The 114,551-nt window shown below is 70.9% G+C and carries 100 protein-coding genes, 1 tRNA gene and 3 pseudogenes (2 of these 104 only partly in view); 36 read left to right on the forward strand and 68 right to left on the reverse strand.

Annotated elements, in window-relative coordinates; genetic code table 11:
- The 15 genes from ABZ463_RS05740 to ABZ463_RS05810 all read right to left on the reverse strand — a co-directional run.
- Positions 1-341, reverse strand: the start of a protein-coding gene (locus ABZ463_RS05740; protein ID WP_362773395.1) for a GGDEF domain-containing protein. The gene continues 844 nt to the left of window position 1, outside the view; only the first 341 of its 1,185 coding nucleotides appear in the window; its start codon is at positions 339-341; the stop codon falls past the left edge of the window.
- Between the two features lie 870 nt (positions 342-1,211).
- Complete coding sequence (gene ssb, locus ABZ463_RS05745; RefSeq protein ID WP_352010673.1) at positions 1,212-1,982, reverse strand: single-stranded DNA-binding protein; 771 nt, start codon at positions 1,980-1,982, stop codon at positions 1,212-1,214.
- Between the two features lie 281 nt (positions 1,983-2,263).
- Entirely contained in the window at positions 2,264-3,904 is a 1,641-nt protein-coding gene (locus ABZ463_RS05750) for a YfjP family GTPase (protein ID WP_352010672.1), read from the reverse strand.
- Entirely contained in the window at positions 3,901-7,014 is a 3,114-nt protein-coding gene (locus ABZ463_RS05755) for a GTPase (protein WP_362773400.1), read from the reverse strand. The genes ABZ463_RS05750 and ABZ463_RS05755 overlap by 4 nt, the downstream gene beginning before the upstream one ends.
- On the reverse strand, positions 7,011-8,243 hold the full coding sequence (gene cobA / locus ABZ463_RS05760) for a uroporphyrinogen-III C-methyltransferase (RefSeq protein ID WP_352010670.1): 1,233 nt from the start codon (positions 8,241-8,243) through the stop codon (positions 7,011-7,013). The genes ABZ463_RS05755 and cobA overlap by 4 nt, the downstream gene beginning before the upstream one ends.
- Positions 8,244-8,400: 157 nt before the next feature.
- Positions 8,401-9,468 (reverse strand): nicotinate-nucleotide--dimethylbenzimidazole phosphoribosyltransferase, encoded by a 1,068-nt coding sequence (gene cobT, locus ABZ463_RS05765; RefSeq protein ID WP_362773404.1) that lies wholly within the window; start codon positions 9,466-9,468, stop codon positions 8,401-8,403.
- Between the two features lie 50 nt (positions 9,469-9,518).
- A complete protein-coding gene (locus tag ABZ463_RS05770; protein WP_352010668.1) occupies positions 9,519-10,346 on the reverse strand; it encodes a sirohydrochlorin chelatase in 828 nt (275 codons plus the stop codon).
- A gap of 125 nt (positions 10,347-10,471) precedes the next feature.
- On the reverse strand, positions 10,472-11,074 hold the full coding sequence (locus ABZ463_RS05775) for a GNAT family protein (RefSeq protein ID WP_362773408.1): 603 nt from the start codon (positions 11,072-11,074) through the stop codon (positions 10,472-10,474).
- 69 nt (positions 11,075-11,143) lie between these two features.
- Positions 11,144-11,773 carry an LUD domain-containing protein gene (locus tag ABZ463_RS05780; protein ID WP_352010666.1) on the reverse strand — a complete coding sequence of 210 codons (630 nt, stop codon included), beginning with the start codon at positions 11,771-11,773 and terminating at the stop codon, positions 11,144-11,146.
- Positions 11,770-13,155 (reverse strand): lactate utilization protein B, encoded by a 1,386-nt coding sequence (locus ABZ463_RS05785; RefSeq protein WP_352010739.1) that lies wholly within the window; start codon positions 13,153-13,155, stop codon positions 11,770-11,772. Before ABZ463_RS05785 ends, ABZ463_RS05780 begins: the two co-directional genes overlap by 4 nt.
- 32 nt (positions 13,156-13,187) lie before the next feature.
- Positions 13,188-13,919 carry a (Fe-S)-binding protein gene (locus ABZ463_RS05790; protein WP_352010665.1) on the reverse strand — a complete coding sequence of 244 codons (732 nt, stop codon included), beginning with the start codon at positions 13,917-13,919 and terminating at the stop codon, positions 13,188-13,190.
- A gap of 63 nt (positions 13,920-13,982) precedes the next feature.
- Positions 13,983-15,452: a sulfatase gene (locus ABZ463_RS05795; protein WP_352010664.1), complete on the reverse strand. Its 1,470-nt coding sequence runs from the start codon at positions 15,450-15,452 to the stop codon at positions 13,983-13,985.
- A 141-nt stretch (positions 15,453-15,593) separates the two neighbouring features.
- Positions 15,594-16,490: an ABC transporter substrate-binding protein gene (locus tag ABZ463_RS05800; RefSeq protein WP_352010663.1), complete on the reverse strand. Its 897-nt coding sequence runs from the start codon at positions 16,488-16,490 to the stop codon at positions 15,594-15,596.
- 241 nt (positions 16,491-16,731) lie between these two features.
- Positions 16,732-18,702 carry an ABC transporter permease gene (locus tag ABZ463_RS05805; RefSeq protein ID WP_352010662.1) on the reverse strand — a complete coding sequence of 657 codons (1,971 nt, stop codon included), beginning with the start codon at positions 18,700-18,702 and terminating at the stop codon, positions 16,732-16,734.
- Entirely contained in the window at positions 18,699-19,391 is a 693-nt protein-coding gene (locus tag ABZ463_RS05810; RefSeq protein ID WP_352010661.1) for an ABC transporter ATP-binding protein, read from the reverse strand. Before ABZ463_RS05810 ends, ABZ463_RS05805 begins: the two co-directional genes overlap by 4 nt.
- A gap of 115 nt (positions 19,392-19,506) precedes the next feature.
- Here ABZ463_RS05810 and ABZ463_RS05815 point away from each other — a divergent pair, with 115 nt between their 5' ends.
- The gene (locus ABZ463_RS05815) at positions 19,507-20,157 is read left to right on the forward strand and encodes a response regulator transcription factor (protein ID WP_352010660.1); all 651 of its coding nucleotides are present in this window, start codon (positions 19,507-19,509) and stop codon (positions 20,155-20,157) included.
- A gap of 66 nt (positions 20,158-20,223) precedes the next feature.
- The gene (locus ABZ463_RS05820) at positions 20,224-20,973 is read left to right on the forward strand and encodes a DUF4328 domain-containing protein (protein WP_362773416.1); all 750 of its coding nucleotides are present in this window, start codon (positions 20,224-20,226) and stop codon (positions 20,971-20,973) included.
- On the opposite strand, the gene ABZ463_RS05825 is transcribed toward ABZ463_RS05820, so the two are convergent.
- Both ABZ463_RS05825 and ABZ463_RS05830 read right to left on the reverse strand, forming a co-directional pair.
- The gene (locus ABZ463_RS05825; RefSeq protein ID WP_352010658.1) at positions 20,913-21,179 is read right to left on the reverse strand and encodes a DUF6504 family protein; all 267 of its coding nucleotides are present in this window, start codon (positions 21,177-21,179) and stop codon (positions 20,913-20,915) included. The two genes, ABZ463_RS05820 and ABZ463_RS05825, sit on opposite strands and share 61 nt — an antisense overlap.
- A 68-nt stretch (positions 21,180-21,247) precedes the next feature.
- Entirely contained in the window at positions 21,248-22,042 is a 795-nt protein-coding gene (locus ABZ463_RS05830) for a GntR family transcriptional regulator (protein WP_352010657.1), read from the reverse strand.
- A gap of 232 nt (positions 22,043-22,274) precedes the next feature.
- Here ABZ463_RS05830 and ABZ463_RS05835 point away from each other — a divergent pair, with 232 nt between their 5' ends.
- The 7 genes from ABZ463_RS05835 to ABZ463_RS05865 are packed head-to-tail and all read left to right on the forward strand — an operon-like array spanning position 22,275 to position 29,705.
- Complete coding sequence (locus tag ABZ463_RS05835; protein WP_352010656.1) at positions 22,275-23,462, forward strand: ABC transporter substrate-binding protein; 1,188 nt, start codon at positions 22,275-22,277, stop codon at positions 23,460-23,462.
- Between the two features lie 3 nt (positions 23,463-23,465).
- A complete protein-coding gene (locus tag ABZ463_RS05840; protein ID WP_362773421.1) occupies positions 23,466-24,350 on the forward strand; it encodes an ABC transporter permease subunit in 885 nt (294 codons plus the stop codon).
- Entirely contained in the window at positions 24,338-25,201 is an 864-nt protein-coding gene (locus tag ABZ463_RS05845; RefSeq protein ID WP_352010654.1) for an ABC transporter permease subunit, read from the forward strand. The genes ABZ463_RS05840 and ABZ463_RS05845 overlap by 13 nt, the downstream gene beginning before the upstream one ends.
- Positions 25,198-26,241, forward strand: a complete 1,044-nt coding sequence (locus tag ABZ463_RS05850) for an ABC transporter ATP-binding protein (protein ID WP_352010653.1) — start codon at positions 25,198-25,200, stop codon at positions 26,239-26,241. The genes ABZ463_RS05845 and ABZ463_RS05850 overlap by 4 nt, the downstream gene beginning before the upstream one ends.
- Positions 26,231-26,902, forward strand: coding sequence for an HAD family phosphatase (locus ABZ463_RS05855; RefSeq protein ID WP_352010652.1), 672 nt, complete (start codon positions 26,231-26,233; stop codon positions 26,900-26,902). The genes ABZ463_RS05850 and ABZ463_RS05855 overlap by 11 nt, the downstream gene beginning before the upstream one ends.
- A gap of 40 nt (positions 26,903-26,942) precedes the next feature.
- A complete protein-coding gene (locus tag ABZ463_RS05860) occupies positions 26,943-28,688 on the forward strand; it encodes a serine/threonine-protein kinase (protein ID WP_362773426.1) in 1,746 nt (581 codons plus the stop codon).
- 57 nt (positions 28,689-28,745) lie between these two features.
- Positions 28,746-29,705 (forward strand): quinone oxidoreductase, encoded by a 960-nt coding sequence (locus ABZ463_RS05865; RefSeq protein WP_362773429.1) that lies wholly within the window; start codon positions 28,746-28,748, stop codon positions 29,703-29,705.
- A 15-nt stretch (positions 29,706-29,720) separates the two neighbouring features.
- Here the strand turns inward: ABZ463_RS05865 and ABZ463_RS05870 are convergent, their stop codons facing one another.
- Positions 29,721-31,049 (reverse strand): FAD-dependent monooxygenase, encoded by a 1,329-nt coding sequence (locus ABZ463_RS05870; RefSeq protein ID WP_362773432.1) that lies wholly within the window; start codon positions 31,047-31,049, stop codon positions 29,721-29,723.
- A gap of 108 nt (positions 31,050-31,157) precedes the next feature.
- Between ABZ463_RS05870 and ABZ463_RS05875 the strand changes: the two genes are divergently transcribed.
- Entirely contained in the window at positions 31,158-31,988 is an 831-nt protein-coding gene (locus tag ABZ463_RS05875; RefSeq protein ID WP_352010648.1) for a patatin-like phospholipase family protein, read from the forward strand.
- 14 nt (positions 31,989-32,002) lie between these two features.
- Positions 32,003-33,040: a 1-acyl-sn-glycerol-3-phosphate acyltransferase gene (locus ABZ463_RS05880; protein ID WP_362773436.1), complete on the forward strand. Its 1,038-nt coding sequence runs from the start codon at positions 32,003-32,005 to the stop codon at positions 33,038-33,040.
- On the opposite strand, the gene ABZ463_RS05885 is transcribed toward ABZ463_RS05880, so the two are convergent.
- The 5 genes from ABZ463_RS05885 to ABZ463_RS05905 form a co-directional block, all read right to left on the reverse strand.
- A complete protein-coding gene (locus ABZ463_RS05885) occupies positions 33,037-36,411 on the reverse strand; it encodes an NACHT domain-containing protein (protein WP_362773439.1) in 3,375 nt (1,124 codons plus the stop codon). The genes ABZ463_RS05880 and ABZ463_RS05885 overlap by 4 nt on opposite strands.
- Before the next feature lie 82 nt (positions 36,412-36,493).
- A complete protein-coding gene (locus ABZ463_RS05890; RefSeq protein WP_362773442.1) occupies positions 36,494-36,703 on the reverse strand; it encodes an SHOCT domain-containing protein in 210 nt (69 codons plus the stop codon).
- 3 nt (positions 36,704-36,706) lie between these two features.
- Complete coding sequence (locus tag ABZ463_RS05895) at positions 36,707-38,272, reverse strand: cobyric acid synthase (protein ID WP_362773445.1); 1,566 nt, start codon at positions 38,270-38,272, stop codon at positions 36,707-36,709.
- Positions 38,273-38,503: 231 nt separating this feature from the next.
- The gene (locus ABZ463_RS05900) at positions 38,504-39,451 is read right to left on the reverse strand and encodes a cobalamin biosynthesis protein (RefSeq protein ID WP_362773448.1); all 948 of its coding nucleotides are present in this window, start codon (positions 39,449-39,451) and stop codon (positions 38,504-38,506) included.
- Complete coding sequence (locus ABZ463_RS05905) at positions 39,435-40,235, reverse strand: aminoglycoside phosphotransferase family protein (protein ID WP_352010642.1); 801 nt, start codon at positions 40,233-40,235, stop codon at positions 39,435-39,437. Before ABZ463_RS05905 ends, ABZ463_RS05900 begins: the two co-directional genes overlap by 17 nt.
- A gap of 210 nt (positions 40,236-40,445) precedes the next feature.
- On the opposite strand from ABZ463_RS05905, the gene ABZ463_RS05910 reads away from it, so the two are divergent.
- Positions 40,446-40,519 (forward strand) — tRNA-Arg (locus ABZ463_RS05910).
- Between the two features lie 55 nt (positions 40,520-40,574).
- On the opposite strand, the pseudogene ABZ463_RS05915 reads toward ABZ463_RS05910, so the two are convergent.
- Positions 40,575-40,847, reverse strand: a pseudogene (locus ABZ463_RS05915) (tyrosine-type recombinase/integrase); the annotation flags it as partial.
- A gap of 78 nt (positions 40,848-40,925) precedes the next feature.
- Here ABZ463_RS05915 and ABZ463_RS05920 point away from each other — a divergent pair.
- Positions 40,926-41,731 (forward strand): IS5 family transposase gene (locus tag ABZ463_RS05920; protein WP_362774284.1). Its coding sequence is split into 2 segments (ribosomal slippage): positions 40,926-41,679 and positions 41,679-41,731, totalling 807 coding nucleotides; the frame shifts between segments, so codons are not numbered across the junction.
- Positions 41,732-42,051: 320 nt separating this feature from the next.
- Here the strand turns inward: ABZ463_RS05920 and ABZ463_RS05925 are convergent.
- A complete protein-coding gene (locus tag ABZ463_RS05925; RefSeq protein WP_362773453.1) occupies positions 42,052-42,372 on the reverse strand; it encodes a DUF6355 family natural product biosynthesis protein in 321 nt (106 codons plus the stop codon).
- A 395-nt stretch (positions 42,373-42,767) separates the two neighbouring features.
- On the opposite strand from ABZ463_RS05925, the gene ABZ463_RS05930 reads away from it, so the two are divergent.
- Entirely contained in the window at positions 42,768-43,079 is a 312-nt protein-coding gene (locus tag ABZ463_RS05930) for a hypothetical protein (protein ID WP_362773456.1), read from the forward strand.
- Positions 43,080-43,350: 271 nt separating this feature from the next.
- On the opposite strand, the pseudogene ABZ463_RS05935 reads toward ABZ463_RS05930, so the two are convergent.
- Both ABZ463_RS05935 and ABZ463_RS05940 read right to left on the reverse strand, forming a co-directional pair.
- Positions 43,351-44,383, reverse strand: a pseudogene (locus ABZ463_RS05935) (IS630 family transposase).
- 160 nt (positions 44,384-44,543) lie between these two features.
- The gene (locus ABZ463_RS05940) at positions 44,544-44,942 is read right to left on the reverse strand and encodes a hypothetical protein (protein WP_362773459.1); all 399 of its coding nucleotides are present in this window, start codon (positions 44,940-44,942) and stop codon (positions 44,544-44,546) included.
- A 145-nt stretch (positions 44,943-45,087) separates the two neighbouring features.
- Here ABZ463_RS05940 and ABZ463_RS05945 point away from each other — a divergent pair, with 145 nt between their 5' ends.
- Positions 45,088-45,423, forward strand: a complete 336-nt coding sequence (locus tag ABZ463_RS05945; RefSeq protein ID WP_362773462.1) for a hypothetical protein — start codon at positions 45,088-45,090, stop codon at positions 45,421-45,423.
- Between the two features lie 74 nt (positions 45,424-45,497).
- On the opposite strand, the gene ABZ463_RS05950 is transcribed toward ABZ463_RS05945, so the two are convergent.
- The 4 genes from ABZ463_RS05950 to ABZ463_RS05965 all read right to left on the reverse strand — a co-directional run bounded on the left by ABZ463_RS05950 (position 45,498) and on the right by ABZ463_RS05965 (position 47,474).
- Complete coding sequence (locus ABZ463_RS05950) at positions 45,498-45,755, reverse strand: hypothetical protein (protein WP_362773465.1); 258 nt, start codon at positions 45,753-45,755, stop codon at positions 45,498-45,500.
- A gap of 210 nt (positions 45,756-45,965) precedes the next feature.
- Positions 45,966-46,259, reverse strand: a complete 294-nt coding sequence (locus tag ABZ463_RS05955) for a hypothetical protein (protein WP_362773468.1) — start codon at positions 46,257-46,259, stop codon at positions 45,966-45,968.
- 129 nt (positions 46,260-46,388) lie between these two features.
- The gene (locus ABZ463_RS05960; protein ID WP_362773471.1) at positions 46,389-46,706 is read right to left on the reverse strand and encodes a hypothetical protein; all 318 of its coding nucleotides are present in this window, start codon (positions 46,704-46,706) and stop codon (positions 46,389-46,391) included.
- Positions 46,707-47,096: 390 nt separating this feature from the next.
- Positions 47,097-47,474: a peptidase inhibitor family I36 protein gene (locus ABZ463_RS05965; RefSeq protein ID WP_352010638.1), complete on the reverse strand. Its 378-nt coding sequence runs from the start codon at positions 47,472-47,474 to the stop codon at positions 47,097-47,099.
- A gap of 320 nt (positions 47,475-47,794) precedes the next feature.
- On the opposite strand from ABZ463_RS05965, the gene ABZ463_RS05970 reads away from it, so the two are divergent.
- Entirely contained in the window at positions 47,795-48,112 is a 318-nt protein-coding gene (locus ABZ463_RS05970; RefSeq protein ID WP_352010637.1) for a hypothetical protein, read from the forward strand.
- Between the two features lie 554 nt (positions 48,113-48,666).
- On the forward strand, positions 48,667-48,969 hold the full coding sequence (locus tag ABZ463_RS05975) for a hypothetical protein (protein ID WP_352010636.1): 303 nt from the start codon (positions 48,667-48,669) through the stop codon (positions 48,967-48,969).
- Between the two features lie 78 nt (positions 48,970-49,047).
- Here ABZ463_RS05975 and ABZ463_RS05980 read toward each other — a convergent pair whose 3' ends face one another.
- Positions 49,048-49,305 carry a hypothetical protein gene (locus tag ABZ463_RS05980; protein ID WP_362773476.1) on the reverse strand — a complete coding sequence of 86 codons (258 nt, stop codon included), beginning with the start codon at positions 49,303-49,305 and terminating at the stop codon, positions 49,048-49,050.
- 53 nt (positions 49,306-49,358) lie between these two features.
- On the reverse strand, positions 49,359-50,258 hold the full coding sequence (locus ABZ463_RS05985; protein WP_362773479.1) for an ADP-ribosylglycohydrolase family protein: 900 nt from the start codon (positions 50,256-50,258) through the stop codon (positions 49,359-49,361).
- Positions 50,259-50,542: 284 nt separating this feature from the next.
- Between ABZ463_RS05985 and ABZ463_RS05990 the strand changes: the two genes are divergently transcribed.
- Positions 50,543-51,235 (forward strand): DUF6348 family protein, encoded by a 693-nt coding sequence (locus ABZ463_RS05990; RefSeq protein WP_362773482.1) that lies wholly within the window; start codon positions 50,543-50,545, stop codon positions 51,233-51,235.
- 325 nt (positions 51,236-51,560) lie between these two features.
- On the opposite strand, the gene ABZ463_RS05995 is transcribed toward ABZ463_RS05990, so the two are convergent.
- Genes ABZ463_RS05995 through rhaI form a run of 3 tightly spaced genes read right to left on the reverse strand, consistent with a single transcriptional unit; the run spans position 51,561 to position 56,256 of the window.
- Positions 51,561-52,988: a rhamnulokinase family protein gene (locus ABZ463_RS05995; RefSeq protein ID WP_362773485.1), complete on the reverse strand. Its 1,428-nt coding sequence runs from the start codon at positions 52,986-52,988 to the stop codon at positions 51,561-51,563.
- The gene (locus tag ABZ463_RS06000; protein WP_362773488.1) at positions 52,985-55,039 is read right to left on the reverse strand and encodes a bifunctional aldolase/short-chain dehydrogenase; all 2,055 of its coding nucleotides are present in this window, start codon (positions 55,037-55,039) and stop codon (positions 52,985-52,987) included. Before ABZ463_RS06000 ends, ABZ463_RS05995 begins: the two co-directional genes overlap by 4 nt.
- Before the next feature lie 50 nt (positions 55,040-55,089).
- The gene (gene rhaI, locus ABZ463_RS06005; RefSeq protein ID WP_362773491.1) at positions 55,090-56,256 is read right to left on the reverse strand and encodes an L-rhamnose isomerase; all 1,167 of its coding nucleotides are present in this window, start codon (positions 56,254-56,256) and stop codon (positions 55,090-55,092) included.
- A 206-nt stretch (positions 56,257-56,462) separates the two neighbouring features.
- Here rhaI and ABZ463_RS06010 point away from each other — a divergent pair, with 206 nt between their 5' ends.
- Positions 56,463-57,470: a LacI family DNA-binding transcriptional regulator gene (locus ABZ463_RS06010; protein ID WP_362773494.1), complete on the forward strand. Its 1,008-nt coding sequence runs from the start codon at positions 56,463-56,465 to the stop codon at positions 57,468-57,470.
- Positions 57,471-57,534: 64 nt separating this feature from the next.
- On the opposite strand, the gene ABZ463_RS06015 is transcribed toward ABZ463_RS06010, so the two are convergent.
- From ABZ463_RS06015 to ABZ463_RS06030, 4 genes are all read right to left on the reverse strand, one after another.
- Positions 57,535-59,127, reverse strand: coding sequence for an AMP-binding protein (locus ABZ463_RS06015; protein ID WP_362773497.1), 1,593 nt, complete (start codon positions 59,125-59,127; stop codon positions 57,535-57,537).
- A 245-nt stretch (positions 59,128-59,372) separates the two neighbouring features.
- Positions 59,373-60,230: an alpha/beta hydrolase gene (locus ABZ463_RS06020; protein WP_352010738.1), complete on the reverse strand. Its 858-nt coding sequence runs from the start codon at positions 60,228-60,230 to the stop codon at positions 59,373-59,375.
- Between the two features lie 277 nt (positions 60,231-60,507).
- Positions 60,508-62,091, reverse strand: coding sequence for a hypothetical protein (locus tag ABZ463_RS06025; RefSeq protein ID WP_352010626.1), 1,584 nt, complete (start codon positions 62,089-62,091; stop codon positions 60,508-60,510).
- Positions 62,092-62,161: 70 nt separating this feature from the next.
- Entirely contained in the window at positions 62,162-63,172 is a 1,011-nt protein-coding gene (locus ABZ463_RS06030; protein WP_352010625.1) for a LacI family DNA-binding transcriptional regulator, read from the reverse strand.
- A 167-nt stretch (positions 63,173-63,339) separates the two neighbouring features.
- Between ABZ463_RS06030 and ABZ463_RS06035 the strand changes: the two genes are divergently transcribed.
- The 5 genes from ABZ463_RS06035 to ABZ463_RS06055 are packed head-to-tail and all read left to right on the forward strand — an operon-like array spanning position 63,340 to position 69,899.
- Positions 63,340-64,629: an ABC transporter substrate-binding protein gene (locus tag ABZ463_RS06035; protein ID WP_352010624.1), complete on the forward strand. Its 1,290-nt coding sequence runs from the start codon at positions 63,340-63,342 to the stop codon at positions 64,627-64,629.
- Positions 64,623-65,477, forward strand: coding sequence for a sugar ABC transporter permease (locus ABZ463_RS06040; protein ID WP_362773502.1), 855 nt, complete (start codon positions 64,623-64,625; stop codon positions 65,475-65,477). Before ABZ463_RS06035 ends, ABZ463_RS06040 begins: the two co-directional genes overlap by 7 nt.
- Positions 65,474-66,292 (forward strand): carbohydrate ABC transporter permease, encoded by an 819-nt coding sequence (locus ABZ463_RS06045; protein ID WP_352010622.1) that lies wholly within the window; start codon positions 65,474-65,476, stop codon positions 66,290-66,292. Before ABZ463_RS06040 ends, ABZ463_RS06045 begins: the two co-directional genes overlap by 4 nt.
- Positions 66,289-67,278 carry a serine hydrolase domain-containing protein gene (locus ABZ463_RS06050; protein ID WP_352010621.1) on the forward strand — a complete coding sequence of 330 codons (990 nt, stop codon included), beginning with the start codon at positions 66,289-66,291 and terminating at the stop codon, positions 67,276-67,278. The genes ABZ463_RS06045 and ABZ463_RS06050 overlap by 4 nt, the downstream gene beginning before the upstream one ends.
- Complete coding sequence (locus ABZ463_RS06055) at positions 67,275-69,899, forward strand: family 78 glycoside hydrolase catalytic domain (RefSeq protein WP_362773505.1); 2,625 nt, start codon at positions 67,275-67,277, stop codon at positions 69,897-69,899. The genes ABZ463_RS06050 and ABZ463_RS06055 overlap by 4 nt, the downstream gene beginning before the upstream one ends.
- A gap of 67 nt (positions 69,900-69,966) precedes the next feature.
- On the opposite strand, the gene ABZ463_RS06060 is transcribed toward ABZ463_RS06055, so the two are convergent.
- Positions 69,967-71,178, reverse strand: coding sequence for an MFS transporter (locus ABZ463_RS06060; RefSeq protein ID WP_362773507.1), 1,212 nt, complete (start codon positions 71,176-71,178; stop codon positions 69,967-69,969).
- A 102-nt stretch (positions 71,179-71,280) separates the two neighbouring features.
- On the opposite strand from ABZ463_RS06060, the gene ABZ463_RS06065 reads away from it, so the two are divergent.
- Positions 71,281-72,117 (forward strand): helix-turn-helix transcriptional regulator, encoded by an 837-nt coding sequence (locus ABZ463_RS06065; RefSeq protein ID WP_362773510.1) that lies wholly within the window; start codon positions 71,281-71,283, stop codon positions 72,115-72,117.
- Between the two features lie 77 nt (positions 72,118-72,194).
- Here the strand turns inward: ABZ463_RS06065 and ABZ463_RS06070 are convergent, their stop codons facing one another.
- Complete coding sequence (locus ABZ463_RS06070) at positions 72,195-72,608, reverse strand: VOC family protein (RefSeq protein ID WP_362773512.1); 414 nt, start codon at positions 72,606-72,608, stop codon at positions 72,195-72,197.
- Positions 72,609-72,687: 79 nt separating this feature from the next.
- Here ABZ463_RS06070 and ABZ463_RS06075 point away from each other — a divergent pair, with 79 nt between their 5' ends.
- Positions 72,688-73,266 (forward strand): TetR/AcrR family transcriptional regulator, encoded by a 579-nt coding sequence (locus ABZ463_RS06075; RefSeq protein WP_362773514.1) that lies wholly within the window; start codon positions 72,688-72,690, stop codon positions 73,264-73,266.
- A 3-nt stretch (positions 73,267-73,269) separates the two neighbouring features.
- Here the strand turns inward: ABZ463_RS06075 and ABZ463_RS06080 are convergent, their stop codons facing one another.
- The 7 genes from ABZ463_RS06080 to pabB all read right to left on the reverse strand — a co-directional run bounded on the left by ABZ463_RS06080 (position 73,270) and on the right by pabB (position 79,177).
- Entirely contained in the window at positions 73,270-74,421 is a 1,152-nt protein-coding gene (locus tag ABZ463_RS06080) for a barstar family protein (protein WP_362773517.1), read from the reverse strand.
- A gap of 9 nt (positions 74,422-74,430) precedes the next feature.
- The gene (locus ABZ463_RS06085) at positions 74,431-75,210 is read right to left on the reverse strand and encodes a nucleotidyltransferase domain-containing protein (RefSeq protein WP_352010737.1); all 780 of its coding nucleotides are present in this window, start codon (positions 75,208-75,210) and stop codon (positions 74,431-74,433) included.
- A gap of 11 nt (positions 75,211-75,221) precedes the next feature.
- Positions 75,222-75,635, reverse strand: a complete 414-nt coding sequence (locus ABZ463_RS06090) for a hypothetical protein (protein ID WP_362773520.1) — start codon at positions 75,633-75,635, stop codon at positions 75,222-75,224.
- A gap of 94 nt (positions 75,636-75,729) precedes the next feature.
- Positions 75,730-76,032 carry a hypothetical protein gene (locus ABZ463_RS06095; RefSeq protein WP_352010613.1) on the reverse strand — a complete coding sequence of 101 codons (303 nt, stop codon included), beginning with the start codon at positions 76,030-76,032 and terminating at the stop codon, positions 75,730-75,732.
- 204 nt (positions 76,033-76,236) lie between these two features.
- Positions 76,237-76,500: a hypothetical protein gene (locus tag ABZ463_RS06100; RefSeq protein WP_352010612.1), complete on the reverse strand. Its 264-nt coding sequence runs from the start codon at positions 76,498-76,500 to the stop codon at positions 76,237-76,239.
- Positions 76,501-76,636: 136 nt separating this feature from the next.
- Positions 76,637-76,888: a carbohydrate-binding protein gene (locus tag ABZ463_RS06105; protein WP_362773525.1), complete on the reverse strand. Its 252-nt coding sequence runs from the start codon at positions 76,886-76,888 to the stop codon at positions 76,637-76,639.
- Positions 76,889-77,029: 141 nt separating this feature from the next.
- On the reverse strand, positions 77,030-79,177 hold the full coding sequence (gene pabB / locus ABZ463_RS06110; RefSeq protein WP_362773528.1) for an aminodeoxychorismate synthase component I: 2,148 nt from the start codon (positions 79,175-79,177) through the stop codon (positions 77,030-77,032).
- 181 nt (positions 79,178-79,358) lie between these two features.
- On the opposite strand from pabB, the gene ABZ463_RS06115 reads away from it, so the two are divergent.
- The 4 genes from ABZ463_RS06115 (at position 79,359) to ABZ463_RS06130 (ending at position 83,090) form a co-directional block, all read left to right on the forward strand.
- Complete coding sequence (locus tag ABZ463_RS06115; RefSeq protein ID WP_352010609.1) at positions 79,359-79,928, forward strand: YceI family protein; 570 nt, start codon at positions 79,359-79,361, stop codon at positions 79,926-79,928.
- A 321-nt stretch (positions 79,929-80,249) separates the two neighbouring features.
- Complete coding sequence (locus ABZ463_RS06120) at positions 80,250-81,659, forward strand: APC family permease (RefSeq protein WP_362773531.1); 1,410 nt, start codon at positions 80,250-80,252, stop codon at positions 81,657-81,659.
- Positions 81,660-81,743: 84 nt separating this feature from the next.
- Complete coding sequence (locus tag ABZ463_RS06125) at positions 81,744-82,382, forward strand: GPP34 family phosphoprotein (protein WP_362773534.1); 639 nt, start codon at positions 81,744-81,746, stop codon at positions 82,380-82,382.
- A 15-nt stretch (positions 82,383-82,397) separates the two neighbouring features.
- Positions 82,398-83,090, forward strand: a complete 693-nt coding sequence (locus ABZ463_RS06130; protein WP_352010606.1) for an HAD family hydrolase — start codon at positions 82,398-82,400, stop codon at positions 83,088-83,090.
- A 7-nt stretch (positions 83,091-83,097) separates the two neighbouring features.
- On the opposite strand, the gene ABZ463_RS06135 is transcribed toward ABZ463_RS06130, so the two are convergent.
- On the reverse strand, positions 83,098-84,045 hold the full coding sequence (locus ABZ463_RS06135; protein WP_362773539.1) for a serine hydrolase domain-containing protein: 948 nt from the start codon (positions 84,043-84,045) through the stop codon (positions 83,098-83,100).
- 174 nt (positions 84,046-84,219) lie between these two features.
- On the opposite strand from ABZ463_RS06135, the gene ABZ463_RS06140 reads away from it, so the two are divergent.
- Positions 84,220-85,617: an MFS transporter gene (locus ABZ463_RS06140; protein WP_352010604.1), complete on the forward strand. Its 1,398-nt coding sequence runs from the start codon at positions 84,220-84,222 to the stop codon at positions 85,615-85,617.
- A gap of 65 nt (positions 85,618-85,682) precedes the next feature.
- Here the strand turns inward: ABZ463_RS06140 and soxR are convergent, their stop codons facing one another.
- The 3 genes from soxR to ABZ463_RS06155 form a co-directional block, all read right to left on the reverse strand.
- Positions 85,683-86,174 carry a redox-sensitive transcriptional activator SoxR gene (gene soxR, locus ABZ463_RS06145; RefSeq protein ID WP_352010603.1) on the reverse strand — a complete coding sequence of 164 codons (492 nt, stop codon included), beginning with the start codon at positions 86,172-86,174 and terminating at the stop codon, positions 85,683-85,685.
- 151 nt (positions 86,175-86,325) lie between these two features.
- Positions 86,326-87,621: an esterase-like activity of phytase family protein gene (locus ABZ463_RS06150; protein WP_352010602.1), complete on the reverse strand. Its 1,296-nt coding sequence runs from the start codon at positions 87,619-87,621 to the stop codon at positions 86,326-86,328.
- Between the two features lie 445 nt (positions 87,622-88,066).
- Positions 88,067-89,566 (reverse strand): aldehyde dehydrogenase family protein, encoded by a 1,500-nt coding sequence (locus ABZ463_RS06155; protein ID WP_352010601.1) that lies wholly within the window; start codon positions 89,564-89,566, stop codon positions 88,067-88,069.
- 247 nt (positions 89,567-89,813) lie between these two features.
- On the opposite strand from ABZ463_RS06155, the gene ABZ463_RS06160 reads away from it, so the two are divergent.
- The gene (locus ABZ463_RS06160) at positions 89,814-90,803 is read left to right on the forward strand and encodes a helix-turn-helix domain-containing protein (RefSeq protein WP_352010600.1); all 990 of its coding nucleotides are present in this window, start codon (positions 89,814-89,816) and stop codon (positions 90,801-90,803) included.
- A gap of 436 nt (positions 90,804-91,239) precedes the next feature.
- Here the strand turns inward: ABZ463_RS06160 and ABZ463_RS06165 are convergent, their stop codons facing one another.
- The 4 genes from ABZ463_RS06165 to ABZ463_RS06180 form a co-directional block, all read right to left on the reverse strand.
- Positions 91,240-91,461: a BldC family transcriptional regulator gene (locus ABZ463_RS06165; RefSeq protein ID WP_352010599.1), complete on the reverse strand. Its 222-nt coding sequence runs from the start codon at positions 91,459-91,461 to the stop codon at positions 91,240-91,242.
- Positions 91,462-91,493: 32 nt separating this feature from the next.
- A complete protein-coding gene (locus tag ABZ463_RS06170) occupies positions 91,494-91,739 on the reverse strand; it encodes a hypothetical protein (RefSeq protein ID WP_362773546.1) in 246 nt (81 codons plus the stop codon).
- Between the two features lie 92 nt (positions 91,740-91,831).
- Positions 91,832-91,978 carry a hypothetical protein gene (locus tag ABZ463_RS06175; RefSeq protein WP_362773549.1) on the reverse strand — a complete coding sequence of 49 codons (147 nt, stop codon included), beginning with the start codon at positions 91,976-91,978 and terminating at the stop codon, positions 91,832-91,834.
- A gap of 819 nt (positions 91,979-92,797) precedes the next feature.
- Positions 92,798-93,013, reverse strand: a complete 216-nt coding sequence (locus ABZ463_RS06180) for a hypothetical protein (protein ID WP_362773552.1) — start codon at positions 93,011-93,013, stop codon at positions 92,798-92,800.
- 162 nt (positions 93,014-93,175) lie between these two features.
- Between ABZ463_RS06180 and ABZ463_RS06185 the strand changes: the two genes are divergently transcribed.
- Positions 93,176-94,429 carry a helix-turn-helix transcriptional regulator gene (locus ABZ463_RS06185; RefSeq protein ID WP_362773555.1) on the forward strand — a complete coding sequence of 418 codons (1,254 nt, stop codon included), beginning with the start codon at positions 93,176-93,178 and terminating at the stop codon, positions 94,427-94,429.
- Between the two features lie 149 nt (positions 94,430-94,578).
- Here the strand turns inward: ABZ463_RS06185 and tgmC are convergent, their stop codons facing one another.
- Both tgmC and ABZ463_RS06195 read right to left on the reverse strand, forming a co-directional pair.
- The gene (tgmC, locus tag ABZ463_RS06190) at positions 94,579-95,709 is read right to left on the reverse strand and encodes an ATP-grasp peptide maturase system methyltransferase (protein WP_362773558.1); all 1,131 of its coding nucleotides are present in this window, start codon (positions 95,707-95,709) and stop codon (positions 94,579-94,581) included.
- Between the two features lie 322 nt (positions 95,710-96,031).
- A complete protein-coding gene (locus ABZ463_RS06195) occupies positions 96,032-96,601 on the reverse strand; it encodes a TetR family transcriptional regulator (protein ID WP_352010595.1) in 570 nt (189 codons plus the stop codon).
- A gap of 83 nt (positions 96,602-96,684) precedes the next feature.
- On the opposite strand from ABZ463_RS06195, the gene ABZ463_RS06200 reads away from it, so the two are divergent.
- A complete protein-coding gene (locus tag ABZ463_RS06200) occupies positions 96,685-97,092 on the forward strand; it encodes a nuclear transport factor 2 family protein (RefSeq protein WP_352010594.1) in 408 nt (135 codons plus the stop codon).
- Positions 97,093-97,551: 459 nt separating this feature from the next.
- Here the strand turns inward: ABZ463_RS06200 and ABZ463_RS06205 are convergent, their stop codons facing one another.
- The 3 genes from ABZ463_RS06205 to ABZ463_RS06215 all read right to left on the reverse strand — a co-directional run bounded on the left by ABZ463_RS06205 (position 97,552) and on the right by ABZ463_RS06215 (position 101,480).
- Positions 97,552-99,054, reverse strand: a complete 1,503-nt coding sequence (locus ABZ463_RS06205; protein WP_362773562.1) for a sugar ABC transporter ATP-binding protein — start codon at positions 99,052-99,054, stop codon at positions 97,552-97,554.
- 105 nt (positions 99,055-99,159) lie between these two features.
- Entirely contained in the window at positions 99,160-100,278 is a 1,119-nt protein-coding gene (locus tag ABZ463_RS06210; RefSeq protein WP_352010592.1) for a sugar ABC transporter substrate-binding protein, read from the reverse strand.
- Between the two features lie 143 nt (positions 100,279-100,421).
- Complete coding sequence (locus ABZ463_RS06215; RefSeq protein WP_352010591.1) at positions 100,422-101,480, reverse strand: ABC transporter permease; 1,059 nt, start codon at positions 101,478-101,480, stop codon at positions 100,422-100,424.
- A 193-nt stretch (positions 101,481-101,673) separates the two neighbouring features.
- On the opposite strand from ABZ463_RS06215, the gene ABZ463_RS06220 reads away from it, so the two are divergent.
- Positions 101,674-102,513 carry an SDR family NAD(P)-dependent oxidoreductase gene (locus ABZ463_RS06220; RefSeq protein ID WP_362773567.1) on the forward strand — a complete coding sequence of 280 codons (840 nt, stop codon included), beginning with the start codon at positions 101,674-101,676 and terminating at the stop codon, positions 102,511-102,513.
- The gene (locus ABZ463_RS06225) at positions 102,510-104,018 is read left to right on the forward strand and encodes a GMC family oxidoreductase N-terminal domain-containing protein (RefSeq protein WP_352010589.1); all 1,509 of its coding nucleotides are present in this window, start codon (positions 102,510-102,512) and stop codon (positions 104,016-104,018) included. Before ABZ463_RS06220 ends, ABZ463_RS06225 begins: the two co-directional genes overlap by 4 nt.
- Before the next feature lie 39 nt (positions 104,019-104,057).
- On the opposite strand, the gene ABZ463_RS06230 is transcribed toward ABZ463_RS06225, so the two are convergent.
- From ABZ463_RS06230 to ABZ463_RS06255, 6 genes and pseudogenes are all read right to left on the reverse strand, one after another.
- Positions 104,058-104,300, reverse strand: a complete 243-nt coding sequence (locus ABZ463_RS06230; RefSeq protein WP_352010588.1) for a hypothetical protein — start codon at positions 104,298-104,300, stop codon at positions 104,058-104,060.
- 62 nt (positions 104,301-104,362) lie between these two features.
- Positions 104,363-105,496, reverse strand: coding sequence for an esterase-like activity of phytase family protein (locus tag ABZ463_RS06235; protein WP_362773572.1), 1,134 nt, complete (start codon positions 105,494-105,496; stop codon positions 104,363-104,365).
- Between the two features lie 313 nt (positions 105,497-105,809).
- Positions 105,810-107,318 carry an MFS transporter gene (locus ABZ463_RS06240; protein WP_362773574.1) on the reverse strand — a complete coding sequence of 503 codons (1,509 nt, stop codon included), beginning with the start codon at positions 107,316-107,318 and terminating at the stop codon, positions 105,810-105,812.
- Between the two features lie 255 nt (positions 107,319-107,573).
- On the reverse strand, positions 107,574-109,244 hold the full coding sequence (locus tag ABZ463_RS06245; RefSeq protein WP_362773577.1) for a condensation domain-containing protein: 1,671 nt from the start codon (positions 109,242-109,244) through the stop codon (positions 107,574-107,576).
- A pseudogene (locus ABZ463_RS06250) lies at positions 109,241-109,420 on the reverse strand (MbtH family protein); the annotation flags it as partial. The gene ABZ463_RS06245 and the pseudogene ABZ463_RS06250, both read right to left, overlap by 4 nt.
- A 72-nt stretch (positions 109,421-109,492) precedes the next feature.
- On the reverse strand, positions 109,493-114,551 hold the 3' portion of the coding sequence (locus ABZ463_RS06255; RefSeq protein WP_362773580.1) for an amino acid adenylation domain-containing protein. 965 nt of this gene lie beyond the right edge of the window; only the last 5,059 of its 6,024 coding nucleotides appear in the window; its start codon lies off the right edge, out of view — the gene reads right to left on this strand; the stop codon is at positions 109,493-109,495.

Genomic DNA, 114,551 nt, shown 5'->3' on the forward strand with positions numbered 1-114,551 from the left:
ACCACGCTGTGGAACAGCACCGAGGCGGCTCCCCCGGCCAGGCTGATGGCGGCGGAGCTGAAGACCCTCCGGTAGACCACCGTCTCGCGCACCCGCTTCTGCAGCAGAATCTGCAGCGGAATGGGCGCCAGAAGAGCGTAGACCGGCGGCAGCAGCAGGGCCGCGGGCAGCCACCAGGCCGACAACAGGTCACGGGAGACACCCGCGGGCATACCGAGCCTTCGGGTCGCCTCGATACAGACGGCACCGCAGGCCATCAACGCGACGAAGGTGAGTAGATCGTGCCAGTGGAAGTCAGCAGATGCGGCGAAAAACCCGATTGCCGTGAAATCCAGCACCACGATGCCGCAAAGATAGACAACCAGTGGACGGCGCTGCCCAAGAATGGGCCACCGATCGGCCAGAGTCGTCACAGTGTCGCGCGATTTGACCGAGGTGTGACTGGGAGCCGCCATGTCGTCCCCTTCTCCGACTAACGATGTGTAACACGATAGTTGCGGAGTGTGCGCCGCGCGATGGGAACCGCTACCTTGGCGGAGTGGCTCCACTTGTCAGGTGGCTCACCGTTGGGGACCGAGCTCAGCCGAAGAACGGTCCATGGAGGAAAGGAGCAGCCCATGCTGCGAGGTGTGACCTGGACATAGGCCCTGCCCGCTAGATCTCTCACCTCCCGCGGCCGCTTCAGGCGGCATCTCGCGACGTTCCACCCCGTCCCGCGAAAACACCGCGCAAGCTTCGTGTTCGACGTGGGAACCCGGGATGTCCCGGTCCCCCAGCCGGTTGGACCCCTCCTTTCGCGGTGCTCCGCTGATCTGAGCATCGCCGACACAGACCACCAACCGGGCGCACCGCCGATCGCACACCGCTGATCAACGCGCTGCCGACCACACCCATCCGACGCGAGCGTCACCCGGCGATGGCGACCGCCATCCGGCCGGACGGGCCACCTCCGTGGCGTGTGGTCCGTCCGGCGCGCCCTCGTGCGGTGCGCCGGTGGACCGTGGCGAACCGACGGGGCGGCCCGCGGGCCACCGGGAGATCTGCCAGGCCGGGCCGTACGGTGCTCCGGGCACCCGGTGGGACCACCTCCGCCGGTCGCTCCGGCACCTCGTCCTTTATGGCGTCCCTTATGACGTCCTTCGAAGGGTCGGCATCCTCTCGCTCCCGGTGAGGATGCCGACCACGAGTGCGGGGAACTCGGGGTCTGCGGTTCAGGCTGCCGGATGCGCCTGTGTGGGCCAGGGCGTCTCGTCCTCCGACTCGGCCTCGTCCGGCTCACGCGCCGTGCCCGTCGCCCGCCCGGAGCCCTGGCTCGTCTGCCCGGAGTCGCGGGCCGCCCTACCGCGTCTTGTGCCGGTCCGGCTCGCCGTTCCGCCTCCTGAGCCCCCGGGTGAGCCTCCGGGGCCACCGGACTCCCCCGAGGCGCCGGGGCCCGTGGAGTCTCCGGGCGCCTCGTCCTCGTCGGCGCCGCCTCTCACCAGGGACAGGGAGCCGGAACCGTCCGCGGGAGCGGGGTGGGGATCGGGGGCGAGGGATGCGGCGCCTCCGCCCATGGCCCAGTCGTGGGTCTCCCTGTCGAGCTCGTGCCGCTCCTGCCTGCCCAGCACCGGGGCCGCCCCGCCCCGCTGGGGTTTGCTGAAGCTGCCCAGGCCCCAGCGCAGGTCGTGCCCCAGTGAGCTGGCCTCGACCTCGGGCAGGAAGCGGCGCTCACCCTCGTGGGTGAACTCGCGGATCCGCAGGCGCCCCTGGACGACGACCGGCTGGCCGGCCCGGATCGACTGGGCGACGTTGTCGGCCAGCCCGCGGAAACAACGGATGCCGAAATACGTCGTCTCGCCGTTGCACCACTGCTGGCTTTCCCGATCGAAGTAACGGCTTGTCGAGGCGACCCTGAGCGAGGTGACCCGCGAGCCGTCCGGGAAGGTGTGCTGGCGGGGCGCAGCCGCGACGTTGCCGGTCAACGTGATGTGGATGTCGTTCATCGTGCCTCCCAGGAGAACGGGCCAGGTGCCCGGCGTGTGAAAGACACAGTGGCCCGCGCGGACCGGAACCCGGCGGGCCGAACGGCGTTCTGTGGAAAACTCGGGCGCTGGGACGGGGCTGTGGAAAACCTTCCGGATAATCCACCGGAAATCGGAAACCCCGAGCTCCTCGTCCGCCACCGATGGCGATGGGCGGCCTCGTGCCGCGGGTCGCCCGGCCCGGCAGACCCGCGCTCCGAAGGGTGTTCCTTACCGAGGAACGGCACCGCCGACCTGATGGGTCAGCCCCGCACGCCCCGCAGCGCGGAGTAGAACTCGTTGTATCTGGCCAGCTCCCGCTCGACCGGCTCGATCACCGTGGTCGAGGCCACCGCCCCGACCCTGCGTCGCATCTCCCGCTCCAGCCTGTCGCGTTCGTTGCCCGCCCCGAGCATGACGAAGTTACGGCTGGCCACGGCGGTGAGCAGGCCGAGCCCGAGGACGGAGACGATCATCAGCCCCACCCAGGGCATGGAGGCCGTCTCGCCGAACACCTCAAGGCCCGGCGGAAGCGTGCCCGCCTCGAACACGCCGTAGGCCAGGGCCGTACCCAGCCAGGCGATCCCGGCGAGGAAGAGCAGGACCAGGAAGTACTGCCAGACCAGCAGCAGCCGCCACCAGACGGGAACCCGGTCGAGGCGGGGCGCGATCTCGGACAGCTCCGCGGACAGCAGCCGCGGCAGCTCGGCCGAGTGCGAGCGCGCGGCCTCCCTGACGCCGCTCTGCCAGGCCTCGTGCATCCCCGCGGTGAGCCCGTCGGACAGGGCTCGCACCGCGTTGTCGACCTCGGCGGCCTGCGCGCTGACCGCCCCGGCCGCCTCTCCCCTGATCTCGTCCTTGAGGTCGTTCAGGCGCAGGCTGTTCAGCGGGTCGGGCCTGAGCCTGGCCGCCCAGCGGGTGTACGGCCAGCCGACCCACTCCGCCGAGCGCACGCCGTACACGTTCTCCATGGCCTCGCCAACGGCCGGTACGCCAACCGCGTCGCAGAGGGAGTCGGTGAGGCCGATCCTGCGGGCGTCGTCCACGGAGGAGGCGGGCACGGGGACACCCTCGGCGGGCATGGCCTTCAGCAGGCGGAGCGTGATCCGGTCGAGGTCGGCCTCCAGTCGCTGGACCGCGGCCCCGCGCCTGGTCACCGTCTCGGCGAGGACGGCCTTGAGCTCGTCGACCCCCTCCCCCCTGGTCGCGGAGGTGGGGACGATGACGGGGGCGTCGACTCCCTCTCGGCGCAGCAGGTCGTTCAGGTCGGCGACGCACTCGGCCAGTTCCTCGGCGGAGAGCCGGTCGATCTGGTTGAGCACGAAGACCGTCACCGCGTCGTGGCCCGCCAGTTCGGTCACGTAGCGCCTGTGGGTCGAGGCGTCGGCGTACTTCTGCGGGTCGAGCACCCAGACGACGAGGTCGGCGACCTGGATCAGCCGGTCGGCCTCGGTGTCGGTGAGCGCGCGGATGGAGTCGTGGTCGGGGAGGTCGAGCAGGATCAGGCCGTGCAGCCTGCCCTCCCCCTTGTCCAGGGCACTGGCCCTGGCGAATCGGTGACGCCACTGGATCTGCAGCCAGTCCAGCAGCGGTCCCGCGCCGTCCAGGCCCCAGACGCAGGCGTGGGCGCGGGCCGTGGTCGGGCGGCGGACACCGGTCGGGGAGAGCTCCAGGCCCGAGACGGCGTTGAACAGCGTGGACTTGCCGCTTCCCGTTCCTCCGGCGAGCGCGACCACCGTGTGCTCCGAGGACAGCTTGAGCCTGTCACCGGCGCGCAGGAGCAACTGCCCCGAGTCGGTGAGGAGCTTGGGATCGACCCTGCCCGGCCCCAGTTCCACGATCCGGGACAGCGCGGCGAGACGGCCGCCGAGCCCCTGACGCGTCTGGGTGGTGCCAACACTCATCGGGCGACCTCAAGGTTGTACGTTGCCTGGTAGAGGCGGGTGGCGATGGACTCGTCGGGAACGCCCGCGCCGTCGAGGACCTGGAAGTAGCGTGAGGTCTCGTCGTCGAACAGCGTGGCGATCCGGGCGCGCAGGTCGCTACGGGCCTTGGCCCCGATGGTCCGCAGTGACTCGGCTCCCAGGAGGGCGTGCACCAGCCGCTGCGGCAGCCCGCCGGTGCCCGCGCCTTCCGTCTCTGCGGAGCCGTACCCGAGCAGGCCGATCACGAAGATCACCGCCAGCGACTCGACGTCGAAGGAGACGAGCTTGGCCACCGCCCGCTTGGTCACCCCCTCGGTGCGGATCAGCTCGATGATGTGGTCCTGCCAGCCGCTCACGGCCTTGCCCGCCCTGCGGGAGAAGTCGTCGGAGACGTCGCCGAGCCCGGCGGTCGCGGCCAGCGACTCCCCGGCCCCCGAACGACTCAGCCAGCGGGTGACCGCCTCCTCCGCGGCCCGCTGCGCCGCCGAGACGACGACGGACTCAAGGCCGGCCCTGAGCGCGGACTTCAGCGCGCTGAGCCGTTCGGGCGCCTGCTGGCTCGCCTTGCCCGCGAACCTGCCGGGCCTGCGCAGGTGCAGGGTCCGCATGAGGTCTCCGGACCCGGCGAAGTCCTGCCAGCGGGCGAGCACCTCACCGCGCAGCAGCGTGCCGTTCCCGGTGGTCTCCTCGATCTCGGCCAGCGCGCCGGAGTAGGCGGCCTCCACGTCGCCGCGCAGTTCGTTCCTGAAGGCGACCTGGGCCTCAAGTTGCCTGGCCAGCGCGGGGATGCGGATGCGGAAGCTGTCGAGCGCCCCCGACAGGGTCGTCCTGATGGCCTGGGCCCGGCGCTGGTCGTCGACGGACAGCTCGGTCAGCCACAGCCGCAGGTCGGTGACCTCGTGGTCGGGCAGCATGCCGTCGGTGACCCTGCTCTCGTCGACGACGAACCGCTCGACCTCGCCGAGGCCGTATTCGGTGAGCATCCTGACGAAGTGCTTGGTGACCACCTCGCGGGACTTGACCGGCACCCGGGACAGCACGATGGCCAGCCTGGCACCACGCTCCTTGGCCAGGCGCAGCAGCCGCCACGCGGGGGCGTCGGCGTAACGGGCGGCGGTGGTCACGAAGATCCACAGGTCGGCCGCGTCGAGCATGCGGTGGGCGATCTCGTGGTGTTCCTCGACGACCGAGTCGATGTCGGGCGTGTCGAGCAGGGCGACGCCCGTGGGGAGGCGTTCGGTCGAGACGAGGACGAGGCCGCCCGGTTCCGCCGTGGCCTCGGGGGCGTCGAGCCGCCGCAGACTGCCGAGCAGGTCGCTGCCCGCGAACCACTCGCGGTCGTCCGGATGGCAGGCGAGGACGGGGGTCCCGGTGGTCGGTCGCCGGACGCCCGTCGCGCTGACCTTGGCGTTGGCCAGGGTGTTGAGCAGTGTGGACTTGCCCGCCCCGGTCGAGCCCGCGATGACGACGAGCGCCGGGGCGGTGCTCATGTGCACCCTGGGGATCACGTAGTCGTCGAGCTGGGCCAGGATCTCGCTCTGGGCCCGCCTGGCCTCCTCCGCGCCGGGGAGTTCCAGGCCGAAGTGCAGGTCGGTGACGGTGTTGCGCAGGGCGGCGAGCGCGTTGGTCAGGGCCTCGGAGACGGCCTCCGGCAACGGAAGTTCCCGGACCCGGTCGTCCCCGTCCTCGTGTTCGCTCTCGGGGAGTTCGTCGGACTCCTCCGGTTCGTCGCCCGGGGCTTCGGTCTCCTCCCCGTCCTCTTCCCCGACCTCCTCCTCGATGACGAGGAGCTTCGCGCGCTCGGCCGCGATCAGCGCGGCCGCCTCGTCGTCCTCGGGATCGTTCTCCTCACCGGTACGGCTCTCGCCCTCGGCGGCCTCCTCGGGGAGGTCCTCGGCGGTGGGGCTCTCCTCGTCCCGGTCATGGCCCTCGGGGGTGTTCTCCGGGGCCTCTTCGGGCGTGTTCTCGGCCGTTTCTCCGGAGGTGGCCTCGGCGCCCTCCTCGGGAGAGTCCTCGGCCGGATCCCCGGAGGTCTCCTCGGAGGTCTCGACGACGGGGGGTTCGATGGTGGAGGTCTCGGTGGCGGGCTCGGCCACGGGGACTTCGGTGGCGGACTCGGCCACGGGAACTTCGGTGGCGGGGGGCTCGCTCGCTGATCGGGAGTCCGCCCCGACGGGCGCCGAGAAGTCCGCCGTCGCGGCCGTGGCCTTGGCGACCACCTCGTTCACCGAGGAGATGGCGGCCTCGGCGGCGCGCCGGAAGGCCTCGAAGGCGTCGTCGACCGGCATCGTCGCGCCGCTCTGGGAAACGCCGCTCTGGGAAACGCCCTCCTGGAAGGCACCGCTCCGAGAAGCACCGTCCTGGAACGTGCCGCCCTGGGAAGCCCTGTTCTGGGAGGCGCCGCCCTGGGCCGTGTCGCTCTGGGGGGCGCCGCTCCTCGCCGCGGGACCCTGGGAGGCCTCACCCGCCGGCCGTGCCGTACCGGGGCCCGGGGCGCCCGTCTGCGGTGCGGCGAGCCCGTCCCGCGCGGGTGAGGTGGTGCCTCTCCTGGCCTGGAAGTTGCCCCGGCCGCGACCGCTTCCCGAGCGGAAGATGGACCCCGCTCCACCGTCTCCACCAGGAGCGGCGGGGGCCTCAGGAGCCGGGGGGACCGGGGGCGCCGGGCGCCTGAGGGGGGCGGCCCGGCCCGAGGAGGGCTGCCCCGGGGAGGGCTGGCTTCTGGGCGCGGGGTTCTTCGGCGGCGCGGGGCTCTTCGGTGGCGCGGGGTTCTTCGGTGCCGGAGTGCCCGTGGCGCCGGAACCCTGAGCGCCCTTGGGTGCCTTGGCGGCGGGCGCGTCGCCCTTCGCCTGGACGGCCTCGACCACCTTGTTCACCGACGAGATGGCGGCCTGCGCCGTACGCCGGAAGTCCTCGAAGGCGTCGCCGGGGGCCTGCGAGGGCTCGTCGGGCCTGATGGCCGGGAACGTCATCGTCCGCTCGCCGGGAGACTCCTCGTATCCGGCGACATCGTCTGAGGAACCCTGGGGAGCCTCGGCGCCGCGGCGGTCACGCTCGCCCTGAGGCGTGGGCCTGTTGGCAGCCGATTTCACGGTATCCGCTCCGCTCGAACCATCTCGACCTCCTGGCCGACCTTCACGACATCGCCAACGATCACGATCGCGGGTGGCCGTATCCCAGCCTCGGCCACACGCTCGGCCACTGTGGCCAGAGTGGCCTGAAGAGCGCGCTGGGTGGGAAGAGTACCGTCCTGTACCACCATTACGGGAGTTTCCGGCGAACGTCCTTCTTGCACGAGCGTCTCGGCGATCGCTCCGATGCGTTCGACCGCCATCATGAGCACCAGGGTCCCCGAGGATCTCGCCAGGTTGGGCCAGTCGACGGTCGAGCGGGCGTCACCCGGCGGGACGTGCACGGAGATCACATGGAACTCCTGGCTGACGCCGCGATGGGTCACCGGCACGTTGGCCGCCGCGGGCACCGCGACCGGGCTGGTGATGCCGGGAACGACGATGACGGGGATGCCCTCGCGGGCGCAGGCGAGCATCTCCTCGCCGCCACGGCCGAAGACGAACGGGTCGCCTCCCTTGAGCCTGACCACGAACCTGCCCTGCTTGGCGTGCTCGACCAGCAGCTCGTTGATCTTCTCCTGGGCCAGGAAACGGCCGTAGGGGATCTTCGCCGCGTCGATCAGCTCGACGTCGGGGGAGAGTTCGTCGAGCAGGGCCCGTGGCGCGAGCCTGTCGGCGACGACCACGTCCGCCTGGGCCAGCAGCTGCCGCCCGCGGACCGTGATCAGGCCGGGGTCCCCCGGTCCGCCGCCGACCAGCGCGACCCCGACCGGCTTCGTCCGGTTGCGCCGGGCGTCGACCGTGCCGTCGCGAAGCGCCTCGACGACGGCGTCCCTGATACCGGCCGCCCTGCGGGGGTCTCCTCCCGCGGTGATCGCCACGTTGACCTCGGCCACCCGCCCGCTCGCCGGGGTCCAGGCGGCTGAGGCGTCCTTGTCGTCGGCGCGGACGCACCAGACACGCTTGGCCTCGGCCTCCGCGGCGACCGCGGTGTTGACCGCGCGGTCGTCGGTGCAGGCCTGGACCAGCCAGGCCCCGTCCACGTCGCCCACCCGGTACGGCCTGGCCTCCCAGGTCACCTGGCCGGAGGCGATGAGGTCGTCGAGAGCGTGCGTGACGCTCGTCGAGACGATGGTGACCTGGGCACCTGCCTCAAGCAGCGCCGGGACACGTCGCTGGGCGACACGCCCCCCGCCGACGACGAGCACCCGCCGCCCGGAGAGGTGCAAACCGAGCAGGTAGGGCGACATGGTGACAGATCTCCCGTTCGCAATGAATTGTGCAGGAAGTGTTAGGAGGTAAACCTACCGGTTAATGCCTCGTTGTTCGCTGCTCCCCGGGTAACGTTCGGCGTTCTCCAGGTAACGGAGCACCCGGTCCGTCACAGGGTTCCCGGAAGCCCCACGATCAGGCCTCCTTGTCGGTGACCCCGGCGGAGTCGAAGGTGGCCACCTCGTGCATCACCCGGACGGCCGCGCAGACCAGCGGGTGGGCGAGCAGCCCTCCGGTCCCCTCACCGAGCCGGAGCTCCAGCTCGACCAGAGGGCGCAGGCCGAGATGGGCGAGCGCCACGGCGTGACCCGGCTCGGCGGAACGGTGCCCGGCCACACAGTGGTCGACCACGTCCGAGGCGAGCCCGGCCGCGGCCAGCGCCGCCGATCCGGCGATCACACCGTCGAGGATCACCGGCACCCGCAGGGCCGCCCCGCCGAGGAGGAACCCCGCGATCGCGGCGTGTTCGAGGCCGCCGACCGCGGCCAGCGTCTCCAGCGCGGACAGGCTCGAACCGTCCAGGCCGTTCACCCGCAGGGCGCGCCGTACGACCTCGACCTTGCGGGCCAGCGTCTCGTCGTCAACGCCGGTTCCCCTGCCGGTCACCTCCGCCGGGTCGCGGCCGGTGAAGGCGCAGATCAGGGCGGCGGAGGCGGTGGTGTTGGCGATGCCCATGTCCCCGGTGACCAGGCAGCGCGCCCCCTGGGCGACGAGGTCACGGGCCACCGTGATCCCGGTCTCCAGCGCCGCGACCGCCTGCTCGACGGTCATCGCCGGGCCGAGGGACATGTCGGCGGTGCCGTGGGCGACCTTGCCGTGCGTCAGGCCGGGGGCCGGGGCGAGTTCGGCCGCGACCCCCACGTCGACCACCGTCACCGAGGCGCCCACCTGGGCCGCGAAGGCGTTGGCCACGGCGCCGCCCGCCAGGAAGTTGCCGACCATCTGGACCGTGACCTCCTGCGGCCACGGGGACACGCCCTGGGCGTGGACGCCGTGGTCTGCGGCGAAGATCGCCAGGGCCGCCGGGGCCGGCAGCGGGGGCGGGTTCACCGCCGCCGCGCCCGCGAGCCGTACGGCCACCTCTTCGAGCACGCCCAGGGCGCCCCTCGGCTTGGTCAGCCTGTCTTGGTGTGCCCTCGCCTCGGCGAGGGCGTCCGGGTCGGCGGGCCGGATCGCGGCCAGGGTCTGCTCAAGGATGGTCATGTCCCCAAGTGTCCCGCCAGAGGTCAAGGAACGGTCATCCGGGGAGCGGTTCACCAGGTGATGCCGCTGAGCGCCTCCTCGTAGCGCTCGACGACCACGTCGGCCAGTCCCTCACAGTCGCCGATGACGTCGGCGCAGCGGACGTCCAGGTCGGGATGGCCCGCGGCGTAGGCCATGGCCTGGGCCCAGATGCGGTCCAGGACGCCCCCGGCGAACAGCAGGTAGGGAACGACGATCACCCGCCGGGCGCCGAGGCGGCGGCAGCGCTCGATGCCGCCGGGCACGCCGGGCGGGGTGAGCGAGGTGAAGGCGGTCTCCACGGTCATGTACTCGTGGGCGTGGGTCTCCCAGAACAGCCGGGAGACGCGGTGCACGTCCGCGTTCGTCGCGGGACTGGTCGAGCCGTCACCGACCAGCACGACGGCGGTCTCGCCGATCTCGATGCGCTCGGGCTCGTCGTCGAGCGGGGCCGCGGCGGCGGGGACGAGACGGAGACTGGCGACCTCGGCGGCGGCGTCCGCCAGGCGCTCGGCGAGCAGCGCCAGGATCCGGGGGTCCGAGCCGAGGGGCCGTCCGTAGTCGCAGGTGAGCGTGGGGTGGCGCTCCTGCTCCCTGGTCATCGCCGCGAGGGTCTCGGCGTCGGCGCGCAGGTCGCCGGTGAGGCTCAGCGGCAGCGCGACCATGCGGTGGTGGCCGCGGGCGACCAGTGAGGCGACCGAGTCACGCAGTCGCGGCCTGGCCCTGGTGAGGTATCCGCCGGAGACCTCGGCGGCGCTGCGGTCGAGCCTGCAGCGGAGGCGATGGACGAACCTGCCGAACTCGACGGATTCGTTGTCCTCGTGCGAGCCCTGCCCGATGAGCAGCAGCGGCGGCTTCATAGAAACAGGACTCCAATGACCTTGACCTGGGAATACGCGGCAGCGACTGGCGAGGATATCCGATAACGGCTCGACATGGACAGGTAACGAAACCATAAAACGCATCGGATATGACCCCATCTTTCTCACCTCCACCGAACGGTCTCCCCCGTCCCGCCCGACCCGTCTCCGGGGCCGTTCTCCCCTCTGGAGAGGTCGCTTCCGAGCAGGCCGAACACCACGACGTCACGTGGGCCGTCCGGCCGCATCGCGGCGGCGCGCAGCGTCCCCTCCCTGACGAACCCGGCCTTCTCCGCCACCCGCAGGGAGGCGTGGTTGTCGGCGTCGGCGCGCAGCTCGATCCGGCGCAGGGAGGTGTTCCCGAACGTCCAGCGGGCCAGGCCCAGTACGGCCTCCGAGGCGTAGCCGCGTCCCCGGTGCAGGGGGTGCACGCCGTAGCCGATCTCCGTCGTCCCCGCCTCCCACCGGGTCCCGAACAGGCTGATCGCCCCCACGATGAGCCCGTCGGCCTCGATCGCCAGGTGCGCGCCCTGGCCGGAGCGGCGCAGCTCGTGCGCGCCCCTGGCCAGCCAGGCGGCCACGCCCGAGGGACGGCCCGGCGCGCCCGGCGGCAGGAAGGGGGCGCGTGTCTCGATCACGACGCGAATCCGGCGCGCGTCCGAGGGGTCGAAGGGGCGCAGCAGAAGCCGTCGCGTCGTGACGGACAGACCGGGTGCGAAGGCGGTCAATCACCCTCCCAGTCGGGCGGTGGACGCCGCCAAGCCCATCTCACGGGACCGCCTCCGCGCAACCCGCGGTCAGCGGACGATCACCACCTCAAGGGTGCGCGGTCCGTGCACGCCCTCGACGCGGTTCAGCTCGATGTCGCTGGTCGCGGAGGGCCCGCTGATCCAGGTCAGCGGGCGGGAGGGGTCGAGTACGGCCAGCGCCTGCGGCACCCCCGCGACGATCTGCCCGGCCCGCACCACGCACAGGTGGTAGTCGGGCAGCAGGGTCAGCGCCCGCCTGCCCTGACCCGGTCCGGCGTCCAGCACGATCGTCCCGGTCTCGGCGATCGCCACGGCGCAGCCGGTGACCACGCCTCCGGCGGCTTCGAGCTCCTCGGCCGACAGCTCCGGATCGTCCTGGACGGCCCCCTCGGGCACCCATTGCGCGGGCAGCCCACCGGGGACGACCGGCCTCGTCAGACCCTGTACGGCCAGCGCGGAGGCGATCGTCGCGGCCACCTCGTCCTCGCCGGTCACGTGCACGACGGCCCGGTAGTCGGCGACGCGTTCGGCCAGCAGCTCGATCAGCCCGGCCTCGTCATGTGGCCCGGCGGAGGTCAGGTAGTCACGGACGATCTCCCCGGGCTCCCCGGGCTCCCCGGGGCCTCCCGGGGTGACGGCCGCGCGGATTCTGGCCAGGATCAGTTCCCTGTCGTTCACCGGTTTCCTCCGTCGGTGCGCAGCCACCAGTCGCGGAAGGACTCGGCGGGGATCTCGGGCAGGTCTCGGGTGTCGGTCCACGCCGACAGCGGACCGGGCATGCGCCGGGGGACGAAACGGCGCAGCCGTCCGGCCATGCGCTCGGCGCGTGCCATCCGTTCCGGGCGGTCGAGGACCCAGCCGGCCGCGCGCATGCCGAACCGTTCCGCGCGCGGGTGCGGGGCCCTGCCACGCAGGCTGACCAGGACCTCGGGGATGTCGATCGCGACCGGGCAGACGTCGAAACAGGCGCCGCAGAGCGTCGAGGCGTAGGGCAGCGAGGCGTCCAGGGGTGAGGACATGCCGCGAAGCTGCGGGGTGAGGATCGCCCCGATGGGACCCGGGTAGACGGAGCCGTAGGCGTGCCCGCCCGCGCGTTCGTAGACGGGGCAGACGTTCAAACAGGCCGAGCAGCGGATGCAGCGCAGCGCCTGCCTGCCGACCTCGTCGGCCAGGACCCGGGTGCGGCCGTTGTCGAGCAGGACCAGGTGGAACTCCTGGCCCTCGGTCGCGCCCGTCCAGGTCGAGGTGTAGGGGTTCATCCGCTCGCCGGTCGAGCTCCTGGGCAGCAGCTGCATGAAGACCTCAAGGTCCCGCCAGGTCGGCAGCAGCTTCTCGATGCCGACCACGCTGATCAGCGTCTCCGGAAGGGTCAGGCACATCCGGCCGTTGCCCTCGGATTCGAGCACGACGAGCGTCCCGGTCTCGGCGATCATGAAATTGGCGCCCGAGATCGCGACCTTGGTGGACAGGAAGCGCTCGCGCAGGTGGCGGCGGGCGGCCTCGGCCAGGGCGCGCGGGTCGTCGGTGAGCTCCTCGGGGGCGGGACGTCCCCAGGCGGCCATCCTCTCCAGGAAGATCTCGCGGATCTCCGCGCGGCTGCGGTGGATCGCGGGCACCAGGATGTGCGAGGGCAGGTCGTCGCCGAGTTGCACGATCAGTTCGGCCAGGTCGGTCTCGTAGGCGGTGATCCCGGCCTCGGCGAGGGCCTCGTTGAGCCCGATCTCCTGGGTGGCCATCGACTTGACCTTCACCACGTCGCTCTCCCCGGTCTCCTTGACGAGCCGGGTGACGATGCGGTTGGCCTCCCGCGCGTCGGCCGCCCAGTGGACGTGGCCGCCGGCCGCGGTGACCGCCTCCTCAAGCTGGAGGAGGTAGCGCTCCAGGTTCCGCAGCGTGTGGTCCTTGATCTGCTTGCCCGCCTGCCTGAGCCGCGCCCAGTCGGGAAGCTCGTCGACCACGGAGGCCCGCTTCTCGCGGATCGTGTGGGTGGCCTTGCGCAGGTTGAACCTGAGCTGGGAGTTCCCTACGGCCGCCGCCGCGTTCGCCGGGAAGGCCGGCATGCCGAGGAAGGTCACCGGCCCCGTCGCCGGCCTCATCGGGCGGCCTCCGTCGAGGCGAGGATCTCGGCCAGGTGCATGGTCCTGACGCCGGTGCGCTGGCGGCCGAGGGTGCCGCCGATGTGCATCAGGCAGGAGTTGTCCGCGGCGCAGAGCACCTCGGCGCCGGTCGCGGTGACGTTGCGGGCCTTGTCGGCGCACATGGCGGCGGAGACGGCGGGGTTCTTCACCGCGAAGGTGCCGCCGAAGCCGCAGCACTCGTCCGCGGCGGGCAGCGGGACCAGTTCGAGACCCCTGACCTGTTCGAGCAGCCGTACCGGACGGTCGCCCAGGCGCAGGCCGCGCAGCGAGTGGCAGGTCGGGTGGTAGGTCACCCGGTGCGGGAAGTAGGCCCCGACGTCGGTGACCCCGAGGACGTCCACCAGGAACTCCGAGAGCTCGTGGACCTTCGGCACCGTCTCGGCGACCCGTTCGGCGAAGGCCGTGGCGGCGGGGGCGAGTCTCGCGTACTGCTCGCGGATCATCGCCGCGCACGACCCGGAGGGCACGACGACCGCGTCGTGTCCGGCGAAGACGTCGGTGAAGTGCCGCGCCAGACGTCCGCCCTCCTCGGGGTATCCGGTGTTGAGGTGCATCTGGCCGCAGCAGGTCTGCCCCATGGGGAAGACGACGTCGCAGCCGAGGCGGCGCAGCAGCGTCACCGTGGCCCGGCCGGTTCCGGGGAACATCGTGTCGTTCACACAGGTGACGAAGAGGGCGACGCGCAAGGCGCGCTCCTTCCGGTAAAGGTCGCGATCAACCGCCATGATGCCCGATCCGCCCACTTTTCGTTACGAATGACCGGGAGTGAGGGAGGGCGGTTCGACGGAGTCGGCCGTACGGCAGGTGGCTCCCGAGCATGAGGCCAGGGCGTCGAGCTGCCGGTTGAAGTCCGTGATCACCGAGGGGGGAACCCGCGCGGCGAGGTTGTAGAGCTGGTAGGGGTCCCTGCCGTCGTCGTAGAGCTGGTACTCGCCGGTCGAGTAGCGCACGAAGGTGTAGCGGGCCGTACGCATGCCCTGGTAGGCGGGGACCGGGGTCTGGCGGGCCGAGCTGCTGTTCGTCGGCCGGTAGAACTCAAGCAGGACGTTCTGCCGCCACGGGGCCGGGGTCTGGCCGCGCAGCAGCGGCAGCAGCGAGCGGCCCTCGGCGAAGGGCGCCGGCGTCGCGCCTCCGAGCTGGGCGAAGGTCGGGGCGAGGTCGACGTTGGCGGCCATCGCGCCGACGGAGCCGCCCGCCCTGACGCCGGGCCCCCTGACCACCAGCGGCACCCTGATCGACTCGTCGAAGGGGGTCGTCTTGCCCTGGGCCAGCCGGTGCTGCCCCAGGTGGAAGCCGTTGTCCGAGGCGAAGAAGAGGTAGGTGTCGTCCAGCTTCCCGGCGACGCGCAGGGTCTCGACCAGGGAGCCGACGAGGTCGTCCACGCCGAGCATGGCCCTGAGCCTGCGGCGGTAGCGCTCGTCGATGCCCGCGATCGTCCTGTCGCCGAACCGCTCGCGCGAACTCAGCCAGTGCGGTTCGGCGCTGACGTCCTCCTGGTCGAAGGACGGGGTCCGGGGGGCGGTCGCCCCGGCGAAGGCGTCGCGGTGCCTGGCGGCGAAGTTGGACGGGTTGTGCGGCGCGATGGGGGCGAGGTACAGGAAGAACGGCCTCTCCCCCGCCTGCGAGACGAAGGCGTTGGCCTTGCGGGAGAGCACGTCGGGCAGGTAGTCGGCGTCCGCGGAGCCGTACGGCCTGAGCGTGCCGTTCTCGTTGAGCGTGTAGCCGTACTCGTTGTAGAGCTTGCGCACCGGCACGTCCCACTCGTCCCAGCCCGGCGGCACGTAGGTGGGTTCGGCGGCGCCGCCGGGATAGTGGTTGAGGTATTTGCCCATCAGGCCGGTGCGGTAGCCGGCCGCCTTCATCCAGGTGCCGATCGTGGAACGTTCCAGATCGGAGTCGTGGAACTTGGTGAAGCCGCCCTCGGGGGCCGTGTTGGTCAGCACCCCGTGACTGTGCACGTACTGCGAGCGCAGGATCGACGACCGGGAGGGACAGCACCAGGAGTTGGAGACGAAGAAGTGCTCGAAGGAGGTGCCGCCCCGGACGAGCTCGTTCCAGATGTTCGGGAACTTCTGCAGGTCCCCCGCCTCCTGGTCGTCGACGAGGATGAACACGATGTTGGGCTGGGCGACCGTCCGCGCCACCGCGGGACCGAGTCCCGAGGCTCCGAGGCCGGACAACAGGACCAGGCACATGAGCTTGCGGACAGCATTGAGCACACACATCACGCTTCCCAGAAGGCCGAATCCCGACACCTCACCGAAGGGGCACCGGTACGGAACGAGCTCTGCTTCCGGGGGGAGAGAGACGGCCCGGCCGCGGCGGGCGCGCCACAGCCGGAGATCGGCGGAGACCGGCGGTCAGGCCGCGACGCCCTGGACCCGCCGGGGCTCCCCAAGCCGCGCGGCCACGACCTGGTCGAGGGCGGGCACGACCGCCGCCCGCGCGTCGACGCGGCCGGTCAGGAACCCGGCGTCGTAGAGCACGTCGGCGGCGTCCTGCTGCTCGGCGACGAACGTCCCGCTCACCGGTTCGAGCCGCCAGGGGAGCCGTCTGAGCGCGGTCGTCCAGGAGTCGACGGAGCCGCCGACGGCCTCGACGACCAGTTTGGCGGCCTCGACGGGATGCTCCGCCGCCCACCTGTCCGCCTCGCGCAGCGCCGAGACGACCGCGGCCAGTTCCTGCGGCGCCGACTCGGCCAGGCTCCTGCGGGTGAACAGGACCGAGCGGTCCGCGACGACCCCGGCGGTGCCGGAGAGCCTGGTGAAGTGCCCCGCGCGTTCGGCCTCGACCAGGTCGGCGCCCTCGGCGACCCAGCCGGCCACCACCCCGTCACGCAGCCAGAGCCTGGCCTCCGAGGCGGCGGGCCTGGGTTCGATGTCCTGGTAGGACAGCCCGGCGTCGGCGAGGACCTTGGCCAGGAAGTGGGTCTGCCAGGAGCCGACACGCAGTGAGACCGGCTGGTCCCGCAGGTCGGTCACGGTCATGACCGGCCCGTTCTTCGCCACCAGCAGGGCGCCGTGGCCGTGGCGCGGCGCGGAGGCGGCCACGTAGGCGACGGGCAGGTGCGCCGCCTGGGCGGCGAGCGGGAGCGTCGAGCCGGTCCCGCCCAGGTCGATGACCCCGTCGGCCAGCAGTTCCCCGGTCCTGCCCGCGTCGGAGTAGCGGTGGATCTCGATGCCTTCGAGCAGGTGGTCGAGGTGGGACAGGAAGAACAGCGAGGGATTGTCGACGTGCACCCCGACACGGATCGCCATCGAATCGCTCCTTGATCTTTTCCCGCAGGGCCCCGAACCGGAGCCGGCGAACGAGGCGAGCCGCCGGCTCCGTCCCGCGGGCGGCGCCCGTGGCCGTGAGGCGCCGTCCCCGTCTTCGGAGAGATCCCGGCGGGAAGGTCAGCGCCCGCCGCGGCACCTTCACCTGCCGGGGTCTCCGTGGGTCCTACCGTAACGACCCGTCGGCATATTTACAACTTTCCCTACCAGTTGAATAGGGATACTAGTCGGGTCTGGGCGCCGGGTTGGCCGTGACCGAGCGCAGCAGCGGCGCGCTCGCCGCCCCCGCCGCGGCGACCCCCGCGAAGCCGAGCCCGACGCAGACGAGCAGCGTGACCAGGCCGGAGACGTTCATCGTGGACAGCGCGAACGGCAGCGCGCAGAACATGCCGACCGCGATCGCCCCGCCTCCCATGACGGCCAGCGGCAGGAGCGTCTCGGTACGGCGGGCCGCGTCGAGCACCTTCATCGGGGTGCCCGCCAGGTGCAGCAGCGCGTAGGTCTGCCTGCGGTCCAGGATCGAGGAGGCCGCGGTGATGCCCGCGCTGGCGACGGCCACCAGGAACGACACGGCGAGCACGGTGACCGTGCCGGTGCGGATGTCGTCCAGGACGCGGAAGCCGGAGCGGTCGTCGTCGGCCGCGGTGGTCGCGCTGCGGCCCGGCACCAGGCCGTCCAGGGCGGTGCGCGCCCGGTCCGCGACGGCGACGTCGGAGGTGCCGAGGGCCGCGACCAGCACCCTGCCCTGCCCTTTACCGCGTCCGCCGCCTGCCTTGACGGTGACCGTGGCCCGCACCCCCGCGGCCGACAGCCGTTCCCTGGCCGTCGCCGAGAGCTCGGCCGCCTTGGCGGGCGGCACGGACAGGCGCAGGTTCTCGGCGTCGGCGTGACCGAGCAGCCCGGCCCCCGGGGTGAGCAGGCCGATGAACCCGGCCACGAACCCGGTCAGCGCGACACCGCTCACGGTCCGCCAGGCGGCTCGGGGGTCGTCGATCATGCGGCGCCCGGCGAGGAGCCCCGCGGGGCGTCTGGCCGAGGCCGCGACGATCCTGCCCAGCAGGCCGACCACCCACGGGCCGACCAGGTTGACCGCCAGGAAGGCCAGGCTCAGGACGACCGTGACCACGCCGACGCTCGCCCCCATCCCGAGGGTGGGCACCACGGCCAGGACGGCCAGCAGCGCCAGGACCCGGACGAAGCGCATCGCGGGTGGCGTCTCCCTCTTGGCGACGCCGAGCGGGCTGACCACGACCCGGCGCAGGCCGACGACGGCGGACAGGCCGACGAGCAGCGGCACCACGGCCAGCACCCCGAGCACGGGGAGCACCCCCGGCCAGGTGTCGGCAACGAACCAGGGGCCTCCGTCGATCGAGATCCTGGTGAGCAGCGGGGTCATCAGGAAGTAGAGCACGGCGCCGAGCACCGCCCCGGCGAACGCCGTGATCATCGCCTCGGCGACGGTCATCGTGACGACCTGCCCGGGAGTGGCCCCGACCAGCCGCAGCGCGGCCAGGCGCTGGTCCCTGCGGGCCACGGTGAGCCTGGCCGCCGCTCCGCCGAAGACCAGCAGCGGCACGACCATCAGCACGCTCGCGATCAGCGCCAGGATCTGGTAGCCGATCGCGTTGTCCGTCCTGGTGCCGGTGAAGCCGGAGATCCTCGTGGGGGCGATGTCGTCGTGCCCGTCGACGGCGGGTCCCGCGGTCATGGCCGGGGAGCCGGGGGCCTGCCCCCGGACGGCGACCAGCTCGTCCGGATGGACCAGGGCCGCGTCGCCGACCCTGCCGCCGCCCTTCCCCGTGAACCGTCCGGCGAGCCGGTCCTCGGGCAGCCGCTTCACCAGCTCGGCCAGCGCCGGGGAGAGCCACACCTCGCCGGGCGCGGGGAAGCGGTCGAGGCCCGGGGGCGCGGGCGCCCCCGGTTCGAGGGCCGCCACGTCGACGACGGTGATCGGCCGGTTCTCCACGTGGTCCAGGTGCACGGCCTGGATCGCGACGGCGTCCCGGGTGGCCTCGACCGGGTTGCGCCACGCCCCCCGGTCCGCCCTGCCCTGGAAGGCGAGGTTGGCGGTCACGGCGAACAGCAGCAGCCCGGTGGACACGGCCACCGCGACCACGGTCAGCGCGGAGCCGAGCAGTCCTCTGCGACCGCCGCCGCGCAGCAACCGCCAGGCGAGTCCGACGACCCCGTTCATCCCCCGACCCCGATCGCCTGGGTGGAGCCGGGGATGACCTGCCCGTCGCGGACCTCGACGACGCGGTCGCACCAGCGGGCCACCTGGAGGTCGTGGGTGACGACGACCAGGGAGGCGCCGTTGTGCTTGGTCGCCTCGACCAGCAGGCTCATCGTGTCGTGTCCGGTGCCCTGGTCGAGGGCGCCGGTCGGCTCGTCGGCGAAGATCACCGCGGGCCCGGTGACCAGCGCGCGGGCGATGGCGACCCGCTGGGCCTGGCCTCCCGACAGCTCACCCGGCCTGCGCCCCTCCATGCCGCCCAGGCCGAGCGGGCCGAACCACTCGCGGGCCCGCCGTACGGCGTCGCCCCTGGACACGCCGCCGAGCATCAGCGGCAGCGCGACGTTCTCCTCCGCGGGCAGTTCGGGCAGGAGCTGCCCGAACTGGAAGACGAACCCGAAGCGGGTACGGCGCAGCTCGCTGCGGCGGCGCTCCCCCAGCGCGTCGATGCGCTCGCCGAGCAGCCTGACCTCGCCCGCGTCCGGCTTCATGATCCCGGCGAGGCAGTGCAGCAGGGTCGACTTCCCCGACCCTGAAGGCCCCATGATGGCCAGCGCCTCCCCTCCGGCCAGGGCGAGGCCGACCCCGCCCAGCGCCACGGTCGGGCCGAACCGCTTGACCAGGCCGATTCCCTCAAGAACAACACTCATGGCCAAGACCCTCTCCCGGCGGGGCCGTACGGCGGATCGGCCGACCGGCCCGACAACCGGACTCCCTTATCAGCCGAAAGACCGACATCGGCGTTGGGCTGGCAGAATCGATCGCGTGACGATTCGGGTACTCATCGCCGACGACCAGGAACTCGTGCGGACCGGCTTCCAGATGATCCTGGACGCCCAGCCGGACATGGAGGTCGTGGCGACCGCCGCGAACGGCGCCGAGGCGGTCGAGCACGCGCGCAGGCTCCGGCCCGACGTGTGCCTGCTGGACATCCGGATGCCGAAGCTGGACGGCCTTGAGGCCACCAGGCTGCTGGCCGGGCCCGGGGCCAGGGACCCGATGCGGGTGGTCATCGTCACCACCTTCGACCTGGACGAGTACGTCTACGGCGCGCTGCGCGCCGGGGCGACCGGGTTCCTGCTCAAGGACAGCGGGCCCACCCTGCTCATCGAGGCGATCAGAGCCGCCGCGGCCGGGGACGCCCTCGTCTCGCCCTCGGTGACCGTACGGCTGCTCGAACACCTGGCGCGTCCCCGCCACGGCGGCGGCAGGCCGCCGAGCGAGCCGCTCACCGAACGCGAGTTCGACGTCGTCCGTCTGGTGGCCAGGGGAAGGACCAACCAGGAGATCGCCGCCGAGCTGTTCGTCTCGCTCTCGACGGTCAAGACGCACCTGGGGAGCATCCAGGCGAAACTCGGCGCGCGCAACCGGGTGGAGGTCGCGGCCTGGGCCTGGGAATCTGGCGTTGTGGGCTGATTAGCCGGGCGGCCGACGGGATACAAGAAGGGCAGGTCCTTCAGCGCGTCCCGGGGGGAGAGACACATGCGCTTCGTCCCGCCGGTGCCCAGGAGATCGGCCCTCGTCGTCCACGTGACCCTCGCCGCCCAGGTGCTCACGGTCGCCGCCCTGGTGGTCTTCGAGCACGTGCGGGGCAGGCGGCTCGCCCGGGAGATATCGGCGCTCGGCGGTGACCCGCACGCCCCCGGCGCGCAGGCCGTCGTCGGCGCGGTGACCGTCTTCGCCGTCCTGGTCATGCTGGTCGCGGTCGCCACGGTCGCGGGCGCGGCGGCCTATCTGACCTGGCTGGTCCAGGCCAGGCAGAACGCCGCCCTCTCCTGGACGCCCGCCCTGCCCGTACTGGCCGCCTGGCTCGTCCCCGGGGTCAACCTGGTCCTGCCTCCGCTGCTGGTCCACCGCCTGTGGCGGGCCTCCCGCCCGCCCGCCGACCGGCGCCCGCGCTGGGTCGCGCTGCTGGCCGCCTGGTGGCTGAGCTGGCTGGCCACGCTCGCCGTCGCCGTGATCCGGCTGCCCTTCGGCGCCCCGCACGGGAACTCCGACCTCACCGGCCTCGGCCTCGCCGACCTGGCGGTCGTCGCGCTCGGCGCGCTGCTGTGCGCGGCGACGGTGCGGCAGGTCACCGCGATCCAGGCGGCGGGCGCGCGGGCCTCGGCGCACGCCCTCACCCTGGCCGCGCAGGCGGGGCCGTTCCACGTGGCGGCCGGCGGACGGCGTCAGTCCCAGGCCCGCATCAGCAGCCAGCCCTCACCCGCGGTGTCGAAGCGCAGTTCGTAGGTGCCCCGCCCGTCTCCGGGGTCGGCCTCGACCCGCCAGAAACGGCGCTCTCCCGGGTCGCCCTCCGAGGTCTTCCACCACTCGCGTGCGACCACCCACCGGTCGAGCACCTGGCGCACGGCGTAGAGCCGGTCGCGCCAGACGAACTGGACCGGCTGGCCGTCACGGGTCCAGACCTCGATCGGATCACCGTAGAGTCTGCTCACGGCACATCTCCCCGCGGTTCGCGTCCGCGCCCGGGGGAAGACGGGCCTGGCCCGTCGAACATACGTTCTCATGACATGAGGCGCAAGTCCCCCATCTGTCTCACCAGTGGGTTGGCGTCAACCGAGTTGCGGATGCTGAAGGTCACGCTGCCCGCGCGGTAGCGGTCGTCGGACCACTCCACGGGACGGCCCTCGTGGGTCGTGGTGACCCGGCGCTGACGCAGCAGCGGGCTGCCACGCCGTACGACCAGGAGGCGGGAGTCCTCGACGCCGGCGGAGACCGCGTCGATGAGGTGCTCCCCGTAGGCGAAGACCAGGCCGACGTCCTCGTAGAGGGCCTGGGTGATCGACTCGCAGTCCGGGGGGATCCGTTCGACGGCCGGGGCGATCCAGCCCGCGTAGACGGTGCGTTCGAGCATCACCGGCTCACCTTCGAGGGAGCGCAACCGCAGCACGGAGAGCACCTGGTCACCCGGCTGGAGCGCCAGCCGTACGGCCTCGGCCGCGTCCGCGCCCCGGCGGCGCTGTTCGAGCACCTGGCCGCTGACCCGGTAGCCCATCGCCTGCGCCCACTGCGCGAAGCTGTTCAGCTCGGCGAAGCTCTGGCTGCGCTCGCGGCCGACCACGATGCGCCTGGCCCCCTGCCGGGAGCCGACCAGGCCCTCGGCCGCGAGCAGGGCGACGGCCTGGCGGACGGTGCCGCGCGAGACGTCGAAGCGGGTGGCGAGCGTCGTCTCCGAGGGGAGCTGGGAGCCCACGGCGTACTCGCCGCACATGATCGCCTCCCTCAGCTCGGCGGCGATCCCCACGTAGCGCGCCGCGGCCCGGCCGCCGGGCTCCGCCCCGTTTCCCGTGTCAACCAAGGCCCCGTCCATTCCTCGTGTCCGCGCTGCGCGCATCGGACGCATCGGGTGCTTCGCCTTCCTCACCCTAGACAAGGGTGAATGACTCATGAAGCCACAGCTCATGCGTTCCCCTGACGTACTTCGAGCGTTCATCGAGGGGCAACCGGGAGCCGACCCGCCAAGGCTAGCTTGTTTGGACAAGTTCGTGAATTTCTGTGCTTAGTGCACGACATCCCCTCTGGGAGAGAACGTGATCTCATCTCGCGTCCGCCTCGCGGGCCTGGCCGCCCTCCTCGCCGCGGGCGTCACGGCGTGCGGCGCGGCCCCGACGACCGCGTCCCCCGCCGCGTCCTCCTCGGACGCGGCCTCCGGCGCCGCGGGACAGGCCCCGGCGGCGGGCGCGGCGGCCACCGCCACCTCGGCGGCCGACCTCGGCGGGCTGGACAAGCTCGTCGAGGCCGCCAAGAAGGAGGGCAGGCTGCACGTCATCGCGCTGCCCCCGGACTGGGCCAACTACGGCAAGATCATCGAGGCGTTCACCGCCAAGTACGGCATCGAGATCGAGAGCGAGACCCCGGACGCCGCGAGCGCCGACGAGATCAACGCGGTGAAGACCCGCAAGGGCCAGGACCGCGCCCCCGACGTGCTCGACCTCGGCCAGTCCTTCGCCATCAGCGGCGCCGCCGAGGGCCTGTTCGCGCCCTACAAGGTGCAGACGTGGGACAAGATCCCGGACAACCAGAAGGAGCCGACCGGCCTGTGGTTCAACGACTACGGCGGCTACGTCTCGATCGGCTGTGACGCCAAGAAGATCGCCAAGTGCCCCGAGTCCTTCGCCGACCTGCTCAAGCCCGAGTACAAGGGCAAGGTCGCGATGAACGGCAACCCCACCAAGTCGGGTTCGGCGTTCGCGGGCGTCTACGCGGCGGCCCTGGCCAACGGCGGTTCCTTCGACGACATCCAGCCGGGCCTGGACTTCTTCAAGAAGCTCAAGGCCGCGGGCAACTTCAACCCCGTCGAGACCACCCCGGCGACCATCGAGAAGGGCGAGACCCAGATCAGCGTCGACTGGGACTACAACAACGCCGCCTACGCCCCCAAGCTCGTCGACAAGGGCCTCGACTGGAAGACCGTCATCCCCTCCGACGGCAAGTACTTCCAGCTCTACGCGCAGGCCATCAACAAGGACGCCCCGCACCCGGCCGCCGCCCGCCTGTGGCAGGAGTTCCTCTACAGCACCGAGGGCCAGAACCTCTACCTCGGCGGCTTCGCCCGCCCGGTGCTGCTGCCCGCGATGCAGGCCGACGGCTCGGTGGACAAGGCGGCCGAGGCCAACCTGCCTCCCGTCGAGGGCGAGCCGACCTTCCCGACCGACGCCCAGGTCGCCAAGGCGAAGGAAGTCCTGGCCACCGGTTGGGGCGCCGCAGTCGGCGGCTGACCCATGGCCGAAACCATGTCCCCTCCCGGTACGGCCGCCGCGGGACGCCGTACCGGGCGCGCCTGGCCCGCCGCCGTGCCCCTGCTGGCCTTCATGGCGTTCGCGTTCGGGATTCCCGCGGTGGCGCTGCTGTCGGGCGCCTTCACCGTCACCGACCCGGCGAGCGGCCGGACCTTCCTCGGCGCCGCCAACCTGGCCGAGAGCCTGCGGGGCAACTACCTCACGACCCTGCTGGGCAGCGTGCGCCTGTCGGCGGTGGTCGCGGCGCTCGGCGCGCTCCTGGGCGCCCTCCTCGCCCAGGCGGTGGTCACCTCCTCCTCGGCGGCGCTGCGCGGGGCGGTGCTGTCCGCCTCGGGCGTGCTGGCCAACTTCGGCGGGGTGCCGCTGGCGTTCCTGTGGGTGGCGACCCTGGGCAACTCCGGGGTGGTCACCACGGTCTTCGGGCTCGGCGAGTCGGGCTGGAGCCTGTACGGCTTCTGGGGCCTGGTCCTGGTCTACATGTACTTCTCCGTGCCGTTGATGGTGCTGGTCATGGCGCCCGCCCTTGAGGGCCTGAGGCCGCAGTGGCGGGAGGCGGCCGACAGCAGCGGGGCCAGTGCCTGGCAGTACTGGCGGCACGTCGGCGTCCCGGTGCTCGCCCCCTCGCTGCTCGGCGGTTTCGTGCTGCTGTTCGGCGGCGCGTTCGCCGCGTACGCGACCGCGGCGGCGATCACCGGCAGCACGGTCCCCCTGGTGACCCTGCAGATCGCCGACGCCCTCACCGGTGACGTGCTCGTCGGGCACGAGAACGTCGCGCTCGCGCTCAGCCTCGACATGGTCGTCGTGGCGGGCCTGGTCATGGCGGTGCACCTGCCGCTGCAGAGAAGGAGCGGCCGATGGCTGCGGTGACCCCCGTCCTTGAGGCCGCCCCCCGGAGCCTCGCCCCCGCCGGGAGGCGGCGGGTCCGCCTGTGGCGCGGCCTGGCACTGGGACTCGCGGCGGTCTACTTCCTGCTCCCGCTGGCCACCTCGTTCTGGTTCACCGCCTACAACGAGCGTCAGGGGTTCTCCCTGGCCCCCTACCCGAGGATCGTGTCCGCCGAGGGCTTCGGGGCCAGCATGCTGCTGTCGCTCGGCCTGGCCGTGGCGACGATCGTGGTCACACTCGGGCTCACCCTGCCCGCGACGCTGGCCGTACGGCTCGGCGCGCCCCGGCTGCGGCCGGTGCTGGAGGTGGTCTGCACGCTCCCGCTGGTGGTGCCGCCGATCACGTTCGTCTCCGGGATCGGCACGGTGCTGCGGTTCGGGCCGGACGCGCTGGCCGCGACGCCGTTCTGGGGGACGCTGATGGCGATCCAGGACGAGCGGTTCCCCGTGGTGCTGGTGCTGGCCTACGTGGTGCTGGCGCTGCCGTTCGCCCACCGGTCGCTGGACGCGGGGCTGCGGGCGATCGACGTGCGCACCCTCGTCGAGGCGGCCCGTGGCCTGGGGGCCTCGTGGCCGTACGTGCTGCTGCGCGTGATCGTCCCCAACCTGCGTTCGGCCATCACCGGCGCCGCGTTCCTCACCCTGGCGCTGGTGTTCGGCGAGTACACCGTCGCCGCACTGCTCGGCTACCGGACCTTCCCCGTCTGGATCGTGACGGTCGCGGGCTCCGAGGGGCAGCTGTCCGTCGCCGTCTCGCTGCTGAGCCTGTTGATCATCTGGTTGCTCTCGCTCGCCCTGTCCGGCGCGGGCGTCGAACGAAGGAGGTCGTCGTGACCGCCGGTGTCGAGTTCCGCGGGCTGCGGCGGGTGTTCGGCCGTACGGTCGCCCTGGACGGCCTCGACCTGACCGTCCGGCCCGGTGAGCTGATGGCGCTGCTCGGGCCGTCCGGCTGCGGCAAGACCACGGCGCTGCGCTGTGTCGCGGGCTTCGAGCACCCCGACGAGGGCGCCGTGATCGTCGACGGCGAGGACGTCACCCGCAGGCCGGCCAACCGCAGGGACACGGGCATGGTCTTCCAGTCCTACAGCCTGTTCCCCAACCTGAACGTCCGCGACAACGTGGCCTTCGGCCTGCGGGTCCGCAAGGTGCCCGCCGCGAAACGGCACGCCAGGGCGGCCGAACTGCTCGAACTGGTCGGGCTTCCCACGCACGGCGAGCGCTACCCGCACGAGCTGTCCGGCGGCCAGCAGCAGCGCGTCGCGCTGGCCAGGGCGCTGGCACCCGAGCCCCGGGTACTCCTGCTGGACGAGCCGCTGTCCGCGCTCGACGCCAAGGTGCGCCTCACCCTGCGGGAGGAGATCCGGCGGCTGCAGCTCGACCTGGGCATCACCACCGTCTTCGTCACCCACGACCAGGAGGAGGCGCTCTCGGTCGCCGACCGGGTCGCGGTGATGCGGGAGGGACGGCTCGAACAGTGCGCCCCGCCCGCCGAGGTCTACGACAGGCCCGCCACGCCGTTCGTGGCCGAGTTCGTCGGCACGATGAACCACCTGCCGGGCCGCCTCTCCGGCAGGGAGGTCACGGTCCTCGGCCTGAGGCTGCCCGTGGAGGGCCCGCTGCCCGCCACACCCGAGGTGGACGTGCTGGCCCGCCCCGAGGCCGTGCTCCTGTCCCCCGACCCGGAGGGGGAGGGACTCGTCGTCGCCTCCTCCTTCCGCGGTTCCTCGGCCAGGCTGCGGGTACGGCTCGGCGACCTGGAGATGCTCAGCGACGTGCCCGGCCACGACACGGCCCGGCTGGCGCCCGGCACCAGGGTCGGCGTCGGTCTCGTACGGCGGCCCGTCCTCGTCGCGGGCCGCGCCGATGCTCCCTGAACCGCCGCCCCCTGAACTGGGCGCCGTCCTGTTCGACATGGACGGCACCGTCGTGGACACCGAGGGGCTGTGGCGGCGGGCGTGCGCGGCGGTGGCCGCCGAACTCGGCCTGCGGCCCGGTGAGGTCGACCCCGAACACGTGCACGGCCGCCCCGCCGAGCACACCGCCGCCCACCTCCAACGGCCCGGCGTTCCCCTCGGGTGGATCAGCGAGCGGCTCACCGGGGAGTTCGCCCGCCTGATCGCCCTCGGGGTGACCCCGCTGCCCGGCGCGCTCGCGCTGCTGGACGGCCTGGCCTCGGCCGGGGTGCCGACCGCCCTGGTCACCGCCTCCTCCCGGCGGATCGTCGAACCGGTGCTCCGTACGGTCGGGGCGGAGCGCTTCCGTCTGGTGGTCGCCGCGGAGGACGCCCCGCGCGGCAAGCCCGCGCCGGACCCCTACCTGCTGGCCGCAGCCGGTCTCGGCCTCGACCCCGCCGTGTGCGTGGCCGTCGAGGACAGCCCCGTCGGCCTGGCCTCCGCCCTGGCCGCGGGGTGCAGGGCGGTCGCCGTCGCGGGGGCGCGCGCCGTGCCGTACGGCGTGCTCTCCGTGAACAGCCTGGAAAAGATCGACGTCACGCTGCTGCGGAGGCTGGTGGCGGGGGAGATCTCGATAGGCTGAGCCGTTCGTGCAATGGCGGATGCGGTGGTTAGGTGTGGCGGTGGACGATCTGGATGCGGGTGATTCCTTCCAAATAGGGCAGTACCGGGTGGTCGGCCGGCTCGGCAGAGGGGGGATGGGCACCGTCTACCTCGGTGAGGCACCCGACGGGCAGCGAGTCGCCATCAAGGTCATCAACCCCGAGTACAGCCGCCACGACCAGTTCAGGATGCGCTTCCGCCGCGAGGCCGACGCCGCCCAGCGGGTACGCAGGTTCTGCACGGCCGCCGTGATCGAGACCGCGCTCGACGGCGACCAGCTCTACGTCGTCACCGAGTACGTCCCCGGCCCCAACCTGGAGGAGGCCGTACAGAACGGCGGGCCGCTGCGCGGCTCCAGCCTCGACTCGCTCGCGGTCGGCGTGGCGACCGCGCTGGCCGCCATCCACTCCGCCGGGGTGGTCCACCGCGACCTCAAGCCCTCCAACGTGCTGCTCTCCCCGGTGGGCCCCCGGGTGATCGACTTCGGCATCGCCCGCGCGCTCGACACGCTCGGCGGAATCACCGGGACCGGAGAGATCCTCGGCACCCCCCGCTACATGGCGCCCGAGGCCCTGCGCGGCGAACCGCTGTCGGCGGCGTGCGACGTCTTCTCCTGGGGCTGCCTGGTCGCCTTCGCCGCCAGCGGCAAGGCCCCCTTCGGCGGGGAGAGCCTGCCGTCGGTGCTCTACCAGGTGCTCAACACCGAACCCTCCCTCGACGGCCTTGAGGGGTCGCTGCGCGAGCTGGTGACCCACGCCATCGCCAAGGACCCCCTGCGCAGACCGACCTCCCAGCAGATCCTCGACCACCTGGTCGGCCGCTCGGCCCCGCACGAGCAGGCCGCGGACTCGGTCCAGGCCGCCTGGCAGCGCGGCCCCGCGGTGCCCGACTTCGTCGAGGCGGGCGGGACGGCCGTGTGGACCGGCCAGGAGCCGCTCGGGACGACGGTCCTGCCGGGCACGCCCCCTCCGCGGCGACGCCGTACCACGAGGACGGTCGTGGTCGGGGCGGTCTCCGCCCTGGCCGTGGTGGTCGCGGGAGCCGGGCTGTTGCTCAGCCTGGCCTCGGGCGGGCCGCCGGAGAACCTCCCCCTGCTCTACCAGGAGGACTTCACCCAGAGCGGCAACGGCTGGAGCGGCGGCGTCTACGACGGCACGTCCGACCGGTACGGCTACTCCCCCGACGGCTTCTACGCCGTGGACGTGGACGGCGGCTACCCGGTGGGACGGCAGAAGGCGCCGATCGGCTTCCTGACCGCCCCGCCCGTGGTCCCCAACCTCCTGGCCAGCCCGACCCCGGTCATTCCCGACCGGTTCCTGCTGGGCGTCGACGCAGGGACCCGCCCAGGAACCGAGGGGCCCGGCGAGTACGGCCTGTTCTGCCGCGGCGAGGAGAGCTACGAGGCGACCCGCTACGAGTTCCTGGTCGACACCCTCGGTACGGCCCGCATCCGCAAGGCCGTCAAGAGCGGCGGCGGCGAGCTGATCAAGGCCGTCCCGGTCGACCTGCCGGACAAGGGCCCGGTGCGCATCCAGGCCGAGTGCGCCGGCGGCCCCGACGGCGTGCGGCTGACCATGTGGGTGGACGGCGAGCAGGTCGGGACCGTCCTCGACGCCAACCCGCTGCCCAGCGGCCAGGTCGGCGTGCTCGCCCGGGTCGGGGAGAAGAGCAGCGCGACACTCAGGGCGTCCTTCGACAACTTCACCATGCGCGGCGTCCCCCGCGAGGACGACTCCCCCACGCCCTCCGGCGGGAACAGCGAGTGACCCCCACGGGGTTGGGGACGATGATCGAACCATCCAACGAGCGAAGGAGCCAGCACGATGCGTGCCATAGTCGTCTCCGCGACCGGCGGTCCCGAGGTCCTCGCCTACACCGACCACCCGGACCCGGAGCCGAATCCCGGTGAGGTGCTCGTCGACGTCGCCGCCAGCGGGGTGAACTTCATCGACGTCTACCACCGGATCGGCCGCTACCCGCTCTCGCTGCCCTTCGTCCCCGGCAACGAGGGCGCGGGCACCGTGGCCGCCGTCGGTGAGGACGTGACCGGTCTGTCCGTCGGTGACACCGTGGCCTGGGCCGGGGTGATGGGCAGCTACGCCGCCCGCGCGGTGGTGCCCGCCTCGCAACTGCTGGCCGTACCCGAGGGGATCGACGCCGAGCAGGCGGCGGCGGTGACCCTGCAGGGACTGACCGCCCACTACCTGACCCACTCCACCTACGAGGTGAAGCCCCGCGACGACGTGCTGGTGCACGCGGCGGCCGGGGGCGTCGGCCTGCTGCTCGTCCAGATCGCGAAGCTGCGCGGCGCCCGGGTGATCGGCACGGTCTCGACCGAGGAGAAGGAGACGCTGGCCCGCCAGGCGGGCGCGGACGAGGTGCTGCGCTACGACGGCTTCGCCGAGGCGGTGCGCGACCTGACCGGTTCCGGCGTGCACGTCGTCTACGACGGCGTCGGCGCGGCCACCTTCGACGACAGCGTCGCCTCGCTGCGCCCGCGCGGCATGATGGCCCTGTACGGCCAGGCCAGCGGCCCGGTCCCGCCCGTCGACCCGCAGGTCCTGGCCAGGGGCGGCTCCCTGTTCCTGACCCGCCCCAGCCTCGGTCCCTACGTCGCCACCCGCGACGAGCTGGCCTGGCGGGCCTCGAACATCTTCGGCTGGGTGGCCTCCGGCGACCTCAGGGTCCACATCTCCGCCCGCTACCCCCTGTCCGAGGCCGCCCAGGCCCACAGGGACCTGGAGGCCCGCCGCACCACCGGCAAGCTCCTCCTGCTCCCGTAGGGGCCCTGCGAGGGTTCAGCCCCGCAGGACCCTCCACATGACGGACGGGCGCATGAGGGCGGACGGGGGGTCGAGCAGGCCGGTCACCCGGGTGAAGGCGACCGCGGCCTCGGCGTCGTGCGAGGCGGCCCGCTGCAGCCTGCGGACGTAGGCGTCCATGAACCTGGCCTGCGGGGTCATGGGCACCCCCGTGTCGCGCGCGGCCAGGTCGGCGCCCGTCGACAGCTGCCAGGCGGGGTCGAGGGCCTTGGCCGCCGCGGTGAAGTAGCGGCGGGCCAGGCCCTCGGTGCCCTCGCGCAGGCACTCGCGCATCGCGGACGCCTCAAGCGCGGCGACCGACATCCCCTGCCCGTAGATCGGGTTGAAGTTGCACAACGCGTCCCCGGCGACCAGCAGCCCCTCCGGGAAGCGCGTCAACCGCTCGTAGTGGCGCCGTACGCTGGCCGGAATCCTGGCCAGCCCGATCTCGCCGAGCGGTTCGGCGGCGCGCACCGCCGCGGCCACCTCGGCGGGGACGACCTCGTCGACCCAGGCGAAGAAGTCGGCGGGGTCCGCGGGCGCGGGCGCGCCCGCGTTGCCGCCGAGCGTCGCCAGCCAGCGGTCCCCCTCGACCTGGCACAGCGCCACCCCCTTCGGCTGGCCCGGGTAGGTGCCGACGAGGACCAGCCTGTCCTTCATCGACCCCTCGGGAAGGCGCAGGTACCACGTCGCGTAGGACACCTCGACCTTGACGACCTCCTCCTCGGGCCGCTCGAACCCCATCGCCTCCAGCCAGGCGAGCGTCCGCCCTCCCCTGCCCATGACGTCCACGACGAGGTCGGCGGGCAGTTCCTCGTCGGCACCGGCCCGTCCGGCGGTGGCGATCCGCACCCCGGCGACCCGTGCCGTCCCGGAGGAGTCGTCCGTCATGAGGCCGGTGACCTGGCTGCGGTCCCGTACCGTCACCGTCGGCAACGCCCGTACCCTGCCCAGCACGTGCCGTTCGAGGAAGGGCCTGGTCGCCGAGATGCCCCGCTCCCCGGTCGGCGTCCGCGCGAACTCGTGGCCCCCCATGATCATCCGTAAGTGCACGATCATCTCGTACGACACCGCCCCGGCCGTGACCATCTCCTCCGTGACGCCGGGGAACAGCTCCTCGATGATCCGTAACCCCCTGGGCAGCAGGGCGTGGGCGTGGAAGCCCTGCGGCACGCCCCTGCGCGGCCCGTCCGGTCCCTCCCCCGACAGGTCGTCCCGCTCGACGAGCGTCACCCGGTCGTAGAAGTCGGCCAGCGCCCGCGCGGTGAGCAGCCCGCCCATCCCCGCCCCCAGCACAACCGCGTGTTTCCCAGCCCTGCGGATCATCATCGCCTCCCGTCGCCGTACCAACGGTTCGAATCTGCCGGAAAGATCACCGAAGATCGAGACTTGACGTCAGGAAACAGCCGGGACGAAGCCGTCTATCGTGAAGCCATGGATGTGGACACCGCTTTCGTGCTCGGTGGCGGAGGCGTGCTCGGGGCCCACGAGGTGGGCATGCTGCGCGCGCTCGACGAGGCGGGCGTCAAACCGGACGTGGTTGTCGGCACCTCCGTCGGAGCGCTGAACGGCGTGGTGCTCGCGGCCCACCCCGGTGACGCGGTCAGGCACCTCACCTCCCTGTGGCGCTCCGAGGTCGTCCGTACGGCCTTCGCCGGATCGTGGGTCACCCGCCTGTCCACGCTGGCCAGGAGCGGCACCCACCTGCACTCCCCGGAGCCGCTGCGCGAACTGCTGACCCGGACGCTGCCCGTGTCCCGCATCGAGGAGCTGGCGGTGCCGTTCCAGTGCGTCGCCGCCTCCGTGGAGCACGCCCGCGCCCACTGGTTCACCGAGGGCCCGCTGGTCGAGGCGGTCCTGGCCTCGTGCGCGGTGCCCGGCCTGCTGCCGCCGATCCGGGTCGGCGACGACCACTTCCTCGACGGCGGCCTGGTGCACAGCATCCCGGTCGGTCGGGCGGTCGCCCTGGGCGCCCGCCGCGTCTACGTCCTGCACGTCGGCCGGATCGAACGGCCGCTGACCGTCCCGCGCCGTCCCTGGGAGGTCGGCCTGATCGCCTTCGAGATCGCCCGCAGGCACCGTTTCGCCGAGGAGATGGCCGCCCTGCCCGGAGGGGTCGAGGTGCACGTCATGCCCTCCGGCTCGGAGAACAGGCCGGGCGTCGACCTCTCCCAGCTGCGTTACCGGGACTCCTCGCAGATCTCCGGACACATCCGGCGGGCCTACGAGGCCTCCTCCCGCTACCTCGCCGAACTGGCCCGATAGAAGAGGGGGTGGCCATGCTTCCTCCGCGCATCATCCGCCGGTTGGTCCTCGCCCCCCTCGTCATCGTGCTCACCGTGGCCGCGGTGGTCACCCTGCCTGTCTGGCTGCTGGTGGTCACCGCGGCCTCACTGCGCCTGCCGCCCCCGCAGCGGCGCGGCACCCGGCTCGTCTGGTTCGCGGTGGCGTGGCTGACGCTGGAGTCCATGGCGCTGATCGCCTGCCTGTGGCTGTGGATCATCGACCTGGGCGGCAGGCTGAGCCACGACGAACGTGAGGAGCGGCACTACGCCCTGGTCAGATGGCTGCTGTCCAGCGTGTACGGCGCCGCCGTACGGATCTTCGGGCTGAGCGTCGAGATCGACGAGCCGAGGGCGACCTCCGAGGAGCTGTCCCGCCGCCTGACCCGTCCGGTGATCGTCCTGTCCCGGCACGCGGGTCCCGGCGACTCCGTCCTGCTCGTCCACCACCTGCTCACCCGGTACGGCAGGCGCCCCAGGATCGTGATGAAGGCGGCGCTGCAGCTCGACCCGTCCCTGGACGTCGTGGTCAACCGGCTGCCGAACGCCTTCGTCCCGCCCGACGTGGAGACGGGCGGTATCGTCACCGAGATCCGCCGTCTGGCCTCGGACATGGAGGCCGACGACGCTCTGGTGATCTTCCCCGAGGGGGGCAACTTCACCCCGAAACGCCGGGGACGGGCGATCCTGCGCCTGGAGGACCGGGGGCTGCGTGAGGAGGCCGCCCGCGCCCGGCGCCTCGAACACCTGCTGCCGCCCCGCCCCAACGGGGCCCTGGCCGCCATCGAGGCCTGCCCGTCCGCCGACGTGGTCTTCGTGGCCCACACCGGCCTGGACGACCTGGTCACCCTCGGCGACGTCTGGCGCAGACTGCCGGTGCGCGCGGAGGTCAAGGCGGGGTGGTGGCGGGTGCGGGCGGAGGAGGTGCCCACAGGCCGGGAGGAACGGATCACCTGGCTGTTCGACCAGTGGGACAGGATAGACGCCTGGATCACCGAACACCGCTCGGCCCCGGTCGCCGGGACGGAGGGTTAGGACCTCTCGATCTTCGCGCTGCGGTGCAGCAGGTGGACGTTGCGGAACTTCTGGGTTGGGTCAGCGATCACGCGAAGCCCCGGCTTCCCGGCCAGCGGGGCCAGGTCGAGGTCGGATGTCATGCCTCGCACACTGACCGACCGCAGCTCGGTCAGAGAAGCGAGCGGCGACAGATCCGTCACCTGGGAGGATCTCTCAAGGGAGAGAAACTCAAGTTTCGACAGCTCGGCCAGCGGACCGAGGTCGGAGGCCGGGGTCTCGTAGAGGGTCAGGCTTTCGAGGCCGCGCCGACGAGCCAAGGGCGACAGGTCCCGCACCGGGCACGTCCCGAGACGCAGCAGGAAGAGGTCGTCGAAGGCGTCGAGCGCGTCCAGGTCGTCGACGGTGGTGTCCCACAGGCTCACCGAACGAAGCCGCGGACAGTGATCGGCCAGGACGCCTAGCCCGCCGGCGACGTCGCCGCCGGAGAGAGCGAAGCTCCCCAGCCGCGGAAGATCCGCGAGGAATCTCAGGTCCTTCAGGTGGGGAGCCTGATGGAGGTGTAGACTCCTCAGCTCGGTCTGCCTGGCGACCGGACCGAAGTCGTCGATCAGCGCCAGACCCGCGAGGGTCAATATGTCGAGACGGGGCATCCGGTCGAGGAAGGCGAGATCTCCGGTGAAGCCCCGGCCCTGCAGGATCAGATCCTCCAGCGCGGACAGCCGGGTGAGGGGCTCCAGGTCGGCGGGAAGTGACGACTCCACGTCGATCGACAGCCACTCCAGGCCCGTCAGAGTCCCCACGGCGCCGAGGTCGGCCTCGTCCATGGAGTCCATGGAGTACACGGTCAGCCCGCGTAACCTCGGCAGGCCGCGCAGGAAGTCCAGCCCACCGGAAACGGGACAGGACACGTGGAGGCTGCGCAGCCGCTCCAGACGGTGGAGGCTGCCCAGCAGACGCGGGTTGTCGACCTCCAGCCTTTCATCGAGCAGTGGCGCGTCCGCGAGGACCTCGGTGGCGTAGTGGTCGGGGTCGAAGTAGTCCCACCCGGCGACGAGTTCCTCCTGGACCTTCCCCCGGGGGTCGTCCCGGTACCCGGCGAGCCTGCGCAGCGCGCGCGGGCCGTTGACCAGCCAGCAGGTCCGCACCGTCGCCACCGCCCGCGCCTGCGACAGGCCGCCCAGGTCGTCGGGAAGACGGCGCAGGACCTCCTCTCCCGCGAGCGCGAGCACCCTCGCCTCGGCCGCGTTCCTGGGCGGGATCACCTCGGCCAGGCACGCCTCGACCCGTTCCTCCAGGTCGCGCGGGAGTTCCTGGATCGTCTCCAGACAGCCGGCGACCAGCAGCCGCAGCCTGCGCGCGTGCCTGTCCCGGCCGTCGATCCGGTCGAGCAGGCCGCCGAGCAGCTCCCGCCGTACCGGGGCGTTGGCGTGCCCGGCGGCCATCACCACCGTCTCGCGCCACTGGTCCAGGTGGGCCCGCTCGACCAGCGGTTCGACGTCGGCGTCGTCGGCCGCCTGCTTGGCCGCGAGATACTCCTGGACCGTCCGGTGCACGAAGTCGATCCGCCCGGGAACCGGCTCCCTGATCACCCCGCTGCGCTGCAGCAGATGGTCGAGTACGGCCCGCGCGGGTGCCTCGACCCTGGGCATGGTCCCGATGCGCTCCTCGACCCGTTTGAGCGCCGTGGCCGAGGAAAGTTCGGAGCGGCCCAGCATCGTGAGCCGCCAGGCCAGGTCCTGGAGGATGCGGACCTTCTGCTCGGGTTCGAGGGTGACCTCGACGGCGATGCCGCGTTCTGCGTCCCGGCGTTCGAGCAGCAGTTCCAGGGCGGCCTCGTACAGGCCCATCCGGTTGCGCGGCAGCTGTTTGCCCCGGTCGAGGTTGAGCGCGCACAGCATCGCCGCGAGCAACGGCGTCGAGGCCAGCGCCCGCAGGTGCGGGCTGCTCTCGAACCTGGCCAGCAGCGCGCCCTCGTACTCGTCGAGCCGCTCCGGCGCGCACGGCAGGCTCCGGGAGCCCCGCATCGCGACGTGCCACTGCCGTACCAGCTCGCGCAGGTCGGCGGGGGTCATGGGCTCCAGCAGGACCGGGGAGAAGCCCTCCTCCGCCAGCCAGCGCGCGTCGGCCGCCGCGGGCCGGGAGGTCACCACGGTCACGGTCCCCGGGTAGGCGGCCAGCAGCCCGCCGAGCCACTGCCTGACCGCGGGCCGGTGCCGTACGGCCAGCTCGTCCACTCCGTCCACGAGCAGCAGGGCGCGTCCCGCGTCGAGAATCCGGTGCGCCCAGCCCTCGGGCATCCGGCCCGCGAGCGGCGCCGCGACGTCGGCGAGGAGGTCCTCGGGGCCCGGCAGCCTGCCCGAGGGGTGGCTGCGGAGCTTGACGAAGAGCGGGACACGGCCCTTCCAGGGGGCCAGGTCCCCGAAGAAGCCGTTCCGCGCGGCGGTCACCGACAGCCAGCGCAGCAGCGTGCTCTTGCCCGAGCCCGCGTCGCCCCGCAGCAGCACCCGGCGGGAACGGCCGAGGGCACTCTCCACCCGCAGGGTCGCCGCCTCGTACCCACCGCCCGCACCGGGCAGGTCGGTCAGGTCGGCGAAGCGCATCCGCTCGGGGACGCGCTCGCGCGAGCGGTCCTCCAGCGAGACGTTGAGGCTGATGTAGGCGACGCTCAGCGTGGCGCGGGGGCGGTAGTTCTCCACCCGGACGCCGAACAGCTCGACCTCGTCGAGGGTGGTGCCGAGGTGTTCGAGATAGCGGCGTTCGAACTCCGCGTCGTCCTGGGTGCCGGTCGGCGCGTCGAGCGAGCGGGCGGGCAGCCTGGCCAGTCCTGAGGCGACCTGCTGGCCGAGGGCGGCGATCCGCTCCTCCACGGCGGACAGGCGGCTCAGGGCCTCGGTGGCGGCCCTGGGGAGATACTGCGGCAGCTGCCTGACGATCCTGAGCAGGCAGTCGAGGCACTCGTCGAGCAGCACGTCGTACAGCCTGGCCCCGGCCTCGCCGAGCTGACGCGCGGGGTCGCCGAGGCCCTTCCTGAGATCTTTGGCGAGCTTGACGGGGTCCATGTCGGCGGCCATGAGGGCCCTGTCCGACAGATCGGCCGATTCGAGGGCGGCGACGACCTCGTACAGCACGGCCGTCCTGTCGTTCTCGGTGAGGCCGCCGTACTCCTGCTCGGCGAGGACCGCGATCCGCCGTTCGACGCCGTCCGCGATGGCGGCGAGCTGGCGTTCCAGGCTGCGCCGTACGAACCGGTCGGGGAAGCCGGCCCGGATCAGCTCGGACAGGTCGGCGTCGCGTTCGGCCTTGGCGGCGCGGGCGGCCAGGCCCTCCCGCAGGGCGCGTTCGGCGACGGCTCTGCCCGCTGCGGCGACGACGGCTTCCAGTCCGGACATGCTGCTCCTCGGCGCGCGGTGATCCCCTCCAATGATCAACCAAAAAGACGCCGGTTACTGAAAAATCCGGATAACCACGGAGCTACCAGTCCTGGGAGAGCCCCGACATGCGACGGAAGTACTCGTCCTCGTCGATCTCTCCCGCCGCGTAACGGCGCTTGAGGATCTCACGAGGGTCTTCTTCGAGCGCGGGCCGCGGCTTCCCCCGCAGCATGCGCACGAGCGGCCCCGGGCGGACGACCACCAGGATGATCACCGCGATGACGAGCAGGGGCAGTACGAGCCGGAGCATCACTCACCTCCCATGCTTCTGTTGTGCGAAATTCTGCGAGAAGTCCGGCGCTTCACGCAAGGACCCGCCCGGCGGCAGCACCGGCAGACCCCGGGGGGCACCGCCGTCGAGCAGCCGGAGCAGGGCGCCGGTGTCCAGGTGCCGCTCGACCATGTCGCCCAGGGCGTCCAGCCTCTCCTGCCGCAACGCGGCGAAGGAGACGTCCGGAGCCGGGACGAAGTCACGCCCGCTGACGGCCGCGACGTCGGCGAGGAAAGCCCTGCGGAAGTCGTCGTTCTCCAGCGCCCCGTGCCAGGTGGTACCCCAGACCGAGCCGGATCGGCAGCCGTCGAGGAAGGGCTCTCCCCCGTGCGCGGTCACCACGCCGTGGTGGATCTCGTAGGCCTCGACCCGGCAGCCGTAGGCGACCCCCGAGGGCCGCCCCAGCGTCTTCTCCGCGGCGAACTCCACCGTCGCCGGCAGCAGCCCCAGCCCCTCGACCGTCCCCTCCCCCGACTCGACGTCGTCGTGGATCGCCCCGGCGAGCATCTGGTAACCGCCGCAGATGCCCAGCACCGCCCGCCCCGGCAGCGCGCCGGCCAGTCCGCTCGCGCGCAGCCACGCCAGGTCGGAGACCGTGGCCCTGGACCCTGGCAGCACCACCAGGTCGACGTCGTCGAGTTCGGCGGGCGAGGTCACGAACCTGACCGTCACCCCGGGCTCCGCGGCCAGCGCGTCGAAGTCGGTGAAGTTGGACACCCTCGGCAGTCTCACCACCGCGACCCTCAGGGTCTGCCGGCCGTACGGCGGGCGGGCGGCCGTGGGCCTGCCGTTCAGGGCCAGGGAGTCCTCCACGTCCAGCCACAGGCCGTCCAGCCAGGGCAGCACGCCGTACACCTCGCGGCCCGTCAGTCCCCTGATCATGTCGAGGCCGGGGGCGAGGATCTCCGGTGCCCCCCTGAACTTGTTGATCACGAACCCGGCCACCAGCGCCTGGTCGTCCGGATCGAGAAGGGCGACCGTGCCGTACAGCGAGGCGAAGACGCCGCCCCTGTCGATGTCCCCGACCACGACCACCGGCAGGTCCGCCGCCCTGGCCAGGCCCATGTTCGCGATGTCGCCCCTGCGCAGGTTGATCTCGGCGGGACTGCCCGCCCCCTCGCAGACCACCACGTCGTAGCGTTCCCGCAGCCGCCCGAGCGCGTCCACGGCCACCTGGCGCAGCCGTTCCTTGACGTCCCAGTACTCCATGGCGTCCACCTCGGCCAGCGGTCTGCCCATGACCACGACCTGGCTGCGCCGGTCGCTGCCCGGCTTGAGGAGGATCGGGTTCATGTCCGCGGAGGGCTCAAGGCCGCACGCGGCGGCCTGCATCGCCTGCGCCCTGCCGATCTCGGCGCCGTCGGCGGTGACGAAGGAGTTCAGCGACATGTTCTGCGCCTTGTACGGCGCCACCCGCACCCCCTGCCTGGCCAGCCAGCGGCAGATCCCGGCGGTGACGACGCTCTTGCCCGCGTCCGAGGTGGTCCCGGCGACCAGCAACGCCCCTTTGACCGGGGCCGGAGCATCATGTGGGGGAAGGCTCGTCATACCTCACAGCATGCCGTACCGCCCATGTCGGCCTGGCGGCGTGGGCGGACCCTGTCGGCGTGGGTCCGAAAAACGCCGCCTTCGTCGATACAGGCCAGGGAGCCGGGGCCTGGGGCTCGCTCGCACCGCCGGGGACCGCTCTCGCCTCTCTTGCCGCCGCAGGCGCAAAGGATCGCTCCCGGCGCCGCCGGCACAAGAGGCCCTTTCCGGCGCCGTGAACTCAGAGGTCCCCTACCGCCGTCGGCGCAGGAGCGTCGCCAGCACCGCCACGCCCGCCGCGGTGAACCCGACCGCCCTGGCCAGCCGTACGGCGCGGCGGATGTCCGGCACCGAGGGCTTGGGGCCGTCGCCCATCTCCGGGCGGTGCTCCACGCGGTCGCCGTACACGTTGACGCCGCCGAGCGTGACGTCGAGCGCCCCGGCGAAGGCCGCCTCGCAGCGACCCGAGTTCGGGCTGGGATGGCGGTGGCCGTCCCTGCGCAGCATCCGTGCAGAACGCCGGGCCGAGCCGCCGACCACGGGCGCGCACACGGCCGTGAGCAGGCCGGTGATCCGTGCCGGGGCGAGGTTGGCGACGTCGTCGAGCCGGGCGGCGGCCCAGCCGAACCGCTCGTAGCGGGCGCTGCGGTGGCCGACCATGGCGTCCAGGGTGTTGACCGCCCGGTAGGCCAGCAGCCCGGGGACCCCGGCCACCGCCCCCCAGAACAGTGGCGCGACCACGGCGTCCGAGGTGTTCTCCGCGACCGACTCGACCGTCGCCCTGGCCAGTTCCGCCGCCTCAAGCCGGGAGGGGTCGCGCCCGCACAGGTGCGAGAGCCTGCCGCGTGCGCCCGCGAGGTCGTCCGCCTCAAGGAACTCCGCCATCGCCACGCCCTCGCGCCCCAGCGTCGTGCCGCCGAGCACCGCCCAGGTGGCCACCGCGCTCAGCGCGCCCCGCAGCACCGGATTGCCCGTCCTGGCCACGGCCACCCCGAGCAACGCCACCGGGCCGACGCACAGCGCGACATGGACGACCCCGGCGGGGCGGGCGTCGCCGTACAGACGGCTCTCCAGCGCCGCCGCGGCCCGGCCGAACAACGCGACCGGATGTCCACGCCTCGGATCACCCAGTACGGCGTCCGCGACGACCCCGGCGAGCATCCCCAGAGCCTCTGCCCGGGTTTCAGATGAGATGGCCATGAAGCCGGTCCTGGTTCCTCTCAAGCCAGGCGCACGCCCGACGGATGCGTGCCCCGGCGCCACCCTCCCACATCCGGGCCCAGCCACCGCCCAGGGACTCCGCCCTGGCGCGCATGGCGACGTAGGAGCGGTTGAAGCGAAGCCTGGACAGGTCGAGCAGGCGGCGACGGTCCCGGGCCGCCAGGCCGTACGCGTCGCAGAACAGTCGCAGCCTCGGCCCGACCGCGAGATCGGCCTGGAGCGGCTCCAGGTCGACGGGGTCGGCGATCGGCGCCCAGTGCCGCAACGTCGTCACCACGTCGAACAACCGGGTCGTCGGCCTGGCCATGTCGAAGTCGATCAACGCGGCGGGCAGCCCGTCCCTGAAGATCACATTGTCGAGGTTGACGTCGCAGTGGCCGACCAGTTCGGCGGGCGCGTCGTCGTTGGACCCCGTCTCCCAGCAGGCGCCCCGGGGCGGGACGAACCCGGCGCAGGCGTCGTGGAAGCGCCGCAGCAACTCCGCCAGGGCGACCAGCGACTCGTCGGTGAGCGCGTAGGCGGGCAGCGGCCTGGGGGCCGACTCCCCCACGACGTAGGTCAGGATCTCCCTGCCCTCCTCGTCGAACCCCATGGTCCTCGGCGCCCCGTCGAATCCGGCGCTCTCCAGGTGCCGCAACAGCGCGTGCACCGACCGCGTCGAGGTGCGGACCGGTCTGCGGACGGTGTCGCCGACCCGCACGACGCCGTCGGTCACGTCACCGCCCAGCAGGGGAATCTCCTTCTGGAACGTGACGGCGAACATGGCATACGAGCGTAGACCGCCTTTCCCTTCGAGGAGAACGATTTCCGGTGAAACGCCCAACGCGCCGCAGATCACCGCCCCTACGACCACTCCGCCGGGCAGATGTCCCCTGGGTACGCTCCCCGGCCTCCGGCCTGCGGAGTGATCCTCGCGACACAGACGGGAAACCGATGCGTACGCACTCCCCGGATCATGCACAATTAAGCGGGAGCGCCCTTAGCTCAGCTGGATAGAGCACCGGACTTCTAATCCGACGGTCGCAGGTTCGAATCCTGCAGGGCGCGCTATGCATGACCTGGCTCAGAAAGGCCCCTGGTAGGCCATTGCCAGACCATCGCGTCAGGCAGACGCCGTTCGGGACCGACGCGGGATGATCGCCAGCGTCGCCTCGGCCACCTCCGGGACGACACTCATATAGACGTCAGCGGTGAACGAGAACCGCGAGTGCCCGAGCGTCTCCGACACCACCTTCATCGGCACCCCCGCAGCGAGCATGAGCGAGGCCGCACTGTGCCGGAGGTCGTGGAACCGGATCGGCGGAAGGCCGGCCCGCCGGATGAGAATCTCGAACCGCTGGCTCGCGAACTCCTCCCGCAGGGCCTCGCCGTTGCGCCGCGTGAAGACTTACAGCGTTGTCCTACATGGTGAGTGAGTCGTTGAACTCAGCTGGACGGCGGGCAATGGGACTGGATTGTCCCGGCGGGGCTGTGGGAGATCGTGCGGCCGTCGCCGTCGCCGTCGCCGTCGGCGCCGCGGGTGCGCCCACAGGGCGGCGGGATCGTCGGTGTCGCTGATGAGGCGGTGTTCGCCGCGGTCGTCTGCGTGCTGGTCAGCGGATGCGCCTGGCGGGCGCTGCCGCCGTGTTTCGCCGCCTCGAAGTCGACTGTGCACCGCCGGTTTTTGATCTGGTCGCGGGCTGGAGTGTGGCATCGGTTGCATCAGGCCGTCCTGGACCGGCTCGCCGACGACGGCCTGCTGGATGTGTCGCGCGTGGTGCTCGGCTCGGCGCACGTGAGGGCCAAAAAAGGGGACGAACACACTGGTCCTTCACCCGTGGACCGGGGTCAACCCGGTTCCAAGCTGCACATCCTGTCGGATGCGGCCGGACTACCCCTGGTCGTCGGCCTGTCGGCGGCCAGTGTCCACGACAGCCGCCGGTTGAAGCCGATGGTGCTCGCCCTCCCGTTGAGACACGACCCGGTTCGGGGCGGGTGTCGCAAGCCCGGCAAGCTTCACGCCGACAAGGCCTTTGATCACCCCGAGCTGCGGCGACGGCTGTGCGGCAGGCGTATCGGGGTGTGTATCACCCGCAAGGGCGTCGAGTCCGGTCAGCGGTTGGGCCGCCATCGGTGGGTGATCAAGCGGACCATCTCCTGGCTGCTCGGCTACCGGCGCCTGTCACCCCGTTACGAGCGTTACCCCCACGTCTACTTGGCCTTCTCACTCTCGTTGCGGCCCTCGTCTGTCATAAGCGACATCTCAAACTCACCATGTAGGACACGGTCTAAGCGGGATGGGGGAGCTGGTGAAGGTGTACCACTCGTCGGCGCCGGTGTATCGCCGAGCAGGCCACTTCGCGTCCTTCGCCGCAATCGCCGCGGCCCTCATCTGCCACCGCCGACCGGCCAAACGAGTCACGGTCCGAGACGGCCGGCGATACCTCTGAATTGCAGAGATTTCCGCATTTTGACATCCGATCCACTTCGCCTGAAAATCGTTAAAAGACGTTACCAGGAAAATCCAATGAGCCTCTGACGCCGACAAACGCAGACGTCCGCCGCCTTGGGGAGCAGCGGACGTCAAGAGCTGATTCGGCTCAGCAGAGAGAGCCCTTGTACCAGGCGTTATGAACCTCGTAAGTAGTGCCGAGGTAGGTCCTTCCTGGCCCGACGCACCGGTCGTAGTCGCTCAGCGGCCACGTCCGTTCTACGCGGATGAGGACATGAGTGCTGGGGTCGCAGTGGTTGTAGTAGGCGGCGGCGAGGGCCGGGGTGGGGTCCCAGCCGCAGGCGAGTGCCTTTGTTTCAGCCGTGCTGGACGCAGATGCCATGCCCGACGTTGCGAGCACGCCGAGCGTGGACAAAGCGGCTATACCAAGCGCGATGCTCTTCTTCCGGCGCTTCAGATTGGAGATCATTTGCGCACCTTCCGGAGTGAGGATTTTCATTTCCGAGGGTCACGCACACCACACATTTACGCCATAAGAAAAAATGCCATTAAGCACCGGTTTACTGCCAACCCTGACACGCGGTCGCACAGCAGGACGCCACCGTCCGGAAGGGCGGAGGCACCGCCTCGGGCGGAGGTGGGCGAGATATCGTCGATCGACTTCCCGGGCACCGTGCAGGACCGAGGCATCGCCTTGTACGACTGACGCGACGCCGAGCGGTACGGCGACGCCCTCGCGGTGCGGCTCCAGGAAGGCGGGGGCGTCGTTGTCCGCTTCCGGCCAGGAAGTGAGACCGCTCTCCCGGGTTACCTTCGAGGCGCTCCCCCGAACGGTCTCGCCAACCTTCATGAAAGGGCACCCCCATGTCCCTGATCAAACGCCTCGCCGTCACCGCCGCCGCCGTCGTTCTCGCGGCTCCGCTGGCGGCGGCCCCGGCCACCGCTTCCACCGACCGCACCTTCGTCTGCGCTCAGGGAAGGATGGAGAGCGGCGAGCCGATGTTCCACTTCCTGTGGCTGACCGGAGAAGGATGCACCGGGCCCATGACCCCGCTGTCCTCCGGTCCCGGCGTGATCACCATCACCCCCTGGGGCCAGAGCTATAGCTGCGCGGGAGTGCTCGTATTGGACAACTCCAACGTGTTCGCCAACGCGAAGGAATGCGTCTGGCTGTAGCGGCTCGACGGCGCCCCCGCCCAGAAGGATGGGGGCGCCGTTGCTTGCGGCCGTCGGCGTCGCGGGCCAGACTGGTGGCTCGTCACCCTGTGAGGGATCGTGACTTGTAAGTCACTCAGATCTCGGGCCGCTCTCGCCTGTATGTACTCATCAGTCCTACGAGGGTTCGCAACACATCCAAGATGCCATCGGCCGTCGCCTGCCAGTGAGACTTCCTCATCGCCCTTCGAGGGTTCAGACATGACGGCGCCCCGCCTCTACAGCTTCCGTTCTAAGCGGCATTCCAGAAGTTCCGCTTGTAACCGGCCGGGAGCCAGGGGCTGGTCCACGGGGCGGCGGTGGCCAGCAACTGGTCCGGCGAACGCGCGGAAGAAGACATGAATCTGTCGCAGGCGGCCGGGCCAGGTGACGGCGGTGTTGGCGATGAACGCCTTGAGCGCGGCCCAGATCCGCTCGACCGGGTTGTCGTGCGGGCTGTAGCGCGCCCCGTACAACATCTCCACCCGCGGATGCGCCCGCAGATAGGACGCCACGGCCCGTGCGTGGTGAATGCTGTCGTTGTCGCAGATCACCACGATCTTCGGGGCCTCCGGGAACGCGGCGGCCGCCTCACCCGGCAGCTGCAGGAAGTCGGCCGCGCACCGGCGGCCCAGCCGATACACCCACCGCCCCGTGGTCAGCTCCACCGCGCCGAACACGGTGACCTGCCGGTTCTTACCCGGGGTGACAACGTCCGGGCGAGCGCCGCGCAACGTCCAGCCCGCTCGGATGTGCGGCAGCAGGTTCACGTGGGTTTCATCGGCGGCCCAGACCACCGCTCCACGCGGCAGCGCGCGCAGCCGCGCGGCGATGGCGGCCACCGTCCGCCACCGGTCCGGATCGCCCCGGGCCACCAGCTTGGGACGCCGCCAGAGGGCCACTTGACGCACCCGCCGATACAGCGTGCGCCTGCTCAACCGGGGCCGGTTGAGGCAGCGCCACAGCCGCGCAAGAGTCCACCGCCCCGGCCGGGCCGGCAGCGCGGCGATCCGGCCCGTCAAGCGCTCCCCGCCCAGACGGGGGCGGCCCGGGCGGGGCCGGTCGGCCAGTCCTGCCAGGCCGTGACGGTTGAAGCGGCCGATCCATCGGCGCACCGTGGCGGCGTCATAGCCCAGCAGCTCGGCGATCTGCGCCGCCGGCAGGCCGTGCAGCGACAACAGAACCATCACCGCGCGCAGCGCCGGACGCCAGTGGCCGCGCAGCTGGGCGTGTAGCTGATCGATCGAGGTGGCCGGGGCTTGGGCAAACACGATGGGCGGGCGCATACTGACCACGACCTCGCCGGTGGGTGGACGTTGTGGCAACCTCGATCCAACCCCCGGCGAGGCCCGTGTCAACACCCTCACGCCCCGGTGATCTTACGCCTGGTTACGCGCAGAACTTCTGGATAGGCGCTTAGCCGCCACGACGACAGGGCTCGGCGGATCAACGGCAGCGGAAGTCCAGGCCAGGGCCGGTGCCGTCATAGAGCTCCACGATCGCCACCCCTCTGGTGGCCTCCGCCTCCGAGAAGTACGCGGAACGCTTCGACGGTTCCGACAGCCACACGGTGATGTCCGGCGAGGAGCCATTGACGCCCGCGATGTTCGCGCGATCGTAGTACTCGGTCAGTTCGCGACCGGTGAGCGCCGTACGCAGTGTGAACCGGGCGCGGTAGTCGCAGTGGTCGCCATTGCCGCGGAGTGCGATGGACGCATCGGGGTCATCATCCATCAGTTCGCTTTTCGGCGGCAGCGGGTAGCTCTCAAAGCTGTCGACCATGGCTGCCAGCTTCGCGTCATTGACCCACATAGGGATCTTGATGAGGAGGAACAGGCCGATCACCGGCAGGAGGGTGACTACGAGACGGCCTCCTTTTGAGCCACGCCAGAACGACTCTTTGAGCGGCTCGTCGCTGACAGCAGGTGGAACGCCTTGCATGGCGCCATCCGACGTCGGTCTATGTCACGGGGTAGACATCCTGCAGCTCATGAAGATCACCTGGCAAGGCCGCTTCCAGAACCATCAGCACGGCTCCCGCCGCATCGTGCACGGTGGCCAGCACGCCGAGGACGGGCTTGGAGCCGCCGAGCAGCTCGCTCTCCTCTTTTCTGGGACTGCGAGCCGTGAGGCGTTCGGCGATGTGGTCGAACCGCATGTGCTTGACCGCCTGGAGGTGCTGGCGCACTCCCTGCCGCAGCGGTTCGGGCTTGCATCCTTGACTTCTACTCCGACGGTCGCAGGTTCGAATCCTGCAGGGCGCGCTTCGCATGACCAGCCAAAAGAGCCTCTGACCAGCGGCGACGCCGGGCGGAGGCTCTCTTGACGTGTGCGGTTGGGGGCGGGCGGCTGCGGCTGGTTGTGCCTAATGCGTGCACAAGTTTCCAGGCCTGCCGCGGATCACGCGCCGTCTCCTCCCGGGCGCTTGGCGGCCTCGTCCTGGCCGGCGATGCACTTGGCATAGATCCTGAGCAGGACTTCGGTTTCGGTTTCGGCGTCGAGCTCCTGCCCCGCTTTGTTCAGCTGCGGCCCAGCCCTGTGAAGAACAGCGACAACGGCCACGGCCGTGAGAGCCGTCAAGATGGAGCGGCACGCGCTCCTCACGGTCGATGCGAAGACCCGCGTCGGCGGTGCCTCCGTCTTCGGCGTCATGGTCATGGCGGCTTCGAGAGCGTCGCGGGTAGTGGTGTTCCTCGATCGGGTGGTGGCTCTTCGTACCTGGGTGAGGCGCAGAAGCCGCCTGACGGGTTGCATGGGCAGGGTGATCGTGCGCAGGCGAACAGCAGGATGCCCCCGCCTCCGGCCGGAGACTGCGGGGGCGCCAACCGCGCCGGCCATGGGACAGGCGGACGGGATATGTCCCGTTCGTCACAGGTATATGTCGTAGTAGTACCCCCGCATCCCTGGGCGCGGATCGCCGTTGTAGTAGTAGCAGTCGGTTATCGGCAGGTCGGTGAACACCTCCAGCAGCGCCGCATTGCAGGCGGCCAGGGTCGGGTAGGGGCCTCTTCGATACCACTGCTCCATCAGGGAGGGGTGCTCACCGGCAGAGGCGGTGGTGGCGCTCGCCCGGCTGGAGGCGACGGCGGGTGTCGCGCCGGCCAGGACGCCGGCGCTCATCGCCACCAGTACGGCTGCGGTGGACAGTCGACGGATTTTCACGAGGTCTCCTTGCGGCCGGCGGGGGGACGCCTTCAGATGAGCACCGATCGGCCGGGGCGGGGAGTTCCCGGTTTCCCGTATTTCGGCGGCATGGTCCGATGAACGGGCCGGTTTGTGCCGTGCTGAGGGTCATGGGAGGTACACGTCGAAGTACCAGCCCGTCGGCCAGCCCTGGCCGCCGTCGTAGTGGTAGCAGCCGCTCGCCGAGGTGTAGTCGCCCCGGTCGGCGCCCTCCTGCCGGGCCGTCCGGCATGCCTCCTGGGAGGAGAAAGGTCCCTGCCGGTACCAGTCCGGCGGTAGGGACACAGAGGAACGGGCCTCAGCAGCGGACGTTGTGGCGGTGTCGGCGGCGGTCGCGGTCATCGCACCGGACAGGGCGCCGGACAGGGCGCTGACTCCCGAGACGAGCACGAGCACCGCTACGGCGCGCAGGATGCGGATCTTCACCACATGGCTCCTCTGCAAGGCAGGAATGATCGCCTCAAGATGACCATCGAATGCCCGGGTCGAGGAGCTAACGCTTTCTCATATTTCGGTCGCATGGTGCCGTTCCGCGACCTGCCGGACCGGGCCCGAATCAGTCGCTTACCCGGTCGGCTGTCACGCCGCCCTCGTGCCCGGCCTCGGCGGCGTTCGTGAAACAGCGAGGTTCACGCAGCCGGTGCCTCTGGACCCGTCACCGAGGCGGCCCGGTGGACGGCGGGACGCCTTCGCGCGACATCACAATGTCCTGCCAGCCTTCGACCGACAGGACATTTGATATTTCAGACACGGCGAAGAGGGTCGGTTTCCTGTTTTATCCGGGGCATTCGCTGCGGGTGATGAATGCCGGAGGGGTCAGCAGGGTTCGATCACGGAAATGCGGTCGTTCCAGGAGCCGCCGCCCGGATAGGTGTCCTTCGTGAGGTTCTTGTAGTAGTGGCCGTGGTCAACGGCCAACTCGAAGCTTGCGCCCGCGGTGTCTCGTGCGCACAGCAGGTATCCGGTGTCGTTGTACACCGAACTGACCTGGTTGTCGTTGTATGTGAGAGCCCCGCCGGGCGCCGAGAAGCACTCGCGCGCGCCGCCGAAGTCCTTGTGCTGGTAGGTGCAGAACAATCCGGCCTGAGGGGCCGTTTGGGCTGCCGAGGCTGGAAGCGCGCCCATCCCTGCGATCACCGCCACGGCCAAGGCGGTCAACGTACGCGCGGCGAGACGCGCGGATTCCTTGCGCATGAGAGCGCCCTTTCTTCATGGGGATTTCATTTACTTAGACCCTGCTGGATGCCGCGGCCGCGACAGACATAGGGTGGCATTTCTTTGGGAGCCGCGCAATGGTGTTTACGGTAGCCCGAAAACACTTTCCGAAGCTTCCTTATTAATTTCGCTCAGGCGCGGGCGATCGGTGGCGCTCTCGACTTGGCGAAGGCACAGAAAGCGCTTACCGAACTCTTTAATGTCCACTTCTGGCCAAGGGGCGAGACCGCTCTCCCGGGTTACCTTCGAGGCGCTCCCCCGAACGGTCTCGCCGGCCCCCTCCGTGAAAGGGCGCCCCCATGTCCTTCAAGCGCTTCGCCGTCACCGCCGCGGCTGCGGTGCTCGCCGCCCCGCCGATGGCCGTTGCGGCCGCTTTCTCCGATCCTCTGCCGGAGTTCGTCTGCGCGACGGCGAGGTGGTGGGACGGCGGCAGCCTGACCTGGTCCGGGAGGCCGACGCCGTTCCTGGACGCCAATGGCTGTGACGGGCCCGGACCGGTCAACGGGCCCGCTCGGATCGCGGTCACGTCTTGGGGCTATGTCTTCGTCTGCCGTGTGACGATGGCCGGAGTAGGGCAGCCCAATGTGACGGGCTATGACTGCGAATTCGCCGGCTAGCCGGGAGTCTCGCCCGGCGCGGCCCCCTGCCCGGCCTTCCTCATCATCCTCATCGCCCCTGTGAGGGGCCGGCGCCCCGCCTCCAGCATGGAGGCGGGGGCGCTGTCGCTTGCGGTCGTCGACGTCGCGGAGCAGACTGAGGGGGCTCATCATCCTCAGAGGGGTCGCAGCAAGAACACCGGAACCGGCGACTCCCCGACCTTGCCTCATCACCCTTGTGAGGGTTCGCGACATGTAAGGCCAGACGCCGCCGTTCTGGTACTCGCCTCATCACCCCGTGAGGGGTCACAGCGCGCAGACGCCGTTCACGTCCCGTGCGGGACGCCGTGTCCTCATCGCCCCCACGAGGGGTCGCAACACGTCCGAGCAGGAGCCGTCTGTGGCCTGCAGCGAGACTTCCTCACATGAGGACACCCGGTCCTTCTGGACGGAGGCGTTCCCGGCTTGGCGAAGGCGCGGAAAGCGCTTGCCTCGTTCTTCCTGGTGCGTATCGTCCGCTTAGGAAAGTTTCTTACTGGAAGTGCCATTTACCTTCGGAACCGGAGGAAGCGCACATGAGAAGAAACCGGGTTACGGCCGCGTCCGCCACCGCCCTGCTCACCGCCTCCCTGCTGGTGGGCTCCGCATCCCCCGCCCACGCCACCCTGACAGGCTGCACCGCGTGGCACTCGGGTAACACCGCCTACAGCCAGTGCACGGGCGGCACGGGCCGGCAGGCGATCCACGCCGAGGGCCTGCACGTAAACCCCCAGGTGGGGTACATCTACCGCGATGGCGACCCAGTAGGGGTGGGCGAGATCTCGTCCGCGTACATCTCGGGCACCCTCCTCGGCTACAGGATCATCCTGCTCGACTGACGCGGCACTGAACGGCATGACGGCGCCCCCGCCTCCACGGAGGACGGGGGCGCACCGTTCGTCAGGCCACGGGCGCGGTCACCACATGCCGACATCCTTGGCACAGCCGCAGGAGCCTGGAACGTCGTTCGAGAGTTCCGGAGCCTCCAGGGCGGGCAACGGGACGGGACCGGTCAGCGCGAAGGCGTCCAGCCGCGACAGAGTCTCGGTGCCGGGGTCGGCTTTCTTGTAAGCGGCAGGGAGGGCGGCGGCGTGCGCACGCGACGCGGCGTCGGCCCGCTCGCCGTCGAACTCTCCGTTCGCGTCCAGTTCCCAGGCGTGGGTGCGCATCGGCATCGTGATCCGCTCATACGGCTGTCCGCGGTTGGTCCTTGGCGAAGACGTCCGGCTCATGGGGTGAGTGGTGGGGCTCCCGCCCAGTTCGGCAGTGGTTCGCATCTGCTTGCCCACTCCGGAGGGAGGAAGCCGGTGGCGCCCGAAGCCGCGACGATGCCGCCGACGATGGCGCAGGTGGTGTCGACGTCGCCGCCGGCTGTCGCGGTGGCCCACATGGCCGCTTCGAAGTCACGACGTTCGCGGGCCGCCACCCAGAGCGTGAAGGGAACCGTGTCGTGGGCGCTGACCTGTCGCCCGTTCCCCAGGGTCTGAGCGGCGAGCACGGGATCACCGATGGTGAGGAGCCTGCGGGCTTCGTCGATGCCTTCCCGGACCAGGCTCGCGGGCACATGTTCCCTGACCCTGTCGAGAAACCGCCCTGGGGAGAGGTCGGGTTCCCTGACCACCGTCGCCGAAGCCACGGCTACGGCGACGGCTCCGGCCACCGCTTCCGGGTGTGTGTGGGTGACCTGCGCCGACAGGGCCGCCTGTCGGACGACCTCCGCGAGGTCATCGGCGAGCCAGGCACCGAGCGGTGCCACTCGCATCGCGGCGCCGTTGCCCCATGAGCCCTTGCCGTCGAACAACTCAGCCGAAAGCGCCCGCCAGTCGCCGCCTTCACGGACAAGGCGAAGCATCCGGTTGGTGGCCGGGCCGTACCCGCGGTCAAAATCGTGACGGGCCGCGAAGCTCGCGGCGAGCCTGTCCTGGTCGGCGACACCGTGATCAGCCAGGACGCGGTAGATGGAGCACGCCATCTCGGTGTCGTCGGTCCACTGCCACGGGTCGGGCGGAAGCAGACGGCCGGAGAGAGCGTGACGGCTGGCCGGAACGAAGAACTGGGAGCCGAAGGCGTCGCCGAGGGCCAGGCCGTGCAGAGAGGCCGTGGCGCGCGCGAAAGGAGTGGATGGCATCCCCTTCATTGTGAGGGGTGACAGGCCGGATGTGTCCGACCGTGGGAGCGCCTGCGAACCGCCTTCGGCACTCCCAGGAGGGTTCGGCCACCTCGTCCCGGCTGACGATGCGGTTGGCGTACCGACCGGAACCTCCGGCCCATGCGGCTGCCTGCGGCCGGAGGATCCTCGGTGACCTCACGCCGTACGGCGGTGATCAACCGCAACGGTGGCGGTTGCCTGCGGTGCGGTACGGTCTGCTCTGGTCCGTAACGATCATGGTGAAACGTGAGGAAGGAGTCGTCATGGACGATGACCGGCTGCCGGACGAGGTCGTGTTGGATATGGTCGCCCGGCGGTTGACCGAGGCCACGGACAAGCCCTGGCACGTCACGGACGGCATGGTCAGAGGGTCCGGCTCGGTCGCCGTCGTGCTCGGCGAGGATCACACCGGCAGTCCCGGCCACCTTGACCTTGATTTCGTTCTCAACGTCGACCGGCCGGACGACACCACGATCAGCGACTGCGTCGCGGGGTACGGCGGCACCACCGAGGAGGCCGTGGATCGTGCGATCCAGCTCTGGCTGGGCACCACCGGCAGCGCCCTCTTCGAACTTCTCAGCCAGGACGGCTCCTTCGCCGGGCACTTCGCCGCCGACGCGCCCGACGGGTTCCCCGGCTGGCATGCCATCCACGGCGGTATCACCGGGTGGGGCACGGGCGACGACTTCCTGGCCGTCCAGCACTGGGCGGTGGACAACCCGCTTCTGCCCCGGCTGGCCCCGGTGCTGGGGAGCACGTTCGAGCGTGACCACCTGATCGGCATCAAGGCGTTCTTCGGCGGCGGCAAGGACACCGAGACCACCGAAATCCGGGTCAACGGCGTCCGTCACGAGGCGGCCTCGGAAATGCTGGCCGATCTGGACTGGCCTCGACCGGCCGAAGGTCTGTCCTACGCTCGGACGTTCGTGCTGCTCGTGCACAACGAGACCGGGTGAGAGCGGGACACCGCGGTTCTCGAACGAGAAGGCCGGCGAAACAGGTGGGACGCCCCGGCTTTCCACGCTCGGCCTGCTTCGCCGTACCGTAGATCCTTCGCGCCCGCCGCCACGCCGTACGGCACGGCATCCGCGTCCGGTTCGCCCGTGTCCTCACCGAAACCACATCCCTGGCCGGATGACCCAGGCGGAACCGCTGCGAACACGGCCAGGCCGCGGTTCACGAGGCCTGGCATCCCGAGGCCCTCGCCCGCGTCTCCGGCGGACGGACCCACGTCCTGCCGTGCCCCTCCAGCGTGTCCACGCCCCCGCCGGTGCCCGGTGTTCAGCAGGCCGGGTCGTGGCGGGTCGGGGTGAAGGCGTGGGCGACGAGGGAGCGGAGGGTTTCCAGGTCGCCGTTGGCGAAGCCCGCGGAGCGGGCCTGGATCAGGACGTTGCCGATGGCCGTGGCCTCCACGGGGCCCGCCAGTACCGGCAGGCCCGAGCGGTCGGCCGTACGTTGGCAGAGCAGCGTGTTGAGCGCGCCGCCGCCCACGACGTGGATCGTCTCGACGCCGACGCCCGAGAGGGCCGACGCCGTGCGCACGGCGTTCGCGAACGCCTCGGCCAGGCTTTCGACGATCGAGCGGGCGAACTCCGCACGGCTTCGCGGCGCGGCGACCCCGTGTTCCTCGCACCACCGCGCGATGCGCCCCGGCAGGTCGCCCGGGGCGAGGAAGCGCGGGTCGTTCGCGTCGAACACGGGCACCGCGGTCGTGACCGCGGCCGCCTGCGCGAGAAGCCCGGGCAGGTCGATCGGCGACCCGTCGCGTTCCCACCAGCGCACCGACTCCGACAGCAGCCAGAGCCCCATGACGTTGTGCAGGAAGCGCACCCGGCCGTCGACGCCGCCCTCGTTCGTGAAGTTCGCCTCGCGCGCGGCGTCCGTGGTCACCGGCCGTTCGAGTTCGACGCCGACGAGGCCCCAGGTGCCGCAGGAGATGTAGGCCGCGGCCTCGGGACGCATCGGCACGGCGACGACCGCCGAGGCCGTGTCGTGCGAGCCGACGGCCACGACCCGCGTCCCGGCGGGAGCGCCGAGTTCCGCGGCGACCTCGGGCCGCAGGCCGCCGAGCGAGGCGCCCGGCGAGACGAGGCGGGGCAGTACGGACGCGTCGAGCCCGAGCCGGTCGGCGAGTTCGCGGTCCCACTCGCCCGTCCTGACCTCCAGCAGTCCGGTCGTCGAGGCGTTGGTGCGCTCGGCGGCCTTCTCGCCCGTGAGCTGGAAGCCGACGAGGTCGGGGATGAGCAGGAGCGAGTCGGCGAGGCCGAGGCATCCGCCGGCCCGTTCGGCCGCGAGCTGGTACACGGTGTTGAAGGGCAGGAACTGCAGGCCGTTGCGGCGGTAGAGCTCCTCGAACGGCACCCGCGCGTGCACCGCCTCGACCGCGGCCTCGTTGCGTTCGTCGCGGTAGTGGAACGGCTCGCCGAGGACGCGGTCGCCGCGCAGCAGCGCGTAGTCGACGGCCCAGGAGTCCACGCCGATCGACGTGACGCCGGGCTCGCGGCGGAAGGCGTCCGCGAGCCCGTGTGTGAGGTCGCGGTACAGGCCGGTGAGGTTCCAGTGCAGGCCCGACGCCAGGCGCACGGGCCCGTTCGGGAACCTCGCGACGTGGTCGAGTCCGAGTGCGCCCGCCGCCTGGTCGACGTGCCCGACGACGACCCGGCCGCTGGTGGCCCCGAGGTCGACCGCGGCGACCGACCCGGCGGTCATCGCAGGAACGCGGTGGCGACCCCCGCGTCGACCGGGATGTGCAGGCCGGTGGTGTGGCCGAGTTCGGGGCCGGTGAGCACGAACACCGCGTTCGCGACGTGTTCCGGCAGCACCTCGCGCTTCAGGATCGTGCGCTGGGCGTAGAACCTGCCCAGGTCCTCCTCGGGGATGCCGTAGGTCTTCGCCCGGTTGGCGCCCCAGCCTGAGGCGAAGATGCCCGAGCCGCGCACGACGCCGTCGGGGTTGACGCCGTTGACCCTGACGCCGTGCTCCCCCAGTTCGACCGCGAGCAGACGCACCTGGTGGGCCTGGTCGGCCTTCGCCGCCGAGTAGGCGATGTTGTTCGGGCCGGCGAACACCGAGTTCTTCGAGGAGATGTAGACGATGTCACCGCCGAGTCCCTGCTCGATGAGCACCCGCGCGGCGGCCTTCGACACGAGGAACGAGCCCTTGGCCATGACGTCGTGCTGCAGGTCCCAGTCGGCCTCGGTCGTCTCAAGGAGCGGCTTCGAGAGCGAGAGACCTGCGTTGTTCACCACGAGGTCGAGGCCGCCGAAGGCGAGCACCGCCTCGTCGATCGCGGCCTTCACCTGGGCGGCGTCCGTCACGTTCGCCGACACTCCGATCGCGACGTCCGTGCCGCCGAGTTCGGCCGCGACCGCCCGCGCCTTCTCCAGGTCGAGGTCGGCGACGACGACGCAGGCGCCCTCGGCCGCGAGCCGGGTGGCGACGGCCTTGCCGATGCCGGAGGCCGCGCCGGTGACGAGCGCGACGCGCGTGGCGTGTGTCCTGGGCTTCGGCATCCGCCGCAGCTTGGCCTCCTCAAGCGCCCAGTACTCGATGCGGAACTTCTCCTCGTCGGAGATGGGGGCGTAGGTCGACAGCGCCTCGGCGCCGCGCATCACGTTGATCGCGTTGACGTAGAACTCCCCGGCCACGCGCGCGGTCTGCTTGTCCTTGCCGAAGGAGAACATGCCGACGCCGGGCACGAGCACGATCGCCGGGTCGGCGCCGCGGATCGCGGGAGAGTCCTCGGTCGCGTAGGCGTCGTAGTACGCCTGGTAGTCGGCGCGGTAGCGCTCGTGCAGTTCCCTGAGGCGCGTGATGCTCTCCTCGACGCTCGCCGACGCCGGAAGGTCGAGCACGAGTGGCTTCACCTTCGTGCGCAGGAAGTGGTCGGGGCAGCTCGTACCGAGCTCCGCGAGCGGCCGCAGCTTCTCTCGGGAGAGGAAGTCGAGCACCGCCTCACCGTCGGTGAAGTGGCCGAGCTGCGGCCTGTCGTGCGACGCGAGGCCGCGGATCGTCGGCGCGAGCGCGGCGGCCTTCGCGCGCCGTTCGGCCTCGGGCAGCGGCTCGTAGCCCGGTACGACCGCGCCGAACGGTTCCGGCCTGCCGTGCTCGGCGATGTACGCCGCGGCGGTGTCGATGATCCAGAGCGAGTTCCGCTCGCTCTCCTCGGAGGTCTCGCCCCACGCGGTGATGCCGTGGCCGCCGAGGACACAGCCGACCGCCTGCGGGTTCTTCGCCTTGATCTCCGCGATGTCGAGGCCGAGCTGGAAGCCCGGGCGGCGCCACGGCACCCACACGACCCGGTCCCCGAAGATCCTCTTCGTGAGCTCCTCGCCCGCGGCGGAGGTCGCGACGGCGATGCCCGAGTCCGGGTGCAGGTGGTCGACGTGCGCGGCGTCGACGAGGCCGTGCATGGCCGTGTCGATCGACGGCGCGGCGCCGACTCCGCCGTACGGCCCGCCAAGGCCGAACAGGCAGTGGTCGAACGCGGCGACCATCTCGTCCTCGCGCTCGACGCCGGGGTACACCTTCACGAGGTCGCGGAGCCGGTCGAGGCGCAGCACCGCGAGTCCGGCCTCGGTGAGGGTGCCGAGGTCACCTCCTGATCCCTTCACCCAGAGCAGTTCGACGGGCTCGCCCGTGACCGGGTCGGTCTCGGTGCCCTTCGCCGAGGTGTTGCCTCCTGCGTAGTTCGTGTTCTTCGGGTCGGCGCCGAGGCGGTTCGACCGCGCGATGAGGTCGGCGGCTGCCTGGTTCGTCATGAGTGGAGTCCTTCGGTGTGGCGGATGGTTGGTCACAGGGCCGTACGGGTTCACGCGCCCCAGCCCGCCTGTGTGCCGCCGACACGTTCCTCGGCGGTCCTGGCGAGGTAGCCCGACGCGGCGAAGGCCCTCATCGGGTCGGCGGGCAGGCCTCGCGACTCGCGCCACTCCGCGAGGGCCGGGCGCACGTCGGTGTGGAAGGCGTCCATGAGGACACGGTTGGCCTCCAGCACGTCGCCGCCGCGCTGGGCGGCGACCAGGGCCGCACGGTCGACCAGCAGGGCGCGCGCGGTCATCTCCTGCACGTTGAGCACCGAGCGGATCTGGCCGGGGATCTTGTCCTCGACGTTGTGGCACTGGTCGAGCATGAACGCGACGTCGGGGTGGTTGAGGCCGCCGCCGCGGATGACCTCGAAGAGGATGCGGAACAGCTGGAACGGGTCGGCCGCGCCGACGATGAGGTCGTCGTCGGCGTAGAAGCGCGAGTTGAAGTCGAAGGAGCCGAGTTTGCCGAGGCGCAGCAGCTGCATGACGATGAACTCGATGTTGGTGCCGGGCGCGTGGTGGCCGGTGTCGAGGCAGACCACGGCCCTGTCGCCGAGCGCGGCGACCTGGACGTAGCTCGTTCCCCAGTCGGGCACGTCGGTGTGGTAGAACGCCGGCTCGAAGAACTTGTATTCGAGCACGAGGCGCTGCCCGTCGCCGAGCCGGTCGTAGATCGTCCTCAGTGACTCGTGCAGGCGGTCCTGGCGGCCGCGCAGGTCGGCCTGGCCCGGGTAGTTCGAGCCCTCGGCGAGCCAGATCTTCAGGTCGCGGCTGCCGGTGGCGTGCATGACGTCGATGCACTCGAAGTGGTGGTCGATCGCCTTGCGCCGGATCCTCGGGTCCTCGTGGGTGAGGGCGCCGAACCTGTAGTCGTCGTCCTGGAAGGTGTTCGAGTTGATCGTGCCGAGGGCGACGCCGAGCCCTTCGGCGTGCCGGCGCAGGTCGTCGTAGGAGTCGACCCTGTCCCACGGGATGTGCAGGGCCACGGTCGGCGCGAGGGCCGTGTACGCGTGCACCTGTGCGGCGTCGGCGATCTTCTCGTACGGGTCGCGCGGCGTGCCCGGCGTCGAGAAGACCTTGAAGCGGGTGCCCGAGTTGCCGAACGCCCAGCTCGGCAACTCGATGGCCTGCCGTTCGAGCTCGGCCAGGATGTCGGGGGAGAGCGTGGTCACGGTCGTCTCTTTCTGCCGGTCGGATGCCGCCGTCGAACGGGTTTCGCGGTGGCGGGGCTTGGCCGAGAGCGTGAAGGGTAGAATTGAAACGTTTCAAACTGTAGTTACAACGACCCGGCGCGGGCAAGTCACGCCGGCCGCGGCGCGCTATCTTCTCGAAGAGTCCCGGCGATCCGGGGCCGGACCGACGCAGCGAGGGAGAACCCATGACGGTGAGCGTCCGCGACGTCGCAGCCGCGGCGTCGGTCTCGGTGGGCACCGTCTCCAATGTCCTGAACCATCCGGACAAGGTCGCCCCGGCGACCGTCGAACGCGTGCTCTCCGCGATCGAGGAACTGGGCTTCGTCCGCAACGACGCGGCCCGGCAGTTACGGGCCGGAAGGAGTCGTTCGATCGGCCTGGTCGTGCTCGACGTGCGCAACCCCTTCTTCACCGAGGTCGCGCGCGGCGCCGAGGATCGGGCCGCCGCGGAGAGCCTGACCGTGCTGCTCGGCAACAGCGGCGCGAACGGCACCCGCGAGGCGGCGTATCTCGATCTCTTCGAGGAGCAGCGGGTTCACGGCCTGCTGATCACGCCGCTCAACGAGGATCTCGCCAGGCTCGAACGGTTGCGCCGCGGCGGCACCCCGGTCGTGCTCGTCGACAGGCAGGCTCCCCCTCGCAGCTTCTCCTCGGTGGCGGTCGACGACGTCGCAGGCGGGTTCCTCGCCGCACGGCACCTGCTTGGGCGGGGCCGCCGCAGGATCGCCTTCGTGGGCGGGCCGCTGGGCATCCGGCAGGTCTCCGACCGTCTTGAGGGCGCCCGCCGCGCCGTCGCCGAGGTCGCGGGCGCCGCGATCGAGGTGGTCCCGACCGGGAGCCTGACCGTGCCGGAGGGCTGTGCCGTCGGCGAGGCCCTGCAGGAGCGCTCCCCCGCCGAGCGCCCCGACGCGGTGTTCGCCGCCAACGACCTGCTCGCGATGGGACTGCTGCAGGCGCTCATGCTGCGGGGAAGGCTCCGGGTTCCCGAGGACATGGCGCTGATCGGGTACGACGACATCGACTTCGCCGCCACGGCGATCGTGCCGTTCTCCTCGATCAGGCAGCCGGCGGCCCTGCTCGGCCGGACGGCGGTCGACCTGCTGCTCCAGGAGGCGTCGGGCCAGGGAACGGAGGAGCCCAGGCAGGTCGTCTTCCGGCCCGAACTCGTGGAGCGGGCCTCGACGCGGGCCTGATTCCGGCGACGCCACGCCGGTAAGGCGCCCGAGGCCACCAGTGACCTCGGGCCTCATGACCGGCTCACCGGTCGAGCCCGAGCAGGCGCACGCCCTCCTCGCGCATCTCGACCTTTCGGATCTTGCCGGTGACCGTCATCGGGAACGCGTCGACGACGTGGACGTAGCGCGGGATCTTGTAGTGGGCGAGTTTGCCCGCGCAGAACTCCCTGACGGCCTCGGCGGTCAGGGGGGTACCGCCCTCGCGGATGACGATCCAGGCCATGAGCTCCTCGCCGTACTTCTCGTCGGGCACGCCGACCACCTGCACGTCGGCGATGTCGGGGTGGCGGTAGAGGAACTCCTCGATCTCACGCGGGTAGACGTTCTCGCCGCCCCTGATGACCATGTCCTTGATCCGGCCGACCACGTTGACGTAGCCGTCGGCGTCCATGGTGGCCAGGTCACCGGTGTGCATCCATCGGGCGTCGTCGATGACCTCGGCCGTACGCTCCGGCTCGTTCCAGTAGCCGAGCATCACCGAGTAGCCGCGCGTGCACAGCTCACCCGGCTCGCCGCGCGGCACGGTCAGCCCGCTCTCCGGGCTTGTGATCTTGACTTCGACGTGCGGCATCACCTGTCCGACGGTCTCGGTGCGGCGCTCCAGGCTGTCGTCGAACCTGGTCATGGTCGAGACGGGCGAGGTCTCGGTCATGCCGTAGCAGATGGCGACCTCGGCCATGTTCATCTCGGTGACGACGCGCTTCATCACCTCGACGGGGCAGGGCGAGCCCGCCATGATGCCGGTGCGCAGGCTGGACAGGTCGTACCGCCCCGCGAGGGCGAGTTCGGCGATGAACATGGTCGGCACGCCGTACAGGGAGGTGCATCGTTCCTGCTGTACGGCCCGCAGCGTCGCCTCGGGGTCGAAGCCGGGCGCGGGGATGACCACGCACGCGCCGTGGGAGGTGGCGCCGAGGTTGCCCATCACCATGCCGAAGCAGTGGTAGAAGGGCACCGGCAGGCACACCCTGTCGTGCTCGTCGTAGTGGAGGAGCTCGCCGACGAAGAACCCGTTGTTGAGGATGTTGTGGTGCGAGAGCGTCGCGCCCTTGGGGAAGCCGGTCGTGCCGGAGGTGTACTGGATGTTGATCGCGTCGTCGGCGCCCAGCGAGGCCATGCGCTCGCGCAGCCGCTCCTCGGGGGCGGTCAGCGCCAGCAGCCGGTCCCAGCCGGGGTCGCCGAGGTAGACGACGTCGGCGAACCCGATCTCCTCGACCATCGCGCGGTAGTCGCTGCCCTTGTGCGTGAGCGCGCTGATGAGCAGGCGCAGTCCCGACTGCCTGACGACGTAGTCGAGCTCGTGACTGCGGTAGGCGGGGTTGACGTTGACCAGGATCGCGCCGATCTTCGCGGTGGCGTACTGGACGATCACCCATTCGGCGCAGTTGGGTGCCCAGATGCCGATCCGGTCCCCCTTGGCGATCCCGGAGGCCAGAAGCGCGAGGGCCAGCCGGTTCACGTCGGCGTCGAGCTCGGTGTAGGTCCAGCGGCGACCGGAGGGCACATCGACGAGCGCCTCGCGGTCGCCGAAGCGCCGTACGGTCCGCTCGAAGTTGTCGCCGATGGTCTCGCCCAGCAGCGGAGTCGGCGCCGCCGCGTTCGAGTAGGACTGCATGTCACAACCTCCGGTCGTCGGTGGATGCGTTGAAGATCATGGTGTGCCCGGACGGCCGGGGGCGCCGGTGCGCGTCGCGTGGGCCACGGCCCGCGGCGTGTCCGGCGCCCGGCGCCTCGGAGACGAAGGGCGGCGTACCGGGGAGGACCGGCCCGGCGGTGGTCCGCGTGATCACGCGCGGCGCCGTCCGGTCGCCGCCCCGGCGAGCGGGTCCGCGCCGCGCGTGATCCGCCACGATGGTTCTCCTAGGTGAGGTTCTTGAGGGCCTGGTTCTGCCAGGCGGTGTTGGTGGGGAGTTCGGCGGTGGCGCCGACGAACGCCCCGCGGGCCTGGGTGTCGGCCTGGAGGCGGTAGCGCAGCCAGGCGGTCACGTAGCCGAGGAAGGCCCCGCCGGTGTTCTGGATGTCGTTGTGTCCCGCGCCCTTGAGCAGTGCCTTACCCGCTCCGGCGCCCGCCTGGTCGTAGTAGCCCTGCAGGGTCCCGGCCGAGGAGATCAGCCAGTCGTCCGCGCCGCTGAGGAAGAGCACCGGGCAGGTCAGGGCGGCGACGGAGAACTCGTCTCCGGGGCCGGCCATCCACTGCGCGGGCACGGCGATCGGCACGACGGTCTTGATCAGCCCGGCCGACTTGTTGGCCGCGTTGATGGACCCGCCCGCGCCCTGGGAGTGGCCGACGGCGGCGACCTGGGCGGTGTCCAGTTTGCCGTGGAAGACGCTGGCGGGGTCGGTGTTGAGGCCGACGAGGTGCTGGGCGGCGTCGATGATCTCGGCGCCGGTGCCCGTGGTCGTGTCGGTCGAGGCGACCACGGCGAAGCCCCACGAGGCGAGGTGGTTGAGCAGTCCCGGATAGTTGTCGGGGGTGGCCCACGAGCCGTTGCCCCAGGTGACGATCGGATGGACGACGCCGCCCGCGCCCAGTGTCGAGGGGTAGTAGAGCCGGTGGCCGCCCGAGGTGCCGGTGGCGACCGGCCACGGACCCGCCGCCTTGTAGATCGTCTCGATGGTCGAGGCGGCGTTGGCCTCGGCGGTCCACGACAGGAATCCGGCCGACATGAGGCCGAGCGCCCCTGCCCGCAGGGCCTGCCGACGGGTGAAGTTCTCCATGGTCACCTCGTGGATTGTCCGGAGGCGCGAACGCCTCCAAGGAGAGGGAAATGCGATCGGTGAGTGGTGTCAAGGAACGAACACGCCCGGTGCCGGTCACGTCCAGGACACGGGCGAGGACATGTGCGCGGACTCAGGTGGGGTCGCGGCGTGAGCCGTACGGCGTGCGCGTGCGTGGTGTCTGCCGGATCTGTCCGGGTACCGCCGTCAACGGCGGTGGGCGGACGCCCGGCGCCGGCGGCGGTGCGCCGACGCACGGGCGTCCTGTCGTCCACGCTCACGCGCATCCCGGCGTGCCGGAGGCGCGCTGCTGCCGCATGGCGGTCACGTCGCCCGCGACGGCCGTCTGGGCCATCGGGCCGAGGTCGAGCACGACGTCGGTGAAGGCGAGCGACGCCTTGCGCATCACCTGCAGGTCGATCGCCTCGGGACCGAACTGCGGCGAGAACAGCGTCTTGGGCGCGGCGATGGGCGAGATGACGGGCAGCAGGTGCTGGTTGTACGGCGTGCCCTCGCCACCGAAGCTGCAGTGGCGCGGCACCGTGCCGAGGTCTGCCGCCGACAGGCCCTTGAGGATCGCGGTGCGCCTGACGTCCCAGTACTCGATGTGGCCCTTGACCAGCTCGCGCAGCGGCGTGCTCTCGCTGACGGGGACCAGCAGCAGTTCGGTGAGGTTGGGGCTGGCGACGAGCTGCTTGCCCGGCAGGCCGTTCGGCCTGGCGACCGCGTCGTAGCGCTTGGCGCCGAGGTGTTCGAGCACGACGACGGAGGAGACCTTGCCCTGGTCGTACTCGGCGTCGAGCTGGGCGGCGAGCTGGCCCGCGCCGCCCTCACGGACGTTGGGGCCGGTCAGGTGCTGGTAGAGGTGGCCGGTCACGAACGCGAACTGCACGGTGCGCGGGCGGCACTCCACCGGCAGCGACGACAGGTAACGGGCCATCTCGATCATGGTGAGCGGGCCGTTGTCCCACACCGGGCTCATGCCGTCGGTGTGGCTCTCCACGACGATCTTCTGGGCGTTCCCGCCGGGAAGCGTCGCGAGCAGGGTGCGGGTCGGCGTCGGCGTCCAGGCGGCGTTCACGGTCAGCGAGGCCTGGACCGGCTGCCCGGCGGCCAGCGCGTCCTTGATCTGCTTGCCCTGGTCGGCGCCGACGTACGCGCCCGGCACGCCGTACGGCAGGCCCTCGTAGGGGGCGTACATGTCCTTGATCTGCGCGTGCGGGAGCTGGCTGATCTCGATCACGCCCAGCGCGCCCGCCGCCGCGGCGGCCTTGAGGTCGGCGTCGGCCGCGGCCGGGGCCTCCATCGACTCCGAGCCGAGCAGGTTGATCGTGAGGCCCGGGTCGTACATGGAGTAGCCGAGGGTGGGCGGATAGAACAGCAGGTTGGGCACGTTGGTCCACGGCAGGTCCCGGACCACGATCTTCCCGGCGGCGTTGGCCGCGGTGATGTTCGTCCCCGCCGCCAGGTGGACGAGCGGGGCCGAGACGCCGCCCGAGCCGGTCGAGGAGGAGAACGGCACGGGGGCCGCGACCTGCACGGCCGTACCGCCGACGGTCAGGCCGGTGCCGAGGTTGTCCCAGCGGTCGATGGTGTAGGGCAGGGCGGAGAGCTGGATGCCGGGGATGGCCGACATCTCCTCCTCCAGCCAGTCGACGTAGTCGGCGTGCGCGGGCGAACCGGTCGGCCTGGCGCCGAACGTCGCCTGCTTGTCGGCCAGGGCGCTCAGGCGGGCCTCTGAGGCGAACGCCGCGGGGTCGACCCTGACCGGGCAGGTCACGGCGGACGGCTGGGCGATGGCCGGTTGCGCGGGCACGGCCACCAGTGGGAGGAGAAGGGCGAGGAGGGAGAGTCGTCTCACGTGGGGGGTCCTTCCATTGAATCGTTTCAACACTTGATCCGCGACAGTCCCCCCGACGTGCGGTCGGTTCTCAGGGGCGAGGCGGTCCTGTGGTTCCGCGGACGATCAGCGTGGGTGACACCGACGACGTCACCGATCGTGAGCGTCCCTCGATGCGTTCGACGAGCAGTTGCGCGGCGGTGGCCCCGATCACGTGCCCGTCCTGGTCGACACTGGTGAGTGAGATGCGCTTGAGCGAGGCGATGCCGATGTTGTCGTATCCGGCGACGGAGAGGTCCTCCGGCACCGACAGGCCCGCCTCGTCGGCGGCGCGTAACACGCCGAGCGCCGCGATGTCGGCCCCGGCGAAGATCGCGGTGGGCCGGTCGTCTCGCGCGAGTAACTCCCGCGCGCCCTCGAAGCCGCCCTCCTCGGTGAAGGAGGTGGCCAGCACGTCGTCGGCGAGTCCGTGGGCGCGCATCGCCTGGCGGTAGCCTTCGGCGCGCACCGTGTGCGGCAGTCCCTGGGCGTGGGCCCGCTCCAGGTGGGTGATGTGCGCGATCCGGGTGTGCCCGAGCCCGACCAGGTGGTCGACCACGAGCCCCGCCCCCATCACGTCGTCGTTGACGACCGCGTCGTAGGTCGTGGCCCCGCCGTGCCTGCCGACCACGACGACCGGGATGGCCGTCGCAATGGCGGCGAGTTCCGCGTCCGTCATGACCGGTGAGATCAGGATGAGCCCGCCCATGCTCCGGTCGATCATGGCGTCGGTCATCCTGGCCTGCGTCTTGGGCTCGATCCCGCCGGGCCCGAGCAGCACCTGGTACTCGGTGTCGCCCAGCCGGCCGGTGACGCCCTCGATGATGTCGGGGAAGAACGGGTTACGGGTGTCCGAGAGCATGACACCGAGGGTGTAGGTGCGTCCACGCAGGGCACGGGCCGCGGCGTGCGGGCGGTAACCCAGCTCGTCGATGGCCTGTGTCACCTTGGCCTGCATCTCCGCGCTCACGCCGTAGGCCCCGCGTACCACCTTGGACACGGCGGCCGTGGAAACCCCGGCCCGCCTGGCCACGTCGGCGATCGTCACCCGTCGGCTCGTCACGCGTCATCCTTCGCAGAGTTTTCGTAGAACGAACTACACACTTTTCTTGTGGAGGGAGGCTAGCCCGTCATTGATCCTCAGGTCTACCTCTTGACGGACGATTCTCTCGTGCCCTACCAATGGAGAACGTTCTACACGATACCTCCCAAACGAACAGGAGCACGGGCGTGAACGCACCATCCCGTATGCTCAGCGCGGCGATCGGCGCCGTCCTCGCCCTGTCCCTCTCCGGCTGCGGATCCTCCGCCCCGGAGGGGACCGGTCAGGTGAAGCTGACCCTCTGGCACAACAGCGCGGACCCGGCGCCCCTGCTGGAGATGTACAAGAAGTTCGAGAAGCAGTCCGGCCACAAGATCGAGCTCGTGTCGATCCCGTCCGACGGCTTCGAGGACACCACCCAGACCAAGTGGGCCACCGGCGAGCGCCCGGACATCCTGGAGTACCACGCGACGGCGAGCGGCCTGCTCGCCCTCAACCCGGCCGAGAACCTGCGCGACCTGACAGGCGAGGCGTACATCGCCAGGTCCGGTGACCTCTACCAGAGCGCCGGAGCCGTCAACGGCAAGGTCTACGCCGCCATCACCGGCTTCCCCCAGGTCTTCGGCCTCTACTACAACAAGAAGGTCTTCACCTCGGCCGGGCTGACCCCGCCCACGAACTTCACCGAGCTCTCCGCCGCCTGCCCCAAGCTCAAGGCCGCCGGGGTCACCCCGGTCTTCGAGTCGGGCGGGTCCATCTGGCCGGTGCAGATCCTGCCCATCCTCTACCTGGCCAGCGCCAACCAGTCCAACGCGTACGGCAAGGCCATCTCGGGCCACACCAGCACCCTGGCCGACCCGGGCTCGCCCTTCGTCGCCGGCCTGACCGCCTACGCCAAGCTGCAGGCCGACGGCTGCTTCAACAAGGACATCGTCACCGCCAAGTTCGAGGACTCCATGAAGGCCCTCGTGACCGGCAAGGCCGCCATGGTCGCCCAGCACTCCGACATGCTCCCGGCCCTCCTCGCGGCCGCGGGCGGCGACCAGAAGACCGTCGACGAGTCCGTCGGCTTCGTCGGCCTGTCGAGCGAGAAGCCGCTCGCGACCTACGCGCCCGGCCCGATTGGCACGTTCTATCTGCCCAAGACCGGTGACGCGGCGCGGGAGAAGGCCTCGCTCGACTTCGTGCGCTTCATGACCGGCCCGGCCTACAACGAGTACATCACCGCGTCCAAGACCTTCCCCGTCTTCAAGGACGTGCCCAACCCGCAGGGCGTCTCGTCGGTGCTGCAGGACGTCAAGAAGGCCTACGACACCGGCGCGGTCATCGCCTTCAACTCCGACATCCCCGGCATGGGCGGCCTGGCGCAGCTCATGTCCGAGCTGATCGCCGGACAGAAGGACCCGCAGAAGGCGGCGACCCAGCTGCAGGGCCAGGTCGAGCAGGCGGCCAAGGCGGCAGGGCTGCCCGGATGGTGATGCGGAACAGGGCGGCCTGGCTGCCGTGGGCACTGCCCGCGATCGTGCTGGTCACGGTCTTCTTCGTCGCCCCGTTCCTGCTCAACGTCCGGTTCGCGTTCTCCTCCTGGACGAGTTTCCGAGCCGAGATCACCTGGAACGGGCTGGAGAACGTCCGCACCCTGATCGAGCAGGACCTGCTGGCCAACGCGGTCACCGTGACCGTGCTGTACGCGATCATGTGCATGGCGATCCAGAACACGGTCAGCCTCTCGCTGGCCATGGCCCTCCAGCGGACCAGCGGGGTCAACACCGTCTTCCGTTCGGCCTTCTTCCTGCCGACGCTCATCTCGCCGCTGGCCGCCGGATACATCTGGCGCGGGCTGCTGGCCCCCGACGGGGCGATCAACTCCTTCCTCGGCATCGAGTGGGCGTGGCTTGGCGAACCGTCGACCGCGCTGGTGACGGTCGCGTTCATCGACGCGTGGAAGTGGAGCGGGCTGATCACCCTCGTCTACATCGCGGGCCTCAACTCCATCCCGAAGTCGCTGCTGGAGTCGGCGACCGTCGACGGGGCCGGGCCGTGGACCCGGTTCCGGCGGGTGGTGTTCCCGATGCTCGCCCCGGCGCTGACCTTCAACGTGGCGGTCACGCTGGTGGGCGCGCTCAGCGCCTACGACGTGATCGCCGCCACCACCGGCGGCGGGCCCGGCGACCACACCCGGGCCCTGAACGTGGTGATGCGCCAGCAGTGGGGGCAGGGCTTCTTCGGCTCCGCCAGCGCGCTGGGCTTCACCGTGACACTGCTGGTGATCGCCACCGCCGTGCCCCTCGTGTGGTGGCTGCGGCGTAGGGAGGTGACGGGATGAGGGCGGTCCTCAAGTACACGGCGCTGACGCTCTTCGCGATCCCGTGGGTGCTCGTACCCGTCTGGCTCGTGGTCGTCAACTCGTTCAAACCCGCGGGTGAGGCCGCGGAACTGGGCCTCGGACTGCCCAGGACGTGGGCGGTCGCCGAGAACTACGGCATCGTGCTCGACCGGGGCGGCTACCTGACGGGGTTGTTCAACAGCCTCAAGGTGACCGTGCCGATCGTGGTGGCCGTGGTGCTCCTCGGCGCGGCGGCGGCGTGGGCGTTCGGACGCAGCCGGTCGCGGTGGCTGCAGGCGGCCTACTTCGTGATGGGGCTGTCGATCCTGCTGCCGCCGTCGATCATCCCGACCGTCTACCTGCTGCGCGCCCTGTCGCTGGACGGCGGCACGCTCGGCTACGTGCTGACCATGACCGGCTGCCGCCTGGGCGTCGTGATCTTCCTGGCGACCGGGTTCGTCCGCGCGTTCCCCCCCGACCTGGAGCACGCCGCCTCCATCGACGGCGCCTCCCGCCCGCAGGTCTTCTTCCGCATCCTGCTGCCCCTGCTGCGGCCGGTGCTGTTCGTCGGCGGCGTGATCCTGATCATCAACGTCTGGAACGACTTCTTCTTCGCCCTCTTCCTGCTCCAGGGCAGCGCGAACGCCACGCTGCCGCTGAGCCTGTTCCAGTTCGCCTCGGGCACCCTGCAGAGCCTGAACTGGAACCTCGTCTTCGCCCACGTCCTGCTCACCACGCTGCCCCTCGTGGCGGTGTACGTCGCCGCGCAGAAGCGCGTCCTGGCCGGCCTCACGGAAGGTTCCCTGAAAGGATGACCACTCACGACATCGCGCTCGACTGGGTCAGGCGCGAGATCAAGGAGGGGCGGCTGCCCTGTGCGGTGTTCGGCGCCGCCACCTCCGACGGGATCCAGGTGCTGGAGGCCTTCGGCGAGCACGACGGCCGGGCGACCCGGATCGAGGACCACTTCGCATTGTTCTCGGTGACCAAGCCGCTGACGGGGCTGGTCGCCATGCGTCAGGTCGAACGCGGGCTGCTGTCACTGCGCCGCCCGCTGCGGGACGCGCTGCCGAACTTCGCGCGGCCCGACGTGACGCTCTGGCACCTGCTCACCCACACCGGCGGCATCGCCGAGCAGACGCTCACACCCGACGACCTGCTGGAACACCTCGCCACCGCGCCGTCGATGTTCGAGGCGGGCACGCTCAGCCACTACTCCAACCTGGCCTTCGCCGGCATCGCGGAGATGGTCCGCGACGTCACCGGGCGCGACCTGGCCGACCTGATCGACTCCGATCTGAACACGCTGGTGCCGGGCGGCGGGCGCATCACGTTCGACCCGGCGTGCGACGCGGCCGAGGTCCACGGTGTCGAACTGCTCGGGCCCGGCTTCGACTTCGACAAGTTCGTACGGCTCCGCCATCCGGCGGGGGCGCTGTTCTCCCGCGCCGAGGACCTCCTGGCGCTGGGCGGGGCGCTGCTGCGCGGCGACCGCGGGCTGGTCCACCCGACCACTCTGGCCGCCATGACGACCCCGCAGACGACGGGCCTGGTCAAGCTGCAGCCCGACCCGGTCAACGCCGGGCAGGACTGGGGCCTCACCTGGAACCTGCGCCACTCGGCTCCCGGGCTGCTCGAACGGCGGCTGTACGGGCACGGTGGCGCCTCGGGGTGCCAGTGGTGGATGTACCCGGAGCAGGACGCGTGTTTCGTGCTGCTGATCAACGTGCTGGCGCCGCACCTGTCCGGTGTGGACATCGACGGCCTGCACAACGCCTTCACCACCGGGCTAGATGCGTGAACCGGGATTCGGGGGTGCTGGAGGTGCAGGTCTCAGGCGCGCAGACGCCGTTCATCCGTTCGGCCCCGCCCCGGTCACCGGCAGGCCTGACGTGCGGCCTGGCGGATCCGGTCGGCGTGGACGAGCCGTCGCCCCGGCTGTCGTGGAACGCCCGGCTGTCCGGGGAGGCCACCGTGGTGGTGTCCTCGGACGGGCGCGAGGTGTGGCGGTCGTCCGTACCCGCCGGGTCGCACGACGTGGACGTGCCGGATGGGCGGCTGGAGCCGCTGACGCCGTACACATGGAGTGTGGAGGGGCACGCGGCCGGCGCGTTCACCACGGGCCTGCGGGCGCGCGGCGCGTGGAACGCCCCCTGGCTGGCGGGTGACCCCCAGGCGGCGGTGAGCCTGCGCGGGTCGTTCACCTGGCGTCCCGCTCCCGGGCGCGCCTGGCTGGCCGTCACCGCGCTGGGCGTCTACCGGGCGCTGCTCAACGGGGTACGGCTGAGCGAGGAGGAACTGGCCCCCGGCTGGACCGACTACGCCCACCGGACGCGTTACCGGCTGCTGGAGCTCACTGAGCTGCTCGTGCCCGGGGAGAACGAGCTGGAGCTGTGGCTCGCCCCCGGCTGGTACGCGGGCCACGTCGCCGGCGGAGGCCCGCGCCGCTACGGCGACCGGCCCGCCGCCAGCGCCCAGGTGCTCGTGCGCGACGACGACGGGGTCCGCCGCGTGCTCGCCACCGACGTGGCCTGGACCCGGCGGGACCTCGGCCGCCCACGCGCCGACCTGGTGATGGGCGAGACCGTCCAGGCCCCCTCCCAGCGGACCGCCGAACCCGCCGAGACGACGGCCGTCCCGGAGATCCTGGTCGAGGCCGACCCCGCTCCCCCGGTGCGGGTGATCGGCACGGTGCCCGCCGTCTCCGTGACCGAACCCGCGCCGGGCGTCCAGGTGGCCGACTTCGGGCGCAACGTCGTCGGACGGGTACGGCTGCGCGTCGACGCGCCGGGCCCGGTACGGATCGTGGTGCGACACGGGGAGGAGCTGACCGCGACCGGGCGGCTCTACACCGACAACCTGCGCACCGCGGACCAGCGTGACGAGTTCGTCCTCGGCCCCGGCTCGCACGTCGTTGAGCCCGCGTTCACCCTGCACGGGTTCCGCTACGCGGAGGTCACCGGCTGGCCGGGCGCGCTGACGCCGGACGACCTGGAGGCGGTGCTGCTGTCCTCCGCGCTCGCCGTCACCGGCTCGCTGACCGTGAGCGACCCCGCCGTACGGCAGCTCGTCGCCAACATCGGCGCGTCGGCGGACGGCAACCTGGTGAGCGTGCCGACCGACTGCCCGCAGCGTGACGAGCGGACCGGCTGGACGGCCGACATCTCGGTGTTCGGCTCGACGCTCAGCTTCCTGCGGCACACGCAGGCGTTCCTGTCCGGCTGGGTGACGACGCTGATCGACGGGCAGCGGGCCGACGGCGCGATCCCGCACGTCGCGCCGGTCCTGCCCGAGTACGGATACGACTCCCCCGTGTGGTCCGACGCGCTGGTCGAGGTGCCGTGGCTGCTGTGGCGGCGCTACGGCGACGACCGCACGCTGCGCCGCGCGTACGACCCGATGCGGCGGTGGGCCGACTACTGCCTGGCCCAGGCCGAGGACGGCATCAGGCCGGGCAGGGCCCTGGGCGACTGGCTGGCCCCCGGCACGGTCGAGACGCCCAAGAGCCTCATCTCCACCGCCGCCCTCGCCCGCAGCCTCCGCCTGGTCGCGAACGTGGCCGACGTGCTCGGCGAGCCGCACGCGCCGGAGTACGGCGAGGCGTTCACCCGCGTGTCGGGTGCCTTCCAGCGGGCCTTCCTCAGCGGGCCGAGGCTGCACACCGAGACGCAGACCGGCTACGCCGTCGCCCTCGCCTGGGACCTGGTCCCGCCCGAGGACCGGACCGCGGCGGCGCAGGCGCTGGCCGACCTGGTCCGCGCCGACGGGCACCGGCTCATGACGGGCTTCGTCGGCACCGCCCTGCTGCTGCCCGTGCTGTCGGAGACCGGCCACCACGACCTGGCGGGCCGGATCTTCAACCAGGAGGGCTACCCGTCCTGGCGCTACCAGCTCCGCGCCGGGGCGACGACCATGTGGGAGCGCTGGGACGCCTGGCACCACCGGCACGGCCTGCAGACCCCGGCCATGAACTCCTTCAACCACTACGCCTACGGCTGCGTGGGCGACTGGCTGTTCCGGCACGTGGCGGGCCTGGGCGACGACCCGCGCGGGACGGGTGGCGGCTTCGGCGAGCTGCTGCTGCGCCCCGGCCCCGTCCCGCTGCTGCGCCAGGCGCATGCCCGCTACGAGAGCGCGTCGGGGACCGTCGAGTCGGGCTGGCGGGCCGGGCCCGACGGGGTCCAGTTCACCTTCTCCGTCCCGGAGGGCGTGACCGCCCGCGCGGTGCTGCCCGTGCGGGGCGCGTGGGACGGGATGACCGTCAACGGCACCTTCCTCATGGGCCTCAACGAACAGCTGCCGACCACCAGGCTGGCCGACGGGGGCTGCGCCCTGAACCTGCCGCCGGGCCGCTGGTCGTTCACGGCCCCCGCCGCGGCCACGGCCCACCTCCTCCAGGAGTGGGACGACCTGGCCCGGTGAACCTCCGCGCGGACGTCTCTCCGGCTCACCGGCTGGAGGGACGTCCTTCGGCGGTACGGTTCCGGCGCTACCGGGGCGCCGGAACGCGGTCGGGAACCTCGCCCGTGGCCGGGTGCACCGTACCCCCGCCCGCCGCCAGCGCGACGATCGTCTGGCCTGCCGCGGCGGCGCACATCACCACGATCGGCACCCGCCACTCGGCGCTCACCGTGTGCAGCAGCCCGAAGACCACCGGCCCCGCCGCGGCCAGCAGGTAACCGATCGACTGCGCCATCGCCGACAACGCCCCCGCCACGTTCGCGTCCTGGGCGCGCAGGCCGATGAAGGCCAGCGCGAGCACGAGGCAGGCTCCGCCGCCCAGCCCCAGGACGACGCTCCACAGCGGCGCCGCCCCCGGCGCCACGAGAAGCCCGAGGTAGCCGAGGAACATGACCGCCGAGCAGATCGCCGCCAGCACGCGTTGGTCACCCGCCCGGCGCATCACACCGGGTACCGCCAGGCTGGTCAGCACCGCGACCGCCTGGAACAGGAACAGCAGCCATCCCGCGGTGGCCGCGCTCGTGCCGTTGTCCTGAAGGAACCGGGGCAGCCACGTCACGACGACGTAGAAACCCAGCGACTGCAGCCCCATGAACGCCGTGACCGCCCACGCCAGCCCGGAGCCCCACGGCAACCGGTGCCCTCGAACGGCCTGTACGGCACGCCGTGGAGCCCGCATCTGCGGAAGCCACAGCAGGACGGCCACCAGCGCGAACAGGACCCAGCAGCCCAGCGCGGTGTACCAGCCGCCGGGAGCGACCTCGCTGATCGGCACCGCCACCCCGGACGCGACCGCGGCGACGCCGCCCATCACCGTGGCGTAGGCGCTGGTCAGCATCCCCACCCTGGTCGGGAAGTCGCGCTTTATGAGACTCGGCAGCAGCACGTTGCCCACGGCGATGCCCGCCCCGATCAGTACGGTTCCCGTGAACAGGCCGGCCGCCACCGGCACCCACCGCAGTGCGATCCCCAGCGTCAGCACCATGAGCGCGCCCCCGAGGAGCCGCTCGGCCCCCCACCGCGCGGCCAGCCGGGGCACCAGCGGGGACAGCGCCGCGAACGTCAGCAGCGGCAGTGTGTTCAGCAGGCCCGCCACGGCCGGGACCAACCCCAGATCGGCCTGCACCTGATCCAGCAACGGCCCGACACCGGTCAGACTCGCCCGCAGGTTCGCCGCCACCACGAGCAGCCCCCACACCAGCAACGCCTGACCGGAACGTCGTGTCGACACATTCTCCATGCGCACCACGATCACGCCACACGGTGTCCGGCGGCCAGACCGAACCCAGGCTGGCCCCAGGAGGGCCACCCTCCTGGGCGCACGACCGGATACCTTTTCGGAGTGGGAACGCCACTGGGGGATTTCATCCGGGCCAGACGTGACAGCATCCAGCCGGAGTCCTGCGGGCTGCCGGACCGTGACCGCCGCCGGTCACCCGGTCTGCGGCGGCAGGATCTCGCCGCGCAGGCCGGTGTCAGCGTCGAGTATCTGACCCGTATCGAGCAGGGCCGCGACCGCAACCCGTCTCCGGCGGTCGTCAACGCCCTCGCCGACGCGCTCCGTCTCAGCCCCTCCGAACGCAACCACCTGCGCTACCTCGCGAAGATCACCGGCGAGGGGTGCTCGGTCCACATCCGGCCCGTGCCGCCGTCCCGGCACGTGCGGCCGTCCGTCCTGCGGACACTGAGTCTCCTCGAACCCGGTGTCGCCATCGTGACCAACCGGCTGGGTGACGTCCTCGCCCACACCAGCGGCTACCGGTCGATCACCGAGGGAACCGGCCTGCTCGACGCCGCCCGTCCGAACCTCAACCGCTACCTGTTCACCGACCCCCGCGCCCGGACGTTCTTCGTCGACTGGGACGACGTCGCGGACGAGCAGGCCTTCGACCTGTGGCAGGCGCCGTCCCTTGAGAACCTGGAGTGGCTCACCGCCGAGCTCACCCCCGTCGCCGGGCCTGACCTCACCCGCCGCCTGAGACGTCACGCGGTGCCGCGACGTGGTGTTCTCCGGCTCGACCACCCGGAGGGACACCGGCTTCGCCTGCTTCGCGAGACGTTCGAACTGCCCGCCGAGGCGCAGCAGCTCGTCGTCTTCCTCCCCGCCGACGACCGGACGGCCGAGGCCGTCGACCATCTCCGGCGCCGCTCCCACGGCCGTCTCCGGTCCATCTCCTGAGGGATCTCAGGAGACGGGCTTCGACCGGGCCGGGCAGGCCTCTCAAGCCGGGCCGTGGCGCCGGCCGCGGACACAGATCACTCCCTGAACTGCTCGGCGTACTCGGCGGAGGGCTCGATCGGTGTGATCACGTCGATCAGCACCCCGTTGGGGTCGGCGACGATGAAGTGCCGCTGCCCGAAGTCCTCGCTGCGCAGCTCCAGTTCGGGCCGCAGGCCGTGCCGTACGACCAGCCGCTCCCACTCCGCGTCGACGTCCTCCACCTCGAAGTTGAGCAGCAGTCCCCGCACCGGCGCCCGGTAGGCCTCGGGCAGCGACGGGTGCCGGTGGTCGAGCAGAGCCAGCTCGTACGGCTGCGCGCCGGGACGCCGCAGGCTCACGTACCAGTCCGCCTCGAAGGTCGGTTCGAAACCGAACAACTCGACGTAGAAGTCCCGGCTCTCGGCCAGGTGCTCGGTGCAGACGACCGGATAGAAGCTGGTCAGGACCATGGCGAACCCCTTTCACATACCGTTGGTATGTGAAAGCTAGTTGGCGTACCATCGGTATGTCAAAAGCGCGAGGAGGGACATGGGCAGAGCAGAGCAACGCGAGCAGACCAGGCGCGCACTGCTGCGGGAGAGCAGGCGGCTGTTCGCGGCCGAGGGGTACGGAGCCGTGGGCCTGTCCCAGATCGTCGACGCCGCCGGCGTCACCAAGGGTGCCCTCTACCACCACTTCGACGGCAAGGCGGCGCTGTTTCGCGCCGTCCTCGCCCAGGTGCAGGAGGAGGTCGGCCGGCACGTTGCCGCGACCGCCGACGCCGAGCCGGACCCCTGGGACCGGCTCGTCGCCGGATGCCACGCCTTCCTCACCGCGAGCACCGGCCCGGACGTCCGGCGGATCATGCTGATCGACGGCCCCGCCGTACTCGGCTGGAGAGAGTGGCGCGCCCTCGACGAGGCCGCCTCGGCGCGTCATCTCGCCGACGCGCTGACCCTGCTGATGGAGACCGGTGTCATCCCCGAGCGACCGGTCGCCCCCCTGACCCACCTGCTCTCCGGCGCCATGAACGAGGCCGCCCTGTGGCTCGCCGACTCGGCCGACCCCGGCGACCTCGCCGAGACCGGAGCCGCCCTCACCCGCATGCTGGAGTCCCTGCGCTCCTGACCGTCACCTGAAGACGACCGTGACCCCATGCTCCTCAAGGTGGCCCACGACCTCCCCGAAGTAGGAGGGCAGCCCCTCCGCCGGCGCCCGGCGGGCGACGTCGGCGTCGTGCCAGATCAGGGTGAAGGGCGCCACCACCCCGAATCCACCGCACAGACAGTCCGTGAAGGCGCTCCATCCCCAGCCGTAGTATCCGCCGGGACCGAGGAGGGCCTCACCCATCGCACAGTGCAGACCGGGCACGTCCGTGGCGAACCGGCCGTCGAGATGGTACACACCACCCGAGCGGTCGGGCCGCCTGGCACCCATGTCGCGGTGGATCGCGAGATGGCTCCACTGGCGCCTGCCCTCCGCGGAGTACGGCGCCCACTGGTTCGGCGTCGCCGGGATTCCCCGGTACCAGACATCCCAGATCGGACGGGCGATCAGTGGGGGACGGTCCTTCCCGCCGTCGGTGAGGGTGATGTCGATCAGGGTGCCGCCGAGCGTCGACGGGCGTGCTCCGCCGATGCCCAGGCCGACGGTGTGGTGTGCCATCACTCTGCCGTCGCGGTCCAGCGCCCACAACCCGGCCCAGCCCCCTTCCCACTTCCGCGGCCTGCGCAGTACGGCGCGCAGCCGTTCGGCGGGCTCGCAGCCGACAAGTTCCAGGGGAATCGCCTCCGGCGCCGCACGCGGGGCGAACAGGCCGTCCACCCGGAGGCAGTGGCCCACGGTCTCAAGGTCTCCGGCGGTCGCGACGGACAGTTCGAACCGCGGTGACGTGGGCAGTCTTTCCCTGCTGAACCCGTCCTGCCTGACCCCGGCCCCCACGACGACGTCGACCAGCGCCGGATCGGCCTGGCAGGGATGGTGGGTGATGACGACGACGTCCGCCAGCTCCCACCGCCGCGTCGGTCGCGGGTCGTCCCTGATCTCGACGCACAGGTCACCCAGCAGACCCGTCGCCTCACCGGGCCAGTCGATCGCCGCACGCAGCGGGCCCTCGGGGGCGCACCCGCGCAGCGTCAGGACCTCCCTCGGCGGCGGCACCGGGTCCGCGAACAGCCCCTCGACACCCGCGCAACGCCCCCAGAGCTCCGGTTCGCCGTCGTCGTCCTCATCGACCAGGAGGTACTTCACCGGGAAACCCCGGTCCCATGCCGTGTCGTTCATCAGAGGAGGTCAGCCTTCCGCGGACCAGGTGCGGGTGTAGGCGTCGATCAGCCACCGGTCGGCGCGGTCCCCGTCGGGGGTCTCGGGCAGCGGCGAGGTGGACAGCAGCTTTTCGAGGCGCGCTTCGAGGTCGGCGGCGACGGCGAGGGTCTCCTCCCTGGTGTACTCACCTTTCCTGATGCCGATGATCAGGGACCGCCACGGTTCGGGCATGGGGAGGGTGATCGTGCCGTTTTCCATGAGCTCGACCCCCTGCGCGCCGAGGCGGACCATGTGCCCCGCGAACTTCGTGTCATATCCGTGCAGGGCGATCAACTCGGGCCGGTTGGTGCGTTTCCCGTTGGGGTGCCCCACCATGCGGTCCCGCTGGGACCGGAGATAGCCGAGGAAGCGGTGGCCCGCCTGGCGGGACAGGATGAAACCGGGCCCCTCCGCGAGAAGGTCACGGCCGAGGTCGGTGATGGAGACGATCTCGGACTCGGGCACGAAGAGCCCCAGCAGGACCGTGGGGTTGCCGTCCAGGGCCAGCCGCATCCACTTGCGGAGACTGTAGACGGTCAGATCGAGATCACCGTGGCCGGAGCGGACGCCTTCGGGCTGGGTGCGATAGACGTACTGGTCGAACCTGCGCAGCCCCACGACGTAGGCGGCGGGCTCGACGCAGATGCCCATCTCGTCGCGGTCGTCGGTGCCCGCGATGGCCGTGCCGTGCAGCCCGGACCCGACCTGGAAGCGGAAGATCGTGTGCTTGTCGGCGATCTCCTGAAACTCGGGGCCGCCGTGCTTCATCCACCCGACCATCAGTAGTTCCCCTCGGCGACCTGGAGCACGGTCAGGCCCAGCGAGCGCCACATGGCGGTGACGGAGGCCCGGTCGTCGATGACCCCGGCGACGGGACGGTGGGCGAAGCGCCTGGTGTAGATCTCGCGCTTCACGACCGTGTCGGGCCGGTCGTCGTGGTCACCACGCATCCACACCTCGGTGTCGCCGAGGCTGGTGACGTGGGTGGCGAGCCACATCTCGGTCTGGCGACGGCACTGCTCCTTGCGTCCTGAGACGAACGCGACGGGGTGTCCGGCGAGGAGAAGGGCCTGGACGACGGCGACGACGGGAGGGTTGGGAGTGTCCTCCCCCACCCGGTGCCAGTCGTACGGGCGCCGGTCTCCGCGCAGAGCGAGAGTGCCGTCGATGTCCACGATCCACACGGGATTCACCGGACATCGCACCTTTCAACCCCGAAGACTGGCATTTCGCTCACTCTTCTTCCTCTGTGGAGGGAACGGAGGAAAGAGGCTAACAGTGAGATCGTTATTTCCTCTTCGGATTTCCCCTTGAGAGCGACACCCCGAGGCTGACGACCGCAGCCAGGAGGGGGAAGACGGCCGTGGCGCCCCAGCGCCACTCCCCCGCCCAGATCCAGGCGAGCAGCATCGCCACCGCCATGGCGAACAGGGCGAGCGCCAGCCACATGGCGGGGCCGGAAGGGGTCACCTCGGCCTGGGTCCTGACACTCCACTGGCTCGGTGGCAGACCGGCGTCGCGAAGCGCCTGGACGACGGCGCCGTACTGGTCATCGGTCACGTCGGTGACCGTGATCCGCAGAGTGGTCACTGCTGCTTCCTCGCTTCCGGTCCGGAGAGGTCCATTTGACCCTCTCCCGGACCGGGACCACCACCGGCGTGCCCGCTCGTTCCACCCCCACGGGGAGGCGGCGCACAGGGCCGCGTGCGGGACGCCGACCGGTTGGGTTCACGGGCGCGGGAAAGGAAGCCGTCCTCGTTCAGGGGAAAGGCGTCTGAAACTCCGTGCCGACGGTCAGGCCCGTGGGAGGGATTCCTGGGCGAAGGCGATGACGATGTATCTGCCGTTGGCGTAACTGGTCACGGGGCGCTGGAGCAGCTCTCCCGCCCTGCGGGCCACCGACTGGAACAGTTCGACCATCTCCGGGGTGTCGGCGGACACCCGGAAGCTCCCGTCGGTGGTGAGGTGGTGGACGACGAGGGGGACGAAGCCCGCCTCCGCCCGGACTCTCTCCTCCTGGTCGAGGGGGGTGCGCCGTGTGCTGGGGGGAAGGGTCATCGCTGTGCTCCTCGTGGTCGCCGGCCCTCCAGCATGCCACCGCGCACGACCGGCACGAATTCCGTGCCTCGGGACGAGAAGACCACCGAACCGCGTCCGGCCGGCGGGGGAACCGGGGGCGGCCGGACGCGGGCCGTCACTGCACGAGCTGCCACAGGCCCGGGGTGTTGGGCGGCGCCCAGCTCAGGTTGCACGTGTGACTCGCCAGGCAGCGGTAGACGTGGCCTTCGTAGTAGTACAGGTCGCCCACGTTGCAGGAACGTCCGACCTGCCAGGCCTGGATCCCCACCGCGTGGTGGGCGACCTCGGCCGTCGCGGGCTGCGCGCCGTACGGGATGGCGCCCAGCGCGGCGGCGGTGAGAAGGGCGGCGATGACACTGCGCTTCATGGTGCCTCCTTCAGGGGGTTCCTCCCACAATGTCCGTACTCGGCGGGAACCGATAGCCAACGTTTTTCCATGCCCCGCCGCTATACCTCCGGCCGGACCGTGTCCCGGGCCGCCCTCCCCGTTCTCCGGGAGGCCCGGTCGTCAGTGTGGCCGTACGGCCTGGAGCGGGCGCAGGGGGGCACGGGCCTTCAACAGCATCTCCTCGTACTCGGCGACCGGGTCCGAGTCCAGCACGACGGCCCCTCCCGCGCCCACGGTGAGGTGGCCGTCGCCGATCACCGCGGTGCGGATCACGATGTTGAGGTCGCTCGCGCCGCTGAGCGCGAAGTAGCCGAGCGTCCCGGAGTAGATCCCCCTCGGGGCGCCTTCGAGCCTGTCGATGATCTCCATGGTCCTGATCTTCGGCGCGCCCGTCATCGAGCCGCCGGGGAAGCAGTGCCGGGTGGCGGTCAGCGCGTCCACGTCCGCGCGCAGCCTGCCCCGTACGGTGGAGACCAGCTGGTGCACGGTCGTGTACGACTCGACCGCCATGAAGTTCGGCACCTCGACCGTGCCGACCTCGCAGATCCGCCCCAGGTCGTTGCGGAGCAGGTCCACGATCATCAGGTTCTCCGCGCGGGTCTTGGGGTCCCCGGCCAGGCCGTCGCGGACGAGACGGTCGAGGACGGGGTCGGGGTTGCGCGGGGCCGTACCCTTGATCGGTTTCGACTCCACGGTGCGGTCACGGGTGACCCGCAGGAAGCGTTCCGGTGAGGAGCACGCGACCCGGTGCCGGTCCCACCGCAGGAAGGCCGCGTACGGCGCGGCGTTGAGCAGGCGCTGACGCGTGTAGAAGTCCAGCGGGTCCCCGGTGTACGGCAGCCGCGCCGTGGTGGTCAGGCAGATCTCGTAGCTCTCCCCCGCCCGCAGCAGGCGGTGGCATTCGGCGATGTCGGCCAGGTAGCCGTCGCGGGAGCGGGCCAGCCATGGTTCGACGTCGAACTCCTCCTGGGCGGCGGGTCGGGCGGCGGGTTCCCCGGGGGTTCCCCCGGCGGGCAGGTCCGCGGCGACCAGGTCGGCCCAGTGGTCGGCCTCCCGCGCGTCCTCGGGGCCGGGCCCGGCCAGGGCGACCACGTAGGTGCGGCCCGCCAGGTGGTCGATCGCGACGAAACGGGTGGCCGAGATCCACACGGCGTCCGGCAGGCCGGAGCGGTGGGCGGCGGCTCCGGACGACCCGAACGACTCGGCCTTCATCTCGTAGCCCAGGTAGCCGACGTATCCGCCGTCGAGGTCGAAGGGCAGGCCGGGGTCGTCGCCGAGCGCGCGTTCGGCCAGCCGCCTGGCGAGAACGTCGTAGACGGAGCCGGGCAGGGAGGTCGTCGTGCCGTCGGCGGCCGTCGAGGTGACCTTCCCGTCGCCGACCCGGTAGCGCAGTGTCTCGCCGTGGCGGCCGCCTCCGTCGCCGACGAAGGAGAACCTGGACAGACCGGGTTCGACCCGGCTGCTGTCGAGCCAGAAGGCCGAGGGGCTCTCGGCGAACCAGCGGCGGAAGGTCCGCTCGGCGTCGGCCTCGAAGGCGGCGGTGCGCACCCTGAGGCGCCATCCACCGCTTAGCCCGCGCTCCCCCGGTGCCACCGGGCCGTGCTCCACCAGGGGATCGCGGTCCCGTGAGGGCACGGCCTCAGGCTCGTGCTCCCGTGAGGGTACGGCGCCGCCCCGGGTGAGGGTGATCCGCTCGCGGGCGAGGGTGGCGAAGTTCTCCACCAGGCGGGCGCCGTACCGGGTGCCGACGGACTCGGGGTGGAACTGCACCCCCCACCAGGGGCGCGTACGGTGCCGCAGCGCCATCGTCACCCCGTCCCCGGTCCAGGCGGTCGTGACGAGGTCGGGCGCCCCGCCGGGTTCGACGCACAGCGAGTGGTAGCGCACCGCGGCGAAGTCCTGCGGGATCCCGGTGAACAGGTCCGTCCCCAGATGCCTGACCCGGTCGACGTAGCCGTGACGCGGCTCGGGGGCGGGCACGACCTCGCCACCGGCCAGCCAGCCGAGGGCCTGGTGGCCGAGGCAGACGCCGAGCACGGGCAGCCGGGTCGTGCGCAGCAGGTCGGCGGCCAGTCCGAGATCGCGTGGCTCCTGCGGTCTTCCCGGGCCGGGTGAGACCACGATCGCGTCGTAGCCCGCCTGGTCGGCCTCCCGCAGCGCGGCCGAGTCGTTGCGGGCCACGACCGGCATCCGCCCGTAGACCTGGGCCATGAGCTGCGCCAGATTGAAGGTGTACGAGTCGTAGTTGTCGATGAGCAGCACCCGCACGACGCCTCCAGGGTCAACGGCCTGCCGCCGGGAACGGAACGCCGCCTGGAGCTCGTCGGCCCGTGAGACGATTCGGCGCGGCCGTTTGTCCCTTTCGTCCCCACACGGCGCCGCCAAGTCTACGGTCACCCCGGAGGTTCCCCCGGACGGCGGAGACCGCGACCGGAGTTAGCCTGAGGGGGTGGACATCGTCACCGGCACCTACCCGCTGGGCCCGGGCAACGGTCCGCTGCTGGTGCGCACGACCCGCACCGGGCTGGGCGCCAAGGCCGGGCACGACCTGACGCTTGAGGCGGCCCGCTGGCACGGCGAGGCGGTCGTGGACGCCGAGGACCCGGCCCGTTCCTCGGTGTCCGTCGAGGTGGACGCGACCTCGTTCCAGGTGCGCGAGGGGGTCGGCGGGGTCAGGCCCCTGAGCGACGCCGACCGGCGGGACATCCTGCGCAACATCGGGGAGAAGGTCCTGGGCACGGCCCGGCATCCGGTGATCGCGTTCCGGTCCTCCCTGGTAGCGGGCGCCCCGGAGGCGTTCCGCGTCGAGGGCGACCTCACCCTCGCCGGGGTCACCCGGCCCGTCACGATCGACGCCCTGCTGGCGGACGGGCGTGTGCGCGGCTCCGTCACGCTCACACAGAGCCGGTGGGGCATCAAGCCCTACTCCGCCCTGTTCGGCGCGCTGCGCCTGAGCGACGAGGTCGGCGTCTGGTTCGACCTGGTTCTCGCGCCGGACGTCCCTTCGCGGGACGCCTGACGGATCCCGCCCCTCACAGGGCTCTTGACACCCCGCCCGATCGCCCCGAACCTCTCACGGGGCGCCTCACACCGCGCCCGTCCGGCTCCTCACCCCGTGAGCCGCCTCTCCCGCGGGGCGCTTGACCCGGCGCGCCATCAGACTTCCCAGGCCGCCAGATAACCCCTGTTTTAGGGGAAAATATGACGATATATGGTACGCGCTTGCGGCATTCCGTGCACTGCGGAAGGATCACCGGACACGCTCCGCCACCGTCCGTCATCACCCCCCGGGCGGGCGGACGCGCCCGCACATTGACAGATGACGCCACAGGAGGCTGTCGTGCAGCCGCAGGAGAGCATCGAGCGGTTCGGATACCGGCAGGAGTTGCGCCGTGGGATCGGCCTGGTCGACCTGGTGTTCTACGGCCTGATCTTCATGGTCCCCATAGCCCCGTTCGCGATCTTCGGTTCGGTCTACTTCACCTCGGGCGGCATGCCGGTCCTGACCTACCTGGTGGGAATGGTCGCGCTGCTGTTCACCGCGGCCTCCTACGCGCAGATGGTCAAGGCGTTCCCGCTGTCCGGTTCGGTCTACAACTACGCGGGCCGTGGCATCTCCGCGCCGGTCGGCTTCATGACCGGATGGGCGATCCTGCTCGACTACGTGCTCGCCCCGTGCCTGCTGTACCTCGTCGCCTCGATCGCGATGCACTCGACCGTGCCGCAGATACCGGTGTGGCTGTGGCTGCTCTTCTTCGTGGCCGTCAACACCGTGATCAACCTGCGGGGCATCCGGATGACGATGAACCTCACCAAGGTGATGATCATCGCCGAGCTGGCCGTACTGGCGCTGTTCCTGGTGATCGGCTTCTGGGCCCTGCTTGAGGGCAGGGGCAGGGACTTCAGCCTCTCCCCGCTGTTCAACCCGGAGACCTTCTCCTGGCCGGTCGTGTTCGGCGCGGTGTCCATCGCCGTCCTGTCCTTCCTCGGCTTCGACGGGATCAGCATGCTGGTCGAGGAGTCGACCGGCGGATCCGCCCAGGTCGGCAGGGCCATGCGGCTGGCCCTGATCCTGGCGGGCGTGCTGTTCGTCGCCCAGGTCTGGGTCGCCGCCCTGCTGGTGCCCGACCCCGAGGGGCTGCTGAAGCAGGCCTCGGACACCGCCTTCTACGACGCCGCGGCCGTCGCGGGCGGCGAGACGCTCTCCCACATCGCCGCGACCGCGACCGCGATCTCCTGGGGGCTGGCCAACACCCTGGTCGCCCAGGTCGCCGTCTCCCGCCTGCTCTACGCGATGGCGCGGGACAGGCAGCTGCCGTCCTTCCTGGCCAAGGTCTCGGTGCGGCACTCGGTGCCGACCAACGCCATCCTGCTCGTCGCCGGGCTCTCCGTCACGCTCGGGCTGTTCATGTCCGCCAGGGAGGACGGCGTCAGCCTGCTCGGCAGCCTGATCAACATGGGCGCGCTGGTCGCCTTCGTCGTGCTGCACGTCTCGGTCATCGTGCACTACGTGGTCCGCATGCGCTCGGCCGCCTTCTGGTCGCATCTCGTCGTGCCGCTGGTCGGGATGGCGATCCTGATCTTCGTCGTGATCAACGCCAACGTCATGGCCCAGACGGTCGGCCTGCTCTGGCTCGCCCTGGGCGCCCTGGTCCTGGCCGCCCTGTACGCCATGGGCCGCAGGCCGTCCCTGCCCGACCTGCCGGGTTCCCACGAGGCAGGGGAGAGCAAGGCCGTACACGGCCGGTAGGGGCCCCGCCCTGTCCCGGACCGGCCGCTGCTAAGGACGACCTCGGCGAAGGCGAAAGACGACCGTAGCGAAGGACGACCACGCATGAACGGGCTGCCGCTCCCCCAGGAGCTGTACCTCATCGCCCACGACCAGTCGGGCAGACCCCTGGTCCATCCCTCGTCGATGGCCATCGGGCTGGCCGGGGCCGCGCTGCTCGAACTGGTCGTCGGCGAACGTGTCACCGTCTCCGGCGGCAGGGGCGCCCTGGCCGACGACACCCCTCTCGGTGACGCGGTCGTGGACGGCCTGCTGTCCCTGGTACGGCGGGACCGCTCGGGCGGGGACGTCAGGTCCTGGATCAGGCAGGCCGCCGGGGAGGTCTGCCGGCACACCCAGGCGAGCCTGGTCGCCGTGGGCGCCCTCGCCCAGGTGACCAGGCGCCGCATGGGCCTGCTCTCGCAGACCCGCCACGAGATCACCGACATGGCGTGGGTGGTGCGGGCCTGCTCCGGGGTGCGCGCCGCGGCGGAGGGCAGGGAGCCGCCCGACGCGCGTTGCGCCGCGCTGTGCGGCCTGGTCGGCGTGCTGGAGGTGGACGCGGCGCTCTATCTCGGCCAGCCGTCGAACCAGCTCGTCGTCCGCCTGCGCGCCATCGCCGCCGAGCACTCCCCCATGATCAGGGAGGTCATCGGCACCGTCGAGACCCTCATCCGCGATGCCGCCGTCGCCATCTACCGCTGACCCCCAGGAGACCCGGTGCCGTTCACCGCAGTGATCTTCGACTTCTTCGGGACGCTCACGCCGTCCACCCCGGCGCATGTCTGGGACGACCACGCGGCCCGCAGCGCCGCCCCACTGGGCATCCCCGTCCCGGTCTGGCGGGCCGCCCTCGACTCCTCCTTCGAGGAACGGGCCACCGGCTCCCTCGGTGACCTCAGGAGCACCATCCTGACCCTCGCCCGCCGCTGCGGCGTCGATCCGGGCGAGACCGCCCTCACCGCCGCGTGCTCCGCCCGCGCCGAGGCCCAGCGGGAGCTGTTCACCCTGCGCGACGACGCGCTCGGCACGCTGGGCGCGATCCGGGAGCGTGGGCTGGCCGTCGGCGTCCTGAGCGACTGCACGGCCGAGCTGGTGCGGGCGTGGCCGGAGCTGCCGCTCGCCTCCCTGGTGGACGCGGCGGTCCTGTCGTGTGAGATCGGCAGGCGCAAGCCCGATCCCGAGCTGTTCCTGCTGGCCGCGCGGCGGCTCGGGGTGACGCCCGGGGAGTGCCTGTACGTGGGCGACGGCGGCGGCCGTGAGCTCACCGGGGCCACGGCCTGCGGCATGACGGCGTTCATGCTCTACGCCGACGACTGGGAGAGCGCGGACGCCCAGCCGAGGGAGCACGACTGGGCCGGTCCCCGCCTGTCCCGCCTGTCGGCGGTGCTCGACGTCCTCGGCGCGGCCTGAGCACGGTTCATCCGCCGGGAAGCAGGGCGGGCAGCACCACCTCCTCGATGACGAAGACCGGGGTCTCCTGGGCGTCGGGCAGGTTGTACCGGCCCGAGGTCACCACGACGACGAGCCCGAGGTCGGGCCGTACGTACAGCCGCTGCCCCCCGTTGCCGACCCCCGCGACCCAGCCTGGCCCGAGAAACCACTGGTAGCCGTAGTCGAGCCCCTCCCCGATCGCCACGTACGGCGTGAGCATGCGGGAGATCCACGGGGAGTCCGACTCCAGGACGTGCCGGCCGATCTCGGCCAGGTCCCTGGGGGTCAGCCTGAGCCCGGAGGCCGCCGCCGCGACGCCGTCGCCGCCCCTGGCCCACTCGAAGGCCGTGATGCCGAGCGGTTCGAACAGCGCCGTACGCGCGAACTCCTCAAGCGGCACGCCGGTTCCCCTGGCGATGAGGCCGCCGAGAAGGGTGGAGGCGCCGCCGCAGTACCGCCAGGTCGTGCCCGGCTCCTCGACGGACGGACGTTCCAGGACGTACCGGTAACGGTCGGGCGCCGTCTCCATCGCGATCTCGCTGTTGGCCGGGCTGGTGTAGGGGACGCTCTCGTCCCACTCCAGGCCCAGCGTCATCGTCAGCGCGTGTCCCACCGTCAGTCCGGTACGGCCCGCTAGATCAGGATATTCTGGGAAACACGCGTACAGCGGTTCGGCGGGGTCGGGGACATGGCCTCCCTCCAGGGCCATGCCGTACAGCAGGCCGACGACGCTCTTGGTGACCGACCTGAGGTCGTGGAGCGTGTCCGGCCCGAACGTGACGGTGCCGAGGGGGGCGTTCCAGGCGACGTCCGGCCCCTCCCCGTAGTATTCGAAGATCAGGTCCCGCCCGCGTGTCACGACGACGCCGTGCAGATCCGGCGCCCTGCCCTCACGCACGATCTCGGCCAGCGCGGCTTCCATGTCCATCGGCATGCCTCCCCTTGTACGGCCTGACACGGTGTCAGGGTCCAGCGGCCGGTGGCCGTCAGGGAAGGGCCCGTCGTGAGGGCGGCCTGAGCGCGGACCCCGGAAAACCCCCTTGACCTCAACGTTTGTTGACGTCCCACGCTTAAGAAATCCCGAAATTTCCCGTTGAACAGGAGAGATATGCGAAAAAAACAGATCCTCGTCCTTGTGGCCGTCCTGCTGTCCACCGTCTCCCTGCCGATCACCCTGACCGGCGCCTCCGTCGCCCTGCCGGACATCGCCGCGGACCTGGGCGCGCGGCTCGCCCCCGTCCAGTGGGTGGTGAACGGCTACAACGCCACCTTCGCCAGTTTCATGCTGGTCTCCGGTTCGCTGGCCGACCTGGTCGGCAGACGCCGTGTCTACGCGGCCGGGGTCGCGGTGTTCGCCGTCACCGGCCTGCTGAGCACCCTCGCCACCGACATCGTGCTGCTCGACGTGGTCCGCGCCGTCGCGGGAGCGGGCGCGGCCGCCGCGGGGGCGAGCGGGGGCGCGCTGCTCGCCACCTCCTTCGAGGGGCGGGCCAGGACCCGTGTCTTCGGCCTGTTCGGCACCGCGCTCGGGGTCGGCCTCGCCTTCGGTCCCACCGTCGCCGGAGCGCTGATCGGCGCGTTCGGCTGGCGCATGGTGTTCGGCCTGCCCGCCGCGGTGGCACTCGCCGTACTCTGCGTGGTGCCCCTGCTGCCCGAGTCCCGGGACCCGGCGCCCCGCCGCGTCGACACCGGCGGGGCCGTCACGTTCACCCTGTTCCTGCTCCTGCTGATCACCGGCTTCGTCGAGGGGCCCGACCTCGGGTGGACCTCGCCGCTGCCGTTGGCGGCCTTCGCCGCCTCCCTGGTGTGCCTCGCGGTGTTCGCCGGGATCGAACGGCGCAGGCCGGACCCGATGTTCGACTTCGGGCTGTTCACCGGCCCGCGTTTCCTGGCCTTCTCCACGGCGGCGGCGACGATCGTCTGCGTGCTCGTGCCGCTGCTGGTCTACCTGCCGTCCTACTTCACCGAGGTGCTGGAGATGAGTCCGCAGCGGGCGGGCGCCACGCTGATCATGCTCACCGCCCCGACGCTCGTCCTGCCCTCGCTGATCGGGCCGGTCACCAGATGGGTGTCACCGGCGGCCGTCGTCGTGCTGTCGCTGGTCCTGGTCGGCGCCGGGGCCGCCTGGCTGGCGCTGGCCGGGCCGGAGGCCGGGACACCCGGTCTCGCGGGACCGCTGCTGACGATCGGGCTCGGCGTCGGCGCCTCGATCGGGCTGATCGACGGGGTGGCGATCGGCAGCGCCCCCGCCGACCGGGCGGGCACCGCCGCGGGCATGCTCAACACCGCGCGGCTGGGCAGCGAGACCATCGCCATCGCGGTGTGCGGTGCCGTACTGGCCGCGACCACCGGAGGACGGCTGGCCGGACCCGGCTTCACCGAGGGGCTGCGGCTGACGCTCTGGGCGATGACGGGTCTCACGCTGCTTTCCGTGCTGCTGTGCGCGTTCCTGCTGCGCGGTGGCTCCGCCGTACGGCAGGCGGCGGGGAAAGGCGTTTCCGTGTGATTCCGGAGGGCCCGCAAATTACCCCCAAAACCTCCATGGAATTAAGGCCGGGAAAGGGCGGCCGTTCACCGGCAGCATGCCGTATTCGCCTCCGCCCGTTTGGCCTCTCCCACCCCCTCCAGCAGGCGCCGCGGGCCGGAGCCCAGCCTGCCGAGCGTGTCGTCCGGGTTGGCCATCGGACAGCGGTCGATCGACAGGCATCCACAGCCGACGCAGTCGGTGAAGTCGTCACGCAGCTTCTGGAGCTCGCGGATCCGGGCGTCGAGCTGGTCACGCCACCGCGTGGACATGCGCTCCCAGTCCTGCCGTGTGGGAGGACGCGCGCTCGGCAGGTCCTCCAGGGCGGTGCCGATCTCGGCCAGCGGTATCCCCACCCGCTGCGCGACGCGGATCAACGCCACCCGCCGCAGTGTGTCACGCCGGTAGCGCCGCTGGTTGCCCTCCGTGCGGCGGCTCGTTATGAGCCCCTGCCGTTCGTAGAAATGCAGAGCGGATATCGCGACACCGCTGCGCGTGGAGAGTTCCCCGACACTGAGTTCAGCCGGAAGGTCACCCATCCTCCCCCCTCCCAGGCATCAATAAATATTGAGGTTCTCGCGCGAATATTACTCCAGCCGACGGCCGGGTTTTCCGGGGAGAAAGAACGACCCCCGTGGGCGCCGAGGAGGCGGCGGCCCACGGGGGTCGTCGGGAGAGGGGATTGCGGGGTTACCTCAGCGGGCGGGGCAGGCTGATGGTCAGGATGCGGCTGGTGACGCCGGAGTCGACCAGACGGCCGTCCGAACCGAAGGAGCCGAGGCCGAAGTCGTTGTCGTTGGCGATCGCGATGGTCTTGGGGCCGAGGACGGTGACGCCCTCGATCTTGCCGGGCAGGCCGGGGATCGCGGCCAGGTCGACGGCCAGGGACTTGGTGGCGACGGTGACGTTCTTGGGCAGCGAGGCCTCAAGGGAGGGCTTGGTCGCCGGGTCGTCCTGCGCGCCGCCGAGGAGGTTCGTCGCCCGGCGCACGTCGACGGTGTACAGGCGGGCGACCGCGTCGGTGCGCTCCTGGAGCAGCAGACGGCCGGGGCTCAGCACGTTGAGGGCGGAGATCTTCATGTCGCCCTGCTCGGCCTTGGGGTCGAAGGTCGCGACGTTCTCCATGCTGTAGGCCCACTCGGCGGTCGGCCGCCCGGTGCGCAGGTCGACGCGCAGGATGCGGGTGACGCTCGACGCCTTGCCCGTCTTCTTGTCGGGGTTGCCCAGCGGGCTCTGCACGGCGACGTAGAGGGCGCGCTCGGAGGGCGAGATGCCCAGCGCCTCGAAGCCGCGGTTCTGCTGGCGGTTGGCGAAGATCGCGGGCAGCGTCTCGCGGACCGGATAACCCGTCCCGGTCAGGTTGAGGCCCTTGGGCACGTACCTGGCCAGGATCCGCCCGTCGGCCGCCACGTGCACCAGGGAGGGCGAGTACTCCTCGACCAGCCAGAAGCCGCCGCGCCCGTCGGCGACGATGTCCTCGGTGTCCAGGCCGTTCGGGTCGTAGGGCAGCTCGGCCGTGCCGTCCCAGGTGTAGGGAACCTCGTCGTGGCCCTCCTGGTTCGACACACCGGTGATGGGCGTGCCGTCGGACGTCTTCAGCGTGATCGTCTCGGCGATCTTCGCCTTGCCGTTCCGTACGGCGACGCGCACGATGGCGGGCGCGAACTCCGGCACCGGGAAGGTGCGCCGCTTCTCACCGTTGATCTTCGGCTCGCCGTTCGGGCCCCGGTCGGTGACCATCCAGTACTCGCCGGGACGGCCCGCCGGGTAGAGGCCGCTGCCGACACCGCCCAGCTTCACACCGCGGTCGTCCTTGACGAGACCGCTCTCGAACTCCGCCAGGGCGGGGGCGGGCAGCGTCACGTCGGAGGTGACCCGCGGAGCCTTCTCCTTGGGAGCGGCGGCGGCGGGAGCCACGGCCGCGCCGGTGAGGGCGACGGTGAACGCCGCCGCGGTGGCGAGGGCGGCGAGGAGGGGACGTGACATGGAGCTTTCCTTTACGACCTGGTCTGTGACGAGATCCGGAAGCTATCGACGCCGGGCGACCTGAACCCTAAGCCCGGGTGAACACGAAGAGAAGGCGTACGGTGACACCGGACACACCGAGCCGCCTCCCACCTGCGATCTTGCTCATCCACGGGCGGGATTTTCCGTACGGCCACGGCCTCCCGGGTGGCCCCTCGCGGGACAGGGACCTCCTCGCAGGGCAGGGCGCCCATCCGAACGCGGCCCCTCCCCTACGCGCCCCGTCCGGGCGCCGGGCGCCGGGCGCCGGGCGCCGGGCGCCGGGCGCCGGGCGCCGGGCGCCGGGCGCCGGAAAAAGGAGAGCCGGTGTGTCCACGCGGAGCCCACCGCGCGGACACACCGGCGTACCCGGCCCCCTACCCCTCGGTCACCGGGCCTGTCACCGGCCGGGAACCCCCGGGGTTCCTCACCGGTCCAGGTTGACGAAGACTCCCTTGACCTCGGTGTAGGCCTCCAGCGCGTACGGCCCCATCTCCCGGCCGGTCCCGCTGGCCTTGAAGCCGCCCCAGGGCGCGGCGGGGTCGGGGACATGCAGCATGTTGACGAACACCGTGCCCGCCCGTACGGCGGCGGCCAGCGTGTGCGCGGTCGACAGGTCCTTGGTCCACACCGAGGCGGCCAGGCCGAACTCGCTGTCGTTGGCCCGCTCCGCGATCTCGTCCAGGTCGTCGTAGGCCATGACGGGGATGACCGGGCCGAAGATCTCCTCCCTGGCGATCCGCATGTCGTCGGTCACCCCGGCGAAGACGGTCGGCCGGTAGAAGAAGCCCTTCTCCAGGTCCCCGTCGGCACGCTGCCCACCGGTCACCAGCTGGGCGCCCTGCTCGACACCGGAACGCACGAAGCCGTCCACGTTGCGCAGGTGCTCCTCGGTGACGAGCGGGCCCAGGTCGGTCGTGTCGGACAGGCCGGGGCCCAGCCGCAGCGCGGCGGCAGCGGCGGCGGCCTTCTCCGTGAACTCGTCGACCCGGCTGCGGTCCACGTAGAACCTGGAGTAGGCGGCGCACACCTGGCCGCTGTTGAACAGGGCGCCCTGGACACAACCGGCGACGGCCCTGTCGAGGTCGGCGTCGTGCGCCACGATCGTGGGGGTCTTGCCGCCGAGCTCCAGGGTGACCCGCTTGAGGTTGCCCGCAGAGGCGCGCATGATCTCCCGGCCGACCTCGGTCGAGCCGGTGAAGGACACCTTGTCCACCCCGGAGTGCGCCACCAGGGCGCGGCCGACGTCGGGGCCGCCGGTGAGGAGGTTGACGACGCCCTCGGGCACCCCGGCCTCGACGCACAGCTCGGCCAGGCGCAGGGCGGTCAGCGAGGTCTGCTCGGCCGGCTTGATGATCACCGTGTTGGCGCAGGCCAGCGCGGGGGCGAGCTTCCAGGTGAGGATCATCAGCGGGAAGTTCCACGGCGTGATCAGCGCGCAGACCCCGACCGGCTCCCTGCGGGTGTAGTGCAGGGTGTTCGGCAGGGAGATCGGAGAGGTCGCGCCCTCGATCTTGGTGGTCCAGCCCGCGTAGTAGCGGAAGTGCTCGGCCGCGCCCGTGACCGAGACGCCCCTGGCGACCCCGAGCGGCTGTCCCTGGTCCCTCGTCTCCAGGTACGCCAGCTCCTCGCCGTTGGCCTCGATCAGGTCCGCGATCCGCCAGAGCACCCGCGCCCGTGCCGCGGGCGACATCTGCGCCCAGTCGGGGTTACGCAGCGCCTTCCTGGCCGCGTCGACGGCGGCGTCCACATCGGAGGCGTCGGCCTCGGCCAGTTCACCCAGCGGGGCGGCCGTCGCCGGGTCGTAGGTCGTGAAGGTCCGCCCTGAGTTGCCGGAGCCCCACTCACCACCGATGAGCAGCCTGCCGGGCTTCTCCAGGACGGGAGAGTCGGGACCGCTCTCCTGCGGTCGCAGAAACGTCGACACTGCCATGTTCTCCACGGCCTCCCCGTGCTCGCTGTCGCCCTTCGACCGCCTGTAGGGACGGTCAGGATCAGTTGTACGGCGTCGCGCACCGAGCGGCCTTGTCTGTGACGGCACAGCACTTGCCTGTCACGCTCCAGCGGTTTCCGGTTACTGTCATGTGACAGGGACACTGCGGGACCATTGCCAAATAACGGCACGCGATGCACCATTCCTGCAGTTGGACGCACCGCCCCATGCAGGAGGAAGCATGTCGTCTCTACTGCGCACAGCCGACCTGCCGGCCCGCGAACGCGCCGACTTCTGGTGCTCGGCGATCTCCGAGGCGTTCGTGCCCCTCGACATGACCCTCGCCAACGGCGAGACGTTCCGGGGCCAGATGCGCAGCAGAAGCCTCGGCGTGATGCTGGTCAGCGACGTCGCGGCCGACGCCCACAAGGCCGAACGGACCCGCCGTCTGATCGCCAGGTCGGAGACCGACTACTACAAGCTGAGCATGCCGCTGCAGGGCTACTGCCTGGTCATGCAGGACGGCCGTGAGGCCCCCCTCACCCCCGGCGACCTGGCCGTCTACGACACCAGCAGGCCGTACACCGTGGCCTTCGACAACACCTGCCGGATGCTGGTGCTGATGTTCCCCCAGCGCTTCCTGAGGCTGCGGCCGCACGAGATGCACCAGGTGACGGCCAACCGCGTCTCCGGACGCCAGGGAGTCGGGGCGCTGGTCTCCCCGCTGCTGATGAACCTCGTCACCAAGATGGACGAGATCGGGGAGAACCAGTCGCTCCAGCTGGCCGACAACATCCTCGACCTGCTCGCCACCCTGTTCTCCGAACGGCTCGGCAAACAGGGCACACCGCCGCCCAGCTCCCCCCAGTCGCTCCTGCTGCGCATCAGGGCCTTCATCGAGGCCCATCTCGACGACGGCAACCTCACCCCGGACACGGTCGCCGCCGCGGTGCACATCTCGACCGGCTACCTGCACAAGCTCTTCAGGATGGAGGGAACCACGGTCTCCCGGTTCATCAGGGAACGCAGGCTGGAGCACTGCCGCCGCGACCTCGTCGACCCGGACCAGTGGACGCTCTCGGTCAGCACCGTCGCCGCCCACTGGGGCTTCGTCGACGCCGCCCACTTCAGCCGCCTCTTCAAGGCGACCTACGGCGTCTCCCCCCGCGAATACCGCCTCACCAGGGACGCCCAGGGCGGGATGGCGGTTTCTGCTTGGGAAACGGCGTAGGCCTGCCTCCTTGCTCCGCCTGGCGGCGGCGCGGGTTGTGTCTCCTTGCTCCGCCTGGCGGCGGCGCGGGCTTGGGCGCTTTCGAGTCGGTGTCTTCCCTCGTCGCTCATCCGCTGCGCTCCTTCGCTCCTCAGTCCAGACACCGACGCGCCCAAGCCGACACTCCTCACGCACGGCACCGGTAAAGCACACGATCAAAACCCTCACGTTCGGGGCCGGTATCCAAAGCCCTCCCCCTTGGGGTTGATGCGTTCGGGCGGTTGCTCTGGAGCGTGAGCTTGGCGTCTGCCTCTCCAGGGTGGGCCGCGCAGGTTTCCTGCCGGGTCGTGCGCACTCTCGGTGGGTTCCCCGCGTCGGGGACGGGAGCCGGGAGGCCGATGTGGCGCAGGAGATCTAGGTCAAGTACCGGGTACGCGACCTCACGGCGCCGTAGGGACTATCCGCCGTTGAGGAGGGTTCTGATGTCGCTTTCTCGGTAGCGGCGTTGGCGGCTGGGGGTTCTCACCGAGGGGATACGGCCGGTCAGGGCCCAGCGGTTGACGGTTTTGGGGTCCACGCCGAAGATCCTGGCCACCTCACCGGGGGTCAGGAGGCGTTCGGTGGTGTCCGGGCCGGTGGTGAAGGTGCCGTCGGGCGTGACGACCTTGAGGGGGGACATGTGGTTCTCCTTGGGTCCCGTATGGGGCGGGTTCAGGTGCGGATGATGTGGGTGATCTCGTCCTGGCGGCCGAGGGCTTGGGCCAGGCGGTGGACGGTGGTGCGGGCGAGGACGTCACGTGCCCCGGCGGCGCGCTGGGCCGGGGTGACCGGCTGGTAGCGACAGGCCCACCACCGGGGCAGACCGGGCACGTTCCGGGCCTGGTATCTCCAGCCGCGATGGATGGTGCCGAGCAGTTCGATGAGCCGCTGCTCACGCTCGGGATCATGGTCGGTCATGGACGGTCCCTTCGTAGCCGGACAGCGATCACCGGCCATGCGAGAGAGTCCCGCGCCGTGATCCACAGAGCCGGCTCGACCCCGGCGCCATGTCAGGAGTTCTCCCGGTTCTCCGGAGGCGCCGTGGGCGTGGGCGGTTTCAGAGGCTCTCCGGGGAGTTGAGGCTTGGTCTCGGCGCCCGGGAGCCCGGGGAGGGCTATGGAGAGCAGGTCGAGCAGAGCGCTCAGCGGGTTCTTCACGGGACTCCTGTCCGCGACGGATGGCGACGGATGGCAGGGAGGGCGCCCGGCCGGCGGGGTTGCCTGGCCGGGCGCCTGAGGAGGCCGGTCACTCCGTGGTGACCGGCGCCGACGGGCTCCCCTTCCCCGATGCGCTCGGGAGCCGCCGTTGGGTGTGCGGCCCAGGCCCCTCCTCCTGGACCGCACGTTCACGGGGTACGGCGGGCAGAGGGTGGGATGGGTTCCCCGCCCGCCGTACCGGCTCGGAAGATCACGCCTCGGAAAGCGGTCGGGGACGGTCCGGCGCTCGGGACCGAGGATCGCCACGCTCGCCCAGGGACGGTACGGCTCCGCGCCGAACGGCCGGGAGTCGGGTTCCGCCGCGTTCGGCCAAGGGCGGTACGGCGTCGCGCCGGACATCCGAGGCCGGGCGTCGCCGTACCCGCTCAGGGGGCCGCGCCCGCTCGGGAGCTCGCCCCTGCCCGGAAGGCCCTGCCTGCCCGGGAGGCCGTACCTGCCCGGGAGGTCCTGCCTGTTCAGGAGGTCGTGTCTGCTCGGGGATGGGTGGGAGGGTCCGCCGGATGAGGGTGGTCTCCACCTGGTGGATCTGTTGCCGGAGCCCTTCTGCGTCGGGGTCGGAGACGATGAGTGGTTCGGGGGTCGGCCAGGCCGCGATGGCGTAGAAGCGGCGCCGGCCCAGGCTGTAGAACACGCTCCATCCCTGGATGGAACGGTCCATGTTTTCCGCCTCGGAACGGGCGGGGCCGTCCCACAGCCGCCGGTACACCTGCGTGAGCGGTTGCCCGTCCCGGTGCCGCCCGCTGTGCCGGGGTCGTCCGATCACGACGCGACTCCCCGGGCGATCTCCTCCTGGTGTTCGACGACGGCCCGAATCTCGTCGAAGGTGTCGGCGTCCACATCCGGTTCGGCCCCGGCCCTTCGTGCCGCATTGGAGAAAGGTTTCCGGCGAAAAGCCCAGAAACGGCTCTGATCACTGAGAATCAGCCGCCAGCCCGGGATGGTCGGTGAAGGCGCAGTGGCCTTACCATCGTTCACGATCGCACCTCCGTTGCGATCAGGAACCCCACACGGCCTGCCAGTCTGTGGGGTTCCGCTTTCAGACGACTTCATGAGATCGCAGCGAAAGCATGTGCGCCTAGTCGGGGACGGAGGAAACTAGAGGAAAGAGCCTTTCCCCTTCCCGGAAGAGGTGCACCCGTGGCTGACGAAATTCCCCCCTGGGCTGCGCGACTACGCGATGAGCGGCGCAGTCGTCAGTGGTCACAGCGGGACATGGCCAAACGGCTGATGGAGGTCGCCAACGAGGAAACTCGACGCTCCCTTCCCTTGCGGGAGAGCATTGTCCGAAATATCGGAAATTGGGAAGCGGGAAAACATGAACCCAAAGATCCCTATCGTGTCCTGTATGCACACGCTTTCGGGATTGCCGAAGACCGCTTGTTCAGCGATCCATACAAAAGGCCCCGTAGGACGCCCGAAGAGATCCTGGCGCGGGTTCTACCAGAGGGAGATCCCAAGGCGTTGCTCACCACCGGGACGGGGCGCCGGATCGGCATGGGCGCCGTCACCGACCTTTCAGCGCGCGTACACGGCCTGAGACTGGCTGACGACGTCCTCGCCGGAGGCGACCTCATCGAACCAGCGTTCCGTGAACTGGACACCGCCGTACGGCTCTACCGGGAGACGGTTCACACCGAAGAAGTGGGCCGGTCACTACTCGTCAGCGTCGGAGAGTTCGCCCAGATCGCCGGATGGGTCGCCAGCGACGCCGGGCGCCACGAACAGGCAGCTCAGGCCTACCGGCTCGGTATCAACGCGACGCGGGAAGCCGGAGACGCCGCCCTGGAGTCCTACCTCCTGGGGTCGCTGGCCTACCAGATAACCAACACCGGTGATCCCGGCGAGGGCGTCCAACTCGCCCACGCGACGTTGAAGACCGCCGAACGACACCCTTCACCTGGGGTACGCGCGCTCGCCTGGGATCGGTTGGCCTGGGCCCACACTCGTGTGGGAGAGGCTCAAGCCGCGATGAAGGCACTCGGGCAAGCCGCCACGGCGTTCGCCGTCGGCTCTCGGGATGCTGACCCTCCTTACGTCTACTGGGTGAACACCGGAGAACTCCAGATCATGGAGGCCCGGGTATACACCGAATTGGGCCGACCGCTCAGGGCGGTGCCCCTGCTGGTTGACGTGCTCGGCCGCTACGACGCCTCACACACCCGGGAACTTGCCCTCTATCTGTCGTGGCTCGCGGTCGCCCTGGCAGACGGTGGCGAACCAGAGGAAGCCGTTCGTGTGGCATGGCGCATGCTGAATCTGTCGGGAGAGGTGGTCAGCGACCGGCTCGCCCGGCGTTCCCGCGTCATCCTGGAGCATCTTCAGCCGTATCGCGACCTTCCCGAGGTGCGGGAGTTGTTCGCCCATCATCCGATGCCGCCGAACAACAGATGATCGCTCAGTCCGATCCCCTCCCAGCATGGCGACGCCCCGCCGGTCAGTGATCGGCGGGGCGTGCTCTTGCGGATTACCGGTGAGCCCTCCGAGCCGTAGACCTGCAAGAATCCCCAGTTCGGGAAGGACCCCCAAAGCCCGCATGTCAATCATGCGGGTAGGTCCCAGGTTGGGCCGGTGGGGTCGCCGAGCCATACGTACTGGCGTTCGCGGGTGGCGGTGAGGCCGAAGGCGGACTGGTGCGGTGATCCGGCCTCCTGCCACAGCAGTACGGCCTCCTCCACCGCGTCCCACAGCCGAACCGGACCGTGCTGGTGGACGATCCACCCGCCACCCGGGGCGGGTCTGGTGTCGGCGCGGGAACCGGTGGAGACGTCCAACAGGATCGTTGTCTCCCCCGCTGACGAGCGTTGGGCGGCCGGTACAGCCAGCTGGGCGACGAACAGGGCGGCCTCGTCGTCCAGGATCGCCGGGTCGATCCTGCTCTCCCGGACCTGCCCGATGCCGGTCGCCACGGGCGGGCGGGGCGGCGGCAGGTGGGTGCGGGCACGCATGAAGTACCAGCCCTGCTTCAGGAAACGTCCGCTGGCCGTACCCTCGCCGTCGAGGGTGAGGTGGGCGGAGGCGACGCCGTCCAGCCAGCCCCACATGGGGGTGGTGATGGTTCCTCCGGGACTCGTCTGCTCCAACCAGGCGGTGGGGATGGTCCGGACCGAGCAGGTGCAGATCAGCCGGTCGTACCCGGTGCCGTTGGCGTGGCCGTGCAGGCCGTCCCCCACGACGAGAGTAGGTGCGTGTCCCGCCCGGACGATGGCCTTCCTTGCACGTCCGGCCACAGCGGGGTCGTACTCGATCGAGGTCACCGCGTCGTCGCCGAGACGCCGGCACATCAGCGCGGTCGAGTAGCCGGTCCCGGTGCCGATCTCCAGCACCGTGTCGCCTTCGCCGATCTCGGCGGCCTCCAGCATCCGCACGACCAGGCTCGGGAGCGTGGACGACGAACCGGGTGCCCCGGTCACCGGCCCGGCCGCCTCCTCGGCCAGAATCCCGTCCACCTGGGTCACCCACGTCCCGTCGGTGTAGACCAGGCTCAGCCAATCGCCCTCGTCGATCTCGGCACGGCGGATCGGTGTCCACAGATCGCCCCGGACCTGGTCGGCCTGGTAGACGGCCTCCCCCATGAACAGCTCGCGCGGCGTCGTCTCCAGCGCCGCACGCCAGCCGGAGGACCCGATGGCCTCGGCCAACGCATGCCGGAGCTTCACGGCCGTGTCGCTCACGACCACCATCCTTTCAGGATCACATCCGCGAGGGCGTGGGCCATCGCGTCGGCATCAGGCAACCAGGCCCACTGCCCGTTGGGGTTGCACTCGATGAAAATCCAGGCTTCGGAGGCCCGCCCGCCGACGGTTTCAAGCGCGAAGTCGAAAGGATGAGGTACGTCCCATACAGCGACGAAACCCCCGGGGACACGGCACCTTTTCTTGGTACCGGACAGTCCGAACCGGGAGAAGATTGCGGCGATCCCGTTTCCGCGTGGCCCTTGATCAGGGGTGCCGTGCAGCTCTCAGCCCTGAGAGGTCTGGGGCCGTCCAAACAGGATCAGTCATCCGCGCGGGTGAGAGAGCGCAGGCAGGGACGCAGCAGATCGATGATCTGTTCCGGAGGGGTGTCACGGAGGACGTCGAATTTGAGGAAATGCCGGCTGACGGCCACGCCTATGAGAGTGGCGCTGATCAGTGCGGCCCGCACGTCGGCGTCGTCGGCGGGGATGGCGTCGCTGAGTTGCGCCCGGTAGCGGGCGGCTCCTTCGATCGCGGCTTCGGAGGCTCCGGCGTGGGTGAGCATCGAGCGCAGGACGGCCAGTGACGCGATCGGTTCGTTGACCAGCGAGTCGGCGATCTGGGCGAGTATCTGTTCGGCGACCTCTTCCGGGGTTCCGCCGACGGGTCGGACGGGTCCGGCCTGAGTGGCGCGATGGAAGAGTTCTTCCTTGGAGCCGAAATAGTGCATGACCAGGCCGCCGTCCACTTCCGCGGCGCCGGCGATCGCCCGGATGGTGGTCTGGTCGTATCCCGATTCGGCGAACAGGCGGCCTGCCGCAGCGAGGATCCGCGCCTCGGTGGCGCGGCGTTGCTCCGCCCGTGACAGGCGTGGTCTGGGCTCGCTCACGGGTTGATTCTACGGGCGTTGACCGCTCCTTGATTTCGTTCTACATTCGTTCAATCAACACGCGTTCAATGAACGGAGGCCCCATGGGTCTGCCAACCCCACAGGACGTCATCGCGCGCAGACGAAGCCTGGTCCTGGAGCACGACATGGACGGCTTCGCTGAGCTGTTCGCCCCCGATGGGGTGATCGAGATGCCCTTCGCACCGCCGGGCATGCCCAGGCGGATCGAGGGCCGCGAGGCGATCCGCGACTTCTCGGCGGCGGCCACGATCTCGCTGCTACGAGTCGAGGACATGTGGACCACGCAGGTTTACCAGACCACCGATCCCGAAGTGCTCATCGTCGAACTTGAGGCCAAGGCGGTGGTGACCACGACAGGTGCCCCGTTCCAGGCCACGTCCGTGCAGGTGTTCCGGATCCGCGACGGCAGGATCCTGCTGTTCCGCGACTACTGGAACCCGCAAGGCCTGGCCGAGGCCCTGAACTCCTGACCCGACCCGCCCAACGCCGAGCCAGCCCATCAAGCTCTACGAGCGCGTTCCGCCGTCAGCGGGGTTTCCCGGCGTCGGCGCCGAGCAGGTCGAGCAGCCGAAGTTGGCGGATACCGACCGAAGAATGATCTTCGTGGAGGCAGGCGCGCCGAGAACAAGTCCGCCGGTGGGAATGACCGACCGTCCGGCGCACAGAAAGTCAATCGCGGTCGTGCCACAGCCGACGGGGGCCGCACGTAGGTCTTGAAGGCGGGTGGTGTCCACACCGAACACCTCGGTCCCGGCGACCTTCGAACGACCCACGTGCGAAAACAAGGTCGGCCGACCTTCACCCTCGCAGAGGCTCAAGCGCCTTCCCGCCGCTGTGCGAGAACTTCACCCGCCACAACGAGCACGACGCCCCGCCGGTTGACCGGCGGGGCGTTCGCGGTCTCCACTCACCCAGAAAATCCAGAAAAATCAGGATTCGCCGGTGTTCATGGTTTCCAGGATGTTGTGCTGGGTCAGGGATTCGCCTTCGAGGATGGCCGCCACCCTGCCCCGGTAGAAGACCGCCACCCGGTCGCACAGGGAGGCCAGTTCCTCCACGTCCGTCGAGCAGAGCATCGTGACGGTCCCCGTCTGGGTGGCCGAACGGATCAGCGTGTGCATCTCGGCCTTGGCGCCCACGTCGACGCCCCGGGTCGGGTCGTCGAGCAGCAGCACGGAGGGGTCGGCGTCGAGCCACTTGGCGAGCACGACCTTCTGCTGGTTGCCGCCGGAGAGCAGGCCGGTGCGCTGGTCGACGCTGGAACAGCGCAGGCTCATCCGTTCGCCGTGGTCACGGGCCCGGGTGCGCAGGGCCGTACGGCGCAGGAAGAGTCCGTCGCGGTTGAGGGCCACGGCCCGCACCTGGGCGATGTTCTCCCAGATGGGCTTGTCCAGCATGAGGCCGAACCTGCGGCGGTCGCCGGAGACGACGGCGACGCCCGCCGCGATGCTGCGGCGCAGCCCGTTGGGGGCGCGGCGTCCTGAGGGGAGCCGCACCTCGCCGCTGTCGGCTCTGCGCAGGCCCGCGACCAGTTCGAGCGTCGCCTGGTGCCCGGAGCCGGCCAGGCCCGCCAGGCCGAGGATCTCCCCGGGCCGTACGGTCAGCGACACCTCGGACAGCGCGCCCTGCGATCCGGCGTTCACGATCCTCAGCTCGCCACCGGCCGTCTCCTGGGGGGCCGTGAGCGTCACCTTCTCCTGGACCTGGACGGTCTTGTCCCCCAGCATGGCCGTGACCACCTCGGCCATGGACAGCGACTTCCTGTCCTGGGCCTCCATGACGACCTGGCCGTTGCGCAGGACGGTGATGACGTCGCTGAGCGCCATGACCTCTTCGAGGATGTGCGAGACGAAGACGACGCCGACCTGGTGTTCGCGCAGGACCCGTACGACGTTCAGCAGCCGGTCGGCGCTGGCCTGTTCGAGCGCGGAGGTCGGCTCGTCCAGGATCAGGACGCGCGGCTTGGTCAGCAGCGCCCTGGCGATCTCGACGAGCTGGCGCTGCGCCAGGGAGAGGTCGCCGAGCCTGGTCCTGACCGGGACGTTCAGGCCGAGCTGGTCGAGCACCGGGGCGGCGGCCTCCGCCATGGCCCTGCGGTCGAGGAAGGGTCCTCTGCGCGGGCCGGTCACCGGGTAGAGGTTGGCCAGGATGTCCAGGTCGGGGAAGAGGCTGAGCTCCTGGGACACGACGGCGACGCCGTGCCGCGCGGCGTCGCCGGTGTTGCGGAAGCGCACCTGCTTGCCGTTGAGGGTGATACCGCCCCGGTCGGGGGTCACCGCACCGGACATGATCTTGATCAGCGTCGACTTGCCCGCGCCGTTCTCACCGAGGAGGGCGTGGACGGAGCCCGCCTCGATGTGAATGCCCGCGTCCTTGAGGGCGACGACGCCCCCGTACGTCTTGCCGATGTTCCTGGCCTCCAGGATCGCCATGGTGTGCGCTCCTCCTACTGCGGATGCTGCGGGCTGACTGTCGGGGAGAGGGGTACGGCGGGGCGGCCGGGCCGAAAGAGCGGGGTGGCCGACCGCCCCGCGGAATCAGTTGGCCTGTCCGATGGGCTTGAGGTAGGTGTTCGGGTCGGCGAGCTGCTTGTCCACGACCGCCTTGAAGTAGGCGGCCCGGCTGGTCTCGTCGGTCTGCCGCTTGATGATCTCGTCCACGTTGTCCTTGTTCACGACCAGCGTGCCGGGGTTCCACCAGCCGGTCGGCACCGGCTTGCCGGTCCGCTTGCTGTCGATGAGCAGGCGCATCGCGATGTAGCCCTTGAGCCAGTGCTCGGGCGAGGAGAGCGCGAACAGCTGGCCCTTCTTGACGGCCTGCAGCGCCTCCGGCGGGATGTCCGCCGAGCCCGCGAGGAAGTCGCGGCCGGTCTGCTGCTTGATCAGCGGCAGCGAGACGCCGTCCTGGCCGCCGACGCCGAGGAAGGCGATGGCCTTCGGGTTGGCCTTGACGATGCCCTGCCAGGCGTTGAAGTTGTCGGTCGGCTCGGACTTGGCGTCGAACGGGCCCTTGATCGTCAGCTTGGGACGCTTGGCCTTGATGACCGAGACGAGCCCCTCGATGCGCTGGTTGAGCAGCTGGAGGCCGGGGATGTCGTTGCCGATCACGACGTCGCCGGTGGCGTCCTCGGGCACGTGCTTGATGAACTCCTCACCGAGCGCGACGCCCAGTTCGGTGTTGCTGTTGCCGACGAAGAGGCCGACCTTGGTCCCGGGCGGGGGCGCGGTGTCCACGGCGGCCATCGGGATGTTCTGGTCGGTCGCCTGGTTGATCGGCCGGACGAACAGGTCGGGGGTGAGGGTCTCCAGGCCGATGCCGTCGGGGGAGTTCCTGATCGCGGACTGGAAGAGCTGGACCTGGGCGGGGCCGTTGACCCCGACGGGGGCGGCCTGGTTGAGGGTGACGTTGCCGTCCTGGTCGGCGGCGGCCTTTGCGCCGAACGCCATCTCCTGGAACGGGTTCTGGGTGGACGTGGCGTAGATGAAGCCCATCTTCAGGGGCTTCTTGGCGTCCCCTCCCCCGCTCGCGCCCGCCGTCTCCTGCGAACCGGACGAGCCGGACGGGCCAGAGGAACAGGCCGTGAGCGCGATGGCCGAGGCGGTGAGAATCGACAGGGCGGTGAACGTACGGCGGCGGCGCCTCGGTCCAGCGGTCATGGGTTGGCTCCTCTTAATTTCTATTTTTATGGGATAAATCAGGTTTCTCCGGATAGCCGAGTTCGGCTCACCGGGTTTTGTTAGAGGTGGATGGAACAGTCCCCACAGGCCGTTCCCCGCGGGTCCCCGCAGGTCGAAGGGCCCTACAGGCCGAGCGCCTCGTCCTTGCGCCTGCGGCGCCTGCGCAGCAGGCTGTCCAGCGAGACGGCCAGCAGGATCACCGCGCCGGTGGCGAAGGAGCTCCAGTTGACCGGGATGTTGAAGTACTGCAGGCCGCTGCCGACCACGGCCAGCAGGATCGCGCCGAAGATCGCGCCGACCACCGTCGCCGTACCGCCGCGCAGCGGGGTTCCGCCGATGACGGCCGCCGCGATCGCCTGCAGCTCGAACCCGGTGCCGATGTTGGGGTCACCGGAGGTGAAGAAGGCCAGGCCGAGGGCGGCGGCCACACCCGCGAGCAGGCCGACCAGCACCAGGACCTGCATCCTGACCCGGTTGGCCGAGATGCCGGAGAAGGTGGCGGCGTCGGGGTTGGAGCCGATGGAGCGCACCCGGTAGCCGAAGGAGGTGAAGCGCAGCACGACCGTGAGCACGATCGCGAAGATGATCAGCACCCACACGCTCGTGTAGACGCCGAAGATCTTGCCGCCCAGGATCGTGAAGAAGGAGTCCTCGACCGGCATGCCGGTCACCTGCTGGCCCTCGCTCAGGGCCAGGGACAGTCCTCGGTAGACCGACAGGGTCGCCAGCGTCGCCACGATGGTCGGGATGCCGATGTACTGCACGACGAGCGCGTTCACCAGGCCGAGGACGCCGCCGAGCACGACGCCGAGCAGCCCCGCCAGCCACGGGGAGAGCCCCTGGTTGATCAGCAGGCCCATGCTGATGAGTGACAGGCCGAACATCGAGCCGACCGAGAGGTCGATCTCCCGCATGGAGATCAGGAAGGCCATGCCTCCGGCGAGCAGGCCGACGTAGACCGACGCCTGCAGGGTGTCGAGCAGCTGCGCGGCCGACAGGAAGTCCGGGTGCAGGATGCCGATGACGACGACCAGCGCGATCGTCGCGACCAGCACGCTCATGGACTCCATCGCGGGAACGCGGCGCGCCAGGGCGGCAAGTCCACCGCCAGGACGCTCCCCCGGAACATCCGGGGCGTCCAGCGCGGGCGTCCCCTTAGTTCCGACATCGTCGACACTCACGGCGTCCCTCCGTCTCTTGTCGTGGTACCGGACTTCCGCTAAGGCTCCCGGACAGGGAGGTGAACGTACTTGACCCTGAGTGACCACTCCTTGTCTTTCGCTCACCCTGTCCCTCTCCGGCGAGGTGCGCGGAGCTTACCCGTGGTTAGCGTGACTGTCATCGCGCCTGGCGTGACTCAAGAAGGACATAGAGGTGAGCACACTCGTGAACCCCTTGGAAGGCCCCTTGAAAGACAGGGTCGCCCTGGTCACCGGAGGTGGCTCGGGCATCGGTGAGGCGATCTGCAGGCGCCTCGACGCGGACGGGGCGACCGTGGTCGTGCTCGACCGGGTGAGGTCGGCGGCGGAGCTGACCGCGGGGACGCTTCGTAAGTCCCACGCGCTGGTCGCCGACGTGTCCGACTCGGCCTCGGTCGACGCGGCGGTCGCCGAGGTGGCCGCCACCCACGGCCGTCTGGACATTCTGGTCAACAACGCCGGGGTACGCGGCGGGCAGGAGGCCGAGGACGCCTTCGCCAGGCTCGACACCCGTCTCGACGAGCTGCGGACCGACGGCACCGCGGCCACCACGGTCGACGCCACCGTGAGCATCTCCGACGAGGCCTGGCGGGACATGATCGCCGTACACCTCGACGGCACGTTCTACTGCACCAGGGCCGCGCTGCGGGTCATGACCGGGCAGCGCTCCGGGGTGGTCGTCAACGTCTCCTCGATCTGCGGCCTCACCGGCTGCGAGCACCTGCCGCACTACTCGGCGGCCAAGGGCGGCATCCAGGCCCTGACCAGGGCCGTGGCCCGCGACGTCGCGCCGTACGGCATCCGCGTCAACTGCGTGGCGCCCGGCTACATCGAGACCCCGCTCGGGTCGGTCATCGGCGGGCGGATGCGCGCCGACCTTGAGGAGCGCATCGCCCTCGGCCGGTTCGGACTGCCCAGGGAGATCGCCGACACGGTGGCCTTCCTCGCCGGGGAGGGCGGGAGCTACTTCACCGGCCAGACGCTCAGCCCCAACGGCGGCCTGGTGATCGCATGACCCGACTCCAGGCCGACGTGATCGTGGTCGGCGCCGGTTCCGCCGGGTCCGTGCTCGCGCGCAGGCTCGCCGACGCGGGGGCGAGCGTGCTGCTCGTCGAGGCCGGGCCGCAGGGACGCTTCCCCGCGGTCGACGACCCGACGCGGATGCACGAGCTGTGGGACTCCCCCCTCGACTGGGGTTACCGTACGGTCCCGCAGCGGCACGCCCACGGCCGCCGGCTGCACCTGCCGCGCGGCAGGGCCGTCGGCGGGTCGCACAACCTGAACGCCATGATCTGGGTGCGGGGCAACCCGGCCGACTACGACGACTGGGCCGCCAGGGGCAACCCGGGGTGGGCGTGGGAGGACGTGCGGCCGGTCTTCGCCAGGATCGAGGCCGTCGACTCGGCGCAGAGCCGGCCGCGTGGCCCGCTGCACATCCTGACCGGCTACGAGCCCTCGGCCGCCCACCTGGCGATCGTCGAGGCCGCCCAGCAGGCCGGGCTGCCGTTCAACCCCGACTACAACGGGGCGTCGCAGGACGGCGTCTCCTTCATGCAGTTCACCATCCAGGACCACCGCAGGCTGACGACCGCGGACGCCTATCTCGGGCCGCTGGCCGGGCGTGACGGGTTCACCCTGGTCTCCGGCGCGCACGTCCACCGGCTGCTGTTCGAGGGCGAGCGCTGTGTCGGCGTCGAGTGGGAGCGCGACGGCGTGCTCGAACGGGGTCTGGCCGGGCACGAGGTCGTGCTGAGCGCCGGGGCCATCGGCTCGCCGGAGATCCTGCTGCGTTCGGGCATCGGCGACGCCGGGGAGCTGGGCGCGCACGGCATCGCCGTACTGGCCGACCTGCCCGGGGTCGGGCGCAACCTCCAGGACCACTGGCTGGTCCCGGTGATCGCCGGGATGGAGCGGCAGCTTCCCGTCTCGCACGGGCTGCCGCGCACCCAGAGCCATCTGTTCTGGCGTAGCAGGCCCGATCTGGCGGTGCCCGACCTGCAGCCGCTGCACTTCGACGCGCCGTTGTACGAGCGGTGGATGGAGGGGCCGCCGGACGGCGTCTCGCTCATGGCCGGTCTGGTCCGCCCGGCCAGTCACGGCGACATCCGGCTCTCCGGCCCCTCGCCGGCGGACCCGCTGCTCATCGACCCCAACGTGCTCTCCGCGCACGCCGACGTCGAGGCGCTGGCGGCGGCCGTACGGCTGTGCCAGGAGATCGCGGCGGCTCCCGCGCTGCGGGAGGACCTGGGGGCCTACGAGCTCTACCCGGGGGCGCTGGCCGACACCACCGAGGGGCTGTACGCCTACATCAGGGAGAGCGTGGTCACCTACCACCACCAGTCGGGCACCTGCAAGATGGGGGTGGACGAGGCGGCGGTGGTCGATCCGAGGCTGCGGGTCCACGGCGTCACCGGGCTGCGGGTCGCGGACGCCTCGATCATGCCCGCGGTGACGACGGGCAACACGAACGCCCCGGCCATCATGATCGCGGAGCGGGCCGCGGAGTTCATGACCTCCTGAGGGAGTGTCCCGGCGGCGGTCGCCCGCCGCCGGGACGCGTCACTTGTCCTCGCCGGTCTCCCTGACCTCGGCGTGGTCGAGGTCGATGTCGTAGGTCACCGGGAACAGGCGCCGCAGGGCCGTGTCGACCCCTCCGCCGGGGTTGATCTCGAACACCACCTTCTTGCCGCCCCTGGTGATGTCCCTGACCTCCTTGACGACGTGTTCGTGGCTCTGGTCCGTGTGGTCACCCGACCTGCGGACCGCCTCGGGAACCCATGTGTTCTCGTCCTCCCGCGCCACCGCGACCTCCTCGACCCGGTATGGGATATGTCACCCGCAACCAGGCTAACTCCGGCGACCGCTCAGTGGCCCCGGACGGCGAAGGCCAGGAACTGGGTGATCTCACTTTCGTCGAAGTTGTCGTCGGAGCCGACGACCAGGACGCGTTCGCCGGAGGCCAGGCGCGGCCCCCAGCCCAGGCTCTCCAGGTTCTGCACCGTCGCCCCGCCGGCGTTGAAGTCGTGGACCAGGCGCTTGGTGACGGCCCGGTACGGCGCGCCGCCGGTCAGGCTGTCCCTGCCCAGCACGTTCGTCGCGCCGCGCAGGTCGATCTCGTACAGCTTGACCCGGTAGCCGACGCCCTCGATCCAGAACCGTTCGAGGGACAGCAGCCGGTCGTCGTCGACGGCCAGGATCTCCGAGACGCCGCCGTCGTACCTGCCGGTCTCCGGGACGGGGGCGGCGGGCAGCCGGTCGATCGGGTAGGCGTACTGCGCGCGGGTCCTGCCGTTCCTGTCCCACACGGTGATGCGGGAGAGCGCGCCGCGCTCGGTCGTCATGATGTCGCCGTCCTCGAAGCGGGGTCCCTCGACGATGGCCGCGATGCCGTGGGGGGTGAAGGTCAGGCCCTCGAACCCGGCGTTGTGGCGGGGGCCCGAGGTGGTGTTCGTCATCGTGAGGTTGCCGGGGATCGGCAGGCCGCCGCGGTCGTGGCCGCCCCGGTCGACCCAGCGCAGCGACATCTGGACGACCGGGTTGCCCGTGGTGCCCTCCCTCGGCCTGTCCCCCTCGCTGCTCCACAGGATCCTGCGGCTCCACGGGTCGAAGCGGATGGCCTCCGGGTCGGCGGCCTCGGGCTGGCCGTAGCCGGGGTAGGGCGTCCCGTCGGGGCGCAGGAGGGTGGTGACCCCGGTGATGCTCACGCCCTCGAAGCGCCGGGTGAGCGGGTTGATGTCGATCTTTCCGGTGTAGTAGCGGGCGGGGTTGTAGCGCGCCCGGTCGTCGGAGATGAAGTACCACGTTCCGGTGAGCGGGTCGCGGTCGATGCCGGACAGGCCACCGACGACGGTCCCCTGGAACTGGGCCCTGTGCGGCAGGTCCCGCTCACCGAGGAAGTGGGTGATGCGGATCCCGTCGGCGGGCGCCGCCGCCGCGGGCTGCGCCTGGACGGTTCCCAGCCCGGCCATCATCGCGACCGCGAGGAGGGCTCGCGTCATTGTTCGCCGATTCTTCATGCGTTTCTCCGAATCCCGAAAATGCCTCATACAGAACTGGCGGAGACATGAGACCGCGAAACGCGACGACTGTCCACGGAAATCGGAATCCGGGGGTACGGCTGGCCGGAGGAGGCCACGGAGAACCCGGCAGAACACGCGTCGAATCACTTTCCCGGCGACGGCGGAGGCCGTGATTCACCTGGTCAGCGACCCAACAAGGGCCACAACCCCCTCAAATACGAAGAAAATTCAAGAACAGAAAAAAGGGCCGATAAATGTATATTTATCAGCCCTTTTCTAAGGTGAGCGAGACTCAGACCTGCTCCACCTGTTCCCGGGAATCCGCCGGAGACCCGGCCCCCTCCATGACGGGTGTCGCGATCGGGCGCAACAGGGCCCAGGCGATGAACGCGGCGGCCACCGAGCCGACGGCGCCGACGATCATGCCCGAGGACATCGCGTTGACGAAGGCCGCCTTGGCCGCGCTCGCCAGCGACGGGTCGCCGAGGGAGAGCGCGACGGCGATCGACTCCTTGGCCGGAGCGGGCGCGCCCTCCGGCATGCCCGAGGAGTAGGCCGCGGCCAGGACGCTGCCGAGCAGGGCGACGCTGAGCGCGCCACCGGTCTGCTGGACGGTGTCGTTGAGCGCCGAGCCGATGCCCGCCCGGTCCGGCGGCACCGCGCTCATCAGTGAGGCGTAGGCCGCGGGCCCGACCAGTCCGCCGCCGACGCCCATCACCATCAGGCCGCAGATGAACAGGCCGTAGCCGCTGTCCGGCGTCAGCCGGGTGAGCACCACGAAGCCCGCCGCGAACACCAGCATGCCCGCCGTCACCAGGGTGCGGTTGGACAGCTTCTTGCCCAGCGTCGCGCCCAGGCCGTTGAAGACGATGGCCGCGATCATGTAGGGGATGAGCGCCAGGCTCGCTTGGAGGACCCCGTACCCCAGGACGAACTGCAGGTACTGGGTGAGCATCAGCAGTAGGCCGCCCGCGGAGAAGGCCAGCAGCACGATCGAGAAGCTGGCGCCGCTGAAGTTGCGCTCACGCCAGAGCCCGAGCGGCAGCATGGCGTGCGGGTTGCGCCGCTCCCAGAGGAAGAAGACGGTCAGCAGCACGATGGCGGCCAGCCCGGAGGCCAGCACGGCGGGCGAGGTCCAGCCCCGTTCGGGCACCGAGATGATCATCCAGACCAGGGCGACCATGCCCGCGGTCGACAGCACCGCCCCGAGGAGGTCGATGGGCCTGGCCTGCCCGCGGGACTCCGGCATGAGCAGCAGCGCCGCGGCGATCGCGATCACGCTGATCGGGACGTTGACCAGGAAGACCGAGCCCCACCAGTAGTGGTCGAGCAGGAAGCCGCCGAGCGAGGGCCCGGCGATCCCGCCGGCCATGAGCACCGAGCTCCAGGCCGCGATGGCCTTGCGCTGCTCGGACTGGTCGAAGACGTTCATGATGATGGACAGGGTGCTCGGCATGAGGAACGATCCGCCGAACCCCATCAGCGCCCGGCAGGCGATGAGCTGGGCGGGGTTCTGGGCGAACGTCGCGATCAGCGAGGCCCCGCCGAACAGCGCCAGGCCGATGACCAGGAAGCGCCGCCTGCCGTAGCGGTCGGACAGGGCGCCGACCGTGAGCAGCACACCGGCGAAGGCCAGCATGTAGGCGTTGATGATCCACTGGATGTCCGCCGGGGTCGCGCCGAGCTCCCGCATGAGGGAGGGGATGGCGAGGTTGAGGATGCCGTTGTCGACGACCAGCACGAGCAGGCTCAGGCAGAGGACACCGAGGATCAACCACCGTCTTGGGTGGGGGGACGACATGACTACTCCATGACTCGTACGGTGTTCGAGACCTTTCTCGCACACCGTACTATAGAACTCGCACATCGTGCGAGTTCTTAATCGACGCCCTTTCCCGCTCCCTTCCGAGGGGGTTTCCGGCCGGTGCGGCGCGCGGCCACCGCACCGGCCGGAAGTTCACATCACGACATGTCACCGCACGTCAGGACGACTTTCGGCGTGTGTCGCGGTCCGGCCAGCACCAGGAGGACCAGGGGCCTCCACAGGAGCGGCGCCTCACCGGCCCGTCCCCTCTTCGAGTACCGGCAGGGCGGCCCAGCCGTCCGGGGAGGCGGGCGCGCCGTCGTGGACCACGTAGTGGTGGGGGGCCATCGCCGCCATCCGTCCCGACAGCCTCCCCACGCAGGCGGTGTGGACCTCGACCGGCGAGACGGGCCCGGCGAGATGACACACCAGCCGCCCGCCGTCCTCGGTCACGTGGAAGGGACGGTCCCCGACCGCGTCGCGGACGAGCCGCTCGACCTCCGGCAGGTGGACCCAGCACGCGTCGATCGTCGTCCACCCCTCCCCCCGTTCCAGGGGAACGACCCCGGTCAGCCCGGACACCTCGGACAGCGGCACGTCCCGGTCCGCCGCCTCGATGAGCAGCCGTACGATCCCCTCGCCGAACGCCTCGGCGTCCGCGCGCGGCAGGCAGCGCGGGTCGGCCCAGAGGGTGAAGTCCACCTCCCCCTCGACGGTGCGCACCCACAGTGAGACGCGGGTCGGCATCGTCGCCTCGGGTAGCCAGTGGGAGCGCACGTCCTGCTCGTACTCCTCGGTACGGCCCGCCCGGCGCCCCTGGCCGTGGACGCTCATGTCGTTGAAGACGATGTCCCTGGCGAAGAAGACCCCCCTCGACCGCTGCACCTCCTCCATGACCTGGATGAGCGCGTCGGAGTCGAACCGGCTGTTCTGGTAGGCGGCCAGCGCCGCCGCCCTGGTACGCCGCAGCACACCGTCGAACGTGGGCTCGTCGAGGTCGATCGGGACCAGGGCGTCCTGGGCGAGCGGGCCGACGTAGTCCCGCAGTTCGGGACGGAACCGGTTGCCCGAGATCGCCAGGGCGACGGCCGTACGCTGTCCCGACCGCAGCCCGGCGAGCAGGGTGTAGGCGGCGAGCACGGCGGCCGAGCGGCTGACGCCGGTACGGGCCCCGATCCGTCCCAGCGCCCGGGCCGCCACCGTCGAACGCACCTGCAACCTGGGCATCAGCCAGTCGTTGTCGCCGTCGTCCACGGAGGCGGTGAAGGTCGAGCGGGGAATCCGCTCCAGGTTGGTCCGCCAGTACTCGATGGCGGCCTGCGCCCGCTTGAGGCTCGCCGGGCTCCGCTCCGTCCACGCCACGTCGAGCGGCTGGGGGGCGGTGACGGGCTCCGGGGTCTCCCCGAACAGCAGGCGGTTCAGCTCCACCCGCAGCAGGCTCAGCCCCACGGCGTCCACCGTGGTGTGCGTGAGCACCAGGATGACGCGCTCGGGCACCCCGTCGGAGAGGGTCACCGCCGCCCGCACGGGAAGCTCCCCCTCCGGGTCGAACCGTACGGCCTGCAGCCTGGCGGCCACCTCGTCGGCGAGGTCGGCGGAGCCCTGTGAATCGTGCACCCCGATGACCAGTTCGCCCTCGCCCGCGACGTGCTGGAGGCCGTCGCGGAACGTGGTGCGCAGCGACTCGTGCCGGGAGATGAGCAGGACCACGGCCGCGACCACGTCGTCGAGCGTCTTCCCCGGCGGGACGGTGAGCACGAAACCGTAGTTCATGTGTTCCGGCGGGTCGGTGAGCACGCAGCGGATCATGTTGGCCTGACCGGAGGTCGGCGGCCCGCTGGCCGTGCGCCCGCCCTGGAAACGGACCACGAGCCCGGCGGGGCTGCCGGGCAGGGCCTCGGCGACCTGCCCGCCCGCGCTCATCGGGCGCTCTTCGGCCGCAGGTCGGTCCACACCTGTTCGATGTGCTCCAGGCACTCCTGTCTACTGCCCGAGGTCCCGTCCGGCCGCCAGCCTCCGGGGAGGGGGCGTTCGGCGGGCCAGATCGAGTACTGCTCCTCGTGGTTGACCACGACTTGGTAGGTCACGGGGGGATGCTCCTTGCTGTGGTTGTGCGGAAAAGCCGCCGCCGGACCGGGCGGCGGCCTTTCCGTGGATGGGGTCCCGGCCGGTCAGGAGGCCCCTTGGGCGAGGCGGGCGACCTCCTCGTCGGAGAGCCCGGCGATCTCCGCCAGGAGCAGTTCCTCGACGAGACCGGCCAGACCGGCGACCGTGCTGTTCTCGAACATCGCCCGGATCGGGATGTCGATGTCGGTGATGGCCCTGATCCGCGCGATGACGCGGGTGGCCAGGAGCGAGTGACCGCCGATGGCGAAGAAGTCGTCGAGCGCGCCGACCTCCGCGGCGCCGAGCACCTCGCAGAAGACCTCGGCGACCAGTTGCTCGGCGTCGGTCCTCGGCGGCACCGAGGGGGCGCGCCGGTCGATGGACGGCGCGGGCAGCGCCTTCCTGTCCACCTTCCCGTTGCGGGTCAGGGGCAGCTCGCCGAGCGTCACCCACACCGAGGGGACCAGGTAGGACGGCAGGCTCCCGGCGAGGAAGCCGGGCAGCTCGGCCACCGGGTCCGCGCCTCCGTCCTCAGCCACCACGACGTAGCCGACGAGGGTGTCCTCCACCGCGGTGACCACGGCCTGCCGTACGGCGGGGTGGGCCAGCAGGCGCGCCTCGACCTCGCCCGGCTCGACCCGGAAACCGCGCACCTTGATCTGGTCGTCGATCCGGCCGAGGAACTCCAGGTTCCCGTCGGGACGCCAGCGGGCGCGGTCGCCGGTGCGGTAGAGGCGCTCACCCGGCGTGCCGTACGGGTCGGGCACGAAGCGCTCGGCGGTCAGGCCGGGGCGCCGCAGGTAGCCCCTGGCCAGGCCCGCGCCGCCAAGGCACAGCTCACCGGGGGCGCCGGGCGGCACGAGCGAGCCGTCCTCGGCGAGGATCGCGGCGTGGACGCCGCCGATGGGCCGCCCGATGGGGGGCCGCTCCCCCGCCTCCCCCACGCGCGTGCCCGGCCCGGCGATCTCGGCGGCGGTCGCGATGATCGTCGCCTCGGTCGGGCCGTAGGTGTTGACCAGGCGCACCCGGTCGCCGAAGCGTTCGCGCCACCTGGCGACCGCGTCGGCCTTCAGCTCCTCCCCGCCCAGGATGACCAGCCGCAGCGCGGGCGGCCAGGCGATCTCGTCGATCTGGCCGACCAGGTGGTGCCAGTACGCCGTGGGCAGGTCGAGCACGGTCACCCTGCTCCCCTCCGGCGTGGCGAGCAGGTCGGGCAGGGTCACCGCGCCCTCGGGCAGCAGTTCGAGGCGCGCCCCCGCCGCCAGCGCCGGGTAGATCTCCTCGGCGTGGGTGTCGAAGCTCAGGGTCGCGAACTGCACGACCCGGTCGTCGGGGCCGAGGCCGTACTCCCCCGTCATCCAGGCGACCCGGGCGGCCAGGCCGTCGTGTTCGACGAGCACGCCCTTCGGCGTCCCCGAGGAGCCCGAGGTGTAGATCACGTAGGCGACCCCCTCGGCCGCGACGCCCTCGATCTCCTTCTCGACGAAGGCGCGCCGCTCCTCGGGCAGCGCCGGGTCGAGCGGCAGGTAGGCGGCGCCCGCACGCCAGGCCCCGAGCAACGCCGCGACGCCCTCCGGGGTGCGGTCGACCGGGACGACGGCGATCCGTCCCCTCTCGAAGCCCGCGGCGGCCTTCTCCGCGAGTTCGTCCAGCTCGTGGTAGGTGACGACCCGTCCGGCGCAGCCGAAGGCCGGGGCGTCCCCGCGCTCCCGCACGGCCCGCGCGAGCAGTTCGGGCACCGGCACCGGGGCGGTCAGCGCCGGTCCGCGCGAGGCGGTGGCGAGGAAGGCCTCGTCGGCCTCGGTGAGCATGGGCAGCTCGGACAGGCGCCGGTCGGGGTCGGCGATGATCCCGCGCAGCAGGGTCTCCAGGCGGGTGGCGTACGCCTCGGCGGTCGCCCGTTCGAACAGCGTCGTGTCGTACTCAAGCTCGACGTACAGGTCCCCGGCGTCGTGCCAGGCCTCAAGCATCAGGTCGAACTTGGCCTGCGCGCGGCCCCCGGAGAACTGGCCCGCCGACAGCCCGGGGAAGGGCTTGGGCACCCGCCCGGAGTTCTCCGTGTGCAGGACCGCCATCGTCTGGAAGACGGGGGTGCGGGTCAGGTCGCGTTCGATCTGGAGTGAGCCGACCAGTTCCTCGAACGGCAGCCCCTGGTTGGCGAAGGCGTCGAGCACGGTCGCGCGGGTCGCGGCGAGGAACTCGGTGAACGTCGGGTCGCCCGACAGGTCGCCGCGCAGCACCGGGACGTCGGTGATGTAGCCGATGACCGACTCCAGCTCGACGGTGTCCCTGCCCGCGTTCGAGGTGCCGACCAGGATGTCGTCCTGGCCGCTGTGCCGGGACAGCAGGACCTGGTAGGCGGCCAGCAGGGTCATGAACAGCGTCGCGCCCCTGCGGCGGCCCATCGCGACGAGCGCGTCCGCCTCCGCCGGGTCGAGCCTGAAGCCCACGACGGCGCCGTGCCGGGTGCCGCCGACCGCGTGCGGCCGGTCGGTCGGCAGGGCCAGCGGGGTCGGGTCGGCCAGCTGGGCGCTCCAGTAGTCGAACAGCTTCGAGGAGTCCCGTCCGCGCTGCCACACGACCAGGTCGCCGAACTGCAGCGGCACCGGGGGCAGCGAGCCTCCCGAGTACAGCACGGCCAGTTCGTCGCGCAGGATGTTCAGTGACCAGCCGTCACCGAGGATGTGGTGGGCGACCACGCACAGGACGTGGTCGTCGGGGCCCTGCTCGATGAGCGTGACCCGCACGGCCGGTTCCCCGGTGAGGTCGAAGGGGGTGTTCACCCGCTCGGGGACGAGTGTCGTCGCGTCCCCCTTGAGGTGTTCGATCTCCACCGGCCTCGGCGGGTCGATCACCACGACCGGCTGGCCGTCCACCTCGGGGAACCGGGTGCGCAGGGTCTCGTGGCGGGCGACGACCCCGTCGAAGGCCCTGCCGAGCGCCTCGACGTCGAGGGAACCGGTCAGCCGCAGGACGAGGTTGATGTTGAAGGCGGCGTTGCCCGCGGGGTCGAACCGGTTGAGGAACCACAGCCGCTCCTGCCCGGGCGACAGCGGCGGCGTCATCCCCGCGGGGCGCGGGACGGGCACGTCGCCGAGGCCGGTGTCCTCGGTGTCCAGCAGTTCGGCGAGCGCCGCGACCGTCGGCCTGGTGAACACCTCCCGCACCGGGACGCGCACCGGCAGCCGGGCGGTGACCATGGTGGCCAGCAGGGAGTGGCCGCCGAGGGCGAAGAAGTCGTCGTGCGCGCCGACCGTCTCGCGCCCCAGCACCTCGGCGAACACCTCGGCGACCAGGCGCTCGTTCGGGGTGCGCGGCGGCGTCGTGTCCGCGGTGGTCAGCTCCCGCATGGCCCCGGTCAGGATCGCCGGCAGCGCCTTGCGGTCGACCTTGCCGTTGGGGGTCAGCGGCAGTTCTTCCAGGACGACGAACGACTGCGGCACCAGGTAGCCGGGAAGCTGGGCGGCCATGTGCTCGCGCAGGGCGCCGGTGCCCGGCAGATCGGGTGCGACGACGACGGCGACCAGGGTCTCCTCGTGCACCGTGGCCACGGCCTGCCGTACGGCGGGGTGGGTCTCCAGGACGGCCTCGACCTCGCCGAGCTCGATCCGGTGACCGCGTAGTTTGACCTGGTTGTCGGTCCTGCCGAGGAACTCGATCGTCCCGTCCGGCAGCCAGCGGCCCACGTCCCCGGTGCGGTAGAGGCGCTCCCCCGGCCCGCCGTACGGGTCGGGCACGAAGCGTTCGGCGGTGAGGGCGGGCCTGCCGAGGTAACCGTCGGCGACGCCGAGGCCGCCGATGAACAGCTCGCCCGGCACGCCGAGCGGCGCCAGGCCGCCCGCGGGGTCGAGGATGTGCACGGTGTTCCCGGCGATCGGCCGCCCGATCACGATCTCGTACGGTTCCACGGGGATGTCCCACGTGGTGGAGTAGATCGCCGTCTCGGTCGGGCCGTAGCCGTTGATCAGGCGGTTCGTCCTGGACCGCAGTTCCCTGGCCAGTTGCGGCGGGATCGGCTCCCCGGCGGTCACGCCCGTGACCTTCGGCAGGTCGCCCGTCAGCAGGACGCGCCAGCCGGACGGCGTCGCCTGGACGTGGGTGACCCCGGCCCTGCGGGCCAGTTCGGCGACCGCGGTGCCGTCCCTGGCGTCCTCGGCGACGACGACCCTGCCCCCGGTGACCAGCGGGAGGTACAGCTCGATGGCGGAGATGTCGAAGGCGATCGAGGTGAGGGCGAGCCAGGCGTGCTCGGGACGGGCTCCGACCAGGGAGCCGATGGCCAGCAGCGTGTTGGCCAGCGCGGAGTGCGGTACGGCCACGCCCTTCGGACGGCCGGTCGAGCCGGAGGTGTAGAGCACGTAGGCGGTGTCGTCCAGGTGGGGACGGGGCAGGGTGACGGCCGGGTCCGCCGGGGGCAGGTCGAGAAGGTCGTCGTCGGTGAGGACGAGCGCGGCGCCGGAGTCCTCGGTCACGTAGTCCACCCGCGCCTGCGGGTAGGCGGGGTCGACGGGCAGGTAGGCCGCGCCGGACAGGGTGACACCGAGCAGCGCGACCAGTGTGCCGGGGCCCCTGCGCACCCTGACCGCGACCAGCGACCCCCTGCCGACGCCTGCCTCGCGCAGCCGTACGGCCAGCGCGGTCGCCCTCGCGCAGAGTTCGGCGTAGGTGAGGCCGGGGCCGTTCTCCGCGGTGACGGCGACGGCGTCGGGCCGGGCGGCCACCTGGGTGAGGAACATGTCGGCCAGCGTCTCGCTCGGCCGTTCCGCGGGGTTCGCCCTGTCCAGCAGCCACCGGCGTTCCCCGTCGGGCAGGATGTCCAGGGTGCCGACGGGCGTGTGCGGCGCGTCGAGCGCGGCGGCGAGCAGGACGGGCAGCCGGGCGGCGAGCCGTTCCGCGCTCTCCCGGTCGAACAGGTCGGTGCTGTAGACGAGGGAGCCGGACAGGCCTCCGTCGGGCAGGGGCCACAGGTCGAGCGACAGGTCGGTCCTGGCGGCGGCCCAGCCGGGCGGGAAGGACTCCTCGCGCAGGCCGGGCAGCGGGCCCTCGCTCACCTCGCCGCTCTGGGTGTGCAGGGCGAAGATCGTCTGGAACAGCGGGGTCCTGCTGGCGTCGCGTTCGAGGCCG

This window comes from Streptosporangium sp. NPDC020145, assembly GCF_040631275.1.
Lineage (GTDB): Bacteria > Actinomycetota > Actinomycetes > Streptosporangiales > Streptosporangiaceae > Streptosporangium.

Coding starts and splice junctions, on each gene's coding strand:
- ssb (WP_352010673.1), bottom strand. CDS start 1,982: ATGAACGACATCCACATCACGTTGACCGGCAACGTCGCGGCTGCGCCC.
- ABZ463_RS05750 (WP_352010672.1), bottom strand. CDS start 3,904: ATGAGTGTTGGCACCACCCAGACGCGTCAGGGGCTCGGCGGCCGTCTC.
- cobA (WP_352010670.1), bottom strand. CDS start 8,243: ATGTCGCCCTACCTGCTCGGTTTGCACCTCTCCGGGCGGCGGGTGCTC.
- cobT (WP_362773404.1), bottom strand. CDS start 9,468: ATGACCATCCTTGAGCAGACCCTGGCCGCGATCCGGCCCGCCGACCCG.
- ABZ463_RS05770 (WP_352010668.1), bottom strand. CDS start 10,346: ATGAAGCCGCCGCTGCTGCTCATCGGGCAGGGCTCGCACGAGGACAAC.
- ABZ463_RS05785 (WP_352010739.1), bottom strand. CDS start 13,155: ATGCCGGCCTTCCCGGCGAACGCGGCGGCGGCCGTAGGGAACTCCCAG.
- ABZ463_RS05800 (WP_352010663.1), bottom strand. CDS start 16,490: ATGGCGATCCGTGTCGGGGTGCACGTCGACAATCCCTCGCTGTTCTTC.
- ABZ463_RS05805 (WP_352010662.1), bottom strand. CDS start 18,702: ATGAACGGGGTCGTCGGACTCGCCTGGCGGTTGCTGCGCGGCGGCGGT.
- ABZ463_RS05810 (WP_352010661.1), bottom strand. CDS start 19,391: ATGAGTGTTGTTCTTGAGGGAATCGGCCTGGTCAAGCGGTTCGGCCCG.
- ABZ463_RS05820 (WP_362773416.1), top strand. CDS start 20,224: ATGCGCTTCGTCCCGCCGGTGCCCAGGAGATCGGCCCTCGTCGTCCAC.
- ABZ463_RS05840 (WP_362773421.1), top strand. CDS start 23,466: ATGGCCGAAACCATGTCCCCTCCCGGTACGGCCGCCGCGGGACGCCGT.
- ABZ463_RS05845 (WP_352010654.1), top strand. CDS start 24,338: ATGGCTGCGGTGACCCCCGTCCTTGAGGCCGCCCCCCGGAGCCTCGCC.
- ABZ463_RS05855 (WP_352010652.1), top strand. CDS start 26,231: ATGCTCCCTGAACCGCCGCCCCCTGAACTGGGCGCCGTCCTGTTCGAC.
- ABZ463_RS05865 (WP_362773429.1), top strand. CDS start 28,746: ATGCGTGCCATAGTCGTCTCCGCGACCGGCGGTCCCGAGGTCCTCGCC.
- ABZ463_RS05870 (WP_362773432.1), bottom strand. CDS start 31,049: ATGATCCGCAGGGCTGGGAAACACGCGGTTGTGCTGGGGGCGGGGATG.
- ABZ463_RS05875 (WP_352010648.1), top strand. CDS start 31,158: ATGGATGTGGACACCGCTTTCGTGCTCGGTGGCGGAGGCGTGCTCGGG.
- ABZ463_RS05880 (WP_362773436.1), top strand. CDS start 32,003: ATGCTTCCTCCGCGCATCATCCGCCGGTTGGTCCTCGCCCCCCTCGTC.
- ABZ463_RS05885 (WP_362773439.1), bottom strand. CDS start 36,411: ATGTCCGGACTGGAAGCCGTCGTCGCCGCAGCGGGCAGAGCCGTCGCC.
- ABZ463_RS05890 (WP_362773442.1), bottom strand. CDS start 36,703: ATGCTCCGGCTCGTACTGCCCCTGCTCGTCATCGCGGTGATCATCCTG.
- ABZ463_RS05895 (WP_362773445.1), bottom strand. CDS start 38,272: ATGACGAGCCTTCCCCCACATGATGCTCCGGCCCCGGTCAAAGGGGCG.
- ABZ463_RS05900 (WP_362773448.1), bottom strand. CDS start 39,451: ATGGCCATCTCATCTGAAACCCGGGCAGAGGCTCTGGGGATGCTCGCC.
- ABZ463_RS05905 (WP_352010642.1), bottom strand. CDS start 40,235: ATGTTCGCCGTCACGTTCCAGAAGGAGATTCCCCTGCTGGGCGGTGAC.
- ABZ463_RS05925 (WP_362773453.1), bottom strand. CDS start 42,372: ATGATCTCCAATCTGAAGCGCCGGAAGAAGAGCATCGCGCTTGGTATA.
- ABZ463_RS05930 (WP_362773456.1), top strand. CDS start 42,768: ATGTCCCTGATCAAACGCCTCGCCGTCACCGCCGCCGCCGTCGTTCTC.
- ABZ463_RS05945 (WP_362773462.1), top strand. CDS start 45,088: ATGAAGATCACCTGGCAAGGCCGCTTCCAGAACCATCAGCACGGCTCC.
- ABZ463_RS05950 (WP_362773465.1), bottom strand. CDS start 45,755: ATGACCATGACGCCGAAGACGGAGGCACCGCCGACGCGGGTCTTCGCA.
- ABZ463_RS05965 (WP_352010638.1), bottom strand. CDS start 47,474: ATGCGCAAGGAATCCGCGCGTCTCGCCGCGCGTACGTTGACCGCCTTG.
- ABZ463_RS05970 (WP_352010637.1), top strand. CDS start 47,795: ATGTCCTTCAAGCGCTTCGCCGTCACCGCCGCGGCTGCGGTGCTCGCC.
- ABZ463_RS05975 (WP_352010636.1), top strand. CDS start 48,667: ATGAGAAGAAACCGGGTTACGGCCGCGTCCGCCACCGCCCTGCTCACC.
- ABZ463_RS05980 (WP_362773476.1), bottom strand. CDS start 49,305: ATGCCGATGCGCACCCACGCCTGGGAACTGGACGCGAACGGAGAGTTC.
- ABZ463_RS05985 (WP_362773479.1), bottom strand. CDS start 50,258: ATGCCATCCACTCCTTTCGCGCGCGCCACGGCCTCTCTGCACGGCCTG.
- ABZ463_RS05990 (WP_362773482.1), top strand. CDS start 50,543: ATGGACGATGACCGGCTGCCGGACGAGGTCGTGTTGGATATGGTCGCC.
- ABZ463_RS05995 (WP_362773485.1), bottom strand. CDS start 52,988: ATGACCGCCGGGTCGGTCGCCGCGGTCGACCTCGGGGCCACCAGCGGC.
- ABZ463_RS06000 (WP_362773488.1), bottom strand. CDS start 55,039: ATGACGAACCAGGCAGCCGCCGACCTCATCGCGCGGTCGAACCGCCTC.
- ABZ463_RS06010 (WP_362773494.1), top strand. CDS start 56,463: ATGACGGTGAGCGTCCGCGACGTCGCAGCCGCGGCGTCGGTCTCGGTG.
- ABZ463_RS06015 (WP_362773497.1), bottom strand. CDS start 59,127: ATGCAGTCCTACTCGAACGCGGCGGCGCCGACTCCGCTGCTGGGCGAG.
- ABZ463_RS06020 (WP_352010738.1), bottom strand. CDS start 60,230: ATGGAGAACTTCACCCGTCGGCAGGCCCTGCGGGCAGGGGCGCTCGGC.
- ABZ463_RS06040 (WP_362773502.1), top strand. CDS start 64,623: ATGGTGATGCGGAACAGGGCGGCCTGGCTGCCGTGGGCACTGCCCGCG.
- ABZ463_RS06045 (WP_352010622.1), top strand. CDS start 65,474: ATGAGGGCGGTCCTCAAGTACACGGCGCTGACGCTCTTCGCGATCCCG.
- ABZ463_RS06050 (WP_352010621.1), top strand. CDS start 66,289: ATGACCACTCACGACATCGCGCTCGACTGGGTCAGGCGCGAGATCAAG.
- ABZ463_RS06060 (WP_362773507.1), bottom strand. CDS start 71,178: ATGGAGAATGTGTCGACACGACGTTCCGGTCAGGCGTTGCTGGTGTGG.
- ABZ463_RS06070 (WP_362773512.1), bottom strand. CDS start 72,608: ATGGTCCTGACCAGCTTCTATCCGGTCGTCTGCACCGAGCACCTGGCC.
- ABZ463_RS06075 (WP_362773514.1), top strand. CDS start 72,688: ATGGGCAGAGCAGAGCAACGCGAGCAGACCAGGCGCGCACTGCTGCGG.
- ABZ463_RS06080 (WP_362773517.1), bottom strand. CDS start 74,421: ATGAACGACACGGCATGGGACCGGGGTTTCCCGGTGAAGTACCTCCTG.
- ABZ463_RS06085 (WP_352010737.1), bottom strand. CDS start 75,210: ATGAAGCACGGCGGCCCCGAGTTTCAGGAGATCGCCGACAAGCACACG.
- ABZ463_RS06100 (WP_352010612.1), bottom strand. CDS start 76,500: ATGACCCTTCCCCCCAGCACACGGCGCACCCCCCTCGACCAGGAGGAG.
- ABZ463_RS06105 (WP_362773525.1), bottom strand. CDS start 76,888: ATGAAGCGCAGTGTCATCGCCGCCCTTCTCACCGCCGCCGCGCTGGGC.
- ABZ463_RS06125 (WP_362773534.1), top strand. CDS start 81,744: ATGAACGGGCTGCCGCTCCCCCAGGAGCTGTACCTCATCGCCCACGAC.
- ABZ463_RS06135 (WP_362773539.1), bottom strand. CDS start 84,045: ATGCCGATGGACATGGAAGCCGCGCTGGCCGAGATCGTGCGTGAGGGC.
- ABZ463_RS06140 (WP_352010604.1), top strand. CDS start 84,220: ATGCGAAAAAAACAGATCCTCGTCCTTGTGGCCGTCCTGCTGTCCACC.
- soxR (WP_352010603.1), bottom strand. CDS start 86,174: ATGGGTGACCTTCCGGCTGAACTCAGTGTCGGGGAACTCTCCACGCGC.
- ABZ463_RS06150 (WP_352010602.1), bottom strand. CDS start 87,621: ATGTCACGTCCCCTCCTCGCCGCCCTCGCCACCGCGGCGGCGTTCACC.
- ABZ463_RS06160 (WP_352010600.1), top strand. CDS start 89,814: ATGTCGTCTCTACTGCGCACAGCCGACCTGCCGGCCCGCGAACGCGCC.
- ABZ463_RS06165 (WP_352010599.1), bottom strand. CDS start 91,461: ATGTCCCCCCTCAAGGTCGTCACGCCCGACGGCACCTTCACCACCGGC.
- ABZ463_RS06170 (WP_362773546.1), bottom strand. CDS start 91,739: ATGACCGACCATGATCCCGAGCGTGAGCAGCGGCTCATCGAACTGCTC.
- ABZ463_RS06200 (WP_352010594.1), top strand. CDS start 96,685: ATGGGTCTGCCAACCCCACAGGACGTCATCGCGCGCAGACGAAGCCTG.
- ABZ463_RS06205 (WP_362773562.1), bottom strand. CDS start 99,054: ATGGCGATCCTGGAGGCCAGGAACATCGGCAAGACGTACGGGGGCGTC.
- ABZ463_RS06210 (WP_352010592.1), bottom strand. CDS start 100,278: ATGACCGCTGGACCGAGGCGCCGCCGCCGTACGTTCACCGCCCTGTCG.
- ABZ463_RS06225 (WP_352010589.1), top strand. CDS start 102,510: ATGACCCGACTCCAGGCCGACGTGATCGTGGTCGGCGCCGGTTCCGCC.
- ABZ463_RS06235 (WP_362773572.1), bottom strand. CDS start 105,496: ATGACGCGAGCCCTCCTCGCGGTCGCGATGATGGCCGGGCTGGGAACC.
- ABZ463_RS06240 (WP_362773574.1), bottom strand. CDS start 107,318: ATGTCGTCCCCCCACCCAAGACGGTGGTTGATCCTCGGTGTCCTCTGC.
- ABZ463_RS06245 (WP_362773577.1), bottom strand. CDS start 109,244: ATGAGCGCGGGCGGGCAGGTCGCCGAGGCCCTGCCCGGCAGCCCCGCC.